Consider the following 110853-nt stretch of genomic DNA (forward strand, 5'->3'; position numbering starts at 1 on the left):
ATCGCTGGCCAAAACCTTGCCGGCTTGGCACAGTCGGGCAAACAGGAGTCTTTCATGGCCAAGCAGCCGTCGGCGACGAAACCCAAGCCCTGGACCGAGATGGCGACGCATCTGGTCGACGTCGCAACGGGGCGCAAGCCGGCCGACCTCGTCATCCGAAACGGCCGCTGGGTGAACGTGCATTCCGGCGAAATCATAGCCGGCACCGACATCGCAATCTCAGGCGGCCGCTTCGCCTATTGCGGGCCGAATGCCAGCCATGCCATCGGCCAGGGCACCAAGGTGGTCGATGCCGGCGGCCGCTATCTCGTGCCCGGCCTGTGCGACGCGCATATGCACGTCGAGAGCGGCATGGTGACGGTGACCGAGTTCTGCCGCGCCGTCATCCCGCACGGCACCACCTCCATGTTCATCGATCCGCACGAGATCGCCAATGTGCTGGGTCTGCCCGGCGTGCGGCTGATGCATGACGAGGCCGTCGCCATGCCGATCAACATCCATGTCCAGATGCCGTCCTGCGTGCCGTCCGCGCCGGGGCTGGAGCATGCCGGGGCAGAACTGACGGTCGCCGATGTCGCGGAAGCGATGACCTGGGAAAACATCATCGGGCTCGGCGAAGTCATGAATTTCCCCGGCGTCATCGCCAATGATCCGGTCATGTCGGGCGAGATCGCCGCAACGATCAAGGCCGGCAAGACGGTCGGCGGCCACTATGCGTCGCTCGATCTCGGCCTGCCGTTCCATGGCTATGTCGCCGGCGGGCCGGAGGACGACCATGAAGGCACGCGCGCCGAGGACGCAATCGCCCGTGTGCGCCAGGGCATGAAGGCAATGCTGCGGCTGGGCTCGGCCTGGTACGATGTTGCCTCGCAGATCAAGGCGGTGACCGAGAGCGGTCTCGACCCGCGCAACTTCATCCTGTGCACCGACGACAGCCATTCCGGCACGCTGGTGCATGAAGGCCATATGGACCGGGTGGTGCGCCACGCCATCCAACAGGGATTGAAGCCGGTGACGGCGATCCAGATGGCGACGCTGAATACCGCCCAGCATTTCAAGCTGGAGCGCGAGATCGGCTCGATCGCGCCGGGACGGCTGGCCGATCTGCTGATCGTCTCCGATCTTGCCGCCATGACCATCGACGAGGTCTATGGCCGCGGTATCAGGCTGGCCAAGGGCGGCAAGCTCGAGATCGACATCCCGGCCTATGATTACCCCAAATCGGCGAAGAACACCGTCAAGCTCGGCAAGAAGCTGAAGCCAGGCGACTTCGACATTGCGGCGCCCAAGGGCGCCAACGAGGTGCGGGTGCGGGTCATCGGCGTGATCGAAAACCAGGCGCCGACGCGGGCGCTGGAGGCCGACCTGCCGGTCGAGGACGGGCTGGTCGCCATGGACCGCCGCAACGACATCTGCCAGATCGCGCTGGTCGAGCGCCACCGCGGCACCGGCGGCGTCACCAATGCCTTCGTCTCAGGCTTCGGCTATATGGGCGACTGCGCCATTGCGTCGAGCGTCGCACATGATGCCCACCACATCATCTGCGTCGGCACCAACAAGGAAGACATGGCGCTGGCCGTCAACCGGCTGGGCGAGGTCGGCGGGGGCGTGGTGCTGTTTTCGAAGGGCAAGGAGCTTGCGCTTGTCGAAATGCCGATCGCCGGGCTGATGTCGGACGAGCGCGCCGAAATCGTGGCGGCCAAGGCCGAGAAACTCACCGAAGCAATGCGCAAGATGGGCTGCTCGCTCAACAACGCCTACATGCAGCACTCGCTGCTGGCGCTGGTCGTCATTCCGGAGCTCAGGATTTCCGATGTCGGCCTGATCGACGTGACGACGTTCCAGAAGGTCGGTTTGTTTATCTGAGATCAGCCCCGGTGCTTGGCTCTCATCCGCCGGTGGCGATGGTCAGCACCTTGAATGGCGTGGTGATGATGATCTCGGCGACGGATCCGACTGCCTTGCCGAGGCCTCGGCCGAGATTGTCGATCTGGCCCTGCGTGGGTTCGTCCGATGCCAGGCCGGCTGGAGCGCGCAGACGGTCGCCGAGCAATTGCACCAGGAACGGGTTGTCGGCGAATTTGGCGTGGTTCAGGCGGTCGCCGCCCTTGATCTGGCTGAGGTCGGCCACAACGACGCCGTAACTGGCAATGTCGGCGGCGTTGCCGTAGTCGCCGACGCGCGGCTTGTCGCCGGATAGCAGGCTGGACAGTCTCAGAGCACGGTCGTCGGCGGAAAGCAGGATGACGAACGGCCTGTCGGGCTTGCCGTAGCGGATCATCTGCTTCTTGAAGACGTCGACATCGATATCGGGCGATGCCAGGACGACACGGCCGAGCTTGCCGTCGAGATCGCGGTCGCCGGTGATGGCGAGCTGGCGCAGCGCTTCCATCGTCACCCAGGTTCCCATCGAATGCGCGATGATGTCGATGCTCTTGACCTTTGTCTTGGCGAGCATCCTGAGCGTCGCCTCGAGGTCGTCGCGCGCGGCGTTGGCGCTGTCCTTGTCGTAGATATAGCCCGTGGTCTTGCCGCTCGAAGCCCACGAAAACAGGATCGGCGTGCCGGGATATTCGGTGTCGTGGGCGATCTGCGTCAGCCGGTAGACCCCGTCGTCGAAGCCGTTGTTGAAGCCGTGGACGAAGACCAGCGCGCGGTCGCCATTCATGGTGATGTTGGCACCGACGGCCTTGGCGAATTGCGAGGCGTCGCCATAGTGGACGACGTCGGTGGCGGTGAATTGCTTGGCCGGGTTCGAATTTGCCGAGCCCTTGGCGCGCTCGATGGCGCCGACCTGGTGGACCTTCGGCACGGTGACGTCGACGCGGGCGTAGCTGGTGGTCAGCGAGCGATCGCCATCGAACACCTGGCGTGGGTCCTTGGTCGCCTGCTTGCGGGTGGTGGCGACGAAGATTTCGTGGGTGGCCGCGATGTCGGAGGCAGGCACCGAAACCGTCGTCTTGTTCAACAGGTCATGGGTGTTGGGGCCGGCGCAGCCGGCGGCAGCGAGCGCGAACGCAAGGACCAGGACAGTCTTCCAACGCTCGTTCACGCGGGCTCCCGCTGGCGCATTGGCGCCGATTTCAATGTCGTAGAGGCAGAGACCGGCCCGGTCCAGTTGAAAGTGATCGGGCCGAGCGGCATTCGCGACCTCACGCGCGACGGTCGCCGCAAGGCGACAGCCTCATTGTCCGAGCGCGCTGATACGGTCGGTCACCGTCTGGTCGCTGGCAAAGCCGTCATCCTCGCGCAGCCGCTGGCCGATCATCTTCACCAGTTCGGGATTGTCGGCGAATTTGGTGTGGTTGAAGCTGTCGCCTCCCTTGACCTTGGAGAGGTCGACCACGGTGACGCCATAAGCGGCGAGGTCGGCGGCATCCTTGTAGTCGCCGACGCGTGGCCGCGAGCCGGCGATCAGGCCTGAGAGCCGCAGCGCCCGGTCGTCGTTGGAGAGCAGCAGGATGAACGGCTTGTCCGGCTTGCCGTAGCGGCGCATCTGGCTCTTGAAGACGTCGACGTCGATGTCGGGAGAGGCCAGCACGACATCGCCGAGCTTGCCGCCGAGATCGCGGTCGCCGGTGATGGCCATCTGGCGAAGCGTTTCCATGGTCACCCAGGTTCCGAGCGAGTGGGCGACGATGTCGATGCGCCGCGCGCCGGACTGCTGCAGCATGCGCAATGTCACCTCCAGCTGATCGCGGGCGGCGCTGGCGCTTTCCTTGTCATAGACATAGTCGGTGGTTCTGGCGCCCGATGCCCAGGAAAACAGCACCGGCGTGCCGGGATAGCCGGAATCGTGGACGATCTGGGTCAGGCGGTAGACCGCGTCGTCGAAGCCGGTGTTGTAGCCATGCACGAAGACCATGACGCGGCCGCCGCGCGCGGCGATGTCGGCGTTGAGCGCGCTTGAGAATTGAGGCTGCGCATCGTAGCCGACGACCTCGGAAGCCATGAAGTATTTCGCCGGGTCGTTCGACTTGCCGCGCGAGCGGCGCTCGATCTGGCCGGTCTGGTGGACGCCGGGAACGGTGACGGTGACGCGGGCGTAGTTCAGCGTCGCCGAGCGTTCGCCGTCGAAAACTTTGTTGGGATCGTCGGATTTCTTGCGTGTGGTGGCAATGAAGATCGAGTGATTGCCCGAGATTTCGGTCACCGGCGTGGACATGACGGCGCTGCCGAGCAGTTCCTCGGTTTTGCGGCCGCCGCAGCCGGCGATCAACAGGGCAAGTGCAAGAATGCAAATCGTCTTCAAACGCACGTCAAAAATTCCACTCCGGCCAAAAGGCCCATATACCCCCGCGGCACCTCCCGGACAGTGAGAGTGCGGCAGAAGTAAGTCGTGTCCAGCCGAAATGTGGTCAGCGTCGAGCCACGGTCATCGCACTGTTGCGCGAAAGCCAGAATGGCGGCAGGAACGCAGGGATGTTGGAGAAGGGCAATACCTCGGGCTTGAGCCTGATGCCGAGCACATCGCCCATGAAGGCGCGGCGCGCCTCGATGCGGCGCCATGCCTCGGGATAGCGGGCCGCGATCTCCTCGCGCAGGGACTCATCGGCAAGCGCGATACCGTCTTCGATGTTGGTGGTGAAATAGCTGGTTCCGGTCGCCGGAATGATGTCGACCTGCAGCGCCATGCCCGATTGCAGCTTGATGTCCGAGCCGGAAAACACCGGCGAATGCATCCATTCGTCGATATGGACGAGATGGCCGGGATTGAGCGAGACGCCGAAGAACGGGTCGCCTATGCGGTCATGCACGGCTTTCCAAAGCGCTCCGCCGGCAACGCCTATGCCGATGGTCTCGTACCAGTCGACGACGGCGGCGAAATAGGGCGCAACCAGCTGTTCGACATAGTCGCTTATCTCGCGCGGCAGTTCGGCCGCGCTCTCGACCAGGAAGCCGGCGCGGGCGTTGAGCGAGCCCTGGATGCCATAGGCCATGGTGACGGGATCGCCGCGCTTGATGATGTCGAGGCGCGGGCTAGGCAAGCCGTAGGGCGCACGCCTGCCGGCGGACAGCATCGGGTGGCAGCACAGGGGCAGGCCGTTGATCCCCATCAGCCGCGCGGCCTGCAATTCGCTCATGCCGGGCTCAATATTCCCAAGCACGTTGCGCAGGCCCTGCGAGGAAAAGGTCGCGGCGAATTCGAAGGACGCCAATTGGTCTGCCTCGTTGATGGCGCGTAGGCCGTCGGATGGGTTCATCAACAGGTTGGCGGCGTTGACCACCGCGCCTCTGTCGCCGGCCAGTGTGCGCAGCGTATCGGCGATGAAGGACGGCAGGTCGAGCGTCGTCTCGCCAACGCCGCCATCGCCGGGCCCGAACGGCTTCCAGCCGATGGCGCCGATCTTCTGGTCGGCTTTCAGGCCGCAGGCGGCAAGCGTGTCGGCAAGCGAGGCGGAGCGGTCGCGTGGCTGCGCCGGCAGCGAGAAGGTCTGGTAAAGGACGCGCTCGTAAGGCCCGTCGCAGATTTCGGCATAGCCCCAACCCTCATTGCCGACGAGAAGTTTTGGCTGGCTGCCGGGGACGATGACCAGCAGCGTCTCCTCGAAACGCGGATCGTAACCACTGAGATGGGCGACATTGGCCGCGTGCTCGCGGTCGCCATAGACGGCGAAGGCATCGAGCCCGGCCTCGGCGCCGCGCGCCAGCAGAGCCTCGATGCGCGCTTCGTAGGTCCGCCGCTGAACCAGCGGCATCACTGTTGGCTCGCCGAATTCAGGCAGGTCTACGGTCTTCAGGGCGACAGCCGAAACAGGCATGAAGATGGCTCCAATGGATTTCCTGCTGGCGCGCCAAAGCGGCCGCGCCGCATCGGTGGCTGCAAACGGCGAATTGTGCAATAGGCTTCGCCTTCGAACCATTCGATCCAGAGGTGACGGCGCCATGAACAGTTTCTCCTCCCGTGTCGCCACCGCCGCAGCCGCGATCCGCGAGATCTTTCCCGAAACGCCGCTGCAGGAAAACGACTATTTGTCGAAGAAGACGGGGGCTCGGGTGCTCTTGAAGCGCGAGGATCTTTCGCCGGTGCGCTCCTACAAGATCCGCGGCGCCTTCAACTTTTTCCGCAAGGCGCTTGCCGCCGGCAACGAGGCCGAGCTGTTCGTCTGCGCCTCGGCCGGCAACCATGCGCAAGGCTTTGCCTTCGTCTGCCGCCATTTCGGCAAGAAGGGCGTGGTCTTCATGCCGGTGACGACGCCGCAGCAGAAGATCGACAAGACGCGGCTGTTCGGCGGCGATTTCGTCGAGATCAGGCTGGTCGGCGACTTCTTCGACGACTGCTACCGCGCCGCCTTCGAATTCACCGAAAGTTCCGGCGCGCATATGGTGCCGCCCTTCGACCACAAGGACATTATCGAGGGGCAGGCGACGGTCGCCTATGAGATCGCCGACCAGATGCCGGGCGCGCGCATGCCCGACATCATCATGCTGCCGGTTGGCGGCGGTGGCCTGGCGGCCGGGGTGACGCACTATTTCGCCGAGCAGCAACGTGACGCGCGGTACGTCTTTTGCGAACCGGCCGGTGCGCCGAGCCTGCATCAGAGCCTCGCCAGCGGCAAGCGCGTCCGGCTCGCCAATGTCGACAATTTCGTCGACGGCGCGGCGGTGGCCGAGATCGGCCGCGAGCCGTTGCGCCACCTCAAGGAGTTCGCCGCTCAGGCGGTGCGGCTGATCCCTGAGAACCGGCTCTGCGCCACCATGATCGAGATGCTCAACATCGAAGGTGTGGTGCTGGAGCCGGCCGGTGCCTTGGCGATCGACGCGTTGAAGGATTTTTCGCGCAAGGAAATCCGCGGCAAGACCATCGTCGCGGTGGTGTCGGGCGGCAATTTCGATTTCGAGCGGCTGCCCGACGTGAAGGAGCGGGCGCTGCGCTTCGAGGGGCTGAAGAAATATTTTATCATCCGCTTTCCGCAGCGGCCGGGCGCGCTGCGCGACTTCCTCGAACTGCTCGGTCCCGACGATGATATCGCCCGCTTCGAATATCTGAAGAAATCGGCACGCAATTTCGGCTCTGTGCTTATCGGCATCGAAACCAAAGACCGGCGTAACTTCGATCTGCTGAGGGCAAATTTCGAGGCCGAGGGCGTGCACTATCAGGACATCACCGACAACGAGACCCTGGCCGGGTTCATCATATGAGCGGTACAGCCTGCCACCCGAAGCTCGAAGAGCGAAGGGTGGTCTTCGTCGCACTGTTTTCCGGCATCAATGTCGGCGGCAACCGCATCGTCCAGATGGCGGAGTTGCGGGCGTTATTCGAGGCGCTAGGCTTCACCGATGTCGCCAGTTATGTGCAGAGCGGCAATGTCGTGTTCCGGACCAAGAAGGGCGACGCCGCCACGCTGGCGAAACAGATCGAAATGGCGTTCGAGAAAAAATGGGGCTTTCACTCGCGCATCATGGTGCGCGATCTCTCCTGGTTCGAACGGTTGGTGAAGGAGAATCCTTATCCGGAAGTCGCCGGCGATCCGACCAAGCTTCACGCCTACACGCTGGAGCGCCAGCCGACGGCGGACGAGATCGCCAGGCTTGCCGAGAAATGCACCGGCCCGGAAAGCTTCGAGGTCAGGGACGACGTGCTCTACCTCAAGGCGCCGGACGGGCTCGGCAAATCGGTGTTCGCCAATCTCATCCCGCGCGTGCTGAAAGTGCCCGGCACCGCGCGCAACTGGCGCTCGGTGCTGGCGCTGCTGCAGATAGCGCGTTCGCTTTGAACCGCTTCTGCGTTGCGGTCGCGATGCTAATTAAGCCTCGGCTAAACAACAAGGGCGGCGCGGCGGCGACTCACTACAAATTGAGTTATGGCGATACTTTCGATTTTGACGGGGTGCCCGACCCGGACAGCAGCGCATCGAGGAGCGGAGGCCGCTTCGGCTATACGATCGGTGGCGGTGTCGAATGGGCCTTCGCCGACAAATGGACCACGAAGCTGGAATACCAGTACTTCGACTTCGGCAAGGTCCGTTTGACAGATATCGAGGGCAACGACGCAAGGGTGAAGATCGACGCCCATACGATCAAGATCGGCCTGAACTACAAGTTCTGATCGATCCGTCGTTCCGACAATTCAGATGGCGTCGCAACCAAGTGACGCCATAACGTTGTCCGGGGCTGGCAGCTTCCGGCGTTCGGCGTTGCGGCTGACCGCAGATCAGGTCGCCGGAGCCTGCTTCCACTCGAAAGTCAGCTCCTCGCGGAAGGCGAAGCGCTTGATGTGATCGGCAACGACGCTCTCCATGCGCTCCAGCGATCCGCTTTCATCCGTCGACACCGTGATATGCAGCGCTGCCGCATCGGCATCGAGAACCGTGCGGCCGAGTGACAGATCGATGGTGCCGTGGTTCGGATCGAACTCGACGGGAAATTTGTGCGCCCAGTGCTTGCACAACTGCTGCAAATAGCGGCTGGCATACGCGGTGGAGACATCGGCACGGCTGGTCGGCATAAATGAATTCTCCTGGGTGAGGCACTGGCTTTGCTTGGCTGGCGCGACAGGCAGGTAAATAGGTGCCGTTGCTCGAAATGGCAAAGGGGCCGGCTTGTCGGCGCGGCCGCCTCGCTCAAGATGGCGTGATCGCTACCAGGTGCCGGTGTTCGGCATCGATGCCCACGGCTCAGCCTTGGGCTTGGCCGGGCCCTTCTGCAGCAGTTCGAAGGAGATGCCGTCCGGCGACTTGACGAAGGCCATGTTGCCGTCGCGCGGCGGCCGGTTGATGATGACGCCATTGTCCATCAGATGCTGACAGGTGGCGTAGATGTCGTCGACCTCATAGGCGAGGTGGCCGAAATTGCGTCCGCCCTTGTACTCCTCCGGGTCCCAATTGTAGGTCAGTTCGATCAGCGGCGCCTTCTCAGTGATGCCGCTTTCTACATCCTCGGAGGCGGCGAGGAAGATCAGCGTGAATCGGCCCTGCTCGTTTTCGTAGCGGCGCACTTCCTTAAGGCCGAGCTTGTTGCAGTAGAAATCGAGCGAGACATCGACGTCGGCGACACGGACCATTGTGTGGAGGTAGCGCATGGGATTTCCTCGGGGATGTTGGGGTTGCGAGGCAACATAAGGTCCACCCCGCCGAAGGGCAACGAGCATCGGACTGAAAGTGGTCACCGGTTTTGGAAAAATCAGATGGCTCTGACAAAAGCGCCGGACACAAGTGGTTGCCGATTTCGGCGAAATCCCTTGCAAATTGCCGACCGGTTGACCGCCTTGATGGATCGTCATTGCTGTCGGCAGCGACGCCGGCAAACAACAAGTCAGCTATTCCTGTATTCAACCGCGAAAAAAGGCACGGCAGGTCTTGCACACCCCGGAAGCGGCGGTGTTAATCTAATGTCAAGAATCACTTGCGGTTTTCTTGAAAAAAAGGGGGCGTTCTTATGGGGGATAAGGCCTCTTTCACGAGGCGGGATGAGAACCTTGACGACGCCCTGAAGAGTGACAGTGGCGGCGATAGCGCCGACCTTGTCGAAATCGCCGGCGCCATCAAATGGTTCGACGTGGCCAAGGGCTACGGTTTCATACTTCCCGATGACAGTTCTTCGGGCGACATCCTCCTCCATGTCACCTGCCTTCGAAAGGACGGTTTTCAGACTGCATTGGAGGGCGCGCGTGTCGTGTGCCTTGTCAAGCACGGCGACCGTGGTTTGCAGGCGTTCCGGGTGCTGTCCATGGACACCACTACGGCGGTCCATCCGGCCGAGATGCAGGAACAGCGCACCCATGTGGCGGTGACGCCGGAAAGCGGGCTCGAGCGGGCGCTGGTCAAGTGGTTCAACCGCACCAAGGGCTTCGGCTTTCTGACGCGCGGCGAGGGCACCGAGGATATCTTCGTCCATATGGAGACGCTGCGCCGCTATGGCATCACCGAGCTCAGGCCCGGACAGGTCGTGCTGGTGCGATTCGGACGCGGTGACAAGGGCCTCATGGCTGCCGAGATTCACCCCGATATGGGCACCTTGCCGGTCGCGCATTAGGACGCGAGCCTTCCTGAGGAAGTCAGGACGGCGTTTTTCTTGGTTTCACCACGATCTTATCCGAATACCTGAGACCACTTTTAGGGATCATGGTCTTTGGTCGAGGATTTCCAATGGCGTACAGGAACTGGCTGACAGCGGGCGCGCTCTGCGTCATCGTTGCGGTAGCCGCAGGCGCTTACTTCTATTCCGGGCAGCCGACCGCATCCCAGCAGACGATCGCCGGCGGTCAGGCGATGATCCTTCCCGTCGATCCGACACCCTTGGTCGTGGCGACGAAAGGGGGCGATAAATCCTTTTCGATCGAAGTCGCCGACACCGACTCGGAACGCGAGGCCGGCCTGATGTATCGCCAGGATATGGCCGACAATCATGGCATGCTGTTCGTCTTCGAGATGCAGAAGCAGGTCGGCTTCTGGATGCACAACACGCCGATGCCGCTCGACCTGATCTTTGTTGGACAGGACGGCAAGGTGCGGGCCGTCAAGCACGGCACTCCATTGTCCGATGCAGTCATCTCGCCGGGTGTGCCAGTGCGCTTCGTGCTGGAGCTCAAGGCCGGCACCGCCGCCAAAAACGGCATCGACCATGGCGATCTGCTGCGCCATCCGGCCGTCGGCACGGTGTCCGGCCCCGGCATGCCGCCATCGGACAAGGGCAACGCGCCCACGCCCGGCGCCGGCTGAGCCGCTCCCGATGCAATTCTTCTCCCATGACGGGTTCGACTTCGCCTTCCTCGACCGCCGGCCGGCGTCGGGGGCGGGCGATCCGGTGCTGATGATCCACGGCTTTGCCTCCAGCCACTATGTCAACTGGGTATCGCCCGGCTGGTTCAAGACGCTGAACGATGCCGGCTATCGCGCCATCGCCTTCGACAATCGCGGCCACGGCTCGTCGTCGAAAAGCTATGACGAGGCCGACTACACCCCGGCCAAAATGGCTTCGGACGCGGCGGCCCTGCTCGACCATCTCGGCATCGGCCGCGCGCATGTCATGGGCTATTCGATGGGCGCGCGCATCGCGGCGTTCCTGGCGCTGTCCGATCCCGACAAGGTGGCGACGCTGGTCTTCGGCGGCCTCGGCATCGGCATGGTCGACGGCGTCGGCGACTGGGATCCGATCGCCGAGGCGCTGCTGGCCGACGATCCGGCCGCCACCAGCCATCCGCGCGGTCGCTCCTTTCGCGCCTTTGCCGATCAGACGCGCAGCGACCGCCGGGCATTGGCTGCCTGCATCGCCACGTCGCGCGAACTGCTCAGCGAACACGACATGACGCGCATCGCCCAACCGACGCTGATTGCGGTCGGGACGACAGACGATATCGGCGGCTCGCCCGACGAGCTCGCCGCGCTGATGCCGAACGCCAAGGTGTTTCACATAGACGGCCGCGACCATATGCTGGCTGTGGGCGACAAGACCTTCAAGCAGCGGGTTTTGGAGTTTTATGCCGAAAATCCGCTTTAACCGGTAAGCGATTTTTCGGGCGATATGGATTGGGCGGCCGGCGAGGGGTGGCAAACAATGGCTCAATGGGGAAGAAGCGCCGACGCTCTGCCGGGCGCCGTCGTGACAAGCATGTTCGGCAAGCGTTCCGTCATCCTGGCGCTGCTCGCCTTCGGTGCCGGTGTGATAGCGCTGACCACAATGGTGGCGCTGCCGGCCCACGCATCCGAGCGTGCCCAGAACATCGCCACGGCTTTCTTCATGGCGGTTTTCCTGCTGGCAGGGCCGTTGGCGCATATTGCCGGATTGATTTTCGGGCTGATGGCGCTGGTGCGTTCGAACGATAGCCGCGTGCTTGGGGTCGTCGGCATCCTGCTCAACGGCGGCTCCCTGGCGGTTGGCTTCCTGCTGCTTGTGGCAATGGCATCGACGATCGGCGCTTTCACCTGATCGGGGACGAGTAATGGCCGGATGGGGAAGAAGCACGATAGCAATGCCCGGCGTGGCGGGGCGGAGCAGCTTGGGCAAACGCTCGGTGATCCTGGCCCTGCTGGCGTTCGCAATGGATTTTGCGGCGGTGGTCACGCTGGCGTTGATGCCAGGCGAGGCGTCGCTGGCCGCTCAAAACGTCCTCGGCGGGGTTTTTCTGGTGGTGTTTCTCGTTGCGGCGCCGCTGGCGCACATCACCGGCGTGGTTTTTGGCTTGATGGCACTGGGACGTTCAAACGACAATCATGTCCTCGGCATCGTCGGTATCCTCCTCAACGGGCTGTCGTTGGTGATCGGCCTGTTCTTTGTTTGGGCGGCCACCAAGTCCGTTGGCGCCTTCAGGTGATCGATCTTCGTCTGGCTTGCAGCCGGAGGCGGTGCCGCTTTGGTTGACCTTCTCGTCACCTATATGGACATGCGCCCGCGCGATTTGGCGCCTGCACGCGTCAGCCCTGCAGCAGCGACCACGGTGGCGCTGGAAAGGCTGGACAGCGCCGCTTACATCGACCTCTACCGCGCTGTCGGCGAGCCGGTGCAGTGGGACCAGCGGCTGCGCATGCCGGCGGAAGACCTCGAGCGCCTGCTGGCGCTGCCCTCGACACATATCCATGTGCTGCGCGTCGAGGGCGAGGCCGCTGGCCTGTGCGAATTCAACGGCGTCGGCCAGCCTGAGGTCGAGCTGGTTCATTTCGGGCTGGTTCCCGCCTTCCAGGGTCGCAGGCTCGGCCCGTTCCTGCTCGACCAGGCGCTTCGCGCCATCTGGTCGCGGGCGCCGCAAAGGGTCTGGCTTCATACCGACACATACGACCATCCGGGCGCGCAATCGGTCTACAGGCGCGCCGGTTTCAAAGCCTATGCGCAGCGCATGGAGACATTTCCGGATTAGGATTTGAGCGTTTCTAGAGACCGCGCCAGGTTTTGCCTGGCCTGGGGCTCGAACCTGTGGCGGAATTCCTGCGTGTGAAAAATATGCTGGCGCGCGAGGAAAGTCTTGAGAATCGCGCCGCGGCCGGCGCGCCACATAGGCTCCTCGACCCAGCCATATTCGCGTCGGACCGCTTGTTCATAGGCGTCGAAAGCGTCGGCTGACGCACCCAGTATCGCCAGGTCCATGTCGAGGAAAAGCGCTGCGTCGCGGAGGGCGTTCTCATCGGCAAGGCCCCGTGGTTGAAGGCTGGGCAGTTCATGCGTGGCAGTGGCGACGATCATCGCCGCGATGCGGCCGAGGCGCTCCGGATCGGTGCGGGCGGCAAGTTTGTCCTGCGCAAGTGCTGCACTCCTGGCCTCGTTGTCCTTGGCGCGGCTGTCATATATGGCGTCATGGAACCAGATTGCGGCTTCGACGGCGCCGGAATCGTGCAGCGATGCTCGATATTCGTCCGCCAGCGCCAGCAACGCCTCGATATGGGCGAGGTTGTGATAGTGGCGATCCGGAGCTTGATAGAGCGCGGAGAGCGCGCGTTTCAGCGGAGCGTCGATCAAGGGTTCGTTTTCCATGGCGGCTTGAATTTCCGTGAACCAAATCCATTTCACCGAGCACTAAGGAAAATTGAGTTCAATCGTGCTATGATCTGGCTTATATGTGCCGCCGGAGAATAGGCAAGCGGCCAGGACGCAGGATAAGACGTCGATGAACAGCATCAGCATTTCCCGCCCCACAATGGTCCAGCCGGTCGATCCGATCTGGCGTTCGGTCCGCGACGAGGCGATGGAAGCGGTCAACCGCGACCCGCTTCTGGCGGCGTTCCTCTATTCGACCATCCTCAACCAGGAGAGCCTGGAGGAAGCTGTCATCCATCGGCTCGCCGAGCGGCTCGCGCATCAGGACATCGGCTCCGACCTCATCCGCCAGACGTTCAAGTCGATGCTGGCCGACGACAAGGAATGGTCGTCGATCGTGCGTGTCGACATCCAGGCCTATTACGACCGCGACCCGGCTTGCGACCGCTTCATCATGCCAGTGCTCTATTTCAAGGGTTTCCACGCCATCCAGACGCATAGGCTGGCCCATTGGCTGTGGAATCAGGGCCGCAAGGATTTCGCCCTCTATCTGCAGAGCCGCTCGTCTTCGGTGTTCCAGACCGACATCAACCCGGCCGCCCGCATCGGCAAGGGCATCTTCATCGACCACGCCACCGGCCTCGTCGTGGGCGAGACGGCGGTGATCGAGGACGATGTGTCGATCCTGCACGGCGTGACGCTGGGCGGCACGGGCAAGGCCGGCGGCGACCGCCACCCCAAGATCCGTTACGGCGTACTGATCGGCGCCGGCGCCAAGATTCTCGGCAATATCGAGATCGGCCATTGCTCGAAGATCGCGGCAGGCTCGGTCGTGCTGTCGCCGGTGCCGCACAACAAGACGGTTGCCGGCGTACCGGCCCGCGTCGTCGGCGAGACCGGCTGCGACCAGCCTTCGCGCCAGATGGACCAGCTTTTGCCGTCGCAATCGATGGACCAGGTCGTGAGCTTCGACATCTGATTTGCAACACCCGGCGCGCCGGACTGAGTCCGGTTGCCGGCGCCGTTGCCTCTGAAGCATGATGCCGAAAAGTGTGAGGCGGTTTTCGGACGACATCATGCTCTACCTCCTTGATTTAGAGGCGGATTTGGATTCGACCTGAAATCATCCGGCCCCAGGGTTCGCGTTCTATCCAGCCGGCTTGCCTTTACATCGCCATTGTCGACGTGCCAGAAGCGCGTTCCAACGAGCAAGCCCGACGATCGGAGAAGACTTTTGAAGCCGGACGAAATCAGAAAGCTGGACGCCTATTTCAAGCGCGTCTTCCAGAATCCCAAACTCGAGGTGAAGGCGCGGCCGCGCAAGGAAGATTCGGCCGAGGTCTATGTCGGCGACGAGTTCCTCGGCATCGTCTTCAAGGACGAGGACGACGGCGACTATAATTTCTCGATGGCGATCCTCGACATCGATCTGGCCTGATCGCGGAACTGGGGATCGGAGTTGCCTATCTCCAACGAAGTGGGGAGATGAAGAGCAAGCCTCGGCGATCCTTCCCACCCCCCTCTGTCCTGCCGGACATCTCCCCCGCAAGGGGGGAGATCGGCAGTTCCTCGGCTCTTCTTCTGCAACCTCGATAATTGGCGAAAGCAGTGATGGGGGCGTAATTTCCCCCCTTGCGGGGGAGATGTCCGGCAGGACAGAGGGGGTGCTGTCCCGCCAACGTTCGTAAACTTCTGCGCCGCTTCGCTTCGCCCGAACAGAGGCAGGCTAGCGCCCCGTCTTCAGGACGCGCGTGGCCTCGGCGACGATAGCGGCGTCAAGCGCTGGCCAGTTGCCCAGCAACTCCCGGGGAAAGCGGTAGGTCAGGCTGAGGCTGTCGCCGACCTGAATGTCCCGCTCGCAGGGCGCCAGCGATTCCTCGGCGCTCGGTCCGCTCAGGCAGCGGACGACGAACGGGTCCTTGCCGGCCCGGTCGGCGACCGCAAGCACCTCGTTGAGATAGCCTGATTTTTCGCTAAAGCCGTAAATCGTCGTGCCGCCGGGGCCGGGCGCGCCGGGCTGGCTGATCAGCGCGCTATAGATCGGCGCGAAACGGCCGCTCATGTCGCGCGACATCATCTGCGGCTCGAACGACAGGAAGATGATGTTTTTGGCGGCCCCCGTGTGGTTGAAATCGTCGCGGGCGGCTTCGCTGTAGCCGTCCATTTCGGGATAGCGCAGATAGAGGTCGAGGCGCGAAGCGATGCCGTCGCGCCGCGCCTGCAGGAAGCGGATGGCGTTGGCCGGCACGGCAATGACATTGTTGCCGATCACCACCTTGTGGACTGTGGTGTCGTCGGTGTAGCCGGCCATGGAGATCGAGCGGCCCAACCATTTTCCGCCAAGGCTGATCGCCAGCGACAGCAGCGCCAGTGCGGCAAAGGCATAGAACACCCGCTTCATCAGCACGGAATCGACGACGTTGAACTCTTCGGCGGTCGCTGCCTGCTTCATCGCAATCCCCATAGTCGCCGCCGTCTGTCCCTGGGCGGCACACATGCCGTGGCACGGCTCTTGCTGCGCTGGACGCGACTGTGCGATCTCATGGTAAACGGAAGGTAAAGATGAGCCTGCTGCTGCCCGTTCTCTTCGCTTCTGCCGTCGGCCTCACTGCCTGCGGGCTTACCGGGTCCGTGATGGAACTGGCGGCGGGCCGCCGGCTTGCCTTTGCCGAGCCTTATGTGTCGCCGGCGTACATCCTGCGCTCGCTGGCCGCGACCGCTTGCGCCGGTCCGTTCATGCTCGCCAACGATGCGCTCGATGCGCGGCGCGAAGGCCGCATTTCGATGCTGATGCTGGTGTCCTGCGGCTGCACGGTGATCGCCTGGGCGCTGGCGCTGGGCATCGTGCTGATCGCCATTGCCTCCTGGGGCATTGGCTCTCCTGGTGCGCTTCAGCTTTTGGTGGAATCGCTGGCGCGGTATTTGCCTTGAGGCAATTGCGGGGGAAAACCGGCACGCGGTTTTCCTCGGATTGTTCTAGGGTTTGTCCCGGCCTGCGACGAATCGGAGACTGCAAATGCCGACCTATGCAATCGACGGAAAAGCGCCCCGTTTCGAGGATCCCGACAGCAACTGGATCGCGCCCGATGCGACCTTGATCGGCGACATCAGCGTCGGTCGCAATGCCGGCTTCTGGTTTGGCGCAGTCATCCGCGGTGACAATGAGGCGATCGTCATCGGCGCCGACAGCAATGTCCAGGAACACACGGTGATGCACACCGATCCCGGTTTTCCCCTGACGATCGGGCAGGGCTGCACGATCGGCCACCGCGCCTTGCTGCATGGCTGCACGATCGGCGACAACAGCCTGATCGGCATGGGCGCCATCGTGCTCAACGGCGCCAGGATCGGCAAGAATTGCCTGGTCGGCGCCGGCGCGCTGGTCACCGAAGGCAAGGAGTTCCCCGACAATTGCCTGATCGTCGGCTCGCCCGCGCGGGTGATCAGGACGCTGGACGACGCCGCGGTCGCCAGGCTGCGCGCCTCGGCCGCGCACTATGTCGCCAACGGCAAGCGCTTCAAGGCCGGGCTGAAGAAGGCCTGAACTCTATTCCTGTTTGACGATGATCTTTTCCGAACGGCAGGTCAGCGCAGCAAAAACCGGTTCTCACTTTTCGCTGCCGCGGTCCTTCGGTTCGGGATCATGGTCTGAAATAGTGGAGCCGGCCCGGGGACGGGGCCGGCTCCTTAAAACCCGGTCGTTGGGGACGGGGAGGGTGGGGACTCGACCGGGCTTTCTCGTTAGGCACGTCGCATTATTCGATGTGCTTGACCTCTGTGATGGCGTCCTAGCGGACGCTGGCAACCGCGTCGGCGCGACCGTCATTGATCGTCACCCACACGCCGGAATTCTGGTCGGACTGGCGCTTCAGGTAGGTGTAGTCGGTGTCGGTCCAGGACAGCACCTTGGAGTCCAGATTGTCGAGGATGAACTCGCCGAGGCTGGTGCGCACGGTCAGCACCGCGTGGCCGTCGCCATTTTGTTGGCGCGCCACGGTCATCAAGAGATTGCCGGCGGGAACGCCGAGCGCCATCAATTCGCGGCGCTTCTCCAGCGCATAGTCCTCGCAGTCGCCGAAGCCGCTGTCGGGATAGGACCAGACCTCTTCCTTACCCCACATTTCCATATCGGTGCGCGGCACGATCCGGGTGTTGACCGAATTGTTGACGTCGACGATCGCCGCCCACAGCTTGCGGGTCAGTTCGACCGGTGCCTGCTTCGGCGTGCGCTGAGCGCACTCCTGCGGCAGCTTCTGGCAGAATTCGTAGTGACCGACCGGCTGTGTCGTGCGGCCGCCAGTGTGCATGTAGGCCGGTCCTGCTGCTTGCGCCGTTCCCCAAGCGGAAAGCTGCATCGCCATTGCCAAGAGCAACAGCTTGCCCCACGTCTTTGCCATTCGTCAGTCTCCCCGTTTGAGGAGACAATGACAGCGTTGGATTTATTTGACGCAAAAACCCGAAGTAGACATTGAGTAAAAGCTCAATAGAATACGCGTAAAATTTGACCTATTTTAATATAAAATCGTTCAGGTCTCGGCGTAAACCCGCGGTGTCGGGGCGCGGATTTCCGGGTGGAGCCGTGGATTTGCTGCGTGCCGCTACAAGCTGGAGAGGCAGGCGGAACGCCGGCAACAAAAAACCGGCCGCGCAGGGCCGGTTCGTTTTTGCTGCCTGTTGCCGATCGTTCAGGCGCGCGGGGCGTTGAACTCGGAATCGAGCGTTTCCGGGCGTTGGATGACGGCGAATTCGATGGCAACGCCATCCTCGAAATGACGCACCACCTGGCCACGCATGGTGCCCAGCATGACCTGGATGCCGAGCGCCGGCTTGACGTCGATCTCGACCGCCGCGCCCGACAGCGACAGGTCGATGATGCGGCACTGATACTGGCGCCCATCGGTGAGCTGCAGCACGCTTGTCGGGTTGCGCGGCGCCACGCGTTCGTGGCGGCGGTCTTCCGGCAGGTCGAGTTCATGCTTGTTGGCGAGCCAGGTCAACTGCGCGGCCAGTTTGTCCTTCTTGCGATCCGAGGCAATGACGGTCATGGCAAAGCCGTCCTGCGAAGTGCGCGTCACCACGCCCTCGATGCGGCCGATATGATCGATATAGGCAATGATTTTTTCGCCCGGCATGCCGACGCGCTCGGTGCGCAACGCGACATTGCCTGGTGACATATCGACGACCTGGCAAGGGTGTTCGGTGCGGTCCTCCAGCATGAAGCGCCCGTAGATCTTGACCCGGACGCGCTGAAAGTTACGCCTTTCGGCGCGGGACGGTGCGTATTCGACCGCCGCTGACCTCATGACTGCCTACACCCCGTTGGCATTCCCGCGTCGTGCGTGGAATCTCGGCCAAAACTACAGCCAAGCAGGTTAACAAAGGAGAAAAGTGGGTCGCCGATAGTTAAGATTAGCGCCGGCTTGGAGACTATTGCTCGCGCCCGCCGTCGAACACGACGAGGTGGCGGATACGGCGCGACCGACCGAGCGCCGAGATGGTCTCCGGCGCTTCGAGTTCGGGAGCCAACGACGGAACGGATATTTCCGGCCGGTTTTTCAGGAACATCGGTTCCTTGTCGGGATCGATGACCCGGATGGCGTCGATCAGCGCGTCGGTGATCGGGTCGGCGCCCAGCCAGAACGGCTTTTCCACGGCGCTGATGACGCCGAGGCAGCGCGGGTTCTCGACGCCGCCATCGAGCGGCAGCGCAAGCAGTTCGAAGTGGTTGGAACGGCCGTTGCGGCTGAATCCCTCATAAGTGATCGACACCACGGATTTCTGCTCGAAAACGCCGTGAATAAGGCGCGACACCAGCCGCTGGTCCTTCTCACGCCATAGCGAGGGGAACGAAAACCCCTTGAGCTCGCGGCCGTAGCCGGCGCAAAGCCTGGTGCCGGCAAGCCGGAACACCGCTTCGCCGCGCGTATCCCTTTCCAGGATGAAGGTGTCGGCCAAAAGCGCCTTGATGTCGGCCGGTTCGACCTCCGAACGCTTTGGGGCAGGACGTCCACCACGCAGGCGATTCCAATAATGGAACAGCGCGATTGATCCGTTCTGGTTCATGCTATGAAACTCCGCGCATTCTGCCGTCTGATGGTCCCATCGGTGAACAGAAAGGGCGCCCTCCGATGACCTACATGCGTTCCGGAGCAGGATGCGTGCCAGCGTCGTTAAGACTTGTTCACGGGTCGGGGACGTTAAGGTTAACAAACGGTTTACGTTGCGCGCACAGGCTCGCCATGGCACACCAAAACCACTCCAGAAGCGGTCGTTTCGCGACGACCAACAGCACTTCGGTCAATAGTTTTAGGGGAGCAGGGGGCTCGACCAGCCGTTCAAGGGAAACCTTGGACGGCTTCTTTTTGATTCGCGCCCCTGGTGATTCGCGGTTGTGATTCGTAGTTTGTGATTTGTCCGGGCATGGCCTAGATGCTCGCGACGACACGCAAATCCCTGGATCAGAGCATATGAGCGAACCGGCCGGCCCCTTGGAGACCGAACAGACCGCGGAGGCGCCGCCGCCGCGCCGCGAGCCGGTGTTCAACCTGCCACCGGTGGTGCTGGCGGTGATCGGCATCTGCGTTGCCATCTTCCTGCTGCAGCAATATGTGCTGACCGAAGAGCAGCAGATAACATTGCTCACCGACGGCGCCTTCATTCCGTTCCTCTATACCGGCCAATACGGTTTCGACTGGTTCCTCTTCACCCGTCCTTTCACCTATGCCTTCATGCATGGCGGCGTTGCCCACATTGCCATCAACATGGTTGCGCTGGCCGCCTTCGGGTCGCCGCTGGCCAACCGTCTCGGCTGGTTCTGGTTCGCCTTGTTTTTCGCCGCCACCGGGCTGGCCGCGGTGGTGCTGTTCTGGGCGGTCCATCCATACGGCGAAGCACCGCTGGTCGGCGCTTCCGGGGCGATATCGGGCATGCTGGGTGCGGCGGCTCGCTTCGGGTTCCGTACCGACCGCTCCTCCGGCAGGGCGGCCTTTGCCGGTCCCGTGCTGCCGATCGCAATCGTTTTGCGCATGCGCGGCGTCGTCAATTTTCTCGGCGCCTGGATGGTCATCAATCTCGCCACCGGCCTTTACGGTCTCGGGCTCGGAGAGCCCGGCCAGATCGCCTGGGAAGCGCACATTGGCGGCCTCGTCGCAGGCTTCTTCGGGTTGCGCTGGTTCGACCGGCGCTGGCGGGCGCCTGAATGGGAGATCCCCGACGACCAGCGCCCCCCCGACTAGCGCACTCTATTGGCAGCCCACTGGCACACCCCACTGGCACACCCCACTGGCACACTTGAAAAGCAACCGATCACGGCGCACGATGTTCACTCTTATGTGAAGCCGGTCAGGGCGGGAGCTGGCTAGCCAAGCAGGAGGAGGAGGACGCCATGACGGTTAAGGCAATTCTCGAGAGAAAAGGCCATGACGTGTTCACGCTCGGGCCGAATGTAAAGCTCAGCGAAGCCATTCGAATCCTGGCCGACCACAAGATCGGTGCACTGGTCATCACCAATGGCGATCGCAAGATCGTCGGCATCCTTTCCGAGCGTGACATCGTGCGGGTCGTCGCCAGGGAAGGCGCTGCCGCACTTGATATAACGGTACGCTCGGCGATGACGCCGAAAGTGAAGATCTGCAACGAGAACCACACGGTCAACGAGGTGATGGAGATCATGACCAAAGGCCGTTTCCGCCATCTGCCGGTGGAAAAGGATGGGCTGCTCGACGGCATCGTGTCGATCGGCGACGTGGTCAAGCGCCGCATCGAGGATGTCGAGCGCGAGGCCGACGAAATCAGGGCCTATATCGCAACGGCCTGACCTGACGAAGAAACCGCCGACCGAATACCGGCCGGCGGCGTTCATTCTATCGGTTGCCGAGCGGCCGAAAGGGGCTGAAAAGACCAGCCCGCTGCTCTGCGCTGCTTTGGGCGCTTGTCTCGCGAAGCGGTTTGCACTAGCGAAGACCGATACCCAAATTCGCGAAAATCGCAGTTTTCGCGAGCCAAAAGCGCAGGCCACCATGACCCTTATCGATACCCGCACGCCCGATGCCAAACGTTTTATTCCCGGCGCTACCGGCGATTGGGAGATCATCATCGGCCTCGAGGTTCATGCGCAGGTGACCTCGGAAGCAAAGCTGTTTTCCGGGGCGTCGACGACTTTCGGCGCGGCGCCCAACGCCAATGTCAGCCTCGTCGACGCGGCCATGCCCGGCATGCTGCCGGTCATCAATGAGGAATGCGTCAAGCAGGCGATCCGCACCGGCCTCGGATTGAAGGCGCAGATCAACCACAAGTCGGTGTTCGACCGGAAAAACTATTTCTATCCCGACCTGCCGCAGGGTTACCAGATATCGCAGTTCAAGCAGCCGATCGTCGGCGCAGGCACGATCGTCATTTCGGTCGGTCCCGACCGGCAGGGCGAGTTCGAGGACATCGAGATCGGCATCGAGCGCCTGCACCTGGAGCAGGACGCCGGCAAGTCGATGCACGATCAGCATCCCACCATGTCCTATGTCGATCTCAACCGCTCCGGCGTGGCGCTGATGGAGATTGTCTCCAAGCCCGACATGCGCTCCGCCGACGAGGCCAAGGCGTATGTCACCAAGCTGCGCACCATCGTGCGCTATCTCGGCACTTGCGACGGCAACATGGACGAAGGTTCGATGCGCGCCGACGTCAACGTCTCCGTTCGCAGGCCCGGCGGCGAATTCGGTACGCGCTGTGAGATCAAGAACGTCAACTCGATCCGCTTCATCGGCCAGGCCATCGAGTTCGAGGCGCGCCGCCAGATCGCCATCCTCGAGGATGGCGGCAAGATCGACCAGGAAACCAGGCTGTTCGACGCCGTCAAAGGCGAGACGCGCTCGATGCGCAGCAAGGAAGAGGCGCATGACTACCGCTACTTCCCCGATCCCGACCTTTTGCCGCTGGAATTCGACCAGGCCTATGTCGACGCGCTGGCCAAGGAGTTGCCGGAACTGCCCGACGACAAGAAGGCGCGCCTGATCTCCTCACTTGGCCTGTCGACCTACGACGCCTCGATCCTGGTGTCGGAAAAGCCGATCGCCGACTATTTCGAGCAGGTGGCCTCGGGCCGCGACGGCAAGCTTGCCGCCAACTGGGTCATCAATGACCTGCTCGGCCAGCTTAACAAGGCCGGCAAGGACATTGAAAATGCTCCTGTAACACCGGAGCAGCTCGGTGCCGTGATCGACCTGATCAAGGAAGGCACCATCTCCGGCAAGATCGCCAAGGATCTGTTCGAGATCGTTTGGAACGAGGGCGGCGATCCGCGCCAGCTGGTCGAAAGCCGCGGCATGAAGCAGGTCACGGACACCGGCGCCATCGAGAAGGCGGTCGACGAAGTCATAGCCGCCAACCCCGACAAGGTCGAGCAGGCTCGCGCCAAGCCGACCATGGCCGGCTGGTTCGTCGGCCAGGTGATGAAAGCCACCGGCGGCAAGGCCAACCCGCAGGCGGTCAACGATCTGGTCAAGGCCAAGCTCGGTATCGAATAGAACAATGTTCGTCCGCACCGCCAGCGAACGTGACCTTGCCGCCGTCCGCGCGCTGCTGGTCGAAACCTGGCACGCAACCTACGACGCGATCTATGGCGCCCAGCGGGTGATCGAAATTACCGACGACTGGCATTCGATCGCCTCGCTCAAGGCGCGGCTGACAAGGCCGAACTCGGAATTCCTGGTCGCCGATGACGGCAAGCGTATCGGCGGCATGGCTTTTGCCGCCGCAACGGCGGATGCGAAGATCGTGTTGCTGAACCAGCTCTATGTACTGCCGGCCTGCCAGCGGCAAGGCATCGGCCAGGCCTTGCTGGACGAGGTCGAAGCCAGCTTTCCCGAGGCAAACACTTTGCGGGTCGAGGTGGAACAGGCCAACGTGCCGGCCATCGCCTTCTACCGTTCGAAGGGATTTTTGCCGGCCGGCAGCACCGCCGATTGCGGCGGCGGTTCGGGGTTGCCGGCGCTGATCTTCGAGAAACCGCTGGGATAGGCGTCCGACGAAACGTTCAGTGCTGTCCTTTCAGGACGACCAGATAGCCGCGTTCCACCGGCTGCCGGAAGGCGGTCTGTTCGGATGTGCCCGGATCTTTCGATTGCTTTTCGATGACGTAGCCGCCGGGATGAGACTTGAGCCATTCCTCAGGCTTGTCGGCGTTCTCGAATGGCTTCTCTATTCGCCCAAGGAAACCGACCTCGCCCTGATAGTCGTAAGCGACGGCCCAGTCGGCGTCCTTTCGTTCGTCGATGAAGCTCGCCAGCGGCGTGAGATCGTAGCGTTTGAACACGGTCGCCGAGGCGGCGGCGTGGCCGATGGCGAAAAGGGCAAGCATGACAAAGGCCGTCGCCCTCAGCCTGGCTACTGAAATCTCGGCCATGAAGTAGCCCAGCAGAATGGTCGCGAACGGTAGTGCCGGCACGACATAGTGCGGCTGCTTGCCGGATATGGCGCTGAAGACCAGCAGCACCGCAATGAACGAGAACGACAGCAGGCGCAGGGCACGCAGATCCGGGGATTTCGTGTCGATGAGGCTGCGTATCCGGGCAGCCGGCTTCAGCCGCCACACCGGGGGGATAAAGGCCCAGGGCACGAACATGAGCGGCAACAGCATCAGGTAAAAGTAAAACGGCCGGCCATGCGAATTGTGCAGGCTTCCGGTAACCCGACCTGCCGACTGGTTCCAGACGAGGTCGTAGACGAAACTGCCCTTGGTCAGGATGGTCGCGGGCGCCAGCCATATGGCGACCGGGACAAGGGCGGCGAGAATTGCCAGGCCGGCTCCGGCAAAGAACTGCAAAGGGGCAAGGCCGGCTCGCCGGTCACGCCAGAGAGGATAGAGCAGGACGGGCGCGCCGATGTGAATGAGCACGACCGGGCCTTTGGCCAGCACGCCGAGCCCGATGAACAGACCCGCCAGCACCGCCTGCCAGCGGTTGCCGGTCCTGGCGAAGCCCAGCAACGCCAGCAGTGCGGCGACCACACAAGCCGTCAAAAGCATGTCGAACAGGATCAGGGTCGAATAGATGACAAAGACGGTGCTGCCGGCCACCAGCCAGGGGATGCGACTGGCGATGTCCGGGCGCTCGGGAAACAGGGTTTTGGCCAGAAGTGTCGTCAGCCAGATGACCAGCGACGAGGCGGCGAAGATGACGAGCATCGCCGCCGCGCGGCTCACACCGAAGATGTTCCAGACGAGATCGATGAGCCAGAACAACAGCGGCGGCTTCTGCAGATAGGGCGCAAAGTTCATCGTCGGTACGAAGACATGTCCACCGAGATACATCTCCCAGGCGACGCTGAGATAGCGCGTCTCATCGACCGGCAGTAGCGGACGGAAAGCGAGCGCGATGCAAAGCAGGGCCAGCAGGAAGAGGTAAGGCAGCAGCCGTTCAATTCGTGTCGGTATCAAGTTCGGGGACCGCCCAGGAAATGGTTTCCACGTCCGGTCGTGCACGATGCACCGTCTCCGGACCGGAGCAGAACCGCACCATGATTTTGGCCGAATTGCAACGATGCCGGCTTGGTATCGTGGATTACGCCTGCGTACCGGCAAATAGTTGAAAAATTTGACGATTGGCTCCGAGTATGGCTTCAGGCCGAGCGCAGCGGCGGCGTCAATTCGCGCATCAGGAGTTCCAGCTCTCGCTGGTCGCCGGTGGCGGTCTTGTCGAAGATGGTTGCCAGCTGTGATTTGACGGTGCCGTCCGAGACGCCGCTGGCAGCCGCGATTTCACGCCGTGTCAGCCCGGCGGCGACATGGCCGGCGACACGCTTTTCCGCTGCGGTCAGTCCGAACAGCGCAGCGATCGCTTCCAGCGCCGGCACTGATGCGGCGCCGGCGGCGGCAATGAAAATGGCCGCGGCGGCGCGCGGCGATATGCGGGCCGAAATGTCGCGTCGCGCCAGAGGCATGACATGCGCCACCGCCGGAGACATGGCCTTCACCAGCGGAATGTTGATGCCGGACGGTCCGAGCGCGAATTCGTCGCGCGTGCCGAGCTGGACGGCGCGGCCGATGGCGGTGTTGGCGTTGGCATAAGCGAAGGACAGCTGGCCGCGCACCGAGGACACTGAGGCGGTTTCGGTGAGCAGGGCTTCGGCTGCCCGATTGGCGAAAATGATCTGCATATCGTCGGCGACGATCAGCACCGGATGGTCGAGGCTCTCGAGGATCGAGCGAAAGACGTCGGCCTTGCGCCGCTCGGCCTCGAACAGGTCGCCGATGGTCACCGCACGCCGGACATGGGGGGCGAGCGTGGACATCAGGTCGATATCCCTGGCTGAAATCTGGGGCCTGTCCTTGTCGGTAACCACCATCAGCGTGCCGGCGCGCGCCGGCTGCTTCATCAGCGCCACCCAGAAGAAATCGTCGAGACGGTTGGGTTCCACCCACTCGCGCACGATGCGGCTTTCGAGCCAGTTCTGGCGGGCGTCAGGGCCTTGCAGGGCGTAGACGCTATCGACGGTGAACGGCATGTCGATTTCCATCTTCGGCACCGCCTTGAAGAAGGGCACCTCGCAGGCGTAGTCGCGCTGCAGCGGCTCAAGCAGGACCGGATCGCCGCAGGAAGTCGAAAACCGGGCCGAGTTTCTCGCCGTATCGACGACCGCCAGCATGGCAAGCCGGCCGAGCGCCAATTTGCAGATTGATTCGAGCGTCGATGGCCAACGGCCGACATCGGCAATCGAATCGTAAATCGCTTCGACGATCTGCGGCAGGGCGCGACCGAATACGTTGGCTTGGACAGACACGTAGAGCCTCGTAAGTATTGCAGCGTAGTGGCAGGTAACACACTGTCTCTGCGTGGGGTCGCACACAACATAGCCGGCTTGGTTAAGTCTGTGAAACGTCTCACAGCGGCGTTCGGTGTATTGTGAGCGCTTACGGGCTGGCCAGAACGTGCCTGATGAGCCGTTGTCTAAGAGCGCTCGGGCCGGTCTGCGATACAAATCAAAGTGAACGGAATTGGAATTTTTCAGGGAATAAATGAGGAAACTTCCACATTGTCGATCAACCTGGTTCTGCCAAGCCACGCTGCGGCAAGCAGGCGGCCATCGCCGTCACGCCGCCACGAGGTGAGCGTCAGGCTCTCGCGTGCGGCGACGTAGTCGACGCTGTCGAAGCCTGCCTCGAGAAGCGCGGCAGTGGCTTTACCGGTAACGCCGTTTTCATCGGCACCGGCCGCGAGCGCTGCCGCCGTCTGGCGCAAGATGACATTGAGCTGTCGCGCGACGTCGAGCTCGGCGGCGTCGAGATAGGCGTTGCGCGACGACATTGCCAGGCCATGCGCATCGCGCACGGTTGGCGCGCCGACGATGTCCACCGGCAAGTCGAGATCGCGGCAGAGCTTTCGGACGACGCAAAGCTGCTGGTAGTCTTTTTCGCCGAAGATGGCGTAGTCGGGCAGGGCTTGCAGAAAGAGCTTGGCCACGACCGTGGCGACGCCCTCGAAGAAGGTCGGCCTGAAATCCGATTCCAGGCCAGAAGACGGGCCGCCGACCGAAATCTTCGTCGCAAAGCCTGCCGGATACATCTCGGAAACCGTAGGCGTGAAGGCAAGCTGTGCGCCGGCCTCGGTCAGCCGGTCGAGATCGCGGGCCAGCTGACGCGGATACTTGTCGAGATCTTCAGTGGGGGCGAACTGGGCCGGGTTGACGAAGATCGAGACGACGCAGCGATCGGCCGTTGCGAGCGCGGCCCCGACCAGCGAGATATGGCCGTCATGCAAAGCGCCCATGGTCGGCACCATGGCGACGCTCAGGCCTTCGCGCCGCCATTCGCGGATCTGCGCGCGAAGGCCGGGCACGGTGTCGACGACGAGCGGCTGGCGGATGGGGGGCCGGTTCATGCCTTGTCCTTGTCGCTCGCGGCTGAAAAGACGTGGCCCGGCCCGGGGAAGGTGCGGCTGCGCACCTCCGCCGCATAACGCGCCGCGGCATCGGCGACCGCGCTGCGCAAATCGGAGTATTCCTTGACGAATTTCGGCACCCGGTCGACCGTCAGGCCGACCATGTCGTCGATGACCAGGATCTGGCCGTCGCAATCGCGGCTGGCGCCGATGCCGATGGTAGGAATGGTAATGTGCCGGGTGAGGTCGGCGGCAACGGTCTCGACCGTGCCTTCGATGACCAGCGAAAACGCGCCGGCCTTTGCGACCGCGTCGGCGTCGCGCATGAGCGCGGCCACATTCTCCGGGGTGCGGCCCTTGATCTTGTAGCCACCGTCCTTTTCCACCGATTGCGGCTGCAAGCCGATATGGCCCATCACTGGAATGCCGGCCGCGACGATTGCGGCGATCTGGAGGGCGACGTCGACGCCGCCTTCCAGCTTCACCGCCTGGCACCCGGTTTCCTCAGAGATGCGGCGCGCCGAGGCAAGGGCTTGCGCGGCCGAAGTCTCGTAGCTGCCGGCCGGCATATCGACCACCACGCAGGCCTTTGCCGAGCCGCGCATTACGGCCTGGCCATGGGCGATCATCATCTCCAGCGAGGCGCCGAGCGTGGTCTTGTGCCCATGCAGCACCATGGCAACGCTGTCGCCGACCAGGAGAAGGTCGACATGATCGTCGAGCAGGCGGGCGACGGGATAGGTGTAAGCGGTAAGGCATACGATCGGCACGCCGCCCTTGCGGGCGCGTATTGTCTCCGCACTGATCCTGGCGACAGCTAAGGCCATTCCTCACCTCCCGCAGCCGGCGTTGACTACAGCGCCGCGCGTCCCGTGGACGCGCAAAGGACGCTGTAGCACTTGGGTTTGCGCATGATCCTTTCCGAAAATCGATTTCGATTTTCGGGGTCATGCGGCAGCGCCGGGCGATGAGAGCTTTAGGAAGACGCAGCCGGCTTGGCAAGCGTCGGTTCGCAGGTGCGAAATGGATCGGCCAATGACCGAGCGTTTCGGCATGCCGTCAGTGCCGCAGGCGCCGCAAAACCCTTGCCTTCGCGGAGTCCTGACGCCATAAGCAGGAAGCAGGCACCGCCGTGCGCCCCGCGAGGATCTGAATGAAAACTTTCCTTCTGCAGTTTTTCACCTGGTGGAACCGCCAGACGCTGGGAACCCGTTTTCACACATGGCGCCACGGCAACAAGGTCGGCCAGGATGGGGCCGGCAACGTCTACTACGAAGGCGGCGTCGATTCGGAAGGCCGCACCCGCCGCTGGGTCATCTACGCCAATTATTCGGAGGCGTCGGCGATCCCTCCGGGCTGGCACGGCTGGATGCATCACCGCGTCGATGTGGCGCCGCCAAGCGACGACTATCGCCCGCGCGAATGGGAAAAGGCGCACGAGCCGAACCTGACGGGAACACCGGCGGCTTATCGCCCGAAGGGTTCCGTGCTCACCAATCAGCACCGTCCGCAGGTGACGGGCGACTACGATGCGTGGACGCCTGGTTCTTGACCGCCGGCCGGTCCTTTGTCGCCACAATTGGCGTTTAGCTGCTTGCTGATATGACAACGGCGAATAGCCTTGGGCGTGACAGAATCACCCGGGCCCAAACCACCGGTATCTCCGCATGAACATTTTCAGCCTGACATCGATGGCCGGACTGGCGGCAATTGGCGCTGTCGCCATGTTCCCGACAGCGTTTGCCGCGGCGCAGGCGCCTGCGGCAGCACCGGCAATCTCCGATCGCATCACCAATCCGGTCGCCGAATTTGCCGGCATCGACAAGATCACCGGCCGTATCATCACCTTCGATGTCTACATCGACGAAACCGTGCAGTTCGGCGCTTTGCAGGTGACGCCGCGCATCTGCTATTCGCGGCCGGAGAATGAAGAGCCGAAGACCGATTCCTTCGTCGAAGTCGACGAGATCACGCTCGACCGCAAGATCCGCCGCATCTTCACCGGCTGGATGTTCGCCGAGAGCCCCGGCCTAAACGCCGTCGAGCACGCCGTCTATGACGTCTGGCTAAAGGGCTGCAAGCAGAAGTCGGATGTGCCGCCGCCCGACGCGGCCAGTGCCGAGACGCCCAAGGTCGACGCGTCCAAGCCAAAGCCCGCCGCTGCTCCGGCCGCCGAACAGCCAGACCCCACGGAACCTGACGCGACCAACACCAACTGATCCTCCGGAACCGTGGTGGCAACTATGCGTTGGGCCATGGACGATGACGCATTTATGCGCTTGGAGGATATTCTGATGTCGGACAGCAAACGGATCACGGCCAGCAAAGACGACCTGCTCGAACTCGAAAAGGGGTTCTGGACGGGCGACGAAGCTTACTACGCCGCCAATGTCGACACAGAATGCCTGGTGGCATTTCCTGAGATGGCACAGGCAATGGACAATGCCGATCTGGCCAAGACAGCGACCAAGCCCAACCGCTGGCGCGACCTTCAGATCGACCTCAAGGGTATCATCGAGCCCGGCAGCGACATTATCATGCTGACCTATGAGGCTCATGCGACACGGGAAAACGGCGAGCCCTACGCGGCGCTGGTCAGCACTGGCTATGTCCACCGTGTCAACGGCTGGAAGATGATGTTCCATTCGCAGACGCCGATGGAAACCGCGAAGGGCTGACCCCTTTCACCGGTCGAGCCGGCTCGGCCGCTCGGTCTCCGATCAGGGATAAAAAACGGCTTCGCCCTTCAGCGCGTCGGCCAACATCTTCTCGTATTTGACGCGCGGCACGTCGACCGCGCCGAAGCGTTTGAGATGCTCAGTGGTGAATTGCGTGTCGAGCAGGGCAAAGCCGCGCGCCTTCAGCCGCTCGACCAGATGATACAGGCAGGTCTTGGACGCGTCGGTTTCCCGGGCGAACATGCTTTCGCCGAAGAACACGCGACCGAGCGAGACGCCATAGAGGCCGCCGACCAGCCGTTCCTCGCGCCATGCCTCGACCGAATGGCAGTGCCCCAGACGGTGCAGTTCGATATAGGCTTCGCGGATCGGCGCGTTGATCCAGGTCGAGCGGCGCTCCTCGCGCTTTTCGGCGCAGCCGTCGATCGTCGCCTCGAAATCGAAATCGAAGCGGATGTCGAACGGGTGCTTGCGAATTGTCTTCCGCAAGCTCTTCGGCGTGTGGAAGCCATCGAGCGGTATGATGCCGCGCGTCTCCGGCCGCACCCAGAACACTTCCGGGTCGGAAGCGCTCTCGGCCATCGGGAAGACGCCCGAGGCATAGGCCTTGAGCAACAGGTCGGTCGGAATGCGATAGCCGGGAGCGTAAGGACGGGTCATCGCGGCATCATAGCGGCAAGTCGGGCGCTATTCCTCTTTGGCCAGATACTTTTCCAGCCAGTGGATGTCGTAGTCGCCATTGGCGATATCGGCATTGCCGACCAGGTCGCGAAACAGCGGCAGCGTCGTCTTGATGCCGTCGACGACGAACTCGTCGAGCGCCCGGCGCAGCCGCATCATGCATTCGACGCGGTTGCGGCCGTGCACGATCAGCTTGCCGATCAGGCTGTCATAATAGGGCGGGATCTTGTAGCCGGAATAGACACCGGAATCGACGCGGATGCCGAGACCGCCAGGCGTATGGAAATGCGTAATCGTGCCGGGCGAAGGCGTGAAGGTGCGCGGGTCCTCGGCATTAATGCGGCATTCTATGGCGTGGCCGTTGAACTTGATGTCCTCCTGGCGCACCGAAAGCCCGCCGCCGGAGGCGACGCGGATCTGTTCGTGGACGAGATCGATGCCGGTGATCGCCTCCGTTACCGGATGCTCGACCTGCAGCCGCGTGTTCATCTCGATGAAGTAGAACTCGCCATTCTCGTACAGGAATTCGATGGTGCCTGCGCCGGAGTAGCCGAGGTCGGCGATGGCCTTGGCACAGATATTGCCGATGCGGGCGCGCTCCTCGGCGTTGAGGGCCGGCGAGGGCGCCTCTTCCCAGACTTTCTGGTGGCGGCGTTGCAGCGAACAGTCGCGCTCGCCGAAATGCACGCCGCGGCCGGCGCCGTCGCCGAATACCTGCACCTCGATGTGGCGCGGCTTTTCCAGGTATTTCTCGATGTAGACGGCATCGTCGCCGAAGGCGGCTCCCGCTTCCGTGCTCGCTGTCTGCAAGGCGATCTCAAGGTCAGCCTCGGTAAGGGCGACCTTCATACCGCGCCCGCCACCGCCTGCCGATGCCTTGATGATCACGGGATAGCCGATCTCGGCGGCAATGCGCCTAGCTTCCTTTTGATCGGTGACGGCGCCGTCGGAGCCCGGCACAACCGGAATGCCGAGCCGCTTTGCGGTGCGCTTGGCCTCGATCTTGTCGCCCATGATGCGGATGTGGTCGCCCGACGGGCCGATGAAGGTGATGTTGTGGGCGGCGAGAATGTCGGCGAACTTGGCGTTTTCCGACAGGAAGCCATAGCCCGGATGCACGGCATCGGCGCCTGTGATCTCGCAGGCTGCGACGATCTGGTGGATGTTGAGATAGCTGTCGCGCGACGGCGGCGGACCGATGCACACGCTTTCGTCGGCGAGCCTGACATGCATGGCGTCAGCGTCGGCGGTCGAATGCACGACCACGGTCTGGATGCCGAGTTCCTTGCAGGCGCGCAGCACCCGAAGCGCGATTTCGCCGCGGTTGGCGATGAGGATCTTCTGGAACATCCGGCCCGCTCTACTCGATCACGACGAGCGGCATGCCGTACTCGACCGGCTGGCCGTCCTCGAACAGGATCGCCGTCACCGTGCCGGCGCGCGGCGAAGGGATCTGGTTCATCGTCTTCATCGCTTCGATGATCAGCAGCGTCTGGCCTTCCTTGACCTTCTGGCCGACTTCGATGAAGGCCTTGGCGTCGGGCGAGGGCGCGAGATAGGCGGTGCCGACCATCGGCGAGGGGACCGCGTTCTTGGACGGATCGGCCACTGCTGGTGCGGCAGCCGCGCCGGCCGCGGGCTGCTGCGCTGCCGGAGCATAACCGGCCTGCGGTGCGGCGATGGCGTGGACGGCCGGCGCCTGGCGCGATACGCGCACCTTCAGGTCGCCGAGCTCGACTTCGATCTCGGTGAGATTGGTGTCGTTCAGTATGCCCGCCAGATCGCGGATCAGTTGCTGGTCAACACCGGTCTTCTTTATCGACATTTTCGAGCCTTCTGTTTGTGGGCCGGTCATAGGCGTGCCGCCAGCGCCTGCAGCGCCAGCGAGTAGCCAAGCGGCCCGAACCCGCAGATCATGCCGACAGCGACCGGCGCGACCATGGAGACGTGGCGGAATGGTTCCCGCGCGTGGATGTTGGAGAGGTGAACTTCGGCGACGGGCAGCGGCGCGACAGCGCGGATGGCGTCGTGAATGGCAATCGAGGTGTGGCTGTAGGCACCCGGATTGATGACGATGCCGGCTGCCTTGTCGCCGGCTTCCTGGATCCAGTCGACGAGGTCGCCCTCATGGTTCGACTGGCGAAAATCAATCTCGAGGCCAAGCGCGGCGCCCGCCTGCTTGCAGTCGTCGGCGATCGCGGCAAGCGTCTTGCCGCCATAGATGCCCGGCTCGCGCTTGCCGAGCGCGTTCAGGTTGGGGCCGTTCAGGACGAAAATCGTTTTCAAAAATGCCGACCTTTTCCGACGCCGGCCTCAAGCCGGCGCGCAGGGCCTTCTATAATGGGCATAGCCGCCCGCGGAAAGAGCACAAGTGCGATCTTTCACTGTCCACAACAGGCGGAAATGTGCCCGTGAGAAATAGGCTCGCGTGCAAGATCAGAGCGCGGCTTTCGCCGCCTCGATCTTTTCAGCCAGCACTTCCTGGCCGAGCGCCCCGAACACCACCTCATTGCCGACCACGTAGGAAGGCGTTCCGGTGATGGCCAGCTTGTTGGCGAGGTCGAAGGTCTTGGAGAAAGCCTCGGTGATGGTCGGATCCTTCATCTTCTCGCGCAATTTCGCCTCATCGGCGCCTAGCGACAGCGCAACCTTGATGGCCGCCGCCTCGGTGGCGCGGCCCTGGCCGCCGAGCAGGGCGTTGTGGAACTCGCCGTATTTCTCCGGATGCATCAGGTGGAAAGCCATCGAGACGACGCTGGCCTTTTGCGAATCCGGCCCGAGGATCGGGAATTCCTTGAGCACGAAGCGCAGTTCCGGATCGGCCTTTGTCAGAGCCTGCATGTCGTCGATGGCGCGTTTGCAGAAGCCGCAATTGTAGTCGTAGAATTCGACGATGGTGACCTTGCCCTTCGGATTGCCGACGACGCCGTCGAAGGTCGAGTTGAAAATCTCGGACTTGGCCTTCTCGATGACGCCGAGGCTGGCTATGCGCTGCTCTTCCTTCTGCTTGGCCTCGAGCGCCTCCTGCACTTCGAGCAGCACTTCGGGGTTCTTCAGGAGATAGTCGCGGATAATGCCCTCGACCTCAGTGCGATCGATCTTGGTGTCGGCAGAGGCGGTTTGCACGGTCTGCGCCGTGCCGGCCTTGGCGACCTGCGGACTGCCGGCGACGAACCCGAAAGCGAGCATGGCAAGAGCAGCCGCCACTCCCGTCGTGCCGAGCAATATTGCCTTGTTCATCGTCTCATCCTCTTTACCGGTTCCGGTCTATCCTAGTCGCCGCGGGCGACCGGAAGGTTCATTTCTTGAGTTTGCCTGAAGGGTTGTAGTTTATGATGTCCTGCGCGCGAATCCAGCCGGGTTCGCCACGCTTCAAGTCCTTTTGCGCGCGCATGGCGAAAATTTTCGCATTCGTGTAATCGCCGGAATAGAAATGGCCCTCGGCGGTGGCGAGTTCCGCCGCCGGAATGTTGCCAAGCTCGCCATAGGCCTGGGCGAGATAGCGGTATCCGACCGTGTTTTCCTTGTCGCGCCCGAGGCCGTTGTTGATCTGCACCACCGCCTTCTTCAGCGAATCGGGCGTGCCGATGGCCATCAGCGCCTGGCCGAGAGAAACGGGCAACAGGCCCGACCTCACCGGATCGAGGCTGACCGCCTTGGCATAGGCGTCCGCGGCGTCCTTGGGCTTGTTGGCCTTCATCAGTATGTCGCCGCGCATTTCCTGGAAGTAGGGGTTCTTCGGCTGTTCCTTGATCAGTGCATTGGCCTTGGTCAGCGCCGCGCCCAGATTGCCGTAGAGATAGGCCATCTGCGCTTCGCCATAGCGCGAGGCGAGGCTGCCCGGGGCCTTGCGGATCAGCCGCGTGGCCGCGGCCTGGCCGCCCATATAGGCGGCGATCTTGATGCGCATCATGTCGTGCCGCTGCTGCAGTGCCGGCGGATCGACCTTGTCGACATTGGGGCTCTGCTTGACCAGCACTTCGAGATTGGCGATGCGCTCCTGCGGCATCGGGTGGCTGATGCGGTAGGGATCGACCTGCGTGCCGGACAGCGACAGCGCGGTCTGGAAGCGGGCGAAGGTCTTCAGCATGCCCATGCCGGACTGGCCGGTGGCATTGAGATAGGTGATGGCAGAGCGGTCGGCGGTCGACTCTTCGGTGCGCTGGTAGGCAAGAATGCTGCGCTGCGCCATCTCGCCGCCGCCCGCGGCCACGCCCATGCCGGCGCCGGCAAGGCCGCGGCTGTTGGTGGTGGCGCCGGCAACGATGGCGCCGGCGCCAAGCAGCGTGGCGATGATGGCCATGGTCTTGGCGCGCTCGAGCTGGTCGCGTAATTTCTGCTGATGGCCGCCTGCGATGTGGCCGGCCTCATGGGCGATGACGCCGATGATCTCGTTGGGCGTTTCTGCCTGCATCAGCGCGCCGGTGTTGATGAACAGCCGGCGCCCGGTGACGAAGGCGTTGAAGCTCTGATCGTTGACCAGAACGATATCGACACCGTCATTGGCAAGACCGGCCGCCTTGAAGATCGGCCGCGCATAGTCGCGCACCAGCTCCTCGATCTCGGCATCGCGCACGACCGGCACCGCCTGGGCGAAGGCCGTCACCGAGCCGGTGACAGCGACGGCGGCGGCAAGCAAAAGCGTCGCGAAGCCGCGCGCTGTCTTCCCGATGGAAGATTTGGACATCGTTGATTTGGGTCGGCTCAGCATGAGGTCCACTGGTAAACGAGCGCGCGAACGATGAAAAGTCACGGCACCGAAACTAGGCGAACTTGTGATCCTCACATCAATCGGGCATTTGTGCGGCGCTGCCGCCGGTTGATGGCTTTGAGCGGCGGGCCGGACGGAAAGATTGAGGTCAAATGGTAGTTTCGCTGTCGCGCCGCGGTGAAGTCGAGCCGTTTCACGCCATGGACATTCTGGCCGAAGCCAACCGGCTGAAGGCGACGGGCGTGCCTGTCGTCTCCATGGCCGTCGGCCAGCCATCCGATCCGGCGCCCGTGGGCGTGAGGGAAGCAGCCGCAAATGCGCTGAGGATCGGACGCATCGGCTATACCGACACACTCGGTCTGGCGGATCTGCGCAAGGCGATCGCCACGCATTATGGCGACCATTACGGGATCGATGTCGCGCCGAACCGGATCGCCGTGACCACGGGATCGTCGGCCGCCTTCAATCTGGCATTCCTGGCGATGTTCGATCCCGGCGACCGCGTCGCCATCGCAGCACCCGGCTATCCCGCCTACCGCAACATCATGGCGGCGCTCGGCATCGAGATCGTCGAGATGGAGCTCGGCAGCGACGCCTACCTGTACGCCGAGCATTTGAAATCGGCGCACCAGGAAAAACCGCTGAAGGGCGTGTTGTTCGCCAGCCCGGCCAATCCGACAGGTGCGGTCATTCCCGTCGACGAGTTGTCGGCACTGGTGAGGACAGCCGAAGAACTCGGCATCGCGGTGATATCGGACGAAATCTATCACCGGCTGGCCTATGCCGCGCCCGACACCACGGCGCTGGCCTATGGCTCAGGCGTGACGGTGATCAATTCCTTCTCGAAATATTATTGCATGACCGGATGGCGCATCGGCTGGATGGTGCTGCCGGAAGCTCTGGTGAGGCCGATCGAGCGCATCGCCCAGAGCCTCTACATCTCGCCGCCGGAACTGTCGCAGATCGCGGCGATCGAAGCCTTCAAGGCGACGCAAGAGCTGGAAGCGGTAAAGGCGCGCTACGCCTGGAACCGCGAGCTGTTGATGCGGCGCCTGCCGGAACTCGGATTTCCCTTGGCGGCGCCGATGGACGGCGCCTTCTACGCTTTCTGCGATGTTACCCGGCATACCAATGACAGCATGGCCTTTGCGCGCAAGATGCTGGCCGAGGCGCATGTGGCGGCGACGCCCGGCCGTGATTTCGATCCACTTCAGGGCCACCGCACGATGCGCTTTTCCTATGCCGGCAGCCATGACGACATGGTCGAGGCGATGGCGCGCATCGAGCGCTGGCTGAAATAGCGGGGACGAGCATGCCGGATCTTGAACAAGTGCTGGCCGATGTCGCCGCCGAGATGGCCGAGCGCACCGATCGCGGTGACGTCGCCACCTACATTCCGCAGCTCGGCAAGGTCGATCCGAAGAAATTCGGCATTGCCGCCGTGACCAATGACGGCCGCGTGCTGGTCGCCGGCGACGCCGACCAGGCGTTTTCGATCCAGTCCATCTCCAAGGTGTTTACGCTTACGTTGGCGCTCGGCAATGTCGGCGACGCGCTGTGGCAGCGTGTCGGACGCGAGCCGTCGGGCAATCCGTTCAACTCGATCGTGCAACTCGAGCATGAGAACGGCATTCCGCGCAATCCGTTCATCAATGCCGGCGCCATCGTCGTGTCCGACATACTGCTTGCCGGCCACCAGCCGCGCGAGGCGATCGGCGAAATCCTGCGCTTCATCCAGTTCCTTGCCGATGACGAAACCATCATCATCGACCGCGAGGTCGCGGCATCCGAACGCGCCACCGGCTATCGCAACTTCGCGCTTGCCAACTACATGAAATCCTTCGGCAATCTCAACCATGCACCCGAGCTGTCGCTGGGCGTGTACTTCCACCATTGCGCGATCGCCATGAGCTGCCGGCAATTGGCGCTGGCCGGCCGCTTCCTCGCCAATGGCGGCAGAAACCCGGCAACCGGGCACTCCGTGGTGTCTGCCGAGCGGGCGCGGCGCATCGGCGCCATGATGCTGACCTGCGGCCACTATGACGGCTCCGGCGATTTCGCCTTCCGTGTCGGCATTCCGGGAAAAAGCGGCGTCGGCGGGGGCATATTGGGGATCGTGCCGGGTGTGGCTTCACTCGCCGTATGGTCGCCGGGCTTGAACGCCAACGGCAATTCCAAGTTGGGGTCGATCGCCTTGGAAAAACTGGCCAGGATGATGAACTGGTCGATTTTCGCCCCCTGACGCCTTCCATCATTCGCGCATGAAAAAATCCCGCGCCGTGGTTTGAATGGCGCGGGATTTTTGTCAGGAACCTATCTTAATCGGCTGAATAGCTTAGAAAAAGCCCTTCCGCTGCCACCAGCCGGCGCGCTTCGGCTTTTCCTCGGCCTTTGCCTCGTCGGCAACGCTGGAGGAAACCACCGGCACCGCGGAGGTATCCGCGGCCACGGCTTTGCGCCGTGACGGGCGAGCCTTGGCGGGCTCGTCGTCGACGGTCGTTTCCGTGGCGGCATCGGCCGCAGCGGGGGCGGCAGCTTCGACGGCAGCTTCCGGTGCAGCCTCGGCCGCCGTCTCATCGGCGACTTCCACCACAGCCTTCTTTGCCCTTGAAGCGCGCTTCTTCTTCGGCTTTTCGGCTGGAGCGTCGTCGTTCGCCGCGGCGGGAGCCGCCGCTTCTTCAACCGCTACGGCTGCTACGGGCTCGCTTGCGGCCGTTCCGACTTCAGCGGCCTCGGCCACCGAGGCGGTTTCGCCGGCTTCGGTCTCCGTGCCGTCTTCGCGACGATTGCGCTTGCCGCCGCGCTTGCCGCGACGGCGCTTCTTGCCCTGGGCGTCATCTGATGCTTCCACCGTTTCGACGGCGCCAACCTGGGCTTCGTCTTGCTGTGTTGCATCGTCATCGCCTGGTTCAGCGGCAAAGTCGTCGCTTGCCGCCGAAACCGAAGCACCTTCGGCGCCATGCTCGCGATCGCCATGTTCGCGTTCGCGATCCTTGCCGCCGCGCCGCCTGCGGCGCTTGCGACGCTTGCGGTCGCGGCCTTCGCCGTCCTCAGCCGATCTCGGCTGCTGCTGCGATTGCGGCTGCGCCTGGCGCGGCTGCTCGGCCTGTACCACAACCTCGTCGTCTTCCTCCTCGATGACGATCTCGTCCTCGGGCTCTTCCGGCTCGACATAGGCCGGGAAGGTTCGCGCTTCGACAAAGCCTTCCGGCTTTTCGGCAATGGCGCCGCGGAAGATCGCGTAGTGCTGCACACCGACCGTATCATCGGCCTCGACGGTGATGGTCAGGCCAAAGCGGCTTTCGAGTTCCACCAGCGTGCCGCGCTTGTGGTTGAGCACATAGAGAGCGGTCGCCGCCGGGGTCCGCACCGTGATGTGGCTGCGCGAATCCTTGAGCAGGAATTCCTCGATCGCCCGCACCACCATCAGCGCCACCGACGAATCGGAGCGCACATGGCCAGTGCCGCCGCAATGAGGGCACGGCTTCATGGTTGATTCCAGCACGCTGGCGCGGATGCGCTGGCGCGACATCTCCATCAGGCCGAAATGCGAGATGCGGCCGACTTGGATGCGGGCTCGGTCGTTCTTGAGGTGATCCTTCAGCCGCTTCTCGACGGAGCGGTTGTTGCGGTTCTCCTCCATGTCGATGAAGTCGATGACGATCAGGCCGGCGAGATCGCGCAGCCTTAATTGCCTGGCGACTTCTTCCGCGGCTTCAAGGTTGGTGTGGAGAGCGGTGTCCTCGATCGAGTGCTCCTTGGTGGAGCGGCCCGAATTGACGTCGATGGCGACCAGCGCCTCGGTCTGGTTGATGATGATGTAGCCGCCGCTCTTCAGCGTCACCTGCGGCTGCAGCATGCGGTCGAGCTGCGCCTCGATCCCGTTGCGCACGAAGATCGGCGTCGTGTCGCGGAACGGCTGAACCACCTTGGCGTGGCTCGGCATCAGCATGCGCATGAAATCCTTGGCCTCGCGGTAGCCTTCCTCGCCGGAGACAAGAATCTCGTCAATATCCTTGTTGTAGAGGTCGCGCACCGAGCGCTTGATCAGGCTGCCTTCCTCATAGACGAGGGCAGGGGCGGTGGATTGCAGCGTCAGATTGCGGACGTTTTCCCAAAGCCGCATCAGATATTCGTAGTCGCGCTTGATTTCCGCCTTGGTGCGGCTTTCGCCGGCGGTGCGCAGGATGACGCCCATGCCCTGCGGCACTTCGAGATCGGCAACGACCTCCTTGAGGCGCTTGCGGTCGACCGCACTGGTGATCTTGCGCGAAATGCCGCCGCCGCGTGCGGTGTTGGGCATCAGCACGGAATAGCGGCCGGCAAGCGACAGATAGGTGGTGAGTGCAGCGCCCTTGTTGCCGCGCTCTTCCTTGACCACCTGCACCAGCAGGATCTGCCGGCGCTTGATGACTTCCTGAATCTTGTACTGGCGGCGCACCGGCTTGCGGCGGCTGCGCACCTCTTCCAGCGCATCCTCGGCGCCTACGGATTCGATCTCGTGGTCGTCCGGATGCGAGGACTGCACCTCTTCCAGCATGCCGCGATCATTGTCCTCGGAGGTGGCTTCGCCACTTGCCTCGCTGGACGACCTTTCGTCACCCGGCTCCGCCGCAGGGACAGCTTCGGAGATCACATCCGCTTCGACGCTTGCCGCGATCGATGTCGGGCCGCCTTCCGACGGTTCGGTCCCGGATGTCTCGGCGTCGGAGGCTTCGCTGTCGCCATGCCCGGCATGATCGTCATGCCCGGCGGTATTGGCCGCGGCATGCTCGGAAGCAGGCGCTTCGGAGACGGCATCGCTGCCGGCATCGCCATGTTCGCCGTTTTCATCATCGGCGCCGGCGTCGCGCTTGTGTTCGCCGCGCTCACGACCCTTGCCGCCGCGCCGGCGGCCGCGCCGGCCGCGATCGCGACTCTGGCGGTCGTCGCCGTCATTGTCCTCGTTCTCCTCGTCCTCGGCTTCCTGCGCTTCGGCGCGCAGCAAAGCCTGACGATCGGCGACCGGGATCTGGTAATAGTCGGGGTGAATTTCACTGAAGGCGAGGAAACCGTGACGGTTGCCGCCATATTCGACAAAGGCTGCCTGGAGGGAAGGTTCGACACGCGTTACGCGGGCGAGATAGATGTTTCCTTTGAGCTGCTTCTTGTCCTGAGATTCAAAGTCGAATTCTTCAATACGGCTACCGCGGATAACGACAACGCGTGTTTCCTCCGGGTGGGAGGCGTCTATCAGCATTTTGTTGGGCATTATTTCGTTTCCTCCCGGCAGCCGTCAGCCGCAGCTTGCGAGGCAAAGCCCGCTGCTGCGTGTCTGGGATGTGGGTGCCGGATGTCTGAATGTCCGCCGGACGCCGCTTGAGCGCCATGGCGGTGCCGCCCGCAGCCACAATGGCGCGGTTTGATGCGGACCTTTCCATGATTGCGCTTGAAGCCATCGTCACCAGCAGAACCTTTTGAACCAAAGCCCGGACGAACCGGACCAGCTTGTTTGCTCATACAGAGCCGGCACGGGAACAAACCCGGCCGTTTTCCTCACGCAGGCGATTCCCCCGCCACGGGCGCACACCTGCGAAATTCGTCGCGATCACCTAAGCCTTTTCGCTGGAGCGAAAGGAGCCGCCTTTCATCTGACCTGTAGCAGGAAGCTGCGGGAGAAGCGGTTCCAGGATTGCAGTGATCCACCATCGCTTTTATGATTTGACGGGGTGGAAGGCAACCCCGATTTCGGATGCCGGCAAAAAGCAGTGCCGTAACGGAAGCACAGGCCTTAATCCTCAATGAAAAGGCTTGGTTAACCTTCTCTGGATACCAATCGTTAATCGAGTCTGCGGCCTGACCGGCATTTCGACCAACCACGCGGGCGCAAGGCGCCAAACCGGGAGCGACTGCAAAGAAATGGGACTGGCGGGCACCACAGACAAGGGCCATGGCCGTGCAGGCCGTTTCCTGCGCGCTGCCGGTGTGCTGTTGCTGCTGGCGCTTTGCCTTGCTTTTGCGCCGGTTTCACGCGCCGCCGATGCGCCACTCGGCGCCACCGCCTACAAGATGGCCGGCGACGCAACCAAGATGCGCATCGTCATCGATTTCGACCGCGAGCCCGACATCAAATGGTTCCTGCTGCGCGGCCCCAACCGGCTGGTCGTGGACCTGCCGCGCACCCGATTCGCCATTGGCGCGAAGGACGCCAAGGCCCGCGGCCTGGTCAAAGCGGTGCGTTATGGCGATCAGGGCGAGGGATCGCGGCTGATCCTGACCGGCAAGGGGCCGTTCTCGGTCGACAAGCTCGAGGTGCTCAAGAACGAGGACGGCGCAGGCTATCGCATCGCCATCGACGTGTCGGCAGCCTCCGACCGCGAGTTCGACGAAGCCCTTGCCAACCAGGCGCTGACCACCGGCTCGACCGTCTCCACCGACAAGGGCTCCAGGGTCGGCACAGGGCCGATCTCCAATCCCGGGCATCGCTTCACCATCGTCATCGATCCCGGCCATGGCGGCATCGACGGTGGCGCCGAAGGCCTCAACGGCACCATCGAGAAGAACGTGACGCTGGCCTTCGCCACCGAACTGCGCGACAAGCTCGCCGCCGTCGGCAACTACGACGTGTTCATGACGCGCGATTCCGACGAGTTCCTGCGGCTCGATGACCGCGTGCGCATCGCCCGTCAGCACGAGGCCGACCTTTTGATCTCGATCCATGCCGACACGATCAGCGTCAAGGGTATCAGAGGCGCCACCGTCTATACCGTCTCCGACAAGGCGTCCGATCCGCAAGCGCAGGCGCTTGCCGACCGTGAAAACCTCTCCGACCAGTTCGCCGGCATGGTGATCAAGGACGACAACAAGGAAGTCACCGACATACTGATCGACCTGATCCGCCGCGAGACGCATAATTTCTCGATGAGCTTTGCCCACACTCTGGTCGGCCAGTTGTCCACCAGCGTCGGCCTGATCAACAATCCGCAGCGTTCGGCCGGTTTCAAAGTGCTGAAAGCGCCCGATGTGCCGTCGGTGCTGGTGGAACTCGGCTATCTCTCCAACGCCAAGGATGAAGCGCAACTGCTCGACGCCGACTGGCGCGGCAAGGCGGCGGAGAGCATCACCAACGCCGTCGCCCTGTTTGCCTCCGCCAAGATGGGAACGGGAACCGGAGGCTGAGATGGTCGCCGCCGCCCACGACCGGAGGCAGCGTTGCACGACGACAACACCAGGCGCTTTTATTTCAGGTGGGGGATGCCTAAACCGGGCACTGCCGTATTTTGCCCACATGGTGGCGACATGGGTTTTCCATCACGGATCGGGACAGTTGCGAAGGCTTGCGCGAAAGGCGGCTTCGTCTAGGAAATTCCCGGACCTCGGACTGGAGCGGGCATGATTCGTCTTATCGGCTATTTCTTTGGTATCGGCACGACGCTGGCGCTTATCGTCGCCGCGGGCGTGGCGATATACATCAGCCATCTATCGAAAGACCTGCCCGACTACGAGGTTCTGGCCAAGTACGAGCCGCCAGTGACGACCCGCATCCATGCTTCCGACGGCTCGCTGATGGCCGAATATGCGCGCGAACGGCGGCTCTATCTACCGATCCAGGCGGTTCCGGACCGGGTCAAGGCGGCGTTCCTGTCGGCCGAGGACAAGAATTTCTACAACCATCCCGGCATCGACATCACCGGGCTTGGCCGCGCCATCTACGTCAACCTGCAGAATCTGGGTTCGGGCAGGCGCCAGGTCGGCGCCTCGACCATCACCCAGCAGGTGGCGAAGAACTTCCTCTTGTCCTCGGACCAGACCTACGAGCGCAAGATCAAGGAGATGATCCTGGCCTTCCGCATCGAGCAGGCTTATTCGAAGGACCGCATCCTTGAGCTCTATCTCAACGAAATCTTCTTCGGTTTCGGCGCCTATGGCGTTGCGGGCGCGGCACTGACCTATTTCGACAAGTCGGTCAACGAACTCACCGTCGCGGAAGCCGCTTATCTGGCGTCGCTGCCGAAGGGGCCCAACAACTACCATCCCTTCAAGCATGCCGACCGCGCCATCGAGCGCCGCAACTGGGTCATCGACCAGATGGTCGAGAACGGCTACGTGACGCGCGAGGAAGGCGACAAGGCCAAGGCCGAGCCGCTTGGCGTGACGCCGCGCCGCAATGGCTCCTATCTGTTTGCGGGTGAATATTTCACCGAGGAAGTGCGCCGCCAGATCATCTCGCGCTATGGCGAGAACGCGCTCTATGAGGGCGGCCTTTCGGTGCGCACGACGCTCGATCCGAAGATCCAGCTCATCGCCCGCAAGTCGATGCAGAACGGCTTGCTCAAATACGACACGCTGCGCGGCTATCGCGGACCGGTGACGCATATCGATGCTTCCGGCGACTGGGGCGTGGCGCTGGGCAACGTCAAGGGGCTGGAAGACGTGCCGGAATGGTCGCTTGCCGTCGTGCTCGACAGCTCGGCGACCGGCCTTTCCATCGGCCTGCAGCCGACGCGGCAGATATCAGGCGACATCGTCAAGGAACGCGTCGAAGGCGCCGTCAGCAAGGAAGACATGAGCTTTGCCATGCGCCATGTGGTCGATGGCAAGACGGTCAAGGCCAAGTCTCCGGCCGATGTACTGCAGCCCGGCGACGTCATCTTCGTGCAGAAGAACGAAGGGTCGGAAGGCGCCTACACGTTGCGCCAGGTGCCGGAAGTGGAGGGCGGCCTGATCGCCATGGATCCACATACCGGCCGCGTGCTGGCCATGGTCGGCGGCTTCTCCTATGCGCAGTCGGAGTTCAACCGCGCCACGCAGGCGATGCGCCAGCCGGGATCGTCCTTCAAGCCGATCGTCTATTCGGCCGCGCTCGACAATGGCTATACGCCGGCCTCGGTGATCATGGACGGACCGATCACCATCCAGAGCGGCACCACGACCTGGACGCCGAAGAACTATGACGGCACGGTGGCCGGTCCCGCGACCTTGCGTTCCGGCATCGAAAAGTCGCGGAATTTGATGACGGTGCGGCTCGCCAACGACATGGGCATGAAGCTGGTGGTGGAATATGCCGAGAGGTTCGGCGTCTACGACCATCTGGCGCCGTATCTGCCGATGGCGCTGGGTTCCGGCGAGACGACGGTGATGCGCATGGTGTCGGCCTATTCGATCATGGCCAATGGCGGCAAGTCGATCAAACCCTCGCTCATCGACCGCATCCAGGACCGCTACGGCAAGACCGTGTTCAAGCAGGACGAGCGCGGCTGCGAAGGTTGCAATGCGCCCGAATGGAACAACCAGCCCGAACCGGAACTGGTCGACAATTCCGAGCAGGTGCTCGATCCGATGACCGCCTACCAGATCACCTCGATGATGGAAGGCGTCGTCCAGCGCGGCACCGGCGCCACCATCGCCGAGCTTGGCCGCCACATCGCCGGCAAGACCGGAACGACCAATGACGAGAAAGACGCCTGGTTCATCGGCTATACGCCGAACCTCGTCGTCGGCCTCTACATGGGTTACGACACGCCACGCGGTCTCGGCCATGGCGCCACCGGCGGTGGTCTGGCGGCGCCTATCTTCAAGGACTTCATGCGCGTTGCGCTGGACGGCACGCCCAATGTCGACTTCAAGGTGCCGGAAGGCATGAACCTGGTCGCGATCAACCGCAAGACCGGCATGCGTGCCGCGTCGGGCGATCCCGGCACCATCATCGAAGCCTTCAAGCCCGGCACCGGCCCAGCCGACAGCTATTGGGTGATCGGCATGGGCGCCGACGGGTCCAACGGCGCCGGCGGACCGCTATCGCCGCAGGCTACGGAAGCCATCCAGGCACCCGGCGGCGGACTCTACTGACGACCTGATTTTTTACGTCGAGTGGGCTGGCTTGTTGAGCCGGCCCATTTCGCTTTACAGGCAGCAATGCCGTGCCTATGTATCGCGCCGACCCAAGCGCCACTTCAAAAACAGGACAGAACAACCAGCCATGCGCGCGGAAACGCAGAATATTGTCGACGAGATCAGGCAGGCGATCACCCTGCTGAGGAGGCATCTTTGACTGGGATCAGGCTATAAAGCGGCTTGAATACCTGAACGTGCGCGCCGAGGATTCCAGCCTCTGGAATGATCCGCTGGAAGCGCAAAAGCTGATGCGCGAGCGCCAGGGCCTCGAAGACGGGATCGCCGGCGTCAAAAGCCTGACTCAGGCGCTGGAAGACAATATCGGCCTGATCGAACTGGGTGAGGAAGAGGGCGACCAGAGCGTGATCGCCGAGGCGGAAGCAGCCCTCCGCTCGATGCAGGGCGAGGCCAAGGCCCGCCAGGTCGAGACGCTGCTGTCGGGCGAGGCCGACGCCAACGACACCTATCTCGAAGTCCATGCCGGCGCCGGCGGCACCGAGAGCCAGGACTGGGCCTCGATGCTTCTGCGCATGTACACGCGCTGGGCCGAGCGTCGCCGTTTCAAGGTCGAAGTGCTGGAAGTCCATGACGGCGAAGAGGCCGGCATCAAGTCCGCCACGCTCCTGATCAAGGGCCACAATGCCTATGGCTGGCTGAAGACCGAGTCGGGCGTTCATCGCCTGGTCCGCATTTCACCCTATGACAGCAATGCGCGCCGCCACACGTCCTTCTCCAGCGTCTGGGTCTACCCGGTCGTCGATGACAGGATCGAGATCGACGTCTCGGAATCCGATGTACGCATCGACACCTACCGCTCATCCGGTTCGGGCGGCCAGCACGTCAACACCACGGACTCGGCGGTTCGCATCACCCATATCGCCACCGGCATCGCGGTTGCCTGCCAGGCCGAACGCTCGCAGCACAAGAACAAGGCGAAGGCCTGGGAAATGCTGCGCTCGCGCCTTTACGAGGAAGAGCTGAAGAAGCGCGAAGCGGTGGCCAATGCCACAGAAGCGTCGAAGAGCGACATCGGCTGGGGTCACCAGATTCGTTCCTATGTGCTGCAGCCCTACCAGTTGGTGAAGGACCTGCGCACCGGCGTCGAGAGCACCAGCCCGTCGAGCGTGCTCGACGGCGACCTCGACGACTTCATGGAAGCCTCGTTGTCGCAGCGCATCGAGGGCGGTGCCGGTGAAGCCGTGGCCGACCTCGACTAGGATATGTTCATATTCAGCTGAGGCCGGCCTGCGAATGGATGATACCTGCGCTTCCGCCACTTTCTTGAATAAGAACATCCCTTGGCGGGGGAGCGAAGGAGGAACCATGACTCGCAGGCTCACCGGCAAATGCTTTTGCGGCACGGTTCAGTATGAAGTGGCGGACGAGTTCGTCTATGCCGCGATCTGCCATTGTTCGAACTGCCGGCGCACCACAGGTTCCGCCTTCAAGCCCTTCGCCGGCATCGAGCGCGCGAAACTTGCCCTTGCCGAAGGGCATCACGGGCTCATCCATTTCGGCGATGACAGCGGCCACGATGCGCATTGCAGCCGCTGCGGCTCGTTGCTGTATTCGCTGGTCCGCGACGGCGCCTATGTCCATGTCGCCATGGGCACGCTGGTCGACGATCCGACGATCCGGCCGACCGCGCACATCTTCGTCGGCTCCAAAGCGCCATGGTTCACCATCGCCGACGACTTGCCGCAATATGAAGGGCATGTGGTCGCCGGTCCAGGCGAAGTATAGGCTGGAACCACATTCGGCCAATCCCGTTGTTTCGATGCCCGTCTGCCGGGAGTTGAGCCTGGCCTTGGATCTCGTCAGCGGTTGCAGATAGCGGCGTAGATGTGGCGGCCTCGCGCAGCAACTTCTTGCGCCAGCCTAGGAATCAGCCCAGCATCCGAGGGCTGGAAGAGAAAAAGCATTTATGGCCGGACGCGGCATATCTGCGACCTGACGATCCGGCCACTGGGAAGACACGTTCCGGGAACGGGCAAGCGAAACGCTTGATGCTCGTTTGAAAGGAACGCTTCCATGTCTGCTGCCACTCTCCGATCGGCCAGAGCCGTTCAACCGGCTGGCCGACTCCTGTTTTCCTTGTTCGTGACCCCGATCTTTGCAATCGCGATGCTTGCTGCGGTGCTGACCGCACCCGCCTTCGCCCATGACGCCAAGCCTACGGCGGCGAAGCCGCAAGGCTGGAGTTATCCCTTCGCCTGCTGCGCAAACTACGACTGCCGTACCACCCATACCGGCGAGGTGCTGGAAAAGCCGGAGGGCTATGTCATCGCCGGAACGGGGGAGGTCGTGCCGATGAGCGACAAGCGGGTCAAGGACTCACCCGACGGCGATTTCCACTGGTGCGCGCACCAGGCCGGCCTCGACGCAGGCAAGACGATCTGCCTGTTCGTGCCACCGCGTTCCTACTGAGTTCTGTTGGCAGTTCTCATCGGAAGGCCGGCCTTGGTGCTGAAGGCGCTTGCGTCAGACGGAAGCAGCGAGTGCTGAGGCGAAGTCGCGATACGGCCGCAGTGGGCGACCCAGAAGTGCCGTCAGGCGCTCGACGTCGCCGGTCTCGGGCAGCATCCCGTCGGTAAAGAAACGCTCGCCCATCAGGCGCATGTCGTAGGCCATCCAGGCGGGCAGGAACTGCTTGAGATTTTGCTCAAAACCCTCCGTATTGTCGCCGCTGTAGCTGATCGGGCGGGCGAGTACGTCTGACCAGATTGCGGCAATGTCCGTCCCGGTCAGTGTCTGCGGACCGACGAGGTTGATCCTCTCGAACGCAAGCGGCTCCTTGGACCGTTCGCGACGCAGCAGCTCAAGAGCGGCGATCTCGGCGATATCGCGGGCATCGATCATGGCGAGACCCTTGGGGCCGATCGGCATTGGGTAGGTGCCGTAGCCGGTGATGACGTCTTCGACCGTCAGATCGTTCTGGATGAAGTAGGCCGGGCGCAAGATCGTAGCTTTGAAGTCCATCTGTTCGATCATTCGCTCCACGCCGAACTTGCCCGCGAAATGCGGCACGTTCACATAGACGTCAGCGTGGATCACCGAGAGATAGACGATCCGCTCGATGCCGGCCGATCGGGCGACATTCAAGGCGATCAAAGCCTGGGTGAATTCGTCCGGCACCACGGCGTTCAAGAGGAACAGCGTGGAAACGCCAGACATGGCTTTGCGCAGCGAATCGACATCGAGAAAGTCGCCTTGCACGACGGATACGCCTGCCGGAAAACTGGTTTTCGACGGATCGCGCACGAGAGCACGCACATCGGCGCCGCGCTTGGCGAGCTGTTCGACGACTTGGCGGCCGATATTGCCGGTGGCGCCGGTAACGAGAATGGTCATGGAATTTCTCCTGTTGGGTTGCTTGACAGCCCCAATATGTGTGGCTCACAAAGAGCCCAGTAGACGGCAATTTTAGACACGTCGTCTCACTGGTGGGACAGTCATGGATCTTTTAGCCCTTGCCGATTTTAACCTCGTGGCTCGCCATGGCGGCTTCGGCAAAGCGGCAAGGTCCACCGGCCGGCCCAAGGCAACATTGTCCCGGCGCGTTGGCGAATTGGAAAGCAGTCTCGATCTGCGTCTGTTCGAACGGGGTGCGCGTAACCTGAAGCTGACCGAAGAAGGACGGGCGCTCTTCGAGCGGACGGGGGCGTTGCTTGCCGAGCTGGACGAGACGGCATCGGCGATTGCCTCGGGCGGCCAGAGACCCAAGGGCAGATTGCGGATCAGCGCGCCTTTGCATTTTTCGCAGACTGCAATGGGGAGGATCGCCGCGGGATTTGCCCTGAGGTATCCTGAGGTGAGGCTTGAAGTGACCACCGAAGACCGGCATGTCGACATGATCGAGGAAGGCTACGATCTGGTAATCCGGGTCAATCCGGATCCCGATGAAAGCCTGGTCGGACGGGCGTTTCTCCGCGACCGCCTGGTCGTTGTGGCGAGCCCGGACCTTCCTCGCCCGGCCGATGGGCTCGCCGCTCCTGGCGTTGCGCGCGGGACAGGCGAGCGGCAAACATGGCAGGTGAAGACACCAGGTGGCCGGGCAACACTTAGAATCGAGCCGGTCCTCGCCTTGTCGACGCTCATCATGGTCCGGGATGCGGTGCGAGCCGGCATCGGCGCAGGACGGCTTCCCATTTCGTTGGTGGCCCACGACCTGGCTGACGGCACACTGGTGAATTGGGGGGATATTGACGGCCCGGAGATCTCTCTATGGACGCTCTACCCGTCGCGGCGGCTGCTCAGCGCGCGCGTGTCGGCGTTCCTGGATTTTCTGAAACAGGCTTTCCCAAACGGGACGCCGGACGAACTGGCCGCCTATATCGGCAGGTGACCACGATTGGGAGGTGACGACGGGTCCGCTTCGGCCAGAGCGCCGCTCGGCTCGATCGATCAGAGCCTGCTGACAGACAGTTGTCAGGAGCCTTCCTTTATGGTGCCTTGCCGCATGGGTGGCGGGCAACGGAGAGGAAAGCTTTTCATGACCATCAAGGCCAGCTGTCATTGCAAGGCGACGACGTTCGAGGTCTCGCAGGCGCCCGAGACGGTAACACAATGCACCTGCTCGTTCTGCTCCAAGCGCGGTTCGCTGTGGGCTTACTACGTTCCGTCGCAATTCAAGCTCACCAGCTCGCCGGAAAACGTTTCCTTCTATCAATGGGGATCGAAGACCGTCAAACACGGGTTTTGCGCCATTTGCGGCTGCGGCACCTTCACCGAAACGCCGGACTGGTCGACCGGAAAACCGGACTTCGACAATCCCAAGATCTCAGTCAATTCGCGGCTGTTCGACGATTTCGACCTCGACAAGGTCGAGGTGGTCGTCATTGACGGCAAGAACCTCTGGTAGGCCAGCACCAGCCACCGAAGCGGAAGTGTGGCGCGAGCGGGGAGAAGCCGCTTTCGCCGCTCGGTTTTTCGCCGCATTTCATGTTACAAGACCGGAGAAGGGCTTATATGCGCGAGCCGCAAAGGCCGCGCTTTGGAGAGGGACGATCCTTATGAAAAAGACTGTGCTCGTCGCCGTTGCGACGGCTGTGCTGGTGAGTGCCTGCACCACGACCGATCCGTACACCGGGGAGCAGAAGGTTTCGAACACCGCAGCCGGCGCCGGCCTTGGCGCCCTGGCGGGCGCGGGCCTCGGCCTGCTTGCCGGCGGCAATGACCGCCGCAACGCGCTGATCGGCGCCGGTATCGGCGCGCTGGCCGGCGGCGCCATCGGCGCGACCATGGACCAGAACGAGGCTGAACTGCGCCGCCAGCTCGAAGGCACCGGCGTCAGCGTCACCCGCACCGGCGACCAGATCATCCTCAACATGCCGTCCGACATTACTTTCAACGTCGACCAGGATGCGGTGAAGCCTGGCTTCTACCAGGTGCTGAACTCGGTTGCGCTGGTGCTGAAGAAGTTCAAGCAGACCACGGTCGACGTGTTCGGCCACACCGATTCGACCGGCGGCGACGAACACAATTTCGATCTGTCGCAGCGCCGCGCATTGGCGGTCGCCAACTATCTCTCAGGCCAAGGTGTCGATTCGCGCCGCTTCGCCGTCACCGGATTCGGCAAGACCCGTCCGATCGCGTCCAACGGAACGGCGGCCGGCCGTGCGCAGAACCGGCGCGTCGAGATCCAGCTTTCGCCGCTGACCTGAATTGTTCGGCATCGAAATGCGAAGGCGGCCCCCGCAAGGGGCCGCTTTCTTTTTGGGCTCCTGTGGTCCGCCAAAAGGTCTAACGCATTAGAGATTTCTAATAATCCCTTTCCGGAGGCCTTGGAAGGGATTAGCATTGGTGCGGTTCCAGAGGGGATGGGGCGATACAAACGGCCATGCAGTCACTTAGTCGGCCCCGGTCCTGCACGGCCAGATAAGGAAATCTGGGAGGAATGCATGACAAGAACAGCTCGTCTTGGGCGTTGCGGCGTCCTCATTTTGACAGGTCTGGTCTCCGCTTGGTGCGCAGCGGCCACGGCTCGAGCCGAGGACGCCAACAAAGCCGACATCGAAGCGTTGAAGAAATCGCTCGCCAAATATGAAGACTACACGGTCGCCGTCCGCGACCTTTATCTGTCGACTGTCGGGTGCGTCTATTACAGCGGGGACAGGATCGAGGGCGCAATGGACTATCCGAAGGGCGCTATGGGCATCCATTTCGTCAACGTCCCGAGTGTCGGTCAGAAACTCGATCCGATGCGCCCCAATGTGCTGATCTACGAGCCGACCAAGAAAGGCTTGAAATTGGTTGGCGTGGAATGGCTGGTGCCCCTGACGCCAGACACCAAGGAACCTCCAAAACTATTTGGCCAGACCTTCATGGGACCGATGGAAGGGCACTATCCGCTCATTCCGAGGGAGTTCGTCCACTACGACCTTCATGCCTGGCTGTTCAGAGACAATCCGAACGGCATGTTCAGTCCGACCAACCCGAACGTGAAATGCAGCAAGGCAGAGTTTCCGATGCTGGAAAACCCGACCAAGATGATGCCCGGCCCGATGTGACGGACGGGCCAGGATAGGAGCGTGCCAAGAGTGCAAGCTGGCCGGCTGCATTTGAGAGCGCTCGGGAGTCAGGCTCGGACGACGATCGGCATGAGGGCCGGCGCGCATGAAGGCTGCCCGCATGAAGACAGGTATCTGGTCGCGGAAGTCGACAATGGCGCTGCGAGCCGTCAGTCGAAGGTAAAAGCGGCCCGCAAGGGCCGTTCTTGTTTGGCATGTCGGACTCCGTAATCAAGGCCTACGAGGTCGGCTGATCGACAATTGCCGCAACGATACGGCGCACGATCGGCAAGACCAGCAGCAGACTTGGAAAGCCCACTAGCCATGATGCTCCCCATGCATACGGCCAGGTCGCCACGAAACCGGTTGTCCAGCCCGCATTGATCAGCGTCGCTACCGCGGAAACAATGCACGACATCAGGATGGAAAGTACGAATGGCATTACCAGCGCATTGTAGGAGGCCGGTAGCTTCCTCGATTTCAAAACCTTGTGGGATGACGGTCGCATCACCTATCTCCTTCTCGAAAAGTGGAAGTATGCGCGGCTGGGCGCAGTCAGGCGGCCTGCGCCATTTGCTGGGCAAGGTTTCGAATAAAGCCGCGCAACGAACGCGGTTCGCGGCCCAGGGCGGCGCGCAATGTCAGACTGTTTCCGCCAAGGCCATAGTGGGCATAGTGGGCGTATATTTTGGCCAGCACCTGCATTTGGCGGTCATTGTAGGGAAGGCGTGCCTCGGCCGCCCACTCGCCAAATGTCGGCTCACCAGAAGAGATGGGTCGGCCAAGTTCCTCACTCATCATCGCAACGATGTCTTCCCGGCTGTGCATGCCGTCAGCGCACAGATCGAGGGTCGCGTAGGACAATCGCGCTTCGGTTAGGGCGATCGCCGCCACCTCAGCGACGTCGCGGTAGTCGACGCGGGCCAGCTTCGCCGTCTTTGGAAACGGTTCCGAGAAAACACCATGTTCAACGACGGACGGCCAGGCCGCTGCGAGGTTCTGCATGAAATTGGCAGGGTGCAGAATCGTATATTCCATCGTCGTCGAGTAGAGAGCAGCCTCGACAGGCACCTTGCTGGCATGGTTCTTCAGTCGCGTATTGGTAGGCTGGATCACCGACGAGAAGACGAACTTTCGAACTCCTGCTCGCGTGGCGGCCTCAACCATGGCAACGCCCATGGCTGCTTCATCGGGAGCAAAAGCCGGCCCAATGTGAAAGACGCCGTCGACGCCCTCGACCGCCCTTTCGAGGCTCTGACGATTTCGCAAATCTCCTGTCGCAACCTCGGATGCCCCTAGCTTCCGGGCCTTTTCGGCATTCGCAGGGTCGCGAACGAGCGCTCGAACATTGGCATTGCGGCGGACAAGTTCAGGCACGACAAGTCCCGCAACTCGGCCTGTGGCACCAACGACCAGAACAGTTGGATTGGCTACTTGCATGACGATTCCCTTCCATCAAGCCTGTCCTCGCGGGACAACTTGCAGAGAGGTACGACGTCGCAATTGTCGTTACAATTACCCGTTTTTGCGATATATTATGTCGAAGATCGGGAGAATACATGAGCCGGATGGACGATTTCGAGGCTTTCATCACGATCGTCGAGCATGGAAGTCTGACGACTGCCGCACATCGGCTGAGCCGCTCGCTGCAGTCGGTCAGCCGGTCCCTGGCGGCACTGGAGCAATCAGTCGGCGTCGAGCTGATCCACAGGACAACGCGTCGCTCGACACCGAGTGAAGTGGGAGCAGCCTTTTTCAACCGGATCAAACCCGCGGTCGACGAAATAAACGAAGCAAGACTTCAGGCGATCAATCAACGATCGGAGCCGGCAGGCGTCCTGCGCATCGGGGCGCCGGTTCTGTTTGGCCCGAACGTCCTGATGCCTGTCATCGCGGAATACATGCGGACATTTCCCCGGGTCGAGGTCGATCTTCAACTTTCCGATGGATTTGCCGATCTTGGCGCCGAAGGTCTCGACCTGGCAATACGCATCGGCGATTTGCCGGATTCCAAATTGAAAGCCAAACGCCTGGGGGCGTTGCGGCGCGTTGTGTTCGGCGCGCCTTCCTATTTCGCGCGGTGTGGCCGGCCGGCCCATCCCTTCCAGCTGAGTGAGCACAGTTGCATCATCAGAACCGCTAACGAGCGTCCAGGTGAATGGACGTTTCAGATCGACGGGAAACCCCGGACCGTGAAGGTCGCAGGCGCTTTTCGCTCCAATCTGATGACCTCGGTCTATGCCGCCGCAATCCACGGACTGGGTTTGGGCTTCTCGCCTCTGTGGCAGATAAGACATTTGGTCGACGACGGTCTCGTCGAACTGGTTTTGACGGAATTCGAGCCGGCACCGGTGCCGATCCATGCCTTGTGGCAGGAAGGCCGGTCATCTTCGGCCAAGGTTCGGGCATTTCTGGATTTATTGGCATCCCGCCTGGAACTGAAAAGCCTGTAGCATCGACGGGCTATTTAAGCCCTCCAGGCCGGAAGCGATCGGGTAGATCGAGCCTGTCTTGCGATTACCGCGCATGGCGCCGACTGATCCTGGAGCGGGCTCCAGATCTCACATCCCCGTCGCGTCCAAGCAAGCCGCGCGTCCTCGGGACGCCGCGGCTCATGGGATCAGACCTTGGCGACGATCTTCATGAAGGCCGGCATGTCGTCGCCGAAGCCGACGGTGCCGTCATTGTCTTCACCGCGGTTGTTGCCGCGGGCAGGGCGGCTGTTGCTGGCGCGCTGCGGCCTTGTGTCGCCGCGTTCCGGGGCACGGTTCTCGTTGTTGCGATCGGAGACCTTGCGGTCGCTGTTTTCGGAGCGAATCGCTTCCTTGCGCTGATGCCGTTCGCCGATGTCGGCGACCGCGGCCTCGGCTACCGCCGGCTGTTCCTCGCGCGCGGCATCTGCCGCTGGCGCGTCGTCGCTGCGCTTGGCATGGCGTTCGCGCGGCTTGCGCTCGCCACCGTCCTTGCGATCATGGACCTTGCGGTCCTCGTCCTTGCGGCCGGCGCGGCGCGGAGCGCCACGGCCACGGCGGGGCGCTTCGTCCTCGCCGCCTTCGCTGGCGACCACGGTCGACAGGTCGCCGTCATGCCACTCGATCTTGTTGCCGATCAGCCGCTCGATGGCGTCGATGTATTTGGTGTCGGACTTGGTGGCGATGGTGAAGGATTTGCCCGAGCGTCCGGCGCGGCCGGTGCGGCCGATGCGGTGGACATAATCTTCGGCGTGGATCGGCACGTCGTAGTTGAAGACGTGGCTGACGTCGGGAATGTCGAGGCCGCGCGCGGCGACGTCGGACGCCACGAGATAGCGCAATTTGCCATCGCGGAAATTGGCCAGCATCTGCATGCGGGCGCGCTGGTCCATGTCGCCATGCAGGGCGCCGGCGTCGAAATCATACTTCAGCAGCGAGCGGAACAGCTCCGCGACCTCGACCTTGCGGTTGCAGAAAATGATAGCGTTCTTCAGCTCGGCGTCTTCGGCCTTTATCAGATTGCGAAGCGTCTCGCGCTTGTCCCACGGCTTGGAGCCGGACTTGACCAGGCGCTGGATGATGTTGGTGGCAGCGGATGCCGCCTTGGAAACCTCGACGCGCACCGGCGCATGCAGGAACTTCTCGGTGAGCTTGGTGATCTCCGGCGGCATGGTCGCTGAGAAGAACAGCGTCTGCCTGGTGAACGGGATCATCTCGCAGATGCGCTCGATGTCGGGGATGAAGCCCATGTCCAGCATGCGGTCGGCCTCGTCGATGACGAGGATCTCGACGCCGTTGAGCAACAGCTTGCCGCGCTCGCGGTGATCGAGCAGACGGCCGGGCGTGGCGATCAGCACGTCGGCGCCGCGCTCCAGCTTCTTGTCCTGCTCGTCGAAGGAGACGCCGCCGATCAGCAGCGCGATGTTGAGCTTGTGGTTCTTGCCGTATCTGATGAAATTCTCTTCGACCTGCGCGGCGAGCTCGCGCGTCGGCTCGAGGATCAGCGTGCGCGGCATGCGGGCACGGGCCCTGCCTTTTTCGAGGCGGGTCAGCATCGGCAGCACGAAGGAAGCCGTCTTGCCGGTGCCGGTCTGTGCTATGCCCAGAATATCCTTGCCGAGCAAGGCATGCGGGATGGCGCCAGCCTGGATCGGCGTCGGCACGGTGTAGCCCGCATCGGTGACTGCGGAAAGGACCTTGGGCGACAGGCCGAGGTCTGAAAAGGTCAACGCTTCTAGAGCGGTCGTGGTGTCTGAGGACAAGAGTTGCTGTCTTTGGCTGGTTCGGGGAAGCGCAACGGCATCCGTCGCGGCAAGCACAGCGTGCCTGCAAGATTGGTATTGCGATTAGGCGCAAGCCCGCGATTTGTCAACAGAAACGGGCGGGATTGGCACGATTGTGAAAACGTAAGCTTAATCGCGATGCTTAATTAGGTAGTCACTCTTTGCGCCGGCTCAATAGCGAAACTGCTCGGCGAGAATGCGTTCGTTCCACGAATGGTTGGGATCAAACAGCAGCGTTGCCGTCGCAGTCGGCGATTCGCGGACCGTTACGGAAGCCACCGCCTTGACCTCGGTGTGGTCGGCGGCGGTGTTCACCGGGCGCTTTTCCGACTCCAGAATATCGAAGCGTACGGTCGCCTTGTTTGACAACAAGGCACCCCGCCAACGGCGCGGCCGGAACGGGCTGACCGGGGTCAGCGCGAGCAACGGCGCATCCAGCGGCAGGATCGGCCCGTGCGCCGAAAGATTGTACGCGGTGGAGCCGGCCGGCGTCGCGATCATCACGCCGTCGCAGTTCAGTTCCTCGATGCGGACCTGCTCGTCGACGGTGATGCGGATCTTTGCCGTCTGGTAGGACTGACGCCACAGCGCCACCTCGTTGATGGCGAGTGCCGAAACCGTCTCGCCCTCATGCGTCAACGCCAGCATTTCCAGCGGGCGGATCGTTTCGGCGACGGCGGCCGCGATGCGCTCGGTGAGGCCCCCGACGCGGTACTCGTTCATCAGGAAGCCGATGGTGCCACGGTTCATGCCGTAGACCTTCTTTCCCGTGCTCATCGTGTCGCGCAAGGTCTGCAGCAGGAAGCCGTCGCCACCCAGCGCCACCACCACCTGGGCGTCGTCGAAGGATGCCTGGCCATAGCGGGCCGACAGGCTCTCCATCGCCGCCTTGGCATCGGCAGTGTCGGAGGAGACGAAGGCGAAATTGGCTTTGCTCATGACATTCCGATGGCGGTCGGCCGATGGCGGTCGGCGGCGGTTGCGTGGGGTAGCATGGGCAAGCGCATCTGCAAAGGGAGGCATCGTCGGCGCAGTTGCGGCCGCGGCGAAACGAAATCGGCGGCTCGCGCTTCATGTCGCCGGAACGGCGAATGTGATGGTTAAGTGCGAGCTTAAGCACTCGTAAAGCCTGATCGATCATGTTAGCCGACAGAGGATGGGTGGCTGGGGGGCTAGCCAGTCGAGACCTGTATATTGCCGGTGACACGCCTGATTATCGTCTTCCTGATGCTGGGAAGCTTCGCCCTTCTCTTTGCTGAGCTTGTACGGCATTCCGAAGACATGAGCTCCAGGCCGACGGCCTCACGCTGCGGCGACGCCGGCGTGCCATGCCCGCAAAACGCGTTGTAGGCTGAAGCCAATCTGCCAACGACGATCCATCGCTCACTGCGCGACGATCTGAAGATTGGCGTTGCCGTAGAATGTGTAGGCGAGATAGGTCGGATCGCCGGTCTGGTAGAATTCTCTGCGGACATCCTGCAGGATCTCGGCCAGATAGACCGGCCTGTCCTTGATCCGCGTGCTGATGCCACCATAGAAATCGGTCGAGAAGGCCGCTGCCGCGCGGTCGGTCAGTGGCCACATGCCGCCGATGAAGCCGGAAGCGCCGCCCGCCAGAACCGCCGGACCCCAGCCCTGCACGAAGCCGCCGAGCATCTGGGAACGGCCTGTGTCGCAGGCGTTGAAGAAGTAGAACGGATTGCCCTTGCCATGCGCGGTGGCGACCAACGCAGCCCATGTATCCGGGTCGAGCGACTGATCGACGAGATCGATGGCAAAGACCGGCCGGCCGCTGCCCGGTTGGTTGACCGCGCCATGACCGGAGAAATGAATGAAACCGGTCGAGACTTCACCGACCAGTTTCTCGAAAGAGGTGAAATCGCCATCGAAGCGGCGGTAGCCGTAAAGCTTGCTCAGCGCCGCGATCTCGTCCTGTTGGAAGCGCAGCGAGCGCTTGTCGACATAGGAGGGCGCGACAGCCGCGACGCCGGTGAAGGTCATGCGGTCGAGCGGGTTGTCGACCTGTGAGGCACTGCTGCGCGGAGCCCAGCGCGCCAGCCGATAGCCCATGCCGAGAAAACCGTCGGCGGTGGCGCCGTCGACGCTGCGCGGGCGGATCAATTCCCAGGGCAGTGTCGGGCTGTTCGAGGTGATCTGGATCGAATGCAGCTCGCCTTTGCCGCGCAGCGACCAGAACACGTCCTTGAACGCTTTCGGCACATAGTCGCGGTAGAGCGCATCGCCAAAACCTTCGGCGGCGAGCGTGACAAAGCGCTTTTGCGTCCCCGGATCGCTGCTTGCGGCAGGCTGCTGCAGCGATACCGCGCCGCGCAGGCTCAGGCCGAGCTGCAGCAGGCGGCGATATTCGGAGTCCAGCCATGCCGCCATCTCAGGTGGCGTCGAGAACGTATCGGTCACCGGACCGGCCAGATGCGGCGAATGGATGATGATCTGCCCCGAACCCAGCCCGCTCGGATCGTCATAGAGTATGGTCACGTCGAGATCGGGGACGTCATCGCCGGCTGCGCCGCCGAGCGTCACATTGCCAGTTACCGCCGGCTGCGGCGCCGCTGCGGCCAGCATCAGCATGGCAGGTGCTGCGGAGCGTTCGGCTGTGGCGCTCGGAGCGGCTGCCTCGACAGGCGCTGTGCGACGGATGACAACGGACCGCGACGCCGATCCGAGGAACCTCCCGGCGCTGTAGATGCGTGCGATGAACTGGGACGGCTTGCTGTCCTTGGCGATCGGCCGCGCCTTGACGTCGAAGCGGACGAAGTCGCTGTCGCCCTGGCGGTAGAGCGTCGTCCGTCGGCTCCATTTGCCGCCGTCGGTGAGATCGAAGCCGGAGGCGAACAGATCGATGTCGATCGGCCATTGCTCGGCTCCTGCCGGCATCGCCATGGCCAGGGCGCCATCTTCCGTCACCGACGAGCCCGGCGCTGCCTTCACCTTCACTTCGGGCGTGAATTGCTCTTCGGTAAGGGCGATCGAAACGGTCACCGTCTCGCCGGCGACAATCTCATCCGGCGCATCGATGGTTGGATGGCGCACCACTTCGACAGCGCCCGTCTCGGGTTGTGGAAGGGCGCCGCCGGAAGGAGGGCTTTGCGCCTGGTCGATGGGCGGCGGCGCTGGTTTCGGTGGCGCCTGCGCCTCCGGCGGACTTTCGGCGCCGGTCGCGGGTGGCGGGGCCGATGTCATGCCGTCCTCAGGGGGGATCCCTGCCTTATCGGGGGGCGGTTCGGCGCCGGTGGCTCCGCCATCCTGCGGATAGGTCCCGCCGAGATTGTTCTGGGCAGCGGCCGCAGCTGCGTCTTCAAGACGTTGCTTTTCCTCTTCGTATCGTTGCCGAGCCTGCTCTTCCTGCAATTGGCGCTGCTGTTCCTGGCGTTTGTATTCCTCGTAGAGCGCCGCCTCCTTGGCGCTGTCGCCCATCGCGGCATCGGGACTGCCGGAGCCCGGGGCAACGTCCATGGGGTAGGGCTCCTGACCGCTGCCATCGGCGTAGTCGCTGCCATCAGGCTCCCAACCGCCACTCCCGGAGATGTAGCCGCCGCTCGCCATCGCCGGCGGTGCCGGTTCCGGCACAAGCGGCAGCGCCGGTGCCGCGCCGGCCACCTGGTCCGGCGTCAGCACAAAGGCAGCGTCTGCCGAGCGGCCATATGCCATCCATGGCCACTGGGCGCCTGACGTTTTGTCGATAGTGGTTTGCCTGACCGAGGCGAGGATGATGGCTATGTCCGCGCCGCGCTTGACCAGCGCAGCGGTGAGCGCATCGGCAAATACGGTGACGGGGCGGGCTTCGTCCAGTGCAACGGTTCCGGGTTTGGCCGACAGAGCGACGATGGCGTGGGTGAGGGGATCGACCGCAGCCAGACCCTGCATCACGCCGGAAGTAGGGTTGTGGCCATCGCCGGGATTGTCGAGCAGAACCACCTTCAATGTCGGGGTTGCCTCGAGCGCCTGCATGAACAGATCGAGGGGCAATGCCGTCTGGTCGACCGTTTCCTTTGAATCGATCCGGGTGCCGCGCGTCAGTAAATAGTTCCTGCCGTTGGCCTGCGCGGTGTGGCCGACATAGTAGAAGATGCCGACGGAGTCCGGATTGGCCAGGGATTGGGCGAAATCATGCATGGCGCGCGCGACATCGGCGCGGTCGCCATCCGACACCTGCCGGACGGTGAAGCTAAGCGATCGTAGTGTCGCTGCAACGAGTTCGGCACTGAGGTCGGCGTTGGCGATTGCCGGTGAGCCCTCAGAGGCCGGATTGGCGACAACCAGCGCTATCCGCGCTTCGCCGCGCGCAGCGGAGAAGAGCGCCATGGTCATCAGCAGCACGACCGCCAGAAAAAGGCGCATGACCGTGATCCAAGCCCTGCAGGCTGCGGCGCTCACGCCACGGCTTGCCCCAATTCATCAATGGCCCAACCTTGACCATATCATGTCGGCTTCGCCGGCGCACTGCCGGTGCCGATCATGCAGTTGTGTCGCAAAAGATATTGACTGTATGTTTAGTAATTAATACCGTTGCCGAGATACCGAGTTGGTCAGCCGGCATTCGCCGGTGAATGATCACCAGGACGAAGGGAACTTAGGGACTCGAGGCGCAATCCCGCCGGTCCCAACAATGGGAGACACAAGCATGCAGTTGAAATCGACCGCCACGGCGCTCGGCCTGTCGCTGCTGGCGATGACCGGCATTGCCCGCGCCGAGGGCGAACTCCAAATCTACAATTGGGGCAACTACACCAGCCCGGACCTGATCAAGAAGTTCGAGGAAACCTACAAGGTCAAGGTTACCGTCACCGACTACGACTCCAACGATACGGCTCTGGCCAAGGTCCGCCAGGGCGCTTCCGGCTATGACATCGTCGTTCCATCGGCCAGCGTGATGCCGATCTGGATCAGCGAAGGCCTGCTCTTGGAAACCGATCCCAACACGATGGAGAACTTTAGAAACGTCGATCCGAGATGGGTCGACGTGCCGTTCGACCCCGGCCGCAAATATTCGGTGCCGTGGCAATGGGGCACGACCGGCATCTCGGTCAACAAATCGGTCTATGCGGGCGATCCGAACACCTCGGCGATTTTCCTCGATCCGCCGCCGGAACTCGTGGGCAAGATCAATGTCGTGCCCGAAATGGGAGACATCATGTTCCTCGCCATTGCCTATGAGGGCGGTAAGTACTGCACCGACGACAAGGTGCTTTTGAAAAAGGTGCATGACAAGCTCATCGAGGCGAAAGCGAAATGGCTGTCGCTCGACTATGCGGCCGTCGACGGTCTCGGCAGGGGTGACATTGCCGCCGGCGTCAACTGGAACGGCATATCGCTGCGCGAGCGGCTGGAGAACGACAAGATCGTCTACGGCTATCCCAAGGAGGGCTTTCCAATCTGGATGGACAGTGTCGCGGTGCTCAAGGATGCCAAGAACGTCGAGAACGCCAAGCTCTTCCAGAATTTCATCATGGACCCCAGGAATGCAGCGATGATCTCGGCCTTCGCGCACTACGCCAATGGCATCAAGGGCTCCGAGCCCTTCCTGCCGGCCGATATGAAGGGCGCGCCCGAAGTGGATGTTCCGGCCGAATTTGCCGACAAGGGCCAATTCATGCCGGCCTGTCCCGCCGACGTCCAGGCGCTCTACACCAGGATCTGGACCGATCTGCAGAAATAGCGGCCCCGCCAGCCGAAGCTGACCACCAAACATCGGGCCGCGGATCGCGGCCCTGCCATCGCCAATGCCAGATGCCGTAAAGCCGCCGCGGGAGATTTTCGATGTCCGATCTCAACCTTTGCTACATGCCGGCCAGCGAGGCGTTGCGGCTGTTCAAGGCGAAGAAACTATCGCCTGTGGAACTGATGCAGGCCACCATCCGCCGCGCCGAGGCGACGAAAGAAACGATCAATTGCCTCACCTTCACGCATTTCGACGAGGCGATGGATCTCGCCAGAAAAGCCGAGGCGAAATACGCCAGAGGCGCCAGGACCGGCGCGCTCGAGGGCCTGCCGATCGGCATCAAGGATGAGAGCTACATCAAGGGCAAGCCGACCTCGCATGGCTCGCTGCTGTCCGGGGACGCGCTTGGCGGCCATACCTCGACGATGAACGAGCGTGTCATGAAGGCCGGCGGCATCGTCCACGCCCGCACGGCGACGCCCGAATTCAGCTGCGCCGGTTATACCTGGTCGAAGCGCTGGGGCGTCACGCGCAACCCCTGGAACCCGGATTTCACGCCGGGCGGTTCGTCGGGAGGTTCGGCGGCAACGCTGGCCTCCGGCACGTCGTCGATCGCAACCGGCTCGGACATAGCGGGCTCAATCCGCATCCCTGCCTCGGCCTGCGGCCTGGTCGGCTTCAAGCCGCCTTACGGCCGCAATCCCGATGAGCCGCCGTTCAATCTCGATTTCTACTGCCACACCGGGCCCTTGGCCCGAAACGTCGGGGATGCGATCCTGCTGCAGAACGTCATGGCCGGGCCGAGCCCGCTCGACATCGCCACGCTGCGCCCGAAACTGCGCCTGCCGCTCGACTACAAGCCGATCAAGGGTTGGAAGCTCGCATTCTCCATGGATCTCGGGTCCTTCGAGGTGGATGCGGACGTGCGCAAGAACACGCTCGCTGCCTGCGATGTGTTCCGCTCGCTCGGCGCCACTGTCGAGGAAGTCGATCTCGGTTGGGGCGACGAGGTGCTCAGGGCCGGCATGGCCTATCTCGAACATCTCTTCGGCGCCTCGCTGTCGCCGCTGCTCGCCAAGCACGGCAAGGACATGACCAGCTATGCCAGGCAGTTTGCGCAGGACGGCCAGAAGTCGAAGGCCACGGACTTTGTCGCAACTTTGGACGTGGCGGCCAGGATGTACCAGACGCTGGGGCCGTTGCTGGAAAAATACGATGTGTTGATCTGCCCGACCAATGCGCTTCCCGCGGTGCCGGCGGAATTCGATCAGACCAAAGGCAAGGTCGAGATCAATGGACGAGAGGTGAACCCGTCGCTGGGCTGGGTGATGACGACGCCGTTCAACATGCTGAGCCGCTGCCCGGTTCTGTCGATGCCGTCGGGCCGCGCCGCCAATGGCGTGCCGACAGGCATCCAGATTGTCGGCCGCACCTATAGCGACGCTGACGTGTTCCGGGCGGGTATGGCCTATGAGACGGCTCGTGGTCAGTGGTACACGAATGCCGGGACACGCCCGACGCTGTGAGTCCGCAGGGCGCCGGCATGCCAAGGCAGCGGCGGGATGTTTCGGCCGCCGGGGAAAGGCCTGACGACAATGGCGCAACGCATAGCCACTCCGGATGCGGGAAAAAGCAAGGCGGCCAAGGGTGCGGCGAACGACGCCGCGCCCAAGGACCGCCGGCGCGAGCGCGGCGAAGCGAGCGTCCAGCGCATCATCGACGCCACCATCGAGCTCATCGCGGAGGAGGGGCTGGCCAGCGTCACCATGCAGCGCATTGCCGGGCATGTCGGCTCGTCCAACGCACTGGTGGTCTTCCATTTTCGCAGCAAGGAGAACCTGTTCCGAGCCGTGCTGCAATATCTCAGCGACCAATATGACGCGCTGTGGCTGACGCTGGTGCGGGCGCCCGGCCTGTCGCCGGTGGAGCGGGTGTTGGGCGCGGTCGACTGCGCGCAGCGCTTTGCCCGGCAGCATCCGAAATGGGTTTCCGTCTTCGTCGTGTTCTCCAGCGACCGCAAGAGCATGCAGATCTACAACGAGATAGGCCTGCCCAGCGATCTCGCCTACACGGCCGAAGCGCGCGAACTGCTGATCGAGATTTCGCGCAGCGGCGGTTACACCGGCGTCGACATAGACACGCTGTCGGAGAGCCTGAATTATCTGGTTCACGGCGCCTGGTATTGGGACCATCTCAACCCGTCCAGCCGCGACACCGACGTGCTGCGCAAGACCATGCTGCTCCTGCTGCACGAGGCCTTTCCGCGGCATTTTGACTTGGGGTGAGATGCGGCCATTGCGAGCGACGGAAAGCGTCCTCTGCAAACCTAAACCCGAAAATCTCTACGATGCCTTGATCTCTGTAAAAATGCTTGCACAATCCAGAGGTGCGATTTAAACAACCTAAGGATGCATTCGAGGGTGGGTAGATGTGGCATTGGGCGATACTTCTGTTGCTGATTGGTGTGCCGGTTTTCTTCGCCGTCCGGTCGTCGCGCAAATCCTCACAGAGCCCAGATGACCTCGTGGGGTTCGGCGGCTGGCTGATCCTGCTGGCGATCAGTCTGTCCCTTTTGCCGTTGCGCACACTTGTCGATATGGCCAGTCTGGTCAAAACCTACCAACAGCTTGTTACAGTGCCCAACGGGGCCTTGGCCATCTATGGCGAGGCAGCCCTCAATCTGGCATTTCTGATGCTTCAGCTGGTCGTGCTTGTTTCGATGCTGCGGCGAAGCCACCGCTTTCCGCAGCTGTTCATATGTCTGTGGTTCGCGATCCCTCTCTTATTCGTACTGGACACAGTTTGGATATCGACTGTGCTTGGTGTCCCGGTAAACCGTTTGCTTGCCGGAGGGGCTCTGGTTACACCTTTGGCATCCTTCATAGTCACAGGGATCTGGGCCGCTTATGTATACAGGTCGGTCAGGGTGAGAAACACGTTCGGCGATACGGCGGCCATACAGGCTGCCACATTTTCCTAGAAGGTCCGACGGCTGCGAGTTGGCCTGATGTCGTGCTGCCAGCTCCGCCGAATAGAACCGTCGGCAGTCCTCCTTCGACTAACGAGCTTCGAGTGGCCTGCCACCCGAAGCTCGAAGAGTGCCCTTCCCGAGAGATGGGTGACAGTTCATTCCGGAGACATGGGTTACACTTTCGGCCCTTTGCAAGGAGAGCAAGGTGCCTTGGAAGGAGTGTAACGTCATGGAAGAGCGGCTGAAGTTCATTGCCCGGCTGCTGGACGGCGAGAAGATGGCGGTGCTTTGCCGTGAGTTCGATATCTCGCGCAAGACCGGCTACAAGATCCTCACACGCTACAATGACAGTGGCCTTGAGGGGCTGACGGATCGATCACGCCGACCCTACCGCCACGCCAATCAGCTTCCGTTTCAAATCGAGAAGCTGATTGTGCGCCTCAAGCAAGACAAGCCGACCTGGGGTGCGCCAAAGATACGCGAACGGTTGGCCCGGCTGTATCCTGACGTTCACCGGCCTGCGATCTCGACGGTGCATGCGGTTCTCGACAGCCATGGCCTGGTCGAGCGCCGCAAGCGAAGGCGCAACAGGGCGATGGGAACACCACTTTCAAACGGCTATCGGCCCAACGATCTGTGGTGTGCCGACTACAAAGGCGAGTTCATGCTCGCCGATCGGCGCTATTGCTATCCGCTGACGATCACCGACTTCGCCAGCCGCTATCTCATCGCCTGCGAGGCGTTGTCGACTACCAAGGAAGCCTATGCCTTCACGGTGTTCGAGAGCGTTTTCAAAGAGTTCGGCCTGCCCAGCGCCATCAGGACCGACAATGGCGTTCCCTTTGCCAGCCCAAACGCGCTGTTCAATCTCAGCAAACTGTCGGTCTGGTGGCTGCGCCTGGGCATCGACATCGAGCGCATCCAGCCGGGCTGTCCGCAGCAGAACGGGCGCCATGAGCGCATGCACCTGACTCTCAAGAAGGAAACCACCAAACCGGCTGGCTCCAATTTCCTGCAGCAGCAGGCCAGGTTCGATGACTTCATCAATGAGTTCAACTCAGAACGCCCACATCAGGCGCTCGACATGGCCTGTCCAGCCGAGCGCTACACGCCGTCACCGCGCATCTATGCCGGCCTGCCGGATCTCGATTATCCGTTTCACGACAAGGCCGTCACCGTCACCACCTGCGGCCGCATCTGCTACAATCGCAAGAAGATCAACCTCAGCCTCGTCTTTGCCGGCCAGACCGTCGGCATCAAACAGGTCGAGGACCATATCTGGCTGGCTTCCTTCATGGATTATGATTTGGGCTACTTCGATGATGAGACATGCAGGCTCGAACCACTCCAAAACCCCTTCGGGCCAAAAGTGTTACCCATGTCTCCGATATAAACCGTAACCTATGTGTCCGGAATGGACCGAGCGAAGGGTGGTGCCCCCGGACGGAATCGAACCGCCGACCTTCGGTTTACAAAACCGCTGCTCTACCAGCTGAGCTACAAGGGCACGGCGCTCCGGTTAGCATATTTCGTGCGCCAGTAAAGACAAAACTCCGTTTTCGATCGCTAATGGACCCCGCCGAGGTGGGCGGGCCGCCATGCTGAAAACCGCCAATGCGATCCCTACATATCTCTCAGGTGCAAACGCATCGAACGGGGTGTCGCATGATCAGACTTGTCATCATCCTGCCGCTTGTCGTCATTGCCTGGCTGCTTGCGGTAAAGCTCATCAGGGACGTGAAGAGCGCCAATGTCGACTGGACCGGCATCGCCGCCATCGTCGGTTTTATCGCGATGGCGTTTTGGCTGCGGCATGTGACTGGGATGGGGATGAATGGTGGATGGTGAATGGGCGAACGCCTTTCGGACCATTGACTACTCACTACTCGCTCAAAACCTCGAACCTTTCACCACTTCACCGCGACTGATCTCCAGAGGCGAATGGTCGCCTCGATCAAGGAGATCATCATGTTGAAGCGCAGTCTTACTTCGGGCCTGGTCGCCATCTTCGTCGCCACCGGCGCGCTCGCCGGTACCGTGCAGTCGTCCTCCGCTCACAGCCATCATCACCACCATCACAAGCACCACGACAAGCCCTCTTGGTGGTGGAACCATCACCACAAGCACCATCACCACAAGCATCATCATCACCACGGCAAGGTGATCATCTTCCTTTGAGCGAGACGACCTGCCTCGCGGAAGGGCGGCTTCGGCCGCCCTTTTTTGCGTTGAGCGCTCGATCGATCAGATCTTGGTTTCCATCGGCTGATTTCCGGCCTTCAAGAAAATCCCAAATTCTTTCGAACCTTTTTCCGCGCCGAAACGACAGATGATCAAGAGGCGGATGGATCGCCTCTCGCAACGAAACAAGGAGATCGTCATGTTCACGCGCAAAATCGCTTCTGCCCTCATCGCCAGCACCGTCGCCGCCACCTCGCTGGTCGGCACCGTCCAGCCCTCGGCCGCCCACAGCCATCACCACAACCGCGAAATCGGCATCGGCATCGCCGCCGGCGTCGGCGGGTTCGTGCTCGGCAGCCTGCTCAACCAGCAGCCCCGCACCGTCTATGTCGACGACGAGGGTGGCTCCTGGCACGTCCGCCGCTGCGCCAACCGCTACGCCAGTTACGATCCGTACTCCGACACCTATGTCGGCTATGACGGCTACCGCCACTATTGCCGCCTCTAAGAGAGGGAAGGCACACAATACGGAAAGGGGGGCTGTACGCAGCCCCTCCTTTCTGCATTGAGTGCGGTGCGGGCTATGGTTTGAAGATCGGCAATCCGGCTGCACGGCAGGTGCCGGCAACGCTGGCATTCTGCGATTGATCGCCCATGGCGATGAGTTCGAACCTGCTTCTTTCATCCGGATAGATCTTGGCGGCGAATGGTTGGTCTGTTGTATGACCACCGGACTTCGCCGCGACATGGCCGCAGACCAGGACTTCCCGGCGGCCGTTGAGCGTCCGCTCGCCGGCGCGCATCGTCCCGAATTTGGCGGACGCAGGATCCTGCAAATGCTGGCGAATTCCGATCGTGATTGTCTCCTCCAAAGCGAGCGAGATCGGAATCTCGCTGACTTGCTCGGAGACAGGGGCGGGCTCGGGCGCCGTCGCCACGCATCCGCACAGTGAAGCGGCGAGCAAAAGCTGAAGCGTTCTCCGCATTATGATCGGAACCCGCCGATCATCCTCGTCACCTCAGCGGCGGCGTCGCGCACCAGCGGCCCGATCTCGTCCAGCCGCTCCATCGTCACCCGCACCGTCGGTCCGGAGACCGAGACACCGCCGATCGGCTCGCCGAACTCGTTGAAAATGGCGGCGGCCACGCAGCGCATGCCGGGATGCCGCTCCTCGTCGTCGACCGACCAGCCGCGGTGCTTGATGACAGCCAGGTCATGGGCCAGCGCCGAAATGTCGGACAGCGTCTTGTCGGTGAAGCGCTGCAGGCCCGACTTGCGCAGGATGGCGGCGACGCGTTCCGGCTCGAGCTGCGCCAGCACCGCCTTGCCGATGCCCGAGGCATGGAAGGAGCTGCGCGTGCCCGGGCGGAAGAAGGCGCGGATCGCCTGATGGGTCTCGACCTGGCTGACGAAAACGACGCAATCGTCCTCGGCGACGCCGAGATTGGCGGTTTCACCGGTCTTCTCCATCAATTCCTGCATGACCACGCGGGCCCGGTCGACAAGCTTGCGGCGGCGCAGGAAGGCGGCACCCATGCGGTAGGTCTCGACGCCGATCGACCACAGCTGGTCCGATGTATCGAACTCGACCATGCCGTGGTTCTGCAGCGTCGTCAGCATGCGGTAGGCGGTGGACGCCGCGAGCTCGCTGCGCGCCGAAATCTCGCTCAGCGACAGGCCACTGCCTTCAGCGACGATGGCCAGGATGCGCAAGGCCCGGTCCAGCGACTGTACAGAACCGGCCTCGGACGGACCGTTGAAAGCGCGCGGCCGGCCGCGCTGGCGTTTTTCGCTGGTTTCCATGGCGGCATTGTCGCCGGTTTCGCCGAAATCGCAATGAAAAACTTTTTCATCGATTTTGATGGCGGATTCATGGAAAACGAAAAACCTAGGGGAATCAGTGTATAGAAGCGGTTTTCTCGAAATGAAAAATTATTCTGAAAAAATTGAAAAATGAAAACGACACTGGCATTGTCAACCAACCAACAATCTTGAGGAGGCTGGACATGGCCAGGATGCGCGCTGTCGATGCAGCGGTTCTCGTTCTCGAAAAGGAAGGCGTTTCCTGCGGCTTCGGTGTGCCGGGCGCGGCGATCAATCCGTTCTATTCGGCGCTGAAGGCGAGGGGCTCGATCCGCCACATCCTGGCTCGTCACGTCGAAGCGGCCTCGCATATGGCCGAAGGCTACACGAGAGCCAAATCAGGCAATATCGGGCTGTGCATCGGCACGTCGGGCCCGGCCGGCACCGACATGGTCACCGGGCTCTATTCGGCGGCGGCGGACTCCATCCCGATCCTGTGCATCACTGGTCAGGCGCCGCGGGCACGGCTCAACAAGGAGGATTTCCAGGCGGTCGATATCGCCGCCATAGCCGCACCCGTCGCCAAATGGGCGGTCACGGTCATGGAGCCCTATCTCGTGCCGATGGCGCTGCAGAAGGCATTTCATCTGATGCGCTCGTCGCGACCGGGCCCGGTGCTCATCGACCTGCCGGTCGACGTGCAATTGGCCGAGATCGAATTCGATATCGATGCCTATGAACCGCTGGTCCCGTTCAAGCCGGCAATGTCGCGCGCCCAGGCCGAAAAGGCCTTGGCGATGCTCAATGCCGCGGAAAAGCCGCTGATCGTCGCCGGCGGCGGCATCATCAACGCCGATGCGTCGGATCTGTTGATCGAATTTGCCGAGATAACGGGCGTGCCGGTCATCCCGACGCTAATGGGCTGGGGCGCGATCCCCGACGACCACCGGCTGATGGCCGGCATGTGCGGGCTGCAGACCTCGCATCGCTACGGCAATGCGACGATGTTGGAAGCCGATTTCGTCTTTGGCATCGGCAATCGCTGGGCCAACCGCCACACCGGTTCGGTCGATGTCTACACCAAGGGCAAGAAATTCATCCATGTCGACATCGAACCGACCCAGATCGGCCGGGTGTTCGCGCCGGATCTCGGCGTCGTCTCGGACGCCGGTGCGGCACTAAAGATGCTGCTCGACGTCGCCACCGAATGGAAGACGGCAGGAAAGCTGCGCGACTGGTCGGGCTGGGCGAAGGAATGCCAGACCCGCAAGAAGACGATGAAGCGCAAGACGCATTTCGAGCAGGTGCCGCTGAAGCCGCAGCGCGTCTATGAGGAGATGAACAAGTCGTTCGGCCGTGACACCACCTACGTCACCACGATCGGCCTCTCGCAGATCGCCGGGGCGCAGTTCCTGCATGTCTACAAGCCGCGCAACTGGATCAATTGCGGCCAGGCCGGCCCGCTCGGCTGGACGCTGCCGGCAGCGCTTGGCGTGCGCGCCGCCGATCCGGATCGCACCATCGTGGCGCTGTCGGGCGACTACGACTTCCAGTTCATGATCGAGGAACTGGCGGCCGGCGCACAGCACAAACTGCCGTATATCCATGTCGTCGTGAACAATGCCTATCTCGGCCTGATCCGCCAGGCGCAGCGCGGTTTTGCGATGGATTTCGAGGTGAGCCTAGCCTTCGAGAACGTCAACCGCGCCAACGATCCGGAGGCCGGCTACGGCGTCGATCATGTCGCGGTCGCAGAAGCGATGGGCTGCAAGGCGGTCCGGGTGCGCAAACCGGAAGAGTTCGCCGGCGCGTTCAAGGAAGCGCAGCGGCTGATGAAGGAATACCAGGTGCCGGTGGTGCTCGAATTCATCCTCGAGCGCGTCACCAACATTTCCATGGGCACGGAAATCGACAAGATCACCGAATTCGAGGACCTTGCCGAAAGCCATGAGGATGCGCCAACGGCGATTGTGTTGCTCGATTAGGCGCGCCGATATTCAGGTGAGACAGGCCTGCAAACGGCGCCTTCCTGCGCTTCCGGTGCTCACGTACAGAAAGTACGTTCCGCTCCGGTTTTCGAAAGTCACCGTTTTCGACTCTGCCCGACCTGAATCTCAACACGCCTAGGGCCAAGCAGAAGAAGGAGAAAAAGAATGCCGCGTTTTTCAGCCAATCTGTCGATGCTCTTTGGCGAGCATGAGTTCCTCGATCGCTTCGATGCCGCAGCCCGCGCCGGCTTCAAGGGCGTCGAATATATCGGCCCCTATGATCATACGCCTGACGTGGTCGCGGCCCGGCTGAAGAAGAACGGCCTGACACAGGTGCTGTTCAACCTCCCGGCCGGCGACTGGGGCAACGGCGAGCGCGGCATCGCGGTTTTGCCCGACCGCGCGCCAGAATTCCGGCAAGGCATCGCCAAGGCGATCAGCTATGCCCATGCGCTCGGCTGCGAGCAGGTCAATTGCCTCGCCGGCATCGCGCCGCAGGGCGTGGATCGTTCGGTGCTGGAAAATACTTTAGCCGAGAACCTCGCGTTTGCAGCCGAGAAACTGGAGCAGGCCGGCATCCGGCTTTTGATCGAGCCGATCAACACGCGCGACATACCGGGTTTTTTCCTGAACTATTCGGAGCAGGCGCTGGCGCTGATCGAGCGCGTCGGTTCGAAGAACCTGTTCCTGCAATACGACATCTATCACATGCAGATCATGGAGGGGGATCTCGCCCGTACCATCGAGGCCAACCTCGGCCGCATCGCGCATATCCAGCTTGCGGACAATCCCGGCCGTCACGAGCCGGGGACGGGCGAGATCAATTATCCCTTCCTCTACGAGCATATCGACAGGATCGGCTATTCCGGCTGGGTCGGAGCGGAATACAAACCGAAGGCGGGGACGGAGGCTGGGCTGGGGTGGTTTCGGGAGCTTAACGGGCAGGGGAGTGCCGCGGCTTAGCTGTTACGATTGAAGTCGCGTTCCTTCGCGCCCCCCTCTGGCCTGCCGGCCATCTCCCCCACAGGTGGGGAGATCGGACGTCATCCCGGCTTTTCGCCAATCCCCAACATTGCAGGGTGAGCGAGGCGCCGAAACTGCCAATCTCCCCACAAGTGGGGGAGATGGCCGGCAGGCCAGAGGGGGCGCGAAGGAACTCAGCCTCAACAAAGGAGAAAACAATGGAAACCATCGGCTTCATCGGCCTTGGCATTATGGGCGCGCCGATGGCCGGGCATCTCCTGGATGCCGGCTACACCGTCATTGCCAGCGACCACCGCTCGAAGCCGCCGGCCGACCTCGTCGCCAAGGGCTTGAGAAGCATCACCGGCCACGCGGCAGTGGCGAAAGCCGCCGATATCGTCATCACCATGGTTCCTGACACCCCGCAGGTTGCCGAGGTGCTGTTCGGCGACAATGGTGTTGCATCCGGCCTGAGCAAGGGCAAGCTCGTCATCGACATGAGCTCGATCTCGCCGATCGAGACCAAGACCTTTGCCAAAAAGATCAACGATCTCGGCTGCGACTATCTTGACGCGCCGGTGTCGGGCGGCGAGGTCGGCGCAAAGGCGGCGTCCCTGACCATCATGGTCGGCGGCGAGGACAAGGCGTTCGAGCGCGCCAAGCCCGTGTTCGAAAAGATGGGCAAGAACGTCACGCTTGTCGGCCCGAACGGCGTCGGCCAGACCACCAAGGTTGCCAACCAGATCGTCGTAGCCCTGACCATCGAGGCGGTCGCCGAGGCGCTGGTCTTTGCCGCAAAAGCCGGCGCCGACCCCGCCAAGGTCCGGCAGGCGCTGATGGGCGGGCTGGCGGCATCGCGCATCCTCGAGGTGCATGGCGAGCGCATGATAAAGCGCACCTTCGCGCCGGGCTTCCGCATCGAACTGCACCAGAAGGATCTCAGCCTGGCGCTGGAAGGCGCCAAGGCGCTCGGCGTCTCATTGCCCAACACCTCGACGACGCAGCAGCTGTTCAACTCGTGCGCGGCGAATGGCGGGGCGAAAGAGGATCATTCGGCGCTGGTGCGGGCGCTGGAGCGGATGGCGGGGCATGAAGTGGGTGAATAGTGAACGGTGACGGTAAGAACGCTTTCCATTCAGCATTCACTATTCACTTTCCAAGGAACTTCCGTGCCGCATAAAGGCTCACCGCCGCGGCGTTCGACACGTTGAGCGAGCGGATGGCGCCGGGCATGTCGAGGCGGGCGAGTGTCGTCACCGTCTCGCGCGTCTTCTGGCGCAGGCCCTTGCCTTCGGCGCCGAGCACCAGGGCTATCTTTTCGCCTGAAAAACTCGTTTCGAGTTCGGCCGGCCCGTCCGAATCGAGGCCGATGGTCTGGAAGCCGGCTTCGTGCAGCTGTTCCAGCGCGTCGGCGAGGTTCTTCACCTCGACCTGGTCGATATGTTCCAGCGCGCCGGAGGCGGATTTGGCCAGCACGCCGGATTCCTGCGGGCTGTGGCGGGCCGTGGTGATCAGCGCACCGGCGCCGAAGGCGACCGCCGAGCGCAGGATGGCGCCGACATTGTGCGGGTCGGTGACCTGGTCGAGCACCAGCACCAGTTTGGTATCGCCGAGCGCGTCAAGGCGCTTGGGCTTCAGCGGCTCGGCCTCGATCAGCACGCCCTGGTGGACGGCGTCCGAACCGGTGATCTTGTCGATGTCCTTCGGCTCGACCAGTTCGGCCTTGAACGGCAAAGCGGCGAGGTCGGCGATCGCCAGCCGCTCGGCGGCATTGCGCGTCACCAACATCTTTCTGATCCGCCGGCGCGGATTGTCGAGCGCGGCGCGCACCGTGTGCAGGCCATAAAGCCGCACCAGCCCGTCGGCGGCGTTCTCGCCCGGCGGCACCGGCTGGCGCGGCCGGAAGGCGGGCGCGCCGCCGGCCTTCTCGTCGCGATGGGCGCGGCGCAGCTTGGCGTAATGGGTGTCTTTGGCGGTCTTGGGCGTGTTGTCATTGCTCATGGCCGGCTTCTATAGCCGCGTCGCCGGGCTGTGGATACAGGCAGAAACCCGGCTTGCCGGGCAGGCTGTCAAATTCAGCGCATTTTGCCTTGGGGTGCGGTTGACACCCACTGGCCTTGCCGCCATAAGGCGCTTCGCTGATTTCGGACAAAACCCTGGTTTCGACCTGATCGGCGAGAATGCCTCGTTGCAAGGCTTCGACGGCAGGCTGGAGAGGTGCCCGAGTGGTTAAAGGGGACGGACTGTAAATCCGTTAGCTTAGCTTACGTTGGTTCGAATCCAACCCTCTCCACCACTGCCAGCCCGCGAACCTTGAGGACGATGCGGGTATAGCTCAGTGGTAGAGCAGCAGCCTTCCAAGCTGAATATGCGGGTTCGATTCCCGCTACCCGCTCCAAACACTCATCAGATCTCTGCGAATATCTCGACAACGTTGCCATCCGGATCGCGGAAGAACACTGTCCTGTGGCCCCATTCCTGGTCGGTGAGCGGCAGGACCGGCTGCACGCCCTTGGCCTGAAGCGCCTCGGCGCAGGCAGCGACCATCTCCGGCGCCACCCGGAATGCCAGCTGCAGCGACAGCGCATCCCGCTGCTGCGGCGTGTCGTTGAACATCATGCCGAGGCTGGTCAAGGCCAGCGTGTTCAGGCCGACTCGGTATTCGATCCAGCGTTCGCTAAGCTCGCGCTTCAGCTCAAATTCCATCACATCCCCGTAGAAGTGCCGCATGGCGGACATGTCGCGGGCGAAGATGACGGTGTAGTCGATCTGACGGATTTCATTGAGCGCGTTCATTGGTGGTGTCCTTTGGGTTGCGTTGTGGGCCTCGATGGCCCACGCCTTTCCGGACACGACGCAAGTGACGGCGAGCGGAAACAGCCAGCGTCGGGTGAGGTGCATGGGCGATCCTTTCAGGCGATCGCCCGCAATCTAGCTTGCCTTTAAAGGGGTACAAGACTACCGCTTATACTGGTATTGACGGTGACAGAATGACGTATGACCGCCCACGGCGCGACGAGCTTGCCCGCTTCCTGCGCGAGCGGCGGGACCGCTTGCCGCGGATCGATGGCGCCAATGGCCGCCGCCGGGCACCGGGCCTCAGGCGCGAAGAGGTCGCCGCCGAGGCGGGGATCAGCACCACCTGGTACACCTGGCTCGAGCAGGGACGGGAGGTGAACGCGTCGCCGCAGGTGCTTCGCTCGCTGGCGCGGGTGCTGAAGCTGAGCCGGTCCGAGCAGGCCTATCTGTTCCAATTGGCGCGGCCCGATCTCGACTGGCGAAACCGGCTCGGCGAGCAAGGCCTGCCCAGCGCGCCGTTGCTCAGCCTGCTCGACGGGCTGGCGCCGCACCCGGCATATGTCGTCAATCGCTATTGGCAGGTCGTCGCCTGGAACCACCCCGCGGCGGTGCTGCTCGGGGATTTCGAGACGGATGATGAGTGGTCCGGCAGCCTGCTCGCCCGGCTGTTTCTCGACCTGGAATGGCGGCAGCGCTTTGTCGACTGGCCGGAGGTTTCGCGCTCGGCGGCGGCGCAGTTCCGGCTTGCCACTGTCGCCATGACTCGCGATCCGGTGCTGGCTGCGCTGGTTTCGTCACTGGAAGCGGCAAGCGAAGCGTTCGCCACGTGCTGGAACAGCCGCGACATCGCCGAGCCACCGATCTGGCGGAAATCCATCCGGCACCCTGTCGCCGGCGCGATGTCCTTCGATTTCGCCACGCTGCAGCCGGGCGGCCGCGACAGTGATTTCTCGGTTTCCGTCTACACGCCGGTCGATGCGTCGACTGCCAGGCGGTTCGCCGCGCTGGTCGGAGCAACGCCCGACAGCCGCAAGGCGGTGCCGGGCGTGTTTGCGCGTGATGCAGGCGCAGAAGTCTAGCTGTTGAAAGCGGACGCGACCTGGTGTTGCTGCGGCACCTGTCCGTTCGGCGTCAGTCTGTCGACAATGCCGGGCAGGGCTGTGGACAATTGCTTGAGCAACTCCTGCTCGTCCAGTCCGGTCCTTTGCGCGATCTCTCGAATGACCTGCGGGCCGATCGCCTTGCCCAGATCATTGGCGTTGATCGGCTGGTTCTGCCCGGTGCCGACCCATGAGTCAGCAACATTGCCTTGGCCGGCATTCTTGAGCTTGTCGAGCAGTCCGCCCAGTCCGCCAAGCAGGCCGCCGTCGCCTGAGGCCGTGGTTCCGGTGGGGGCTGGCGTTTGAGGCTGGGCGGGCTCGCCCGTCTCTTCGGCACTCGTCTGTTCGGCGCTTCTGCCGCTCAGCATCTTTCCCACCAGCAGCGCGCCGAGCGCGATCATCAGCGGTTTGGTGATGTTGCCGCCGGGCACGGCGTTGTCAAAAAGTCCCATAGGTCAATCCTCCATAACGACCAAGCCCGTCCCGCCGGCTACAATGGACCATGCGGGCGGAATTTCAAGTTGGCTTGAGCTTTTGACAATCATGTGACCATGATCGGCGGGCGGGGAATGGAGAGGAAAAATGGGCATTATCAGCTGGATCATCCTCGGCGTCATCGCCGGCTTTATCGGCAGCAAGATCGTCAACAAGACCGGCCAGGGCCTGATCATGGATATCGTGCTCGGCATTGTCGGCGCCATCGTCGGAGGGCTGATCTTCAGCGCCTTTGGCGCCACGGGTGTGACCGGCCTCAACATCTGGAGCCTGATCGTCGCCATCATCGGCGCGGTGGTCGTGCTGTGGGCCTATCACCAGTTCTCCGGCAAGCGAACGCTTTAGGCGCCAGTCTGCCGACTGGCCGACCGCAGGTCGGCCAAACCTGCTTCGACGCGTTGACTTGAAGGTCAGGCGACGACGGTCAGCCTGCGCTTGCGTTCATCGAGCGAGACGATGGTCAGCCCGCTCGCGACCACCAGCAGGATGCCGCAGACCGCCAGGGCATTCGGGAACTGCCCGAATACCAGCACGCCTGAGATGACCGCCCAGACGGTAAAGCAGTAGTAGAACGGCGCCACCACGCCGGTCGGACCGACGCGATAGGCCATGAAGATGAAGAAATGGCCGAAGATCAGGAAGAATCCGGCGCCGGCCATGAGCAGCAGGTGCCGGGCTTCCGGCATCACCCAGCGCTCGGAAACGAGATGCGCGGCGCCCGCGCCGATGAGCACCACCACGACGGCGGAAATGGCGACGATCATGCCCGGCACCTCGGCCGCGACCCGCCTGCCGGCAAGATCGCGCGCCGCCGCCAATGCCGCGTTGCCGAGCGCCAGCAACGCATAGACCGAGATGCCCTGCATGGTCGGCTGGGCCACCATGAGCGCACCGATGAAGCCGAGCCCGATCAGCGCCATGCGCACGCCGCCGATCCGTTCGCCGAACAGGATGGAGGAGCCGACCAGCATCAAAAGCGGGGTGATCTGCCCGAGCGCGGTCGAATCGGCGATCTGCATGTTGGCCAGCGCCACGACGTAGCAAAGGATGGCCGCCAGCTCGAGCAGGTTGCGGCGCAGCACGCGTTTGTCGAAGATCAAAGGGATCTGCCTGCCATAGCCCAGCAGGAACAGCAGCGGCATGCCCCATAGCGTGGCCGCGACCCCGCGCAGGAACAGCACTTCATAGGACGGCAATCCCGCTGTGGCGAGCTTCATCATCGTGTCGTTGACGAGGTACGACCCCGTCGAAACGATCATGAACAGCGGGCCGCGTATGGAGGTCGGTATGAATTGCATGGGGCAACCAAATCAGACCGCCGCCGCAGCGGCAATGGGCCAGGCGCCGGCTGCACATCCGGCAGGCAAAGGCCAGGACATGGGCGGGACAGGACATGGGCGGGAATAGCAAACAGGTGCTGGAGCCCGCAGCCCCCATTTCATTTCCGTTCGCGCGTTCCTATATCAGCGCCACATCCCCGCAATCGGATCATCGGTTCGCACCGAGTGGACAGCGCACCCGGCCACAAGGCACTTGTGTTTTTCGGCCGTAGTCGCTAATCGCCCCGCATTCGACTGAACTGAAGGTCAAGGCCGTCCAAGGAAAGAGACTATGGCAAAAGGTAAATTCGAGCGTAACAAGCCTCATGTGAACATTGGCACGATTGGCCACGTCGATCATGGCAAGACGTCGCTGACGGCGGCGATCACGAAGTATTTTGGCGAGTACAAGCGCTACGACCAGATCGATGCGGCGCCCGAAGAGAAGGCCCGCGGCATCACGATTTCGACGGCGCACGTCGAATACGAGACGGCAGCGCGCCACTACGCCCATGTCGACTGCCCCGGCCACGCCGACTATGTGAAGAACATGATCACGGGTGCTGCGCAGATGGACGGCGCGATCCTGGTGGTGTCGGCCGCCGACGGCCCGATGCCGCAGACCCGCGAGCACATCCTGCTTGCCCGTCAGGTCGGCGTGCCGTCGATCGTGGTGTTCCTGAACAAGGTCGACCAGGTCGACGATGCCGAGCTGCTCGAACTGGTCGAGCTCGAGGTTCGCGAGCTTCTGTCGAAGAACGAGTTCCCCGGCGACGACATTCCGATCGTCAAGGGTTCGGCGCTGGCTGCTCTGGAAGACTCCAACAAGACCATCGGCGAAGATGCGATCCGCGAGTTGATGGCTGCGGTCGATGCCTATATCCCGACGCCGGTTCGTCCGCTGGACAAGCCGTTCCTGATGCCGATCGAAGACGTGTTCTCGATCTCGGGCCGTGGCACGGTCGTCACCGGCCGCGTCGAGCGCGGCATCGTCAAGGTCGGCGAGGAACTGGAAATCATCGGCATCCGTCCGACGACCAAGACGACCTGCACGGGCGTCGAGATGTTCCGCAAGCTGCTCGATCAGGGCCAGGCCGGCGACAACATCGGCGCGCTGCTGCGCGGCGTTGATCGTGAAGGCGTCGAGCGCGGCCAGGTTCTGGCCAAGCCCGGTACGGTGAAGCCGCACAAGAAGTTCGTGGCCGAAGCCTACATCCTGACCAAGGACGAAGGTGGCCGTCACACGCCGTTCTTCACCAACTACCGTCCGCAGTTCTACTTCCGCACGACCGACGTGACCGGCATCGTGTCGCTGCCGGAAGGCACGGAAATGGTTATGCCCGGCGACAACATCACGGTCGATGTCGAGCTGATCGTGCCGATTGCCATGGAAGAGAAGCTGCGCTTCGCCATCCGTGAAGGCGGCCGCACCGTCGGTGCCGGCATCGTCGTCACCATCAAAGAGTAATCGAGCCCGGCATCGCCGGATCGAAACGGATAGGGGCGGCCCTCGGGCCGCCCTTTTTCGTTGGCTAGATGTGCCTGTTTGGGGTCCCAATCTCTGTTGCAAGTCTGTGAGCCTCTACAGTATAGATTGCGTTGAGGGCTTGGTCGGATGGTTCCACAGCACCGTTTGCATAGTCGGCCATGGTTGGCACTGGGGCTGATCTGCCTGGTGTCGATGCTTGCCGTGGGCAGCGCCGCCTTCGCGGCCGAGACAAAAAATTCAGAGCCGGATCCGGATCCGCCGATGCGGTTCGTCGTCGTGCGCAGCGACGCGGCGGGCTGTGAGCCGACCTGTCCGGAATGGATATCGGCCGAGGGTGCGATATCGGCCAAGTCGCCGGCGCTGCTCAAGGCTGCCCTGAAAACGCTCGGCGGCCGCAAATTGCCGATCGTCATCAACTCTCCCGGCGGCGATGTCGATGCAGCCATCGCCATGGGCCGGATGATACGCAAGAACAAGCTCGACATCGCGGTCGGCAGGACCTGGTTCGTCGGCTGCGAGCCAGGGGTGAAAAACTGCAAGGAGAACGACGCCAGAGGCGCGCACTATATCGGCAGCCCCTATGTGCTCGGCAGCTATTGCGCATCCGCTTGTCCAATGATGCTGGCCGGCGGCACCAGGCGCCTGGTCGGGCCGCTGGCCTATCTCGGCGTCCACCAGATCACGACCACGATCGTGCAGATGAACGTGCAATATCAGGTCCGCTACCGGATCGTGAAAGGCAAGAAGCGGGTCATCAGCAAGAAGGTCGTCAGCCGCAAGAACACCGGCAGCTACAAGACCTACGAGATGAGCAAGGGGGTGGAGCGCAAGCTGTCCGCCTATTTCAAGGAGATGGGTGTCGACCTCAGCATCATCGAGACGATGAAGAGCACGCCGGCCAGCGACATCCAGCAGATCGACCTCAGCGACATGCTGACAATGAAGCTGGTCACCAGCGACGACGCTGCAGATTTGCTGACCAGCGCAAGCCTGTGCAGGCTGAACCTTCCGGCTCCGAATTGCCGGGAAATACCGGCGAACAAGCCAGCCGGCGGCCTGCCGGACGTGGCAAAGGCTGCGCCGCTGCCGGTGAAGCCGGAGAGCGCGCCGCATGATGACGGCATGCGCTTTGTCGTGGTTCGCGGCAGCAACCCGCTCTGCAATCCCGACTGCCCGGAATGGATTGCAGCGCAAGGCGCGATTACGCCCCAGACGCCGCAGAAACTCAGCCAATTGCTCGCCACGCTTGGCAACCGGCGGCTGCCGGTGGTGATCAGCTCGCGAGGCGGCGACCTCTCCGGCGCCCTGGCGGCGGGCCGGATCATCCATGAAAAGAAGCTCGACGTTGCCGTTGCCCGCACCGATTTCGTCGGCTGCGACCCGGCAGAGTGGAATTGCCTGGCCAGGGAAGGCGCCTATGCCGGGCTGAGCGTCGATGGCGACGGCGACTGCGATTCGGCCTGCGCGCTCATGCTGGCCGGTGGCGCCAGGCGGCTTGTCGGTACCCAGGCGCGGCTCAGCCTCTATCTGATGGGGCAGAAGCAGGCAGTCAAGTCCTACCTCGACGAGATGGCGATCAGCCCCGCTTTGTTCAGGGCGCTCCAGGGCAGTTCGGTCGAGCGTCAGCTCGAACCCGACATGATGCTGGAGGTCGGCCTGACGACCGGGCGCCAGTCGGTGGATGCGCTGACGGGGTCCAGCATCTGCAGATCGGCGCCGAAACCTGAGAATTGCCGCGTGGTGCCGTCGTCCAATGGCTGATCGCGCCTATCGTCATGGAAGAGAAGCCTTGCTTCGCCTTCCGTGAAGGCGGCCGCACCGTCGTGCCGGCGTCGTCATCACCATCGAGAAATAGTCGAGCAGGTGTCAGCCGGATGGACCAGGAAAGGGCGGTCTTTGGGGCTGCCTTTTGTTTCCGGCGTTGCGCGGCACAAGTATTGCACGATTGTTTCAAAGCTATTGCAAGCACCGTCGCCGCAACTATTATGGATTGCATTGAGGGGTTTGCCGGGCGTGGTTTTGGGACAACGTTCAGACACTGTGGGACGGTGGCGGCGCGGGCTGGTCCGGCTGTCGACGGTGGCCGCGATGGCGATGGCTGCCTTCGCCGCGAAGGCCGAGGATGCCTCCCCCGGGACATGGCAGACAGTACCCCCTCTGCAGGGAGTGCTCTATCCGACCGATCCGACGATATGGACCGACGATCACTCGGAGATGCAGTTTGTCGTCACGCGCAGCAGCGCACCTGGCTGCGAGCCCAATTGTCCGGAGTGGATCTCCGCCGAAGGCGACATCTCAGCCGGCACGCCAGCCTTGCTCAAGCGTACCTTGAAGAAGCTTGGCAGCCGCAAACTGCCCATCATCGTCAATTCCTTTGGCGGCAACGTCAATGCAGCGCTCGAACTTGGCCGGATAATCCGCAAGAACAAGCTCGATATCGCCGTAGGCAAGACCGAGTTTTCCGACTGTTGGCCCGGGACGGATGGTTGTGGTTTTAGTTACGGCAAAGGTTCCGCCTATCTCGGCCGGGCGTCTGATGGCGCCAGCTGCAACTCCGCCTGTCCGCTGATGTTTGCCGGTGGCGTCCGCCGCGTGGCCGGCGGCTGGAACTATCTGGGTGTTCATCAGATCACCACCACCTGGTTCCCCTCCACAACGCACTACCGGACCACATATCGCGTCAAACGGGGCAAAAAATATCGGGTCACCACGCAAACGGTCACTCAAGGTGAAAGCTACAAGACCTATGAGATGAGCAAGGGGTACGCGAGAAAGATCTCGGCCTATCTCCGAGAGATGGGTATCGGGCAGGGCGTGCTGGACTTGATGAAGGCGACGCCGGCGAGCGACATCAGGCAGATCGGCCTCCACGATATGCTGACGATGAAACTGGCGACCAGCACGGACACTCTTGAGCTGTTTACCAGAGCAAGTTTGTGCATGTTCGACCCGCCGGCTCCGAACTGCCGGGAAGTGCCTGGACCGGCAGGCAAGCCGACGCCGCCGGTCGCTGCCACGACGGTCGCAGTCAAGCTCGCGAATGTGGCAGCCAAGCCCGCCGCTGTCACAAAGCCTTTGCCGGACCCCGCAGCGGCTCGTGTGGATATGAGCTTTGTCGTGGTCCGCGGCAGCGACCAGCATTGCACGCCGCAGTGTCCGCAATGGATTTCTGCGCAAGGCGCGATCACGCCTCAGACACCGCAAAAATTGCGCCAATTACTCGACACGCTTGGCAACCGGCGGCTGCCCGTGGTGATCAGCTCACGAGGCGGAGACTTGTTCAGCGCTCTGGCGACCGGACGGATCATCCATGAAAAGAAGCTCGACGTCGCCGTTGGCCGCACCGATATCGGTGACCCGGTCGAGGACGGCATCTATGCCGGGCTGAGCTTCGACGCCGGAGCCGACTGCGATTCGGCCTGCGCGCTCATGCTGGCCGGTGGCGCCAGACGGTTTGTCGGCCCCCAGGCGCGACTCAGCTTCTACCTGATGGGACAGAAGCAATTGGTGAAGACGTATCTGAATGAGATGGCGATCAGCCCCCGTCTGTTCACAGCGCTTCAGGACCGTTTCGCCGAGCGTGAGCTCGACCCTGATATGATGCTGGAGGTCGGGCTGACGACCGGGCCCCAGTCGGTGGATGCGCTGACGGGTCCCGGCATCTGCAAGTCGGTGCCGAAAGCTGAGAACTGCCGCGTGGCGCCGTCGCCCAACGCCCAGGCCGAAGCGCCGGCCAAATTGTAGCGCGGCGGGTTCACACTCGCCATCGAGGCAGGTTGAGCAGGGCGCGATTTCCGCTATCGTCGTGCCGGCGCCGGGCTGGCGGAGGATCGACAATGAGCCAGGACATCCCGACACTCTACGAATGGGCCGGCGGCATCGAAGCCCTCAACCGGCTGACGGAAACCTTTTACGACAAGGTGTCGCGCGACCCGGTGGTCGGCCCAGTGTTCAAACACATGTCGCCGGATCATCCCGCGCATGTCGCGGCCTTCATCGGCGAGGTTTTTGGCGGACCCAAGACCTACAGCGAACAGCATGGCGGCCATCGCGAGATGGTCATGCATCACTTGGGCAAGCATCTGACGGAGGAACAGCGCCGCCGCTGGATCAGCCTGCTTGCCGATGCCGCCGATGCGGTCGGGCTGCCGGACGATCCCGAATTCCGTTCCGCCTTCATGGGCTATGTCGAATGGGGGTCACGGCTTGCCAAGATGAATTCCACCCTCGGCGAGACCTGCGACCCGCAGACCGAACCGATGCCGGCCTGGGGCTGGGGCGTGCCGGGCGGGCCGTACAAGCCGCCGGCCGGGGGCTGAGCGCCGGCATGCGGCTTCAGGCAGGCGAAAAATCGAGATAGGCAGGGACGGGCTGGTCATCACCTATTCGGATTTTGGCAAAGGATCTGAAAGCGCGTCAGACAACTCTTTACAGCGCGCCCGGAAGCTTTTAGGAAGCGCCTGCGCTGAAACGCGCGTACGGGCATAGCTCAGTTGGTAGAGCGGCGGTCTCCAAAACCGCAGGTCGTAGGTTCGAGCCCTGCTGCCCGTGCCATTTTCCTCGTTGGAATCCGGCATTTTAGAAACGCCTTGTTTTGGCTCCTCGTTTGGTTGGGCTGAAGCCGCGTACTCGACGAGCGACGTTCCGAATGGCATGCGCAGAGCGAGAGCGCTGATGCGCAATGCCGAAGTCGGCGTATTTCCACGAACCGATTTCCTTGATTCAACTGCCATTGGCGAGCCAATTGCCATTTGCGTTCACAATTCAGAATAGGCCTATTTTGCTGCCGCCAGCTGCTTTTCAGCGGCTGCGAATTATTGGAAGCGGGATGCTGGCCTGGCTTCTGGAATTTTTTTGAATAGGGCTCTTGAACCGGTTTTCAGCCCTTCCTAATTCGTTTCCCGCCGAGGCCGATTGGCTTGACAAAAGGCGGCGCTGCTGGGCGGCGCCCTTGTATCCATGTTGCTTCAAGGAGGATGTGGCTATGAGAACCTTTGATACTCTCTATCGCAGCACCGTCGGTTTTGACCGTCTTTTCGACATGCTCGACAGCGGCACGCGTCCGGACTGGCCGCCTTATAACATCGAGAAGGTCGACGAGAACGATTACCGTATCTCGATGGCCATCGCAGGCTTCAGCCAGGATGAGGTTGAGCTGACCCAGCATGGACCCGAACTGGTCGTGGTAGGCCAGAAGGCTGATGACCAGAGCGGACGCCAGCTGCTGCACCAGGGCATCGCCTACCGCACTTTCAGGCAGACGTTTAAACTTGCCGACCACATGAAGATCAAGGCAGCAAACCTTGAGAACGGTCTCCTGACCATCGACATCGTCCGTGAGATTCCCGAAGAGCTGAAGCCGCGCCGCATCAGCATCGGGGCCGGCGACGCCCAGGTGGGCGGCAAGCAGATCGCCCAGGATACGGAACGCACCCGCAAAGCGGCCTGATCGTATCGATTCAGTTATCCCTGCGGTCCGCCTCCCGGCTTCGGCCGGGAGGCCCAGATTGCGGAGAATGGAGATGGACAACTTCTACGAGACACCGACACTTTCTGCGGCACGCTCGGGCAAAATTGAAACTTCTTTGTGCCTGCTCGACAATCCAGACGACGTCATCAACCATCCACGCCTCAGCCGTGGAGAAAAGCGGGCACTGCTTTCCTCGTGGGCGTCCGATGCCTGCGCGGTGGAAAACCAGCCTGCCTTGCGCCGCCTGGACAACGGCACGGTAATCCCTGTCGACCAGATTCTGAGGGCGTTGAAGGCTCTGGATGAGAAACCCACGCTGGGGAAAGAGACTTCAGGCCGGGTGCTGCCTTGGCGACCCTCCACGCGCCGCAGCGTTCTCAAAGCTTGGCGGCATAGTGGCCGTTCTTTCGGCCCCGACGATGACGACGACCCGCCCCCGTGCCCGGCAGTGATCGCGCCGCGCCCACGCCCACCATGCGGAACCGGCGCAGTGGCCGGGGTCGAACTCGCCTGTGCCTGAACTAACCCTGGGTTGATCCAACTGCCTCGCCAGGGGCAGCTGGATTCCAACCTTGGGTGCTTCATTTGCTTTCCAACACAGCAGGTCGCAGGTTCGTCCGCAACGCCATTTCCTCGAACTTGTAATCGCGTGCCCGATTTCCGGATGCACCTCCGGAATTGGCGTCTGGCATTGAAAAAGGGCAGGTGGCTTGCCATATTGGGCGAACTGAGGCATAAGGCCCCGATAGCCGGGACGGGACGACTGGATGGTTCCGAGGCGGCGTTTGGTCATAAAGCGGACACTTGCCACTTGCGTGGATCAAGAATCGGTTTTATGTAGACACAACAGACACGCGACGCGTGGAGCTGGGAAGCCGGCTTTACGCGTCCGATTTGCATGGGCGAAATGGCGCTGATTCGGCGCCGACTTGAACCCAGGCGGCACGTCCCGGCCAGCGGGATCATCCAGGAGACCCGGCCAACGGGTCTTGAAGACAGAGCGGCATATGGCTTCGAAAACCACAAATCCTTTCGTCTTTCTCCAGCAGGTTCGCGCGGAAACCGCCAAGGTGACTTGGCCGTCGCGCCGGGAGACGATGATCTCGACGGTGATGGTGCTCGTATTCGCGGTCATCGCGATGATCTTTTTCTTCACCGCCGACGTGGCCATGGGCTACGCGATCGAGCGGTTACTGAGCCTCGGCCATTAAGTCCGGCGATTACGGAGAAGTCTTGAAATGACCGCGCGCTGGTACATCGTCCACGCCTATTCGAACTTCGAAAAGAAGGTCGCTGAGGACATTGAGAACAAGGCCAAGCAGAAGGGCCTGTCCGCCGATATCGAACAGATCGTGGTGCCGACCGAGAAGGTCGTCGAGATCCGCCGCGGCCGCAAGGTCGATGCCGAGCGCAAGTTCTTTCCGGGCTATGTGTTGCTCAAGGCCAATCTGACCGATGCGGTGTTCTCGCTGGTCAAGAACACGCCGAAGGTCACCGGCTTCCTCGGTGACTCCAAGCCGGTGCCGATCACCGAAGCCGAGGCGCAGCGCATCCTGAACCAGGTTCAGGAAGGCGTCGAGCGGCCGAAGCCCTCGGTCACTTTCGAGATCGGCGAGGCGATCCGCGTTTCGGATGGCCCGTTCGCCTCGTTCAACGGTTTCGTCCAGGAAGTGGACGAGGAGCGGGCGCGGCTCAAGGTGGAAGTATCGATCTTCGGGCGCGCCGTGCCGGTCGATCTGGAATTCGGACAGGTCGAAAAGGGCTGATCCGAAAACCCTGCGCCGGTTCGCCGGCAAGGGGAGGCGGCGCGGAAAGCGCGCGGCCATGAACGGGTGGGAGGCGAATGCGGCTTTAGCCGGCCGCGCGGACCGCACCACCAGACTGCAACCGCCGGTGTTCCCGATACTGGGGCCGGCATGAGATAAAGGCAGGAAAGAGATGGCTAAGAAAATTGCAGGCCAGCTCAAGCTCCAGGTCAAAGCGGGATCGGCTACGCCGTCTCCGCCGATCGGCCCGGCACTTGGCCAGCGCGGCATCAACATCATGGAATTCTGCAAGGCGTTCAACGCGCAGACCCAGGAAATGGAAAAGGGATCGCCGATCCCGGTCGTCATCACCTATTACCAGGACAAGTCCTTCACCTTCGTCATGAAGACGCCGCCGGTGAGCTACTTCCTGAAAAAGGCGGCGAACTTGACGTCAGGTTCGAAAGAGCCGGGCAAGATCAAGGCCGGCACGATCGGCCGCGACAAGGTGCGCGCCATCGCCGAACAGAAGATGAAGGATCTGAACGCAAACGACGTCGAGGCGGCCATGCGCATGGTCGAGGGCTCCGCCCGCTCGATGGGTCTGGAAGTGGTGGGCTGAGATCATGGCAAAGATTGCAAAGCGTGTATCGAAGTCCCGTGACGGCATCGACCCCAACAAGGCCTATGCCCTTGGTGAGGCGCTGAAGCTGCTCAAGGACCGTTCGACGGTGAAGTTCGACGAGACCATCGAAGTGGCGATGAACCTCGGCGTCGACCCGCGCCATGCCGACCAGATGGTCCGCGGCGTGGTCAACCTGCCGAACGGCACCGGCCGCTCGGTCCGCGTCGCCGTGTTCGCACGTGGCGGCAAGGCCGATGAGGCTCGCGCCGCCGGCGCCGACATCGTCGGTGCCGAGGATCTGGTCGACATCGTCCAGAAGGGCACGATCGACTTCGATCGCTGCATCGCCACGCCGGACATGATGCCGCTGGTCGGCCGTCTGGGCAAGGTGCTGGGCCCGCGCGGCATGATGCCGAACCCGAAGGTCGGCACCGTCACCACCGACGTCGCCGCCGCCGTCAAGGCATCGAAGGGCGGCGCTGTCGAGTTCCGCGTCGAGAAGGCCGGCATCGTTCATGCCGGCGTCGGCAAGGTCTCGTTCGACGTCAAGGCGCTGGAAGAAAACGTCCGCGCCTTCGCCGATGCCGTGACCAAGGCAAAGCCGGCTGGCGCCAAGGGCAACTACGTCAAGAAGGTGTCGGTCACCTCGACGATGGGCCCAGGCCTCAAGCTCGACGTCTCGACGCTCGCAGCGTCTTGATACGAACATCTGGATCGGCTGCCAAGGCGCTGATCCGCAAGTGAATTCCGGGCCTCCGACTTGTCGGCGGCCCGGTACCGGAAGTCGAGAGGCTTCCGGACATCCTGTCCGAGATTGCAGGCGGCCCAGAAGCCTTAATTGAATTGGGCCTGCATGAGACGGGTGAAAACCGGACAACGGAGCGACAAGCTCCAATGAAAGGTTCGAACCGTGTTTGCCTTTTGTCTGCGCATCTCCGGCTTGCCGTCGATGTGGCGAAAGGGGGCAGGATCCTCGAGCGTCGTTCGGGAGATCTGTAATGGATGGCCCGGCCGGCAAAAAGGCAACCCGACGCCTGTCCCACTAGCGGGGCAGGGGTCAACTGGAGATAGGCAGTGGACAGAGCGGAAAAACGCGAACTCGTCACGGGCCTGAATGGTGCTTTTGCAGGCGCTGGTTCAGTCGTCGTGGCCCACTACGCCGGTATCACCGTCGCGCAAATGAACGACCTTCGGTCGAAAATGCGCGCTGCCGGTGGCACCGTCAAAGTCGCGAAGAACCGTCTCGCCAAAATCGCTCTTCAGGGCACGGACTCCGCATCGATCATCGACCTGTTCAAGGGACAGACGCTGATCGCTTATTCGGAGGATCCGATTGCGGCGCCGAAGGTCGCGTCCGATTTCGCCAAGGGAAATGACAAGTTGGTCATTCTCGGCGGCGCAATGGGCACCACCTCGCTCAACGCCGACGGTGTGAAGGCACTCGCCACACTTCCGTCGCTCGATGAGCTGCGCGCCAGGCTGGTTGGCATGATCGCCACGCCGGCAACCCGGATCGCCCAGATCGTCAATGCGCCAGCGGCTTCGGTCGCGCGCGTAATCGGCGCTTACGCCCGGAAGGACGAGGCGGCATGAGGCCGTTCCTCGCTATCACAAACACACGTTCGAACCTGATGAAGGAATACAACAATGGCTGATCTGGCAAAGATCGTAGACGACCTTTCGAAGCTGACCGTCCTCGAGGCGGCCGAGTTGTCGAAGCTTCTGGAAGAAAAGTGGGGCGTTTCGGCTGCTGCTCCGGTGGCGGTTGCCGCTGCCGGCGGCGCTGCCGCTGCTGCTGCTCCGGCTGAGGAAAAGACGGAATTCGACGTCGTCCTCACCGAGGCAGGCGCTCAGAAGATCAACGTCATCAAGGAAGTCCGCGCCATCACCGGCCTGGGCCTCAAGGAAGCCAAGGATCTGGTCGAAGCAGCTCCGAAGCCGGTCAAGGAAGCCGTTTCCAAGGCTGACGCTGAGAAGTTCAAGGCCCAGCTGGAAGCAGCCGGCGCCAAGGTCGACCTGAAGTAAGCGTAAAAGCGGCGGGCGGCCTCGCGCCGTCCGCCACTCCCTTCATCAGAGGGGAGGATGCGTAGCGCGAGATGTACGAGAACCTCTTTCCTGAGGGCCGAAACCGGCCTTCAGGAAACGGGTTTTCTCCCGTTTTAGCCGTCGCCGCCAGGCGGCGGGAAACAGATCAGGGGCCGCCGCCGAGGTGGCCGCGCATGCAAGGTGAGCCGCGGCGAGGCTCGCCCCGAGTTTATAGCTAAGGAGCGACGATGGCCCAGACCCAGACTTTCAATGGCCGCAGACGCGTACGCAAGTTCTTCGGAAAGATTCCGGAAGTTGCGGAGATGCCGAACCTGATCGAGGTTCAAAAAGCATCCTATGACCAGTTCCTGATGGTGGCGGAGCCCAAGGGTGGGCGTCCGGACGAGGGACTGCAGGCCGTTTTCAAGTCGGTTTTCCCGATCTCAGATTTCTCCGGCTCCTCGATGCTGGAGTTCGTGAAGTACGAGTTCGAAGGACCGAAATTCGACGTTGACGAATGCCGTCAACGCGACCTGACCTATGCCGCGCCACTCAAGGTGACGCTGCGCCTCATCGTGTTCGATATCGACGAGGATACCGGCGCAAAGTCGATCAAGGACATCAAGGAGCAGGACGTCTATATGGGCGACATGCCGCTCATGACGCTCAACGGCACCTTCATCGTCAATGGCACGGAGCGCGTCATCGTCTCGCAGATGCACCGTTCGCCGGGCGTATTCTTCGACCATGACAAGGGCAAGTCGCACTCCTCGGGCAAGCTTTTGTTTGCGGCGCGCGTCATTCCCTATCGCGGTTCGTGGCTCGACATCGAGTTCGATTCCAAGGACGTCGTGCACGCCCGTATCGACCGCCGCCGCAAGATTCCGGTGACGTCGCTCTTGATGGCGCTCGGCATGGACGGCGAAGAAATCCTGTCGACCTTCTACAACAAGATCACCTACAAGCGCGCCGGCGACCACTGGCGCATCCCGTTCAACGTCGAGCGTTTCCGCGGCCTGAAGGCCGTTGGCGACCTCGTCGATGCCGACACCGGCGAAGTTGTCGTCGAGGCCGGCAAGAAGATCACCGCCCGCCAGGCAAGGGCGCTTGGCGAAAAGGGTCTGAAGGCGATCAAGGCGACCGACGAGGATCTGCTCGGCAACTACCTGGCCGAGGACATCGTCAACTACGGCACCGGCGAGATTTTCCTCGAAGCCGGCGACGAGATCGACGAAAAGACGCTGAAGGTGCTGCTCGGCACGGGCGAAAGCGAGATCAAGGTTCTCGACATCGACCACGTCAATGTCGGCGCCTACATCCGCAATACGCTCAACGTCGACAAGAACGAGAGCCGCCAGGACGCACTGTTCGACATCTACCGTGTCATGCGCCCGGGCGAGCCGCCGACGCTTGAAACCGCCGAAGCCATGTTCAACTCGCTGTTCTTCGACTCGGAGCGCTACGACCTGTCGGCCGTCGGCCGCGTCAAGATGAACATGCGCCTCGAGCTCAAGGCTGAGGACACCGTGCGCGTGCTGCGCAAGGACGACATCCTGGCGGTGGTCAAGACGCTGGTCGAACTGCGCGACGGCAAGGGCGAGATCGACGACATCGACAATCTCGGCAACCGCCGCGTGCGTTCCGTCGGCGAGCTGATGGAGAACCAATACCGCGTCGGCCTGCTGCGCATGGAGCGCGCGATCAAGGAACGTATGTCCTCGATCGAGATCGATACGGTGATGCCGCAGGACCTGATCAACGCCAAGCCGGCGGCTGCCGCCGTGCGCGAGTTCTTCGGTTCCTCGCAGCTGTCGCAGTTCATGGATCAGACCAACCCGCTGTCGGAGATCACCCACAAGCGCCGCCTGTCGGCACTTGGCCCGGGCGGTCTGACCCGCGAGCGCGCCGGCTTCGAAGTGCGCGACGTGCACCCGACGCATTACGGCCGCATCTGCCCGATCGAGACGCCGGAAGGCCCGAACATCGGTCTGATCAACTCGCTGGCGACCTTCGCGCGCGTCAACAAGTACGGCTTCATCGAAAGCCCGTACCGCAAGATCGTCAACGGCAAGCTGACCAATGAGGTCGTCTATCTCTCCGCTATGGAAGAGTCCAAGCACCACGTTGCGCAGGCCAATGCCGAGCTCGACAAGAATGGTGGTTTCGTCGACGAATTCGTCATTTGCCGCAGCGCCGGCGAAGTGATGATGGCGCCGCGCGAAAACGTCGATCTGATGGACGTGTCGCCCAAGCAGATGGTGTCCGTGGCTGCGGCGCTGATCCCGTTCCTCGAGAACGACGACGCCAACCGCGCGCTGATGGGCTCCAACATGCAGCGTCAGGCCGTGCCGCTGGTGCGCGCCGAAGCGCCGTTCGTAGGCACCGGCATGGAGCCGATCGTTGCCCGTGACTCGGGCGCCGCCATCGGCGCCCGCCGCGGCGGCATCGTCGACCAGGTGGACGCGACGCGTATCGTCATCCGCGCCACGGAAGATCTCGATCCCGGCAAGTCGGGCGTCGACATCTACCGGCTGATGAAGTTCCAGCGTTCGAACCAGAACACCTGCATCAACCAGCGTCCGCTGGTGCGCATGGGCGACCGCGTCAACAAGGGCGACATCATCGCCGACGGTCCGTCGACCGAGCTCGGCGATCTGGCGCTCGGCCGCAACGTGCTGGTCGCGTTCATGCCGTGGAACGGCTACAACTACGAGGACTCGATCCTGCTCTCCGAGCGCATCGTGGCCGACGACGTCTTCACCTCGATCCACATCGAGGAATTCGAGGTCATGGCCCGCGACACCAAGCTTGGACCGGAGGAAATCACGCGCGACATTCCGAACGTTTCGGAAGAAGCGCTGAAGAACCTCGACGAAGCCGGCATCGTCTATATCGGCGCGGAAGTGCAGCCGGGCGACATCCTGGTCGGCAAGATCACGCCGAAGGGCGAAAGCCCGATGACGCCGGAAGAAAAGCTCCTGCGCGCCATCTTCGGTGAAAAGGCGTCGGACGTTCGCGACACCTCGATGCGCATGCCTCCGGGCACCTTCGGCACAGTCGTCGAAGTGCGCGTCTTCAACCGCCACGGCGTCGAGAAGGACGAGCGCGCCATGGCGATCGAACGCGAGGAGATCGAACGCCTCGCCAAGGACCGCGACGACGAGCAGGCGATCCTCGACCGCAACGTCTATTCGCGCCTTTCCGACGTTCTCGTCGGCAAGGAAGCGATTGCCGGGCCGAAGGGCTTCAAGAAGGGCTCGAAGCTGTCGAAGGACACGCTGGACGAGTATCCGCGTTCGCAGTGGTGGCAGTTTGCGGTGGAGAACGAAAAGCTCCAGAGCGAACTGGAAGCCCTGCGTGGCCAGTACGACGATTCCAAGAAGGCGCTCGAGCAGCGCTTCATGGACAAGGTCGAGAAGGTCCAGCGCGGCGACGAAATGCCTCCGGGCGTCATGAAGATGGTCAAGGTCTTCGTGGCCGTGAAGCGCAAGATGCAGCCGGGCGACAAGATGGCCGGACGTCACGGCAACAAGGGTGTCGTGTCGCGCATCGTTCCGGTCGAGGACATGCCTTTCCTCGAGGACGGCACGCATGCCGATATCGTGCTCAACCCGCTGGGTGTGCCGAGCCGCATGAATGTCGGCCAGATCCTGGAAACGCATCTGGGCTGGGCATGCGCGGGCATGGGCAAGAAGATCGGCGAGCTGATCGACGCGTACAAGACGGTTGGAGACATCAAGCCGTTGCGCAAGACGCTCGAGAGCTTCATCCCAGCCAACGACCGCAACGAGCCGGTCCGCGAATATGACGACGAGAGCATCGTTCGCCTCAGCGAGCAGATGCGCCGCGGCGTCTCTATCGCGACACCGGTGTTCGACGGCGCGCATGAAGTCGACATCAACATCATGCTGGAGCAGGCGGGCCTGCACACCAGCGGTCAGTCGCAGCTCTATGACGGACGCACCGGCGAGCCGTTCGATCGCAAGGTGACGATGGGCTATATCTATATGCTCAAGCTTCACCACCTGGTGGACGACAAGATCCACGCGCGTTCGATCGGTCCGTACTCGCTCGTTACCCAGCAGCCGCTGGGCGGCAAGGCGCAGTTCGGTGGCCAGCGCTTCGGCGAAATGGAGGTCTGGGCGCTGGAAGCCTATGGCGCCGCCTACACGCTGCAGGAAATGCTGACGGTGAAGTCGGACGATGTCGCCGGCCGCACCAAGGTCTACGAGGCGATCGTGCGCGGCGACGACACGTTCGAGGCCGGCATTCCCGAGAGCTTCAACGTGCTCGTCAAGGAAATGCGGTCTCTCGGCCTCAATGTCGAGCTGGAGAATACCAAGCTCGACGACAACCCTGTCCGGCTGCCAGATGCTGCCGAATAGGGGCGCGGCCGAGTAAGCAAGACATCCGGTCGCGGAACGCCGCGACCGGATGCGACAAATTCTACGGCCAGTGGGCCGACCACTCAGCGGGCATTTGGCCCGCGTTAGATGCAAGGGGTTTTCGAGGACCCCGAAAAGGAGAACGGCATGAACCAAGAGGTCATGAATCTCTTCAATCCGCAGGCGCCGGCGCAGGTGTTCGATTCCATCCGGATATCGCTCGCCAGCCCTGAGAAGATTCTGTCCTGGTCGTTCGGCGAGATCAAGAAGCCGGAGACCATCAACTACCGCACCTTCAAGCCGGAGCGTGACGGTCTGTTCTGCGCGCGCATTTTTGGCCCGATCAAGGACTATGAATGCCTGTGCGGCAAGTACAAGCGCATGAAGTACAAGGGCGTCATCTGCGAAAAGTGCGGCGTCGAAGTCACGCTGTCGCGCGTTCGCCGCGAGCGCATGGGCCACATCGAGCTGGCGGCACCTGTCGCTCACATCTGGTTCCTGAAGTCGCTGCCGTCGCGCATCGGCACGCTGCTCGACATGACCCTGAAGGACATCGAGCGCGTCCTCTACTTCGAGAACTACATCGTCACCGAGCCTGGCCTAACCGCGCTGAAGGAGCACCAGCTGCTCAGCGAGGAAGAGTACATGATCGCCGTCGACGAGTATGGCGAGGATTCGTTCACCGCCATGATCGGCGCCGAGGCCATTCATGACCTTCTGGCCGGCATGGACCTGGAGAAGATCGCCGGCGACCTGCGTTCGGAACTGGCTTCGACCACGTCCGAGCTGAAGCAGAAGAAGTATCTGAAGCGACTCAAGGTCGTCGAGAACTTCATGGAGTCCGGCAACCGTCCGGAATGGATGATCATGAAGGTGGTTCCGGTGATCCCGCCGGACCTGCGCCCGCTGGTTCCTCTGGATGGTGGACGTTTCGCGACGTCCGACCTGAACGATCTCTATCGCCGCGTCATCAACCGCAACAACCGTCTGAAGCGGCTGATCGAGCTGCGCGCCCCCGGCATCATCGTGCGCAATGAAAAGCGCATGCTGCAGGAAGCCGTCGATGCGCTGTTCGACAACGGCCGTCGCGGCCGCGTCATCACCGGCGCCAACAAGCGTCCGCTGAAGTCGCTGTCCGACATGTTGAAGGGCAAGCAGGGCCGGTTCCGCCAGAACCTGCTCGGCAAGCGCGTCGACTATTCGGGCCGTTCGGTCATCGTCACCGGTCCGGAGCTCAAGCTGCACCAATGCGGCCTGCCGAAGAAGATGGCGCTCGAACTGTTCAAGCCGTTCATCTACGCCCGCCTCGACGCCAAGGGGTTCTCCTCGACCGTCAAGCAGGCCAAGAAGCTGGTCGAGAAGGAGCGTCCGGAAGTCTGGGATATCCTCGACGAGGTCATCCGCGAGCATCCGGTGCTGTTGAACCGTGCACCGACGCTGCACCGCCTCGGCATCCAGGCGTTCGAGCCGATCCTGATCGAAGGCAAGGCGATCCAGCTGCATCCGCTGGTCTGCACGGCCTTCAACGCCGACTTCGACGGCGACCAGATGGCCGTTCACGTGCCGCTCTCGTTGGAAGCGCAGCTTGAAGCCCGCGTGCTGATGATGTCGACCAACAACATCCTGCACCCGGCTTCCGGCGCGCCGATCATCGTGCCTTCGCAGGACATGGTCCTGGGTCTCTACTATCTCTCGATCGTCAATCAGAACGAGCCGGGCGAAGGCATGGTGTTTGCCGACATGGGCGAACTCCAGCACGCGCTCGAGACCAAGGCGGTGACGCTGCACTCCAAGATCAAGGGTCGTTTCCGCACGGTCGACGCCGAAGGCAAGGTCGTGTCGAAAATCTACGACACCACGCCTGGCCGCATGATCATCGGCGAGCTGCTGCCGAAGAACGTCAATGTGCCTTACGAGACGGCCAACCAGGAGATGACCAAGAAGAACATCTCCAAGATGATCGACACCGTCTACCGCCACTGCGGTCAGAAGGAGACGGTCATTTTCTGCGACCGCATCATGGCCCTCGGCTTCAGCCACGCCTGCCGCGCCGGCATTTCGTTCGGCAAGGACGACATGCTGATCCCGGACGCCAAGATCAAGCTGGTTTCCGACACCGAGGCTTTGGCCAAGGAATACGAGCAGCAGTACAATGACGGCCTGATCACGCAGGGCGAGAAGTACAACAAGGTCGTCGACGCCTGGGCCAAGTGCTCGGAAAAGGTCGCCGACGAGATGATGGCCCGCATCAAGGCCGTCGAGTTCGAGGACAGTGGCCGTCAAAAGCCGATGAACTCGATCTACATGATGTCGCATTCGGGTGCGCGTGGTTCGCCCACCCAGATGCGTCAGCTCGCCGGCATGCGCGGCCTGATGGCAAAGCCCTCGGGTGAAATCATCGAGACGCCGATCATCTCGAACTTCAAGGAAGGCCTGACCGTGCTCGAGTACTTCAACTCGACCCACGGCGCCCGCAAGGGTCTGGCCGACACCGCCTTGAAGACGGCGAACTCGGGCTACCTCACCCGTCGTCTGGTCGACGTGGCGCAGGACTGCATCGTCAACTCCGTGGATTGCGGCACCGACAAGGGCCTCACCATGCAGCCGATCGTCGATGCCGGTCAGGTCGTTGCTTCGGTCGGTCAGCGCGTGCTGGGCCGCACCTCGCTCGACGACATCACGCATCCGGTTTCGGGCGAAGTTCTGGTCAAGGCCGGAACGCTGATGGACGAACGTGACGTGGAAAAGATCGAAAAGGCCGGCGTGCAGTCGGTCCGCATTCGCTCGGCACTGACCTGCGAGGTCAGGATCGGCGTGTGCGCGGTCTGCTACGGACGCGATCTTGCCCGCGGCACCCCGGTCAACCAGGGCGAAGCCGTCGGCGTCATCGCGGCGCAGTCGATCGGCGAGCCGGGCACCCAGCTCACCATGCGTACCTTCCACATGGGCGGTACGGCGCAGGTGGTGGACAGCTCGTTCCTTGAAGCCTCGTATGAGGGCAAGGTCGAGATCCGCAACCGCAACGTGGTGCGCAACTCGGACGGCCAGCAGATGGTCATGGGCCGCAACATGGCGGTGCTGATCCTCGACGAAGCCGGCAAGGAGCGTGCCTCGCATCGCCTTACCTATGGTTCGCGCATCTTCGTGGACGATGGCGACAAGGTGAAGCGGGGCCAGCGTATCGCCGAATGGGATCCCTATACCCGCCCTGTCCTTACCGAAATCGAGGGCAAGGTGTCGTACGAGGATCTGGTCGACGGCATTTCCGTTCAGGAAACGGCCGACGAATCGACCGGCATCACCAAGCGCGAGGTCATCGACTGGCGCTCGACGCCACGCGGCAACGACCTCAAGCCGGCGATCGCGATCCTTGACCCCAAGGGCAAGGTCGGCAAGCTGTCGAAGGGCGGCGACGCCCGCTTCCTGCTCTCGGTCGAGGCCATTCTTTCGGTCGAGCCGGGTTCGCAGGTTCGTCCCGGCGACGTTTTGGCGCGTATCCCGATGGAAAGCGCCAAGACCAAGGATATCACCGGTGGTCTGCCGCGTGTTGCCGAACTGTTCGAGGCACGTCGTCCGAAGGATCACGCCATCATCGCAGAGATCGATGGCACGATCCGCTTCGGCCGCGACTACAAGAACAAGCGCCGCATCATCATCGAGCCGCATGACTCGACGCTTGAGCCGGTCGAATACCTGATCCCGAAGGGCAAGCCGTTCCATCTCCAGGACGGCGACGTCATCGAGAAGGGCGACTACATCCTCGACGGCAATCCGGCGCCGCACGACATCCTGGCGATCAAGGGCGTGGAAGCACTTGCTTCCTACCTCGTGAACGAAATCCAGGAAGTCTACCGTCTGCAGGGCGTGTCGATCAACGACAAGCATATCGAGGTGATCGTTCGCCAGATGCTGCAGAAGGTCGAGATCACGGTGCAGGGCGACTCGACCTACATTCCGGGCGACCACGTCGACGTGATCGAACTGGAAGAGGTCAACGAGCGCCTGGTCGAGGACGGCAAGAAGCCGGCCGAAGGCCAGCCAGTGCTGCTGGGCATAACCAAGGCCTCGCTGCAGACGCCGTCCTTCATCTCGGCCGCCTCCTTCCAGGAGACGACCAGGGTGCTGACCGAAGCTGCGGTTGCCGGCAAGACCGACATGCTGCAGGGCCTGAAGGAAAACGTCATCGTCGGCCGGCTGATCCCGGCCGGTACCGGCGGCACGATGAGCCAGATCCGGCGCATCGCCACCTCGCGCGACGAACTGATCATCGACGAGCGCCGCAAGGCCTCCGGTGTCGAGGTCGCCGAGCCGATGCTGACCGACATGGTCAACGCCGCGCAGTAAGCGCGGTAGGACGAGAAGAAGGAAGGGGGCCCCAGCGGCCCCTTTTCGCGTTTTGACCCCTAATCGAATCGAGGAAAACATGAGCAAGAAGGTTTGGACTGACGTCGACGACTACATCGTTTCCTCTCTCTTCGAAGCAGATCCCATCCTCGAAGCGGTGCTTGCGGCCAACCGCGACCAGGGCCTGCCGGCCATCGACGTATCGCCGGCGCAGGGCAAGCTGCTGTCGCTGCTGGTCCGCATCAGCGGCGCCAGGAAGGTGCTGGAGATCGGCACGCTTGGCGGCTACTCGACCATCTGGATGGCAAGGGGATTGCCCGTCGGCGGCAAGATCGTGACGCTCGAACTCGAGCCGCATCATGCAAAAGTCGCGCACTCGAATCTTGAGCGGGCAGGGGTGTCGGACAAGGTCGAACTCAGGATCGGCCCCGCGCTTCAGTCGCTTGAGACGCTGGCTGCCGAAAATGCCGGTCCGTTCGATCTGATCTTCATCGACGCGGACAAGCCGAACAACCCGAATTATCTGTCATGGGCCATGCGCCTGTCGCGGCCGGGGACGGTCATCATCTGCGACAATGTCATCCGCGACGGCACCGTGCTCAACGACGATGGCCGTGATGCCTATGTCGAAGGCGCACGCGGTGCGTTTTCCTTCATCGGCGGCGACAAGCGCCTGGACGGCACCGCCATCCAGACCGTCGGCGCCAAAGGCTATGACGGGTTTGCGATTGCGATCGTCGAGTAAGGCTGCATGGCGAGTGTCCGGACTGCGGTCCGGCAGAACTCATCGCTCAATCGAAGAACGCTTCCACCACATTGCGCTTGCCGAGCATGAAGGCGTCGGCCACGTGCTGCAGGGGTGCCAAATCGACATCGGAGACGCCGTCGCGTACGATTTCAGCGAAGCGCCGGTAAAGCTGGGGATATTCGGCCTCCGGCTCGTCGTGAACCACCTTGCCGTCGATGGCGAGCTTGGTGCCGCCTCCGGACAGCACCATCTTGCCCTTGTCGGTGTCGGCCAGGATGTCCCAGCTCTGTGGTCCTGTCTGCAGCCAGTCGAGTTCCATCGTGATCGGCAAACCGTCCGAGGTGCGGAAGTTGACGTGGGCCGCGACAGGTGAGGCGCGGTTTTCGGGAAAGTCGAGCACCGCCGAGGTGATGAACATCGCCGGCAGGATGTGGGTCACGATCGACAGCGCGTTGATGCCTGGATCGAAGACGCCGAATCCGCCCGGCGCCCAGATCCAGTCCTGGTTCGGGTGCCAGCGGCGGACGTCTTCTTTCCAGACGATTGCCGCCGAGCTGATTTTGGCTGATTTCAGAAAAGTCCGCGCGGCTTCCACCGCCGGCGCGTAGCGCGAATGCCAGCTGGCGAACAGGGTGACTCCATTGGCGTCCGCCAGCCGCTTCAGGTCCTCGACCTCGCTGACGGTGGCGCCCGGCGGCTTTTCCAGGAAGACATGCTTTTTTGCCATCAACGCGGTGCGAGCCGCGTCGTAGCGGAATTGCGGCGGCATGCAGAGCGACACGGCCTCGAGGTCTGGCACCCCGTCGAGCATTGCTTCGATGGTTGGGAAGTTGGGGATGTTTTCCACCTTGCCGTGCCGGCTGGCGGCGGCGATGAGGCGGTAATCTGCATCCTTGGCCACCGCCGGCAGATGCTGGTCGCGCACGATCTTGCCCACGCCGACGATGCCGAGCTTGATGGGGTCATTGTTCGAAGGCATGGGAACTCCGCGGGCAGGAACTTTGGTTCTTGGATTTTGTCAGGTTCTTAGCAGAGAACCGGTGCCGGGCAAGCCGGCGTGGTGACAGGTGCGAGCCGTCAGCGCACCTGCGACTCAGAGCGGAACTTCGAATGTCACGATCGACACTTCGCCTTCGAGCGCGCCCTGGAAGGCGGACAGATGCGGCTCATCGTCCGGTACGCCTTCCATATCGCCGATCTGGTCGAGCTCTGCCTCGGCATAGCCTTCGGCGGCGAGCGATTCGAGAGCGCGGCGCACGGCCGAATCGTCATCGGGTGCAACCAGCATCACATGCACGCCTTCGGGCTTGCCGCCCTTCTTTTTCCAGACGCGGCCGGTGATGATAGTCACCGGGCGCTCCTCATTGTCGTTCACGGGCTGATTCCTCTTGAGACTCGGGCGGGCGAGGGGTTTCGGGCTGTCCATGCCGCCTTTTGCCATGAAGCGCCGGTGCAGGACAGCCAAAAGCCGGTCACTTTCGTGCCTGACCGGTTACTTTCTTCCTTGCCATTGCAAAACGGCGAAAGAAAATTACATGCGGTTTTCGCATGGCTGCCACGCCCGGTTTGGCGCGCAATATTTGGCGTGCCGGGGTTGACGGTTCACGGTCTTGCGAGTAGAAGCCGCCCAGTCAGAACCGATGTGAGGCTCTCCCTTCCGAAGCGACACGCTTTGGAGTTTGCCTCAAACAGGGTTCGTTTTACGAGCGAAAAGACATTTCCGGCGCGCATGAAGCGGTTCCCGCTTCCTCTGCATTTTGTTCGGGCAGGACCGCGAGGCGCGGTTTATGGCCCGAATTTGCGTATGGAATTGGCGCTTTGAGCGGCCCTGACCGGGCGAGACACGGAATTGAGAGACAAGAGGGTTTAATGCCTACCGTCAACCAGCTGATCCGCAAGCCGCGCATTGCGCCGGTGAAGCGCAACAAGGTCCCGGCCATGCAGCAGAACCCGCAGAAGCGGGGCGTCTGCACGCGCGTCTATACAACGACGCCGAAGAAGCCGAACTCGGCACTGCGCAAGGTGGCCAAGATCCGCCTGACCAACGGCTTTGAAGTGATCGGCTACATCCCCGGCGAAGGCCACAACCTTCAGGAACACTCCGTGGTCATGATCCGCGGCGGCCGCGTCAAGGATCTTCCGGGCGTGCGCTACCACATCATCCGCGGCGTGCTCGACACGCAGGGCGTGAAGAACCGCAAGCAGCGCCGTTCGAAGTACGGCGCCAAGCGTCCGAAGTAAGGGGCGTCCGAAGTAAGATTTTCCGGCCCTGGCGCTGCTTGAATGCGTCGGGCTACGAGATTGAGAGACAAAAGCCATGTCGCGTCGTCACAGTGCAGAAAAGCGTGAGATCAATCCGGACCCGAAGTTCGGCGATCTGATCGTTACCAAGTTCATGAACGCCGTTATGTATGACGGCAAGAAGTCGGTTGCCGAGACCATCGTCTACGGTGCGCTCGACCAGGTTCAGTCGAAGACCAAGCAGGAGCCGGTCACCGTCTTCCATCAGGCGCTCGACAATGTCGCGCCGCATGTGGAAGTCCGGTCGCGCCGCGTCGGCGGCGCTACCTACCAGGTTCCGGTCGATGTGCGCCCCGAGCGCCGTCAGGCCCTGGCGATCCGCTGGCTGATCGCCGCGGCCCGCAACCGCAACGAGACCACCATGGTCGACCGCCTCTCCGGCGAGCTGATGGACGCGGCCAACAACCGCGGCACCGCCGTGAAGAAGCGTGAAGACACCCACAAGATGGCAGAAGCCAACCGCGCTTTCGCACACTACCGCTGGTAAAGCGCGAACGAGACTGAGAAGGCATCCAAGATGGCCCGCGAATATAAAATCGAAGACTACCGCAATTTCGGTATCATGGCGCATATTGACGCCGGCAAGACGACGACCACCGAGCGCGTCCTCTATTACACGGGCAAGTCGCACAAGATCGGCGAAGTCCACGACGGCGCTGCCACAATGGATTGGATGGAGCAGGAGCAGGAACGCGGCATCACGATCACGTCCGCCGCCACCACGACCTTCTGGAAGGGTCGCAGCGGCAAGATGTACCGCTTCAACATCATCGACACTCCCGGACACGTCGACTTCACCATCGAAGTCGAGCGTTCGCTGCGCGTGCTCGACGGCGCCATTGCGCTGCTCGATGCCAATGCCGGTGTCGAGCCGCAGACCGAGACTGTCTGGCGCCAGGCCGACAAGTATAAAGTTCCGCGCATGATCTTCTGCAACAAGATGGACAAGATCGGCGCCGACTTCTACCGCTCGGTCGAGATGATCGGCTCGCGTCTTGGTGCGCATGCCGTCGTCATGCAGTTGCCGATCGGCGCCGAGACCGAGTTCAAGGGTGTCGTCGATCTCGTCGAGATGAACGCGCTGGTCTGGCGCGACGAGACGCTGGGCGCTGCCTGGGACGTCGTCGAGATCCCGGCCGACCTGCAGGCTCGCGCCGAAGAATACCGCGAGAAGATGATCGAAGCCGCTGTCGAAATGGACGAGACGGCACTCGAGAATTACCTCGAAGGCAAGATGCCGTCGAATGACGAGATCCGCGCGCTGATCCGCAAGGGCACCATCGCGGTCAAGTTCTACCCGATGTTCTGTGGCTCGGCCTTCAAGAACAAGGGCGTGCAGCCGCTGCTCGACGCCGTCGTCGAATACCTGCCGTCGCCGGCCGATGTTCCCGCCATCAAGGGCGTCGACGCCAAGACCGACGCCGAGATCGAGCGTCATGCCGACGACAACGAGCCGCTGTCGATGCTGGCCTTCAAGATCATGAACGACCCGTTCGTCGGCTCGCTGACCTTTGCCCGCATCTATTCGGGCAAGCTGACCAAGGGCATCTCGGTCGACAACACCGTCAAGGGCAAGAAAGAGCGCATCGGCCGCATGCTGCAGATGCATGCGAATTCGCGCGCCGACGTCGAAGAAGCCTTTGCCGGCGACATCGTCGCTCTGGCTGGCCTCAAGGACACGACCACCGGCGACACGCTCAGCGATCCGCTGCACCCGGTCATCCTCGAGCGCATGGAATTCCCCGATCCGGTCATCCAGATCGCCATCGAGCCGAAGACCAAGAACGACCAGGAAAAGATGGGCCTCGCCCTTCACCGCCTGGCCGCCGAGGATCCGTCCTTCCGCGTCAAGACCGACGAGGAAAGCGGCCAGACCATCATTTCGGGCATGGGCGAGCTTCACCTCGACATCATCGTCGACCGCATGCGCCGCGAGTTCAAGGTCGAGGCCAATGTCGGCGCGCCGCAGGTGGCTTACCGCGAGACGATCACCCGCAGGCACGAGCAGGACTACACCCACAAGAAGCAGACCGGCGGTACCGGTCAGTTCGCCCGCGTCAAGATCGTGTTCGAACCGAACCCGGAAAGCTCGGAGTTCGAGTTCGAGACCAAGATCGTCGGCGGTGCGGTTCCCAAGGAATACATCCCGGGTGTCGAAAAGGGCATCAACAGCGTCATGTCGTCGGGTCCGTTCGCGGGCTTCCCGATGATCGGCGTCAAGGCGACGCTTATCGACGGCGCTTACCACGATGTGGACTCCAGCGTCCTGGCGTTCGAAATCGCCGGCCGCGCCTGCTTCCGTGAAGCCGCACCCAAGCTTGGCGTGCAGCTGCTCGAGCCGATCATGAAGGTCGAAGTCGTGACCCCGGAAGACTATGTCGGCAGCGTCATCGGCGACCTGAACGGCCGTCGCGGCCAGATCCAGGGCCAGGAAGCGCGTGGCGTGGCTGTCGTCATCAACGCGATGGTGCCGCTGGCCAACATGTTCAAGTACGTCGACAACCTGCGCTCGATGAGCCAGGGCCGCGCGGCCTACACGATGCAGTTCGATCACTATGAGCCTGTGCCGACCGCGGTCGCCCAGGAAGTCCAGAAGAAATACGCGTAACCTGAACGGGTTGCATCGGTAACTTAATTCAAGGCCCGTACGGGCGAGCAGATTGGAGACATCACATGGCAAAAGGTAAATTCGAGCGTAACAAGCCTCATGTGAACATTGGCACGATTGGCCACGTCGATCATGGCAAGACGTCGCTGACGGCGGCGATCACGAAGTATTTTGGCGAGTACAAGCGCTACGACCAGATCGATGCGGCGCCCGAAGAGAAGGCCCGCGGCATCACGATTTCGACGGCGCACGTCGAATACGAGACGGCAGCGCGCCACTACGCCCATGTCGACTGCCCCGGCCACGCCGACTATGTGAAGAACATGATCACGGGCGCTGCGCAGATGGACGGCGCGATCCTGGTGGTGTCGGCCGCCGACGGCCCGATGCCGCAGACCCGCGAGCACATCCTGCTTGCCCGTCAGGTCGGCGTGCCGTCGATCGTGGTGTTCCTGAACAAGGTCGACCAGGTCGACGATGCCGAGCTGCTCGAACTGGTCGAGCTCGAGGTTCGCGAGCTTCTGTCGAAGAACGAGTTCCCCGGCGACGACATTCCGATCGTCAAGGGTTCGGCGCTGGCTGCTCTGGAAGATTCCAACAAGACCATCGGCGAAGATGCGATCCGCGAGTTGATGGCTGCGGTCGATGCCTATATCCCGACGCCTGTTCGTCCGCTGGACAAGCCGTTCCTGATGCCGATCGAAGACGTGTTCTCGATCTCGGGCCGTGGCACGGTCGTGACCGGCCGCGTCGAGCGCGGCATCGTCAAGGTCGGCGAGGAACTGGAAATCATCGGCATCCGTCCGACGACCAAGACGACCTGCACGGGCGTCGAGATGTTCCGCAAGCTGCTCGATCAGGGCCAGGCCGGCGACAACATCGGCGCGCTGCTGCGCGGCGTTGATCGTGAAGGCGTCGAGCGCGGCCAGGTTCTGGCCAAGCCCGGTACGGTGAAGCCGCACAAGAAGTTCGTGGCCGAAGCCTACATCCTGACCAAGGACGAAGGTGGCCGTCACACGCCGTTCTTCACCAACTACCGTCCGCAGTTCTACTTCCGCACGACCGACGTGACCGGCATCGTGTCGCTGCCGGAAGGCACGGAAATGGTTATGCCCGGCGACAACATCACGGTCGATGTCGAGCTGATCGTGCCGATCGCCATGGAAGAGAAGCTGCGCTTCGCCATCCGTGAAGGCGGCCGTACCGTCGGTGCCGGCATCGTCGTCACCATCAAAGAGTAATTTGGACTTAAACCGATCTGTCGCGGGCGCAGGATTTGCCCGCGCCGCGCCAGAACAAGGAAGTGACGCATGAACGGACAGAATATCCGCATCCGCCTGAAGGCGTTTGATCACCGCGTGCTTGACGCCTCGACGAAAGAAATCGTGTCGACGGCCAAGCGCACCGGAGCAAACGTCCGCGGCCCCATTCCGCTGCCGACGCGGATCGAAAAGTTCACGGTCAACCGGTCGCCTCACGTCGACAAGAAGAGCCGCGAGCAGTTCGAGATGCGCACGCACAAGCGTCTGCTCGACATCGTCGATCCGACCCCGCAGACGGTCGATGCTTTGATGAAGCTCGATCTGGCCGCCGGTGTCGACGTCGAGATCAAGCTCTAAGGGAATGAGAGCGCGGTAAGGGGCGGTGCCCCTGGCCCGGAACTCTAAAGGAATTGAACCGATGCGTTCAGGTGTGATTGCAAAGAAGGTGGGAATGACCCGCATCTATAATGATGCCGGGGAACATGTTCCCGTCACCGTTCTCCAGATGGAGAACTGCCAGGTCGTGGCTCAGCGCACGCAGGAGAAGAACGGCTATACCGCCGTCCAGCTCGGCGTTGGCCTTGCCAAGGTGAAGAACACGTCGAAGGCGATGCGCGGCCATTTCGCGACCGCTTCCGTCGAGCCGAAGGCGAAGGTCGCCGAGTTCCGCGTCTCCGCCGACAACATGATCGATGTCGGCGCCGAGATCACCGTCGAGCACTTCGTCGCCGGCCAGAAGGTCGATGTGACGGGCACGACGATCGGCAAGGGTTTCCAGGGCGTCATCAAGCGCCATCACATGGGTGGTGGCCGCGCGACGCACGGTAACTCGGTTTCGCACCGTACGCACGGTTCGACCGGCCAGCGTCAGGACCCGGGCAAAGTGTTCAAGGGCAAGCATATGGCTGGCCACATGGGCGACACCCGCGTCACCACACAGAATGTCGAGATCGTTTCGACCGACGCCGACCGCGGCCTGATCCTGATCCGCGGTGCGGTTCCCGGATCGAAGGGCGCCTGGATCCTGGTCCGCGATGCGGCCAAGGTGGCACTGCCGGCCAACGCGCCGAAGCCTGCCGCGATCCGCGCCGTTGCCGCCGAGAGTGGCGCCAAGAACGAGGCTCCGGCCGCAGAGGGAGCAGAATAATGGATCTCAAGATCACAACGCTTGGCGGCAAGGACGCCGGCAAGGTGAAACTCTCCGAGGAGATTTTCGGCCTTGATCCGCGCGAGGACATCCTGCAGCGCGTCGTGCGCTGGCAGCTGGCCAAACGGCAGCAGGGCACGCACAAGGCCAAGGGCCGCGCCGAAATCGCGCGCACCGGCGCCAAGATGTACAAGCAGAAGGGTACGGGCCGCGCCCGTCACCATTCGGCACGCGCTCCGCAGTTCCGCGGCGGCGGCAAGGCCCACGGCCCGGTCGTTCGCAGCCACGAGCACGATCTGCCGAAGAAGGTGCGCGCTCTGGGCTTGCGGCATGCTCTCTCGGCCAAGGCCAAGAGCGCGTCGATCATCATCATCGACGAGCTGAAGCTGACCGAGGCCAAGACGAAGGCGCTGATCGCGAATTTCGCGACACTGGGCCTGACCAACGCCTTGGTGATCGGCGGTGCCGAGCTTGACCAGAACTTCAAGCTGGCGGCGACCAACATCCCGAACATCGACGTGCTGCCCATCCAGGGCATCAACGTCTACGACATTCTGCGCCGCGGCACGCTGGTCCTTTCGAAGGCCGCCGTCGAGGCTCTCGAGGAGCGCTTTAAATGACCGACCTCCGTCATTACGACGTGATCGTCTCGCCGGCGATCACGGAAAAGTCGACCATGGCTTCCGAGAACAACCAGGTTGTTTTCAACGTCGCCAAGAAGGCGTCGAAGCCGGAAATCAAGGCCGCTGTCGAAGCGCTGTTTGGCGTCAAGGTTACGGCCGTGAACACGCTTGTCCGCAAGGGCAAGATCAAGCGCTTCCGCGGCACGATCGGCCGCCAGAGCGACGTCAAGAAGGCGATCGTGACACTGGCCGACGGCCAGTCGATCGACGTCGCGACGGGTCTCTGAGCTAGGCCGCGAGGACAACAAACATGGCACTTAAAAAATTCAACCCGGTAACGCCGAGCACCCGCCAGTTGGTCATCGTCGACCGCTCGGGCCTCTACAAGGGCAAGCCCGTCAAGGGACTGACCGAAGGCCTGACCAAGTCGGGCGGCCGCAACAATCACGGCCGCATCACGGCCCGCTTCATCGGCGGCGGTCATAAGCGTTCGTACCGCATCATCGACTTCAAGCGCCGCAAGTTCGACGTCGTCGGCACGGTCGAGCGCATTGAATACGATCCGAACCGCACCGCCTTCATCGCGCTGATCAAGTATGACGATGGCGAGCTGTCCTACATCATCGCTCCGCAGCGCCTTGCCGCCGGCGACAAGATCGTGGCCGGTGAATCGGTCGACGTGAAGCCAGGCAATGCGATGCCGCTGGCCTCGATGCCGGTCGGCACGATCGTCCATAACATCGAGCTGAAGCCGGGCAAGGGCGCCCAGGTTGCCCGCTCGGCAGGTGGCTACGGACAGCTGGTCGGTCGCGACCAGGGCATGGCGATCCTGCGCCTCAACTCGGGCGAGCAGCGGGTCGTTCACGGCTCCTGCATGGCCACCGTCGGCGCCGTGTCGAACCCCGACCACGGCAACATCAACGACGGCAAGGCCGGCCGCACGGTCTGGCGCGGCAAGCGCCCGCACAATCGCGGCGTGACCATGAACCCGGTCGACCATCCGCATGGCGGTGGTGAAGGCCGCACCTCCGGTGGCCGTCATCCGGTCAGCCCGTGGGGAAAGCCGACCAAGGGCAAGAAGACGCGGTCCAACAAGGCGACCGACAAGTTCATCCTGCGCTCGCGCCATCAGCGCAAGAGCTAAGAAGAGGTAACGCCAAGTGACTCGTTCTATTTGGAAAGGCCCCTTCATCGACGGCTACCTTCTCAAGAAGGTGGACAAGGTTCGTGAAGGTGGTCGCAATGAGGTGATCAAGATGTGGAGCCGTCGCTCCACCATCCTGCCGCAGTTCGTCGGCTTCACCTTCGGTGTCTACAACGGCCAGAAGCATGTTCCCGTCTCGGTGAACGAGGACATGGTCGGTCACAAGTTCGGTGAATTCGCTCCGACCCGGACCTATTACGGTCACGGCGCGGATAAGAAGGCGAAGAGGAAATAATCATGGGCAAGGCCAAAGCTCCGCGCAGGCTTGCTGACAACGAAGCGCGCGCCGTTCTGCGCACGATCCGTATCAGCCCGCAGAAGCTGAACCTGGTTGCCGCGCTGATCCGCGGCAAGAAGGTCGCGACAGCGCTTTCCGATCTCGAATTCTCGGCCAAGCGGATTTCCGGCACGGTCAAGAAGACGCTGGAATCGGCGATCGCCAACGCGGAAAACAACCACGACCTCGACGTCGATGCACTGATCGTGGCGGAAGCCTATGTCGGCAAGTCGATCGTCATGAAGCGGTTCCATGCTCGTGGCCGCGGTCGCGCCAGCCGTATAGAAAAGCCGTTCTCGCACCTCACGATCGTCGTTCGTGAAGTCGAAGAAAAAGGGGAGGCCGCATAATGGGTCAGAAAGTCAATCCGATCGGTCTGCGCCTCGGCATCAACCGCACCTGGGATTCGCGCTGGTTCGCGAACACCGGCGAGTACGGCAAGCTGCTGCATGAGGACATCAAGATCCGCAAATATCTTGAAAAGGAACTCAAGCAGGCTGCGATTTCCAAGGTCGTGATCGAGCGCCCGCACAAGAAGTGCCGCGTCACCATCCATGCGGCGCGCCCGGGCCTGATCATCGGCAAGAAGGGCGCCGACATCGAAAAGCTTCGCAAGAAGCTGATGGAGATGACGAAGTCCGAGACGCACTTGAACATCGTTGAAGTGCGCAAGCCGGAAATCGACGCAACCCTGGTCGCCCAGTCGATCGCCCAGCAGCTCGAGCGTCGTATCGCGTTCCGCCGCGCCATGAAGCGCGCCGTTCAGTCGGCGATGCGCCTGGGCGCCGAAGGCATCCGCATCAACTGCGCCGGCCGTCTCGGCGGCGCCGAGATTGCACGCATGGAATGGTACCGCGAAGGCCGCGTGCCGCTGCATACGCTGCGCGCCGATGTCGACTATGGCACGGCCGAAGCGCATACGGCTTACGGCATCTGCGGCGTCAAGGTCTGGGTGTTCAAGGGCGAAATCCTCGAGCACGATCCGATGGCTTCGGAGCGTCGCGCGACCGAGGGTGATGCTGCGCATGGCGGTGGTGGTGATCGCGAACGCGGTCGTCGTCGCGAAAACGCCTGATTATTTAGGAATTTGGAGTTAGAACGATGCTGCAGCCAAAGCGCACAAAGTTCCGCAAGCAGTTCAAGGGCCGTATCCATGGTACCGCAAAGGGCGGCACCAACCTGGATTTCGGTGGTTTCGGGCTGAAGGCGCTGGAGCCGAACCGCGTCACCGCGCGTGAGATCGAGGCGGCCCGCCGCGCGATCACTCGTGAGATGAAGCGTGCCGGCCGCGTGTGGATCCGTATTTTCCCTGATGTGCCGGTGACGTCGAAGCCGACCGAAGTGCGCATGGGCAAGGGCAAGGGCGCTGTCGATTACTGGGCGGCGCGCGTCAAGCCGGGCCGCATCATGTTCGAGATCGACGGCGTCAACGAAGAAACCGCCCGTGAGGCGCTGCGTCTCGGCGCGGCCAAGCTCTCGGTCAGGACGCGCTTCGTACAGCGCATCGCAGAATAAGGACGGGCTGATCATGAAAGCCGAAGACATCCGGACCAAGACCCAGGACCAGCTGACCGACGATCTGGCCAGCCTGAAGAAGGAGCAGTTCAACCTGCGCTTCCAGAAGGCCACCGGCCAGCTCGAGAAGACCGCGCGCGTGCGGCAGGTTCGCAAGGACATTGCGCGTATCAAGACCATCGCTGCGGAAAAGTCCGCGGCCAAGAAGGCTTAAGGACGAAAATCATGCCAAAGCGCATTCTGCAGGGCACTGTCGTCAGCGACAAGAACGAGAAGACGGTAGTCGTCAAGGTCGAACGGCGCTTCACGCATCCCGTGATGAAGAAGACCGTGCGCATGACCAAGAAGTACAAGGCGCACGACGAGAACAACGCCCACAAGGTCGGCGATCAGGTGTTCATCCAGGAATCGAAGCCGATTTCCAAGGACAAGCGCTGGATCGTCGTGTCTTCGGACCAGGCGTAACAAACCGAATTTTGGACAGACCGGGGAGGGGCTTTGAGCCCGTCCCGTTAGAAGAGAAGAAGGCGGCCAGTCATGATTCAGATGCAAACAAACCTCGACGTCGCGGATAATTCCGGCGCCCGTCGTGTCATGTGCATCAAGGTGCTGGGCGGCTCGAAGCGGAAATACGCTTCCGTAGGCGACATCATCGTGGTGTCGATCAAGGAAGCCATTCCGCGCGGCCGCGTTAAGAAGGGCGATGTGATGAAGGCGGTCGTGGTTCGCACGGCCAAGGACATCCGCCGCCCGGACGGCAGCGTGATCCGTTTCGACAAGAACGCGGCCGTTCTCGTCGACAACAAGAAAGAGCCGATCGGCACGCGTATCTTCGGACCGGTTCCGCGCGAACTCCGCGCCAAGAACCACATGAAGATCATCTCGCTCGCGCCTGAAGTGCTGTAAGGAGCCGGACCAATGCAAAAGATTAGAAAAGGCGACAAGGTCGTCGTGCTGGCCGGCAAGGACAAGGGCCGTTCGGGCGAAGTCCTCTCGGTTCAGCCGAAGGAAGACACCGCGCTGGTGCGCGGCGTCAACATGATCCGTCGTCACCAGAAGCAGTCCCAGTCCCAAGAGGGCGGGATCATCACCAAGGAAGCGCCGATCCAGCTGTCGAACATCGCGCTCGCCGACCCCAAGGATGGCAAGCCGACCCGCGTCGGCTTCATCTTCCAGAAGGACGGCAAGAAGGTGCGCGTCGCCAAGCGCTCGGGAGAAGTCATCAATGGCTAAGGCTCAAACCACGAAGCCCAAGGCTGAAAGCAAACAGTCCAAGGCCCAGAACACGCCGCGCCTCAAGCAGGTCTACAACGAGACCATCCGCAAGGCGCTGCAGGAGCAGTTCGGCTACGAGAACGAGATGCAGGTTCCGCGCATCGACAAGATCGTGCTGAACATGGGCGTCGGCGAAGCGACCGCGGATTCGAAGAAGCCTTCGATCGCGGCCGAAGACCTGGCGATGATCGCCGGCCAGAAGGCCGTCGTCACCCGCGCCCGTAATTCGATCGCCGGCTTCAAGGTCCGCGAGAAGATGCCGATCGGCGCCAAGGTCACGCTGCGCAAGGAACGCATGTACGAGTTCCTCGACCGTCTCGTGAACATCGCACTGCCGCGCGTCCGCGACTTTCGCGGACTGAATCCGAAGAGCTTCGATGGCCGTGGCAACTACGCCATGGGCATCAAGGAACACATCGTGTTCCCGGAGATCAACTACGACAAGGTTGATCAGATCTGGGGCATGGACGTCATCGTTTGTACGACTGCGAAGACGGACGACGAAGCCAGGGCATTGCTCAAGGCCTT

Annotated in this window: 115 protein-coding genes and 4 tRNA genes (1 of these 119 running past the window's edge); 83 read left to right on the forward strand and 36 right to left on the reverse strand. The window is 62.3% G+C overall.

Annotated features, from left to right (window positions below):
• The first annotated feature begins 54 nt into the window (after positions 1 to 54).
• Complete coding sequence (gene ade, locus NL532_RS16650) at positions 55 to 1866, forward strand: adenine deaminase (protein ID WP_023828648.1); 1812 nt, start codon at positions 55 to 57, stop codon at positions 1864 to 1866.
• A gap of 22 nt (positions 1867 to 1888) precedes the next feature.
• Here the strand turns inward: ade and NL532_RS16655 are convergent, their stop codons facing one another.
• The 3 genes from NL532_RS16655 to NL532_RS16665 all read right to left on the reverse strand — a co-directional run bounded on the left by NL532_RS16655 (position 1889) and on the right by NL532_RS16665 (position 5762).
• Positions 1889 to 3052, reverse strand: a complete 1164-nt coding sequence (locus NL532_RS16655; RefSeq protein WP_023734424.1) for an alpha/beta hydrolase — start codon at positions 3050 to 3052, stop codon at positions 1889 to 1891.
• A 132-nt stretch (positions 3053 to 3184) separates the two neighbouring features.
• The gene (locus NL532_RS16660; protein WP_023822947.1) at positions 3185 to 4258 is read right to left on the reverse strand and encodes an alpha/beta hydrolase; all 1074 of its coding nucleotides are present in this window, start codon (positions 4256 to 4258) and stop codon (positions 3185 to 3187) included.
• A 100-nt stretch (positions 4259 to 4358) separates the two neighbouring features.
• Entirely contained in the window at positions 4359 to 5762 is a 1404-nt protein-coding gene (locus NL532_RS16665; RefSeq protein WP_031202863.1) for a hypothetical protein, read from the reverse strand.
• A 124-nt stretch (positions 5763 to 5886) separates the two neighbouring features.
• Here NL532_RS16665 and ilvA point away from each other — a divergent pair, with 124 nt between their 5' ends.
• From ilvA to NL532_RS16680, 3 genes are read left to right on the forward strand one after another with little or no spacing between them, the layout of a single operon-like run.
• Positions 5887 to 7143 (forward strand): threonine ammonia-lyase IlvA, encoded by a 1257-nt coding sequence (gene ilvA / locus NL532_RS16670; protein ID WP_023822945.1) that lies wholly within the window; start codon positions 5887 to 5889, stop codon positions 7141 to 7143.
• Complete coding sequence (locus NL532_RS16675) at positions 7140 to 7718, forward strand: DUF1697 domain-containing protein (RefSeq protein WP_023828646.1); 579 nt, start codon at positions 7140 to 7142, stop codon at positions 7716 to 7718. The genes ilvA and NL532_RS16675 overlap by 4 nt, the downstream gene beginning before the upstream one ends.
• The gene (locus NL532_RS16680) at positions 7715 to 8050 is read left to right on the forward strand and encodes an outer membrane protein (RefSeq protein ID WP_023695392.1); all 336 of its coding nucleotides are present in this window, start codon (positions 7715 to 7717) and stop codon (positions 8048 to 8050) included. The genes NL532_RS16675 and NL532_RS16680 overlap by 4 nt, the downstream gene beginning before the upstream one ends.
• Before the next feature lie 105 nt (positions 8051 to 8155).
• On the opposite strand, the gene NL532_RS16685 is transcribed toward NL532_RS16680, so the two are convergent.
• Positions 8156 to 8449: a DUF2218 domain-containing protein gene (locus NL532_RS16685; RefSeq protein ID WP_023702485.1), complete on the reverse strand. Its 294-nt coding sequence runs from the start codon at positions 8447 to 8449 to the stop codon at positions 8156 to 8158.
• 132 nt (positions 8450 to 8581) lie between these two features.
• Positions 8582 to 9022, reverse strand: a complete 441-nt coding sequence (locus tag NL532_RS16690) for a VOC family protein (protein WP_023667513.1) — start codon at positions 9020 to 9022, stop codon at positions 8582 to 8584.
• Between the two features lie 356 nt (positions 9023 to 9378).
• On the opposite strand from NL532_RS16690, the gene NL532_RS16695 reads away from it, so the two are divergent.
• From NL532_RS16695 to NL532_RS16720, 6 genes are all read left to right on the forward strand, one after another.
• A complete protein-coding gene (locus NL532_RS16695) occupies positions 9379 to 9975 on the forward strand; it encodes a cold-shock protein (protein WP_031202859.1) in 597 nt (198 codons plus the stop codon).
• Between the two features lie 113 nt (positions 9976 to 10088).
• Positions 10089 to 10661: a DUF192 domain-containing protein gene (locus NL532_RS16700; RefSeq protein ID WP_023691205.1), complete on the forward strand. Its 573-nt coding sequence runs from the start codon at positions 10089 to 10091 to the stop codon at positions 10659 to 10661.
• A 10-nt stretch (positions 10662 to 10671) separates the two neighbouring features.
• Entirely contained in the window at positions 10672 to 11439 is a 768-nt protein-coding gene (locus tag NL532_RS16705) for an alpha/beta fold hydrolase (protein ID WP_023729814.1), read from the forward strand.
• A gap of 57 nt (positions 11440 to 11496) precedes the next feature.
• Entirely contained in the window at positions 11497 to 11868 is a 372-nt protein-coding gene (locus NL532_RS16710; RefSeq protein ID WP_023695388.1) for a hypothetical protein, read from the forward strand.
• Positions 11869 to 11938: 70 nt separating this feature from the next.
• Positions 11939 to 12253, forward strand: coding sequence for a hypothetical protein (locus NL532_RS16715; RefSeq protein WP_023822943.1), 315 nt, complete (start codon positions 11939 to 11941; stop codon positions 12251 to 12253).
• A 39-nt stretch (positions 12254 to 12292) separates the two neighbouring features.
• Positions 12293 to 12793: a GNAT family N-acetyltransferase gene (locus tag NL532_RS16720; protein ID WP_023828644.1), complete on the forward strand. Its 501-nt coding sequence runs from the start codon at positions 12293 to 12295 to the stop codon at positions 12791 to 12793.
• Here NL532_RS16720 and NL532_RS16725 read toward each other — a convergent pair.
• The gene (locus NL532_RS16725) at positions 12790 to 13404 is read right to left on the reverse strand and encodes an HD domain-containing protein (protein ID WP_023822941.1); all 615 of its coding nucleotides are present in this window, start codon (positions 13402 to 13404) and stop codon (positions 12790 to 12792) included. The genes NL532_RS16720 and NL532_RS16725 overlap by 4 nt on opposite strands.
• A gap of 133 nt (positions 13405 to 13537) precedes the next feature.
• Between NL532_RS16725 and cysE the strand changes: the two genes are divergently transcribed.
• Entirely contained in the window at positions 13538 to 14386 is an 849-nt protein-coding gene (cysE, locus tag NL532_RS16730) for a serine O-acetyltransferase (protein ID WP_023667506.1), read from the forward strand.
• A gap of 255 nt (positions 14387 to 14641) precedes the next feature.
• The gene (locus NL532_RS16735; RefSeq protein WP_006200852.1) at positions 14642 to 14845 is read left to right on the forward strand and encodes a DUF3126 family protein; all 204 of its coding nucleotides are present in this window, start codon (positions 14642 to 14644) and stop codon (positions 14843 to 14845) included.
• Positions 14846 to 15133: 288 nt separating this feature from the next.
• Here the strand turns inward: NL532_RS16735 and NL532_RS16740 are convergent, their stop codons facing one another.
• Positions 15134 to 15859, reverse strand: a complete 726-nt coding sequence (locus NL532_RS16740) for a hypothetical protein (protein ID WP_023725760.1) — start codon at positions 15857 to 15859, stop codon at positions 15134 to 15136.
• Between the two features lie 110 nt (positions 15860 to 15969).
• Between NL532_RS16740 and NL532_RS16745 the strand changes: the two genes are divergently transcribed.
• The gene (locus tag NL532_RS16745) at positions 15970 to 16338 is read left to right on the forward strand and encodes a DUF6949 family protein (RefSeq protein ID WP_023710584.1); all 369 of its coding nucleotides are present in this window, start codon (positions 15970 to 15972) and stop codon (positions 16336 to 16338) included.
• Positions 16339 to 16423: 85 nt separating this feature from the next.
• Complete coding sequence (locus NL532_RS16750; protein WP_023828643.1) at positions 16424 to 16951, forward strand: gamma carbonic anhydrase family protein; 528 nt, start codon at positions 16424 to 16426, stop codon at positions 16949 to 16951.
• A 244-nt stretch (positions 16952 to 17195) separates the two neighbouring features.
• On the opposite strand, the gene NL532_RS16755 is transcribed toward NL532_RS16750, so the two are convergent.
• From NL532_RS16755 to NL532_RS16765, 3 genes are all read right to left on the reverse strand, one after another.
• Complete coding sequence (locus NL532_RS16755) at positions 17196 to 17804, reverse strand: transglutaminase-like cysteine peptidase (RefSeq protein ID WP_023828642.1); 609 nt, start codon at positions 17802 to 17804, stop codon at positions 17196 to 17198.
• Positions 17805 to 18092: 288 nt separating this feature from the next.
• Complete coding sequence (locus tag NL532_RS16760) at positions 18093 to 18710, reverse strand: PilZ domain-containing protein (RefSeq protein WP_023667501.1); 618 nt, start codon at positions 18708 to 18710, stop codon at positions 18093 to 18095.
• Positions 18711 to 18834: 124 nt separating this feature from the next.
• Complete coding sequence (locus NL532_RS16765) at positions 18835 to 19470, reverse strand: PAS domain-containing protein (RefSeq protein ID WP_023828641.1); 636 nt, start codon at positions 19468 to 19470, stop codon at positions 18835 to 18837.
• 404 nt (positions 19471 to 19874) lie between these two features.
• On the opposite strand from NL532_RS16765, the gene NL532_RS16770 reads away from it, so the two are divergent.
• The 4 genes from NL532_RS16770 to NL532_RS16785 all read left to right on the forward strand — a co-directional run bounded on the left by NL532_RS16770 (position 19875) and on the right by NL532_RS16785 (position 23418).
• Positions 19875 to 20642 (forward strand): rhomboid family intramembrane serine protease, encoded by a 768-nt coding sequence (locus tag NL532_RS16770; protein WP_023828640.1) that lies wholly within the window; start codon positions 19875 to 19877, stop codon positions 20640 to 20642.
• Between the two features lie 149 nt (positions 20643 to 20791).
• Positions 20792 to 21223, forward strand: a complete 432-nt coding sequence (locus tag NL532_RS16775) for a CBS domain-containing protein (protein ID WP_023667498.1) — start codon at positions 20792 to 20794, stop codon at positions 21221 to 21223.
• A gap of 202 nt (positions 21224 to 21425) precedes the next feature.
• Positions 21426 to 22925 (forward strand): Asp-tRNA(Asn)/Glu-tRNA(Gln) amidotransferase subunit GatB, encoded by a 1500-nt coding sequence (gatB, locus tag NL532_RS16780; RefSeq protein ID WP_023828639.1) that lies wholly within the window; start codon positions 21426 to 21428, stop codon positions 22923 to 22925.
• Between the two features lie 4 nt (positions 22926 to 22929).
• Complete coding sequence (locus NL532_RS16785) at positions 22930 to 23418, forward strand: GNAT family N-acetyltransferase (protein ID WP_023828638.1); 489 nt, start codon at positions 22930 to 22932, stop codon at positions 23416 to 23418.
• Between the two features lie 16 nt (positions 23419 to 23434).
• Here NL532_RS16785 and NL532_RS16790 read toward each other — a convergent pair whose 3' ends face one another.
• From NL532_RS16790 to panB, 4 genes are all read right to left on the reverse strand, one after another.
• Positions 23435 to 24835: an ArnT family glycosyltransferase gene (locus NL532_RS16790; protein WP_050590938.1), complete on the reverse strand. Its 1401-nt coding sequence runs from the start codon at positions 24833 to 24835 to the stop codon at positions 23435 to 23437.
• A 182-nt stretch (positions 24836 to 25017) separates the two neighbouring features.
• On the reverse strand, positions 25018 to 26178 hold the full coding sequence (locus NL532_RS16795) for a helix-turn-helix transcriptional regulator (protein ID WP_023828636.1): 1161 nt from the start codon (positions 26176 to 26178) through the stop codon (positions 25018 to 25020).
• A gap of 224 nt (positions 26179 to 26402) precedes the next feature.
• Complete coding sequence (gene panC / locus NL532_RS16800; protein ID WP_023828635.1) at positions 26403 to 27260, reverse strand: pantoate--beta-alanine ligase; 858 nt, start codon at positions 27258 to 27260, stop codon at positions 26403 to 26405.
• Between the two features lie 11 nt (positions 27261 to 27271).
• The gene (gene panB / locus NL532_RS16805; protein WP_023828634.1) at positions 27272 to 28102 is read right to left on the reverse strand and encodes a 3-methyl-2-oxobutanoate hydroxymethyltransferase; all 831 of its coding nucleotides are present in this window, start codon (positions 28100 to 28102) and stop codon (positions 27272 to 27274) included.
• A 326-nt stretch (positions 28103 to 28428) separates the two neighbouring features.
• On the opposite strand from panB, the gene NL532_RS16810 reads away from it, so the two are divergent.
• The 3 genes from NL532_RS16810 (at position 28429) to NL532_RS16820 (ending at position 29953) form a co-directional block, all read left to right on the forward strand.
• Positions 28429 to 28827 (forward strand): NADH:ubiquinone oxidoreductase subunit NDUFA12, encoded by a 399-nt coding sequence (locus NL532_RS16810; protein WP_023667491.1) that lies wholly within the window; start codon positions 28429 to 28431, stop codon positions 28825 to 28827.
• A gap of 115 nt (positions 28828 to 28942) precedes the next feature.
• Positions 28943 to 29494, forward strand: a complete 552-nt coding sequence (locus NL532_RS16815) for a DUF2155 domain-containing protein (protein WP_023828633.1) — start codon at positions 28943 to 28945, stop codon at positions 29492 to 29494.
• Positions 29495 to 29569: 75 nt separating this feature from the next.
• Positions 29570 to 29953 carry a hypothetical protein gene (locus NL532_RS16820; RefSeq protein ID WP_023667489.1) on the forward strand — a complete coding sequence of 128 codons (384 nt, stop codon included), beginning with the start codon at positions 29570 to 29572 and terminating at the stop codon, positions 29951 to 29953.
• Positions 29954 to 29995: 42 nt separating this feature from the next.
• Here the strand turns inward: NL532_RS16820 and aat are convergent, their stop codons facing one another.
• The 6 genes from aat to NL532_RS16850 all read right to left on the reverse strand — a co-directional run bounded on the left by aat (position 29996) and on the right by NL532_RS16850 (position 35345).
• On the reverse strand, positions 29996 to 30613 hold the full coding sequence (gene aat, locus NL532_RS16825; protein WP_023681498.1) for a leucyl/phenylalanyl-tRNA--protein transferase: 618 nt from the start codon (positions 30611 to 30613) through the stop codon (positions 29996 to 29998).
• Positions 30614 to 30640: 27 nt separating this feature from the next.
• Positions 30641 to 31984 carry an acetyl-CoA carboxylase biotin carboxylase subunit gene (gene accC / locus NL532_RS16830; protein ID WP_023681497.1) on the reverse strand — a complete coding sequence of 448 codons (1344 nt, stop codon included), beginning with the start codon at positions 31982 to 31984 and terminating at the stop codon, positions 30641 to 30643.
• 10 nt (positions 31985 to 31994) lie between these two features.
• Positions 31995 to 32459 carry an acetyl-CoA carboxylase biotin carboxyl carrier protein gene (gene accB, locus NL532_RS16835; protein ID WP_023681496.1) on the reverse strand — a complete coding sequence of 155 codons (465 nt, stop codon included), beginning with the start codon at positions 32457 to 32459 and terminating at the stop codon, positions 31995 to 31997.
• Positions 32460 to 32485: 26 nt separating this feature from the next.
• Positions 32486 to 32920, reverse strand: coding sequence for a type II 3-dehydroquinate dehydratase (gene aroQ, locus NL532_RS16840; protein WP_023667485.1), 435 nt, complete (start codon positions 32918 to 32920; stop codon positions 32486 to 32488).
• Between the two features lie 150 nt (positions 32921 to 33070).
• Positions 33071 to 33874, reverse strand: a complete 804-nt coding sequence (locus NL532_RS16845) for a DsbA family protein (RefSeq protein ID WP_023667484.1) — start codon at positions 33872 to 33874, stop codon at positions 33071 to 33073.
• A gap of 58 nt (positions 33875 to 33932) precedes the next feature.
• A complete protein-coding gene (locus tag NL532_RS16850) occupies positions 33933 to 35345 on the reverse strand; it encodes a M48 family metalloprotease (RefSeq protein WP_023828632.1) in 1413 nt (470 codons plus the stop codon).
• Positions 35346 to 35497: 152 nt separating this feature from the next.
• Here NL532_RS16850 and NL532_RS16855 point away from each other — a divergent pair, with 152 nt between their 5' ends.
• Positions 35498 to 36646, forward strand: coding sequence for a pyridoxal phosphate-dependent aminotransferase (locus NL532_RS16855; protein ID WP_023695368.1), 1149 nt, complete (start codon positions 35498 to 35500; stop codon positions 36644 to 36646).
• Between the two features lie 11 nt (positions 36647 to 36657).
• Positions 36658 to 37587: a glutaminase gene (locus tag NL532_RS16860; RefSeq protein ID WP_023753291.1), complete on the forward strand. Its 930-nt coding sequence runs from the start codon at positions 36658 to 36660 to the stop codon at positions 37585 to 37587.
• Between the two features lie 93 nt (positions 37588 to 37680).
• Here the strand turns inward: NL532_RS16860 and NL532_RS16865 are convergent, their stop codons facing one another.
• Positions 37681 to 40596, reverse strand: a complete 2916-nt coding sequence (locus NL532_RS16865; protein ID WP_023828631.1) for a ribonuclease E/G — start codon at positions 40594 to 40596, stop codon at positions 37681 to 37683.
• 647 nt (positions 40597 to 41243) lie between these two features.
• On the opposite strand from NL532_RS16865, the gene NL532_RS16870 reads away from it, so the two are divergent.
• The 5 genes from NL532_RS16870 to NL532_RS16890 all read left to right on the forward strand — a co-directional run bounded on the left by NL532_RS16870 (position 41244) and on the right by NL532_RS16890 (position 47645).
• The gene (locus NL532_RS16870) at positions 41244 to 42503 is read left to right on the forward strand and encodes an N-acetylmuramoyl-L-alanine amidase (RefSeq protein ID WP_023688387.1); all 1260 of its coding nucleotides are present in this window, start codon (positions 41244 to 41246) and stop codon (positions 42501 to 42503) included.
• Positions 42504 to 42716: 213 nt separating this feature from the next.
• A complete protein-coding gene (locus NL532_RS16875) occupies positions 42717 to 45173 on the forward strand; it encodes a penicillin-binding protein 1A (protein ID WP_023667477.1) in 2457 nt (818 codons plus the stop codon).
• 130 nt (positions 45174 to 45303) lie between these two features.
• Positions 45304 to 46435, forward strand: a protein-coding gene (prfB, locus tag NL532_RS16880) for a peptide chain release factor 2 (protein WP_155922402.1) whose coding sequence is annotated in 2 segments (ribosomal slippage) — positions 45304 to 45369 and positions 45371 to 46435 — 1131 coding nt in all. Because the reading frame shifts where the segments join, the coding sequence is not laid out codon by codon here.
• Positions 46436 to 46541: 106 nt separating this feature from the next.
• The gene (locus NL532_RS16885) at positions 46542 to 46961 is read left to right on the forward strand and encodes a GFA family protein (RefSeq protein WP_023681488.1); all 420 of its coding nucleotides are present in this window, start codon (positions 46542 to 46544) and stop codon (positions 46959 to 46961) included.
• Positions 46962 to 47249: 288 nt separating this feature from the next.
• Entirely contained in the window at positions 47250 to 47645 is a 396-nt protein-coding gene (locus NL532_RS16890; RefSeq protein ID WP_023667474.1) for a hypothetical protein, read from the forward strand.
• Positions 47646 to 47699: 54 nt separating this feature from the next.
• Here NL532_RS16890 and NL532_RS16895 read toward each other — a convergent pair whose 3' ends face one another.
• Entirely contained in the window at positions 47700 to 48569 is an 870-nt protein-coding gene (locus tag NL532_RS16895) for an NmrA/HSCARG family protein (RefSeq protein WP_023667473.1), read from the reverse strand.
• A 103-nt stretch (positions 48570 to 48672) separates the two neighbouring features.
• Between NL532_RS16895 and NL532_RS16900 the strand changes: the two genes are divergently transcribed.
• From NL532_RS16900 to NL532_RS16915, 4 genes are all read left to right on the forward strand, one after another.
• Positions 48673 to 49563 (forward strand): LysR family transcriptional regulator, encoded by an 891-nt coding sequence (locus tag NL532_RS16900; protein WP_023681487.1) that lies wholly within the window; start codon positions 48673 to 48675, stop codon positions 49561 to 49563.
• A 147-nt stretch (positions 49564 to 49710) separates the two neighbouring features.
• Positions 49711 to 50079: a GFA family protein gene (locus tag NL532_RS16905; RefSeq protein ID WP_023667471.1), complete on the forward strand. Its 369-nt coding sequence runs from the start codon at positions 49711 to 49713 to the stop codon at positions 50077 to 50079.
• A 151-nt stretch (positions 50080 to 50230) separates the two neighbouring features.
• A complete protein-coding gene (locus NL532_RS16910; protein WP_023667470.1) occupies positions 50231 to 50881 on the forward strand; it encodes a YiaD family glycine zipper/OmpA-like lipoprotein in 651 nt (216 codons plus the stop codon).
• 237 nt (positions 50882 to 51118) lie between these two features.
• Positions 51119 to 51727 carry a hypothetical protein gene (locus NL532_RS16915; protein WP_023691231.1) on the forward strand — a complete coding sequence of 203 codons (609 nt, stop codon included), beginning with the start codon at positions 51119 to 51121 and terminating at the stop codon, positions 51725 to 51727.
• A gap of 238 nt (positions 51728 to 51965) precedes the next feature.
• On the opposite strand, the gene NL532_RS16920 is transcribed toward NL532_RS16915, so the two are convergent.
• A complete protein-coding gene (locus NL532_RS16920; RefSeq protein ID WP_023667468.1) occupies positions 51966 to 52235 on the reverse strand; it encodes a DUF2798 domain-containing protein in 270 nt (89 codons plus the stop codon).
• A gap of 47 nt (positions 52236 to 52282) precedes the next feature.
• Positions 52283 to 53167 carry an NmrA/HSCARG family protein gene (locus tag NL532_RS16925; protein WP_023702467.1) on the reverse strand — a complete coding sequence of 295 codons (885 nt, stop codon included), beginning with the start codon at positions 53165 to 53167 and terminating at the stop codon, positions 52283 to 52285.
• A gap of 119 nt (positions 53168 to 53286) precedes the next feature.
• Between NL532_RS16925 and NL532_RS16930 the strand changes: the two genes are divergently transcribed.
• Positions 53287 to 54180, forward strand: coding sequence for a LysR family transcriptional regulator (locus NL532_RS16930; RefSeq protein WP_023828630.1), 894 nt, complete (start codon positions 53287 to 53289; stop codon positions 54178 to 54180).
• A 167-nt stretch (positions 54181 to 54347) separates the two neighbouring features.
• Here the strand turns inward: NL532_RS16930 and NL532_RS16935 are convergent, their stop codons facing one another.
• The 3 genes from NL532_RS16935 to NL532_RS16945 form a co-directional block, all read right to left on the reverse strand.
• Positions 54348 to 55961 (reverse strand): DEAD/DEAH box helicase, encoded by a 1614-nt coding sequence (locus NL532_RS16935; protein ID WP_031193139.1) that lies wholly within the window; start codon positions 55959 to 55961, stop codon positions 54348 to 54350.
• A gap of 192 nt (positions 55962 to 56153) precedes the next feature.
• Positions 56154 to 56921, reverse strand: coding sequence for an NAD kinase (locus NL532_RS16940; protein WP_023715779.1), 768 nt, complete (start codon positions 56919 to 56921; stop codon positions 56154 to 56156).
• Between the two features lie 444 nt (positions 56922 to 57365).
• On the reverse strand, positions 57366 to 60341 hold the full coding sequence (locus tag NL532_RS16945) for a caspase family protein (protein WP_023828629.1): 2976 nt from the start codon (positions 60339 to 60341) through the stop codon (positions 57366 to 57368).
• A 283-nt stretch (positions 60342 to 60624) separates the two neighbouring features.
• Between NL532_RS16945 and NL532_RS16950 the strand changes: the two genes are divergently transcribed.
• The 5 genes from NL532_RS16950 (at position 60625) to NL532_RS16970 (ending at position 66026) form a co-directional block, all read left to right on the forward strand.
• Positions 60625 to 61659: an extracellular solute-binding protein gene (locus tag NL532_RS16950; protein ID WP_023828628.1), complete on the forward strand. Its 1035-nt coding sequence runs from the start codon at positions 60625 to 60627 to the stop codon at positions 61657 to 61659.
• Positions 61660 to 61760: 101 nt separating this feature from the next.
• The gene (locus NL532_RS16955) at positions 61761 to 63188 is read left to right on the forward strand and encodes an amidase (protein ID WP_023828627.1); all 1428 of its coding nucleotides are present in this window, start codon (positions 61761 to 61763) and stop codon (positions 63186 to 63188) included.
• Positions 63189 to 63257: 69 nt separating this feature from the next.
• Entirely contained in the window at positions 63258 to 63947 is a 690-nt protein-coding gene (locus tag NL532_RS16960) for a TetR/AcrR family transcriptional regulator (RefSeq protein ID WP_023828626.1), read from the forward strand.
• Between the two features lie 167 nt (positions 63948 to 64114).
• Complete coding sequence (locus NL532_RS16965) at positions 64115 to 64642, forward strand: DUF2569 family protein (protein ID WP_245270208.1); 528 nt, start codon at positions 64115 to 64117, stop codon at positions 64640 to 64642.
• A gap of 196 nt (positions 64643 to 64838) precedes the next feature.
• On the forward strand, positions 64839 to 66026 hold the full coding sequence (locus NL532_RS16970; protein WP_023755075.1) for a helix-turn-helix domain-containing protein: 1188 nt from the start codon (positions 64839 to 64841) through the stop codon (positions 66024 to 66026).
• Between the two features lie 38 nt (positions 66027 to 66064).
• Here NL532_RS16970 and NL532_RS16975 read toward each other — a convergent pair.
• Positions 66065 to 66140: transfer RNA gene (locus NL532_RS16975), tRNA-Thr, on the reverse strand.
• Between the two features lie 158 nt (positions 66141 to 66298).
• On the opposite strand from NL532_RS16975, the gene NL532_RS16980 reads away from it, so the two are divergent.
• The 3 genes from NL532_RS16980 to NL532_RS16990 all read left to right on the forward strand — a co-directional run bounded on the left by NL532_RS16980 (position 66299) and on the right by NL532_RS16990 (position 67322).
• On the forward strand, positions 66299 to 66481 hold the full coding sequence (locus NL532_RS16980) for a hypothetical protein (RefSeq protein ID WP_023829536.1): 183 nt from the start codon (positions 66299 to 66301) through the stop codon (positions 66479 to 66481).
• Positions 66482 to 66601: 120 nt separating this feature from the next.
• Positions 66602 to 66811, forward strand: a complete 210-nt coding sequence (locus NL532_RS16985; RefSeq protein ID WP_023829537.1) for a hypothetical protein — start codon at positions 66602 to 66604, stop codon at positions 66809 to 66811.
• 202 nt (positions 66812 to 67013) lie between these two features.
• Positions 67014 to 67322 (forward strand): BA14K family protein, encoded by a 309-nt coding sequence (locus NL532_RS16990; RefSeq protein WP_023667455.1) that lies wholly within the window; start codon positions 67014 to 67016, stop codon positions 67320 to 67322.
• A gap of 73 nt (positions 67323 to 67395) precedes the next feature.
• On the opposite strand, the gene NL532_RS16995 is transcribed toward NL532_RS16990, so the two are convergent.
• The gene (locus tag NL532_RS16995) at positions 67396 to 67752 is read right to left on the reverse strand and encodes a hypothetical protein (protein ID WP_286487386.1); all 357 of its coding nucleotides are present in this window, start codon (positions 67750 to 67752) and stop codon (positions 67396 to 67398) included.
• A 47-nt stretch (positions 67753 to 67799) separates the two neighbouring features.
• Positions 67800 to 68618 carry an HTH-type transcriptional regulator BhcR gene (gene bhcR, locus NL532_RS17000; RefSeq protein ID WP_023667454.1) on the reverse strand — a complete coding sequence of 273 codons (819 nt, stop codon included), beginning with the start codon at positions 68616 to 68618 and terminating at the stop codon, positions 67800 to 67802.
• 203 nt (positions 68619 to 68821) lie between these two features.
• Between bhcR and gcl the strand changes: the two genes are divergently transcribed.
• The 3 genes from gcl (at position 68822) to NL532_RS17015 (ending at position 72675) form a co-directional block, all read left to right on the forward strand.
• A complete protein-coding gene (gcl, locus tag NL532_RS17005) occupies positions 68822 to 70603 on the forward strand; it encodes a glyoxylate carboligase (RefSeq protein ID WP_027050436.1) in 1782 nt (593 codons plus the stop codon).
• Positions 70604 to 70771: 168 nt separating this feature from the next.
• A complete protein-coding gene (gene hyi / locus NL532_RS17010; RefSeq protein WP_023715773.1) occupies positions 70772 to 71569 on the forward strand; it encodes a hydroxypyruvate isomerase in 798 nt (265 codons plus the stop codon).
• A 161-nt stretch (positions 71570 to 71730) separates the two neighbouring features.
• Entirely contained in the window at positions 71731 to 72675 is a 945-nt protein-coding gene (locus NL532_RS17015; RefSeq protein ID WP_155923842.1) for a 2-hydroxy-3-oxopropionate reductase, read from the forward strand.
• A gap of 43 nt (positions 72676 to 72718) precedes the next feature.
• Here the strand turns inward: NL532_RS17015 and rlmB are convergent, their stop codons facing one another.
• Complete coding sequence (gene rlmB, locus NL532_RS17020) at positions 72719 to 73570, reverse strand: 23S rRNA (guanosine(2251)-2'-O)-methyltransferase RlmB (protein WP_023667451.1); 852 nt, start codon at positions 73568 to 73570, stop codon at positions 72719 to 72721.
• On the opposite strand from rlmB, the gene NL532_RS17025 reads away from it, so the two are divergent.
• From NL532_RS17025 to NL532_RS17035, 3 genes are all read left to right on the forward strand, one after another.
• Positions 73569 to 73802, forward strand: coding sequence for a hypothetical protein (locus tag NL532_RS17025; protein WP_023818201.1), 234 nt, complete (start codon positions 73569 to 73571; stop codon positions 73800 to 73802). The two genes, rlmB and NL532_RS17025, sit on opposite strands and share 2 nt — an antisense overlap.
• A tRNA-Tyr gene (locus NL532_RS17030) sits at positions 73781 to 73865 on the forward strand. The genes NL532_RS17025 and NL532_RS17030 overlap by 22 nt, the downstream gene beginning before the upstream one ends.
• A 28-nt stretch (positions 73866 to 73893) precedes the next feature.
• A tRNA-Gly gene (locus NL532_RS17035) sits at positions 73894 to 73967 on the forward strand.
• Between the two features lie 8 nt (positions 73968 to 73975).
• On the opposite strand, the gene NL532_RS17040 is transcribed toward NL532_RS17035, so the two are convergent.
• Positions 73976 to 74365, reverse strand: coding sequence for a VOC family protein (locus NL532_RS17040; RefSeq protein ID WP_023829540.1), 390 nt, complete (start codon positions 74363 to 74365; stop codon positions 73976 to 73978).
• Positions 74366 to 74559: 194 nt separating this feature from the next.
• On the opposite strand from NL532_RS17040, the gene NL532_RS17045 reads away from it, so the two are divergent.
• Positions 74560 to 75447 carry a helix-turn-helix transcriptional regulator gene (locus NL532_RS17045; protein ID WP_023829541.1) on the forward strand — a complete coding sequence of 296 codons (888 nt, stop codon included), beginning with the start codon at positions 74560 to 74562 and terminating at the stop codon, positions 75445 to 75447.
• Here NL532_RS17045 and NL532_RS17050 read toward each other — a convergent pair.
• Positions 75444 to 75920 (reverse strand): YidB family protein, encoded by a 477-nt coding sequence (locus NL532_RS17050; RefSeq protein ID WP_023667447.1) that lies wholly within the window; start codon positions 75918 to 75920, stop codon positions 75444 to 75446. The two genes, NL532_RS17045 and NL532_RS17050, sit on opposite strands and share 4 nt — an antisense overlap.
• Positions 75921 to 76050: 130 nt before the next feature.
• On the opposite strand from NL532_RS17050, the gene NL532_RS17055 reads away from it, so the two are divergent.
• The gene (locus tag NL532_RS17055; RefSeq protein WP_023688411.1) at positions 76051 to 76308 is read left to right on the forward strand and encodes a GlsB/YeaQ/YmgE family stress response membrane protein; all 258 of its coding nucleotides are present in this window, start codon (positions 76051 to 76053) and stop codon (positions 76306 to 76308) included.
• Between the two features lie 65 nt (positions 76309 to 76373).
• Here NL532_RS17055 and NL532_RS17060 read toward each other — a convergent pair whose 3' ends face one another.
• Complete coding sequence (locus NL532_RS17060; RefSeq protein WP_023681464.1) at positions 76374 to 77261, reverse strand: DMT family transporter; 888 nt, start codon at positions 77259 to 77261, stop codon at positions 76374 to 76376.
• A gap of 313 nt (positions 77262 to 77574) precedes the next feature.
• Between NL532_RS17060 and tuf (NL532_RS17065) the strand changes: the two genes are divergently transcribed.
• The 16 genes from tuf (NL532_RS17065) to NL532_RS17140 all read left to right on the forward strand — a co-directional run bounded on the left by tuf (NL532_RS17065) (position 77575) and on the right by NL532_RS17140 (position 98110).
• Positions 77575 to 78750, forward strand: coding sequence for an elongation factor Tu (tuf, locus tag NL532_RS17065; RefSeq protein ID WP_023723394.1), 1176 nt, complete (start codon positions 77575 to 77577; stop codon positions 78748 to 78750).
• A gap of 282 nt (positions 78751 to 79032) precedes the next feature.
• Positions 79033 to 80532, forward strand: a complete 1500-nt coding sequence (locus tag NL532_RS17070; RefSeq protein WP_348524281.1) for a COG3904 family protein — start codon at positions 79033 to 79035, stop codon at positions 80530 to 80532.
• A gap of 135 nt (positions 80533 to 80667) precedes the next feature.
• Entirely contained in the window at positions 80668 to 82515 is a 1848-nt protein-coding gene (locus NL532_RS17075; protein WP_245270334.1) for a COG3904 family protein, read from the forward strand.
• 92 nt (positions 82516 to 82607) lie between these two features.
• Entirely contained in the window at positions 82608 to 83090 is a 483-nt protein-coding gene (locus NL532_RS17080) for a group II truncated hemoglobin (RefSeq protein WP_023694880.1), read from the forward strand.
• Positions 83091 to 83249: 159 nt separating this feature from the next.
• Positions 83250 to 83325, forward strand: a tRNA-Trp gene (locus NL532_RS17085).
• 430 nt (positions 83326 to 83755) lie between these two features.
• Entirely contained in the window at positions 83756 to 84220 is a 465-nt protein-coding gene (locus tag NL532_RS17090; RefSeq protein ID WP_286487389.1) for an Hsp20 family protein, read from the forward strand.
• 73 nt (positions 84221 to 84293) lie between these two features.
• Positions 84294 to 84761 (forward strand): hypothetical protein, encoded by a 468-nt coding sequence (locus NL532_RS17095; RefSeq protein WP_155923843.1) that lies wholly within the window; start codon positions 84294 to 84296, stop codon positions 84759 to 84761.
• Between the two features lie 487 nt (positions 84762 to 85248).
• Complete coding sequence (secE, locus tag NL532_RS17100; RefSeq protein ID WP_023667439.1) at positions 85249 to 85452, forward strand: preprotein translocase subunit SecE; 204 nt, start codon at positions 85249 to 85251, stop codon at positions 85450 to 85452.
• A gap of 27 nt (positions 85453 to 85479) precedes the next feature.
• A complete protein-coding gene (nusG, locus tag NL532_RS17105) occupies positions 85480 to 86007 on the forward strand; it encodes a transcription termination/antitermination protein NusG (RefSeq protein ID WP_006333333.1) in 528 nt (175 codons plus the stop codon).
• 172 nt (positions 86008 to 86179) lie between these two features.
• Positions 86180 to 86608, forward strand: coding sequence for a 50S ribosomal protein L11 (rplK, locus tag NL532_RS17110; RefSeq protein ID WP_006333334.1), 429 nt, complete (start codon positions 86180 to 86182; stop codon positions 86606 to 86608).
• A 4-nt stretch (positions 86609 to 86612) separates the two neighbouring features.
• The gene (gene rplA / locus NL532_RS17115) at positions 86613 to 87311 is read left to right on the forward strand and encodes a 50S ribosomal protein L1 (RefSeq protein WP_023667438.1); all 699 of its coding nucleotides are present in this window, start codon (positions 86613 to 86615) and stop codon (positions 87309 to 87311) included.
• 374 nt (positions 87312 to 87685) lie between these two features.
• A complete protein-coding gene (gene rplJ / locus NL532_RS17120) occupies positions 87686 to 88204 on the forward strand; it encodes a 50S ribosomal protein L10 (protein WP_023667437.1) in 519 nt (172 codons plus the stop codon).
• Between the two features lie 54 nt (positions 88205 to 88258).
• Positions 88259 to 88636: a 50S ribosomal protein L7/L12 gene (gene rplL / locus NL532_RS17125; protein WP_023667436.1), complete on the forward strand. Its 378-nt coding sequence runs from the start codon at positions 88259 to 88261 to the stop codon at positions 88634 to 88636.
• Between the two features lie 248 nt (positions 88637 to 88884).
• Entirely contained in the window at positions 88885 to 93021 is a 4137-nt protein-coding gene (gene rpoB / locus NL532_RS17130) for a DNA-directed RNA polymerase subunit beta (RefSeq protein ID WP_023746375.1), read from the forward strand.
• A 147-nt stretch (positions 93022 to 93168) separates the two neighbouring features.
• Positions 93169 to 97365, forward strand: a complete 4197-nt coding sequence (rpoC, locus tag NL532_RS17135; RefSeq protein WP_023667434.1) for a DNA-directed RNA polymerase subunit beta' — start codon at positions 93169 to 93171, stop codon at positions 97363 to 97365.
• Positions 97366 to 97444: 79 nt separating this feature from the next.
• Positions 97445 to 98110 carry an O-methyltransferase gene (locus NL532_RS17140; RefSeq protein ID WP_023713031.1) on the forward strand — a complete coding sequence of 222 codons (666 nt, stop codon included), beginning with the start codon at positions 97445 to 97447 and terminating at the stop codon, positions 98108 to 98110.
• A gap of 46 nt (positions 98111 to 98156) precedes the next feature.
• On the opposite strand, the gene NL532_RS17145 is transcribed toward NL532_RS17140, so the two are convergent.
• The gene (locus NL532_RS17145) at positions 98157 to 99092 is read right to left on the reverse strand and encodes a Gfo/Idh/MocA family protein (RefSeq protein WP_023829546.1); all 936 of its coding nucleotides are present in this window, start codon (positions 99090 to 99092) and stop codon (positions 98157 to 98159) included.
• A gap of 114 nt (positions 99093 to 99206) precedes the next feature.
• Positions 99207 to 99488 carry a transcriptional regulator gene (locus NL532_RS17150; protein ID WP_023829547.1) on the reverse strand — a complete coding sequence of 94 codons (282 nt, stop codon included), beginning with the start codon at positions 99486 to 99488 and terminating at the stop codon, positions 99207 to 99209.
• 494 nt (positions 99489 to 99982) lie between these two features.
• On the opposite strand from NL532_RS17150, the gene rpsL reads away from it, so the two are divergent.
• From rpsL to rplE, 18 genes are all read left to right on the forward strand, one after another.
• On the forward strand, positions 99983 to 100354 hold the full coding sequence (gene rpsL, locus NL532_RS17155) for a 30S ribosomal protein S12 (RefSeq protein WP_006333356.1): 372 nt from the start codon (positions 99983 to 99985) through the stop codon (positions 100352 to 100354).
• Positions 100355 to 100430: 76 nt separating this feature from the next.
• Positions 100431 to 100901, forward strand: a complete 471-nt coding sequence (gene rpsG, locus NL532_RS17160) for a 30S ribosomal protein S7 (RefSeq protein WP_008875664.1) — start codon at positions 100431 to 100433, stop codon at positions 100899 to 100901.
• Between the two features lie 30 nt (positions 100902 to 100931).
• Positions 100932 to 103022 carry an elongation factor G gene (gene fusA / locus NL532_RS17165; protein ID WP_023667430.1) on the forward strand — a complete coding sequence of 697 codons (2091 nt, stop codon included), beginning with the start codon at positions 100932 to 100934 and terminating at the stop codon, positions 103020 to 103022.
• Between the two features lie 65 nt (positions 103023 to 103087).
• Positions 103088 to 104263, forward strand: coding sequence for an elongation factor Tu (gene tuf, locus NL532_RS17170; RefSeq protein ID WP_023723394.1), 1176 nt, complete (start codon positions 103088 to 103090; stop codon positions 104261 to 104263).
• 69 nt (positions 104264 to 104332) lie between these two features.
• Positions 104333 to 104641: a 30S ribosomal protein S10 gene (rpsJ, locus tag NL532_RS17175; RefSeq protein ID WP_010909272.1), complete on the forward strand. Its 309-nt coding sequence runs from the start codon at positions 104333 to 104335 to the stop codon at positions 104639 to 104641.
• A gap of 61 nt (positions 104642 to 104702) precedes the next feature.
• The gene (rplC, locus tag NL532_RS17180) at positions 104703 to 105431 is read left to right on the forward strand and encodes a 50S ribosomal protein L3 (protein WP_023682606.1); all 729 of its coding nucleotides are present in this window, start codon (positions 104703 to 104705) and stop codon (positions 105429 to 105431) included.
• Positions 105431 to 106051 carry a 50S ribosomal protein L4 gene (gene rplD, locus NL532_RS17185; protein ID WP_023672750.1) on the forward strand — a complete coding sequence of 207 codons (621 nt, stop codon included), beginning with the start codon at positions 105431 to 105433 and terminating at the stop codon, positions 106049 to 106051. Before rplC ends, rplD begins: the two co-directional genes overlap by 1 nt.
• Positions 106048 to 106341 (forward strand): 50S ribosomal protein L23, encoded by a 294-nt coding sequence (locus tag NL532_RS17190; protein WP_023672751.1) that lies wholly within the window; start codon positions 106048 to 106050, stop codon positions 106339 to 106341. Before rplD ends, NL532_RS17190 begins: the two co-directional genes overlap by 4 nt.
• 23 nt (positions 106342 to 106364) lie before the next feature.
• The gene (gene rplB, locus NL532_RS17195) at positions 106365 to 107198 is read left to right on the forward strand and encodes a 50S ribosomal protein L2 (RefSeq protein WP_023706515.1); all 834 of its coding nucleotides are present in this window, start codon (positions 106365 to 106367) and stop codon (positions 107196 to 107198) included.
• A 16-nt stretch (positions 107199 to 107214) separates the two neighbouring features.
• Positions 107215 to 107493, forward strand: coding sequence for a 30S ribosomal protein S19 (rpsS, locus tag NL532_RS17200; RefSeq protein ID WP_006205463.1), 279 nt, complete (start codon positions 107215 to 107217; stop codon positions 107491 to 107493).
• A gap of 2 nt (positions 107494 to 107495) precedes the next feature.
• Positions 107496 to 107885, forward strand: a complete 390-nt coding sequence (gene rplV, locus NL532_RS17205) for a 50S ribosomal protein L22 (protein WP_006205462.1) — start codon at positions 107496 to 107498, stop codon at positions 107883 to 107885.
• Entirely contained in the window at positions 107885 to 108610 is a 726-nt protein-coding gene (gene rpsC / locus NL532_RS17210) for a 30S ribosomal protein S3 (RefSeq protein ID WP_023672753.1), read from the forward strand. Before rplV ends, rpsC begins: the two co-directional genes overlap by 1 nt.
• 26 nt (positions 108611 to 108636) lie before the next feature.
• Positions 108637 to 109050 carry a 50S ribosomal protein L16 gene (gene rplP, locus NL532_RS17215; protein WP_006205460.1) on the forward strand — a complete coding sequence of 138 codons (414 nt, stop codon included), beginning with the start codon at positions 108637 to 108639 and terminating at the stop codon, positions 109048 to 109050.
• 13 nt (positions 109051 to 109063) lie between these two features.
• The gene (gene rpmC / locus NL532_RS17220; protein ID WP_006205459.1) at positions 109064 to 109264 is read left to right on the forward strand and encodes a 50S ribosomal protein L29; all 201 of its coding nucleotides are present in this window, start codon (positions 109064 to 109066) and stop codon (positions 109262 to 109264) included.
• Between the two features lie 11 nt (positions 109265 to 109275).
• Positions 109276 to 109515: a 30S ribosomal protein S17 gene (gene rpsQ / locus NL532_RS17225; protein ID WP_010909280.1), complete on the forward strand. Its 240-nt coding sequence runs from the start codon at positions 109276 to 109278 to the stop codon at positions 109513 to 109515.
• 72 nt (positions 109516 to 109587) lie between these two features.
• A complete protein-coding gene (rplN, locus tag NL532_RS17230; RefSeq protein ID WP_006205457.1) occupies positions 109588 to 109956 on the forward strand; it encodes a 50S ribosomal protein L14 in 369 nt (122 codons plus the stop codon).
• A gap of 12 nt (positions 109957 to 109968) precedes the next feature.
• Complete coding sequence (gene rplX, locus NL532_RS17235) at positions 109969 to 110283, forward strand: 50S ribosomal protein L24 (protein WP_013531428.1); 315 nt, start codon at positions 109969 to 109971, stop codon at positions 110281 to 110283.
• Positions 110276 to 110853 carry the 5' portion of a 50S ribosomal protein L5 gene (rplE, locus tag NL532_RS17240; RefSeq protein ID WP_023672755.1) on the forward strand. Its footprint extends 22 nt past the window's final position, so only the first 578 of its 600 coding nucleotides appear in the window; it begins with the start codon at positions 110276 to 110278; its stop codon lies beyond the right edge, outside the window. The genes rplX and rplE overlap by 8 nt, the downstream gene beginning before the upstream one ends.

It is taken from the genome of Mesorhizobium sp. C120A, assembly GCF_030323105.1.
In the GTDB taxonomy this organism is placed as follows: domain Bacteria; phylum Pseudomonadota; class Alphaproteobacteria; order Rhizobiales; family Rhizobiaceae; genus Mesorhizobium.

Excerpts from the sequence above, each read along its gene's own strand:
- rplL (WP_023667436.1), top strand. The coding sequence starts at position 88,259 with ATGGCTGATCTGGCAAAGATCGTAGACGACCTTTCGAAGCTGACCGTC.
- rplP (WP_006205460.1), top strand. The coding sequence starts at position 108,637 with ATGCTGCAGCCAAAGCGCACAAAGTTCCGCAAGCAGTTCAAGGGCCGT.
- NL532_RS16960 (WP_023828626.1), top strand. The coding sequence starts at position 63,258 with ATGGCGCAACGCATAGCCACTCCGGATGCGGGAAAAAGCAAGGCGGCC.
- NL532_RS16845 (WP_023667484.1), bottom strand. The coding sequence starts at position 33,874 with ATGAACAAGGCAATATTGCTCGGCACGACGGGAGTGGCGGCTGCTCTT.
- fusA (WP_023667430.1), top strand. The coding sequence starts at position 100,932 with ATGGCCCGCGAATATAAAATCGAAGACTACCGCAATTTCGGTATCATG.
- NL532_RS16665 (WP_031202863.1), bottom strand. The coding sequence starts at position 5,762 with ATGCCTGTTTCGGCTGTCGCCCTGAAGACCGTAGACCTGCCTGAATTC.
- NL532_RS16815 (WP_023828633.1), top strand. The coding sequence starts at position 28,943 with ATGAACATTTTCAGCCTGACATCGATGGCCGGACTGGCGGCAATTGGC.
- bhcR (WP_023667454.1), bottom strand. The coding sequence starts at position 68,618 with ATGGAAACCAGCGAAAAACGCCAGCGCGGCCGGCCGCGCGCTTTCAAC.
- rpsQ (WP_010909280.1), top strand. The coding sequence starts at position 109,276 with ATGCCAAAGCGCATTCTGCAGGGCACTGTCGTCAGCGACAAGAACGAG.
- NL532_RS16695 (WP_031202859.1), top strand. The coding sequence starts at position 9,379 with ATGGGGGATAAGGCCTCTTTCACGAGGCGGGATGAGAACCTTGACGAC.
- accC (WP_023681497.1), bottom strand. The coding sequence starts at position 31,984 with ATGTTCCAGAAGATCCTCATCGCCAACCGCGGCGAAATCGCGCTTCGG.
- rplV (WP_006205462.1), top strand. The coding sequence starts at position 107,496 with ATGGGCAAGGCCAAAGCTCCGCGCAGGCTTGCTGACAACGAAGCGCGC.
- NL532_RS16910 (WP_023667470.1), top strand. The coding sequence starts at position 50,231 with ATGAAAAAGACTGTGCTCGTCGCCGTTGCGACGGCTGTGCTGGTGAGT.
- NL532_RS16920 (WP_023667468.1), bottom strand. The coding sequence starts at position 52,235 with ATGCGACCGTCATCCCACAAGGTTTTGAAATCGAGGAAGCTACCGGCC.
- NL532_RS16890 (WP_023667474.1), top strand. The coding sequence starts at position 47,250 with ATGTCTGCTGCCACTCTCCGATCGGCCAGAGCCGTTCAACCGGCTGGC.
- rplX (WP_013531428.1), top strand. The coding sequence starts at position 109,969 with ATGCAAAAGATTAGAAAAGGCGACAAGGTCGTCGTGCTGGCCGGCAAG.
- NL532_RS17070 (WP_348524281.1), top strand. The coding sequence starts at position 79,033 with ATGCGGTTCGTCGTCGTGCGCAGCGACGCGGCGGGCTGTGAGCCGACC.
- NL532_RS16895 (WP_023667473.1), bottom strand. The coding sequence starts at position 48,569 with ATGACCATTCTCGTTACCGGCGCCACCGGCAATATCGGCCGCCAAGTC.
- NL532_RS16705 (WP_023729814.1), top strand. The coding sequence starts at position 10,672 with ATGCAATTCTTCTCCCATGACGGGTTCGACTTCGCCTTCCTCGACCGC.
- NL532_RS16885 (WP_023681488.1), top strand. The coding sequence starts at position 46,542 with ATGACTCGCAGGCTCACCGGCAAATGCTTTTGCGGCACGGTTCAGTAT.
- tuf (WP_023723394.1), top strand. The coding sequence starts at position 103,088 with ATGGCAAAAGGTAAATTCGAGCGTAACAAGCCTCATGTGAACATTGGC.
- NL532_RS17015 (WP_155923842.1), top strand. The coding sequence starts at position 71,731 with ATGGCCGGCAGGCCAGAGGGGGCGCGAAGGAACTCAGCCTCAACAAAG.
- NL532_RS17050 (WP_023667447.1), bottom strand. The coding sequence starts at position 75,920 with ATGGGACTTTTTGACAACGCCGTGCCCGGCGGCAACATCACCAAACCG.
- NL532_RS16750 (WP_023828643.1), top strand. The coding sequence starts at position 16,424 with ATGCCGACCTATGCAATCGACGGAAAAGCGCCCCGTTTCGAGGATCCC.
- NL532_RS17025 (WP_023818201.1), top strand. The coding sequence starts at position 73,569 with ATGGCCGGCTTCTATAGCCGCGTCGCCGGGCTGTGGATACAGGCAGAA.
- NL532_RS16725 (WP_023822941.1), bottom strand. The coding sequence starts at position 13,404 with ATGGAAAACGAACCCTTGATCGACGCTCCGCTGAAACGCGCGCTCTCC.
- NL532_RS17095 (WP_155923843.1), top strand. The coding sequence starts at position 84,294 with ATGGACAACTTCTACGAGACACCGACACTTTCTGCGGCACGCTCGGGC.
- NL532_RS16930 (WP_023828630.1), top strand. The coding sequence starts at position 53,287 with ATGAGCCGGATGGACGATTTCGAGGCTTTCATCACGATCGTCGAGCAT.
- NL532_RS16955 (WP_023828627.1), top strand. The coding sequence starts at position 61,761 with ATGTCCGATCTCAACCTTTGCTACATGCCGGCCAGCGAGGCGTTGCGG.
- NL532_RS16950 (WP_023828628.1), top strand. The coding sequence starts at position 60,625 with ATGCAGTTGAAATCGACCGCCACGGCGCTCGGCCTGTCGCTGCTGGCG.
- NL532_RS16690 (WP_023667513.1), bottom strand. The coding sequence starts at position 9,022 with ATGCGCTACCTCCACACAATGGTCCGTGTCGCCGACGTCGATGTCTCG.
- rpmC (WP_006205459.1), top strand. The coding sequence starts at position 109,064 with ATGAAAGCCGAAGACATCCGGACCAAGACCCAGGACCAGCTGACCGAC.
- NL532_RS16710 (WP_023695388.1), top strand. The coding sequence starts at position 11,497 with ATGGCTCAATGGGGAAGAAGCGCCGACGCTCTGCCGGGCGCCGTCGTG.
- NL532_RS16775 (WP_023667498.1), top strand. The coding sequence starts at position 20,792 with ATGACGGTTAAGGCAATTCTCGAGAGAAAAGGCCATGACGTGTTCACG.
- NL532_RS16850 (WP_023828632.1), bottom strand. The coding sequence starts at position 35,345 with ATGCTGAGCCGACCCAAATCAACGATGTCCAAATCTTCCATCGGGAAG.
- NL532_RS16760 (WP_023667501.1), bottom strand. The coding sequence starts at position 18,710 with ATGAGGTCAGCGGCGGTCGAATACGCACCGTCCCGCGCCGAAAGGCGT.
- NL532_RS17190 (WP_023672751.1), top strand. The coding sequence starts at position 106,048 with ATGACCGACCTCCGTCATTACGACGTGATCGTCTCGCCGGCGATCACG.
- NL532_RS16945 (WP_023828629.1), bottom strand. The coding sequence starts at position 60,341 with ATGCGCCTTTTTCTGGCGGTCGTGCTGCTGATGACCATGGCGCTCTTC.
- NL532_RS17045 (WP_023829541.1), top strand. The coding sequence starts at position 74,560 with ATGACGTATGACCGCCCACGGCGCGACGAGCTTGCCCGCTTCCTGCGC.
- NL532_RS16870 (WP_023688387.1), top strand. The coding sequence starts at position 41,244 with ATGGGACTGGCGGGCACCACAGACAAGGGCCATGGCCGTGCAGGCCGT.
- secE (WP_023667439.1), top strand. The coding sequence starts at position 85,249 with ATGGCTTCGAAAACCACAAATCCTTTCGTCTTTCTCCAGCAGGTTCGC.
- NL532_RS16700 (WP_023691205.1), top strand. The coding sequence starts at position 10,089 with ATGGCGTACAGGAACTGGCTGACAGCGGGCGCGCTCTGCGTCATCGTT.
- NL532_RS17040 (WP_023829540.1), bottom strand. The coding sequence starts at position 74,365 with ATGAACGCGCTCAATGAAATCCGTCAGATCGACTACACCGTCATCTTC.
- ilvA (WP_023822945.1), top strand. The coding sequence starts at position 5,887 with ATGAACAGTTTCTCCTCCCGTGTCGCCACCGCCGCAGCCGCGATCCGC.
- NL532_RS16865 (WP_023828631.1), bottom strand. The coding sequence starts at position 40,596 with ATGCCCAACAAAATGCTGATAGACGCCTCCCACCCGGAGGAAACACGC.
- NL532_RS16685 (WP_023702485.1), bottom strand. The coding sequence starts at position 8,449 with ATGCCGACCAGCCGTGCCGATGTCTCCACCGCGTATGCCAGCCGCTAT.
- rpsJ (WP_010909272.1), top strand. The coding sequence starts at position 104,333 with ATGAACGGACAGAATATCCGCATCCGCCTGAAGGCGTTTGATCACCGC.
- NL532_RS16985 (WP_023829537.1), top strand. The coding sequence starts at position 66,602 with ATGTTGAAGCGCAGTCTTACTTCGGGCCTGGTCGCCATCTTCGTCGCC.
- accB (WP_023681496.1), bottom strand. The coding sequence starts at position 32,459 with ATGTCGATAAAGAAGACCGGTGTTGACCAGCAACTGATCCGCGATCTG.
- rpsC (WP_023672753.1), top strand. The coding sequence starts at position 107,885 with ATGGGTCAGAAAGTCAATCCGATCGGTCTGCGCCTCGGCATCAACCGC.
- nusG (WP_006333333.1), top strand. The coding sequence starts at position 85,480 with ATGACCGCGCGCTGGTACATCGTCCACGCCTATTCGAACTTCGAAAAG.
- NL532_RS16990 (WP_023667455.1), top strand. The coding sequence starts at position 67,014 with ATGTTCACGCGCAAAATCGCTTCTGCCCTCATCGCCAGCACCGTCGCC.
- NL532_RS16915 (WP_023691231.1), top strand. The coding sequence starts at position 51,119 with ATGACAAGAACAGCTCGTCTTGGGCGTTGCGGCGTCCTCATTTTGACA.
- NL532_RS16900 (WP_023681487.1), top strand. The coding sequence starts at position 48,673 with ATGGATCTTTTAGCCCTTGCCGATTTTAACCTCGTGGCTCGCCATGGC.
- NL532_RS17060 (WP_023681464.1), bottom strand. The coding sequence starts at position 77,261 with ATGCAATTCATACCGACCTCCATACGCGGCCCGCTGTTCATGATCGTT.
- hyi (WP_023715773.1), top strand. The coding sequence starts at position 70,772 with ATGCCGCGTTTTTCAGCCAATCTGTCGATGCTCTTTGGCGAGCATGAG.
- rpoC (WP_023667434.1), top strand. The coding sequence starts at position 93,169 with ATGAACCAAGAGGTCATGAATCTCTTCAATCCGCAGGCGCCGGCGCAG.
- rplN (WP_006205457.1), top strand. The coding sequence starts at position 109,588 with ATGATTCAGATGCAAACAAACCTCGACGTCGCGGATAATTCCGGCGCC.
- rplC (WP_023682606.1), top strand. The coding sequence starts at position 104,703 with ATGCGTTCAGGTGTGATTGCAAAGAAGGTGGGAATGACCCGCATCTAT.
- rpoB (WP_023746375.1), top strand. The coding sequence starts at position 88,885 with ATGGCCCAGACCCAGACTTTCAATGGCCGCAGACGCGTACGCAAGTTC.
- aat (WP_023681498.1), bottom strand. The coding sequence starts at position 30,613 with ATGACCCGTCCTTACGCTCCCGGCTATCGCATTCCGACCGACCTGTTG.
- NL532_RS16755 (WP_023828642.1), bottom strand. The coding sequence starts at position 17,804 with ATGGCAAAGACGTGGGGCAAGCTGTTGCTCTTGGCAATGGCGATGCAG.
- tuf (WP_023723394.1), top strand. The coding sequence starts at position 77,575 with ATGGCAAAAGGTAAATTCGAGCGTAACAAGCCTCATGTGAACATTGGC.
- cysE (WP_023667506.1), top strand. The coding sequence starts at position 13,538 with ATGAACAGCATCAGCATTTCCCGCCCCACAATGGTCCAGCCGGTCGAT.
- NL532_RS16675 (WP_023828646.1), top strand. The coding sequence starts at position 7,140 with ATGAGCGGTACAGCCTGCCACCCGAAGCTCGAAGAGCGAAGGGTGGTC.
- ade (WP_023828648.1), top strand. The coding sequence starts at position 55 with ATGGCCAAGCAGCCGTCGGCGACGAAACCCAAGCCCTGGACCGAGATG.
- rpsL (WP_006333356.1), top strand. The coding sequence starts at position 99,983 with ATGCCTACCGTCAACCAGCTGATCCGCAAGCCGCGCATTGCGCCGGTG.
- NL532_RS16855 (WP_023695368.1), top strand. The coding sequence starts at position 35,498 with ATGGTAGTTTCGCTGTCGCGCCGCGGTGAAGTCGAGCCGTTTCACGCC.
- NL532_RS17145 (WP_023829546.1), bottom strand. The coding sequence starts at position 99,092 with ATGCCTTCGAACAATGACCCCATCAAGCTCGGCATCGTCGGCGTGGGC.
- NL532_RS16860 (WP_023753291.1), top strand. The coding sequence starts at position 36,658 with ATGCCGGATCTTGAACAAGTGCTGGCCGATGTCGCCGCCGAGATGGCC.
- NL532_RS16745 (WP_023710584.1), top strand. The coding sequence starts at position 15,970 with ATGAGCCTGCTGCTGCCCGTTCTCTTCGCTTCTGCCGTCGGCCTCACT.
- rlmB (WP_023667451.1), bottom strand. The coding sequence starts at position 73,570 with ATGAGCAATGACAACACGCCCAAGACCGCCAAAGACACCCATTACGCC.
- panB (WP_023828634.1), bottom strand. The coding sequence starts at position 28,102 with ATGGCCTTAGCTGTCGCCAGGATCAGTGCGGAGACAATACGCGCCCGC.
- NL532_RS16785 (WP_023828638.1), top strand. The coding sequence starts at position 22,930 with ATGTTCGTCCGCACCGCCAGCGAACGTGACCTTGCCGCCGTCCGCGCG.
- NL532_RS16765 (WP_023828641.1), bottom strand. The coding sequence starts at position 19,470 with ATGAACCAGAACGGATCAATCGCGCTGTTCCATTATTGGAATCGCCTG.
- NL532_RS16810 (WP_023667491.1), top strand. The coding sequence starts at position 28,429 with ATGAAAACTTTCCTTCTGCAGTTTTTCACCTGGTGGAACCGCCAGACG.
- rplK (WP_006333334.1), top strand. The coding sequence starts at position 86,180 with ATGGCTAAGAAAATTGCAGGCCAGCTCAAGCTCCAGGTCAAAGCGGGA.
- rplB (WP_023706515.1), top strand. The coding sequence starts at position 106,365 with ATGGCACTTAAAAAATTCAACCCGGTAACGCCGAGCACCCGCCAGTTG.
- NL532_RS16875 (WP_023667477.1), top strand. The coding sequence starts at position 42,717 with ATGATTCGTCTTATCGGCTATTTCTTTGGTATCGGCACGACGCTGGCG.
- NL532_RS16925 (WP_023702467.1), bottom strand. The coding sequence starts at position 53,167 with ATGCAAGTAGCCAATCCAACTGTTCTGGTCGTTGGTGCCACAGGCCGA.
- gcl (WP_027050436.1), top strand. The coding sequence starts at position 68,822 with ATGGCCAGGATGCGCGCTGTCGATGCAGCGGTTCTCGTTCTCGAAAAG.
- NL532_RS17080 (WP_023694880.1), top strand. The coding sequence starts at position 82,608 with ATGAGCCAGGACATCCCGACACTCTACGAATGGGCCGGCGGCATCGAA.
- NL532_RS16905 (WP_023667471.1), top strand. The coding sequence starts at position 49,711 with ATGACCATCAAGGCCAGCTGTCATTGCAAGGCGACGACGTTCGAGGTC.
- NL532_RS17140 (WP_023713031.1), top strand. The coding sequence starts at position 97,445 with ATGAGCAAGAAGGTTTGGACTGACGTCGACGACTACATCGTTTCCTCT.
- rplD (WP_023672750.1), top strand. The coding sequence starts at position 105,431 with ATGGATCTCAAGATCACAACGCTTGGCGGCAAGGACGCCGGCAAGGTG.
- gatB (WP_023828639.1), top strand. The coding sequence starts at position 21,426 with ATGACCCTTATCGATACCCGCACGCCCGATGCCAAACGTTTTATTCCC.
- NL532_RS17055 (WP_023688411.1), top strand. The coding sequence starts at position 76,051 with ATGGGCATTATCAGCTGGATCATCCTCGGCGTCATCGCCGGCTTTATC.
- NL532_RS16980 (WP_023829536.1), top strand. The coding sequence starts at position 66,299 with ATGATCAGACTTGTCATCATCCTGCCGCTTGTCGTCATTGCCTGGCTG.
- rpsG (WP_008875664.1), top strand. The coding sequence starts at position 100,431 with ATGTCGCGTCGTCACAGTGCAGAAAAGCGTGAGATCAATCCGGACCCG.
- NL532_RS16940 (WP_023715779.1), bottom strand. The coding sequence starts at position 56,921 with ATGAGCAAAGCCAATTTCGCCTTCGTCTCCTCCGACACTGCCGATGCC.
- rplA (WP_023667438.1), top strand. The coding sequence starts at position 86,613 with ATGGCAAAGATTGCAAAGCGTGTATCGAAGTCCCGTGACGGCATCGAC.
- NL532_RS16820 (WP_023667489.1), top strand. The coding sequence starts at position 29,570 with ATGTCGGACAGCAAACGGATCACGGCCAGCAAAGACGACCTGCTCGAA.
- NL532_RS16770 (WP_023828640.1), top strand. The coding sequence starts at position 19,875 with ATGAGCGAACCGGCCGGCCCCTTGGAGACCGAACAGACCGCGGAGGCG.
- NL532_RS17090 (WP_286487389.1), top strand. The coding sequence starts at position 83,756 with ATGAGAACCTTTGATACTCTCTATCGCAGCACCGTCGGTTTTGACCGT.
- NL532_RS16740 (WP_023725760.1), bottom strand. The coding sequence starts at position 15,859 with ATGAAGCAGGCAGCGACCGCCGAAGAGTTCAACGTCGTCGATTCCGTG.